We start from the raw sequence: 111,275 nt of genomic DNA on the forward strand, positions 1-111,275 counted from the left end.
TCCAGCGGGTTTCACCGACCGTTGGCTCGACCTGCTCGCAGCCCGCGTCCCTGATTTTGGCATCAGCCGGGAACCAGGCCACGAAACAGGCAGCGGCGTGTCGAAGAACTGGTTCTACGACACTTACGGCGCGCCGGCAGTTACCTTCGAAATCGGTGACGAAACGGAACGGCGCCTGATTGATCGCGTTGGCCGCCAAGCTGCCGATGCCTTTGCACAGGCGCTCGGCGAGGCGAAGCCTGCGTCCATCCGCCAGGAATAAACCGTTGCTGCATTGGCCGGACGTTGAACCCTCGACCATCACTTCGGCGTAGTCGAAGATATCTCGTTGGATTGCAGTACCAGGCGCATCGCCGATCGATCACAAGGAGTTGCCGGGGACTGTTAGGCTGTGTCGCCAATGTCCGGCCCGCAAACAAGGCAGTCCAGCGCCCGCCCTGCGCCTGACGACCCGATAAATTACCTTCAGGCTGCTCGGGTTGAAAAACCCTCCTTGCGCTGCGGATCCGACCTTCCGCAAGCCGTTGGACATTGCAAAGCGCCGAAATCTAGCAATGGCTGGTATGATTGTCGCGCTTTGCCGAGTGGCTGGCAAAAGAGGAAGGGCCGAAGCGTATTAACACTCCAGCCCTTCCGCCCCGTCAAGAACTACACGTCGTTATGGTTGGTATTACCAAGCCATTTGGAAACCGGCACGAGCCCCCACTTCGCCGGTATCAACACCAACACCCAGGCCGCCCGTAAATGCAGCGCGGTCGCCTACGCGTGCAGCAAAGCTTGCCGAACCGGCAACACGGTCTGCGAAGTATCCAAAGCCGCCTGCGATCCCGAATTTGTCACCGGGCATCAGTACTGGCGATTCCATCGAAAGCGCTAAAGCGACACCTTCATTAGCAGTGCGAATATCGCGGCGGTTCTGGTCCGAAAGATCGAACAGGTTCGCCGCCTGACCCTGCAAAGCCGAGATCGCAGACGAGTTGGCCCGGATAGCCGCTGCATTCTGCCCGATTGAAACGGTGTTGGCCTGGACCGAAGCAAAGGTAGCCAGGTTGCTCGTGCCTGCGGTCATACTTCTACCAAGGGTGCCGTTAGTATCGGCGGTCACAAATGCGATCGGGCCTGTTTGGGATCCGGTGCTTGCACCAAGCGATGCAACAACCACTTGCCCGTTATTGGTTGCAACTGCGCCATTGCCGATCGCGACCGAGTTGACCCCCGAGGCAACCGACTGGTTCCCAAGCGCGACTGCGTTGGCACCAGAGGCGTTAGCTGCTTCACCAACCGCAACCGAACGCTCGCCGGATGCGACCGCAACGTGGCCCAATGCAGTCGAACGCACACCGGTCGCTTCCGCTCTCCACCCGTAAGCCGTCGCAGCGGTAGCCGTTGCCAGAGCTTGACCGCCGACTGCCGTAGTCGATGCACCTGTGGCCTGCGTTGCGCGGCCAGCCATACCGTCACGATTACCGCCGATCGCTACAGCGTCACCGCCGCTGGCAAGCGCGGTATTACCGATGGCGATCGAATTGGTCCCCGAGGCTACAGCGTCTTCAGCGCCAGCGAAGCTCTGATCACCCGAAGCTGTAGTCTGATGACCAACCGCTGTACCCATTGCACCGCTTGCGACCGCTTGCCAACCAAGCGCCGTTGCACCCGGTGTCGTAGCCATGCTTTCACCCCCCAGGGCAGTGGTCGAATTGCCCATCGCAAGCGCAGTATCGCCGAGTGCGAGTGCATCTATGCCCATGGCAATCGCCTCGTTGCCGATGGCAGTCGCCATATCGCCTCGCGCGTCGGCATTTTCGCCAAGTGCAACCGAGCGGACGCCCGTTGCGGTTGCAAGATGACCAACAGCAGTGGAGCGTTCGCCAGACCGTGTCTGCCACCCAAGCGCCGTCGAACCGGGGCCCGTCGCAACACTTTCGCCGCCGAACGCCGATGTGGAATTACCCATCGCGATCGCTGTATCGCCGACCGCAATGGCATCGATCCCGTTCGCTATACTTTCGTTGCCGATTGCCGTGCTGAAGTCAGTTTGTGCATCGGCATTCTCGCCAACTGCTGTCGAACGAACACCCTGCGCGGTGGCGAGGTGGCCCAGAGCAGTCGCACGTTCAGCGGTTGCTTCGGTGCGCCAGCCAAATGCAGTTGCACCCGGTCCTGCCGCCGTCGATTGTCCGCCGACGACCGTTGTCGATGGCCCCGTTGCCGTTGTTGCCATTCCCAGCGAACCGTCACGGTTGCCGCCGATTGCGATCGAGTCGCCGCCGGTTGCCTGCGCGGTGTTGCCAATAGCGATCGAATTCGTGCCCGAAGCTACCGAATCTTCGCCGCCTGCAAAGCTTTGATTGCCCGACGCGGTTGATTGGTGGCCGACTGCCGTGCCCATCGCTCCACTGGCAACTGCTTGCCAGCCAAGTGCCGTTGCGCCCGGAGTAGTCGCTACGCTTTCGCCGCCAAGGGCTGTAGTCGAATTGCCGTTCGCATTCGCATCAGTACCAATCGCCAGAGCATCGATCCCGGTTGCGTTAGCATTGACGCCGCAGGCAAGTGCCGTTGCATTGTCGCTGGTGGCGCCGCCATCCGTATCGGCTGCAGTCGCAGATCCATCGTTATTGGTATCGAGCAGACATTCATTGGCTGCTGCTGGCGTTGCAGTCAGTGCCATTATTGCGCTGCCGCATAGCAGCGCGACTGAAAGGCGTTTTGTCAGGGTATTTTTCATAGCGAGTACCTTTTTTCCGTCAAATTGGTCGGAATGCTGCTCGCACGAGGTTCGGCCGGATAAATGAGTTTGCCTGACGGGGGTCAATTTTAATCCTCTGTCCCTGTAACGTGCGCTAGCAACGCGGCGCCCTTGGTGGACGACGGGAGGCAGCTACGCAGGAACCGGCCTACTGGTTGCAGTAGGACCGAAATGAAGGCCGGCTTCGTTAGCCTTATACTTCGGTTAGTGGGCCCGCGAGCAAGATTGGTGTCGATGGAGCTTCGTGCGGCGCGCCTTCGGCGTTTTCAAACGTTACCGCCAACGTTGCGCCCTCTATCAGAACCTGTGCCTCTTGGGTGCTGATAGCGCGGGTAAAATCGCCATCGCCCGGAATTAGTCCTAGCGAGCGCGGCACGCCGCCAACGGGAACTACCCACAATTCGGTGGCAGTGGTTGTCTCATCTTCAGGCGCAAGCCCTCTTATCTTCAGCGTAATTTGGCCGCTATCGCGATCAATGCGCGTAGCTAGGCTGCGCCCGTTTTCACTATCGCTCAGTTGGGCAATCAACTGCGGCTGTTGAGCGGTAGCTATTGGCGGCTCTGCGCGCGGCGGATAATCGGGCGGATAATCGGATCGCATCCCCGGCACTGCTACATAAAGAGCGAGTGCAGCCGCCGCTGCCCCGGCCAGCGCGCTGCCGACGCTCCAGCCGAATGGAAAGCGGCTTGGCGGCTCTGCGATGTCGGCGACATTCGAGCCGCTTGCATCTTCCAACCTGTCGAGACGCGCAGATATGGCGTCCCAGACTTTATGTGGGACCGGTGCTTCGCCTGCCAGTTCTGCCAGTGCTGCAAGTCGGCTATTCCACCAATCGACGTCAGTGGCAAAATCAGGCTCCGCAAGAAGCCTACGCCGCGCATCTGCCAACTCGTCGCCTTCCAGGACGCCGAGTGCATATTTTCCCGCAAATACTACCGGATCGAACGGGTCGCCGCCTGATTCCTGGTCTGCATCCTGAAAGTCATCCGCCATGGCCGAGACATCCTCTCAAACTTGCAAGACCGCGGTGGATCCAGCTTTTCAACGTGCCAAGCGGTATATTAATGCGTTCCGATAGTTCGGAATGGGAAAGTCCGTCAAAAAAAGCGAGTCTGATACAGCGGCGATGGTCCTCCCGCAGACCATCCAGACAACGCATCATCGCTGCTTGATCCTCAAGGTTGCAAAGCATCTGATCGGCAGGAATGGCGTCATCGGCGATCTCATCGAGAACCGCGTCGCTGCTGTAGGATACCCGTCCGTTGCGGCGCGTCCAGTCGATGGCGGTGTTGCGTGCAATGGTGGCGAGCCAAGTGATCGGGCTGCCCTTTGTCAGATCAAATCTACCTGCGCGTTCCCAAACTTTCAGATATACGTCCTGCAACAAATCTTCAGCAACCTCGCGGTCGCGGGCAATCCGCAATATGACCCCAAAGAGTTTTGCATGAGTAAGGTCATAGACTTTGCGTAAAGCCTCACGGTCGCGCTCGGCAACGCACGCCAAAGCTGTAACCAGCTCCTCCCTCCTACCGATTGCGTCCATACTTCAGCTCCCAGCGTTGGCTTAGGCTAAGCGAGGACGAATGCGAGTCAAGAATGCGTATTCCTGGCAACTGCTTAGTCGCCGCGCAAACATTCATCCCTGAATCTCCTGCCCAAGACCAGGCAACGAAAGCTGTACTCAATTCGCCGCCCCCTCTGGGAAGCCGCGCTTCAAACCAGATTTCCTGTTGGCAGCTCCCGACAAAATTCCTGTCTATCCCCACTATGGCCGGCAACCTCGTGATTGGGCGTTCGGCCAACGATCGTAACTTGAGGTTCGGGGGCAATTGTTCAAATGGCCTTGTCAAACAAGCCATTGCTTTTCTTGGCAATTTTTATTAGTACGTTATGATGGACGGAGACGACGACCTCTATTTTATAGTGCGTAAGGGCGAAGTGTGGGCTTGTTGGCTAAGTGGGAAACCAGCGGTGAAGCTTGCGAGTGACATTGAGTTCGCAAGTGCGGTTTCGCAGTTTAATGGTGACTCTGCAAATCTCGAACGGGCCGAACCGCAAGGTGCTAAAGTTCACGATATTGAACCCACTCCTGCCAAAACCGCAATGATCCACAAGGAGCGGATTGAGGAGCGTTACAATCTCACCGTGCTAGGTCGGATTTTTACTGTCGGGGGGAGCAGAGAAGTGACAATCTTCGATCTTTCAGAGAAAGGTTGTCGTTTTCAGGATGGCTCCTGGAAATTTGATTTAGGCCTCCACATCACCATTAAGATTGGCTCGATCGGCCCATTAGATGCGATCGTCAAATGGCGACGGGACAACACAGTGGGTGTTCAGTTTGTGACACCGTTATACCCATCTATACTGAAACACATTCGCGAAAGTTTCGATCTGCGGCGGACGTGAACCTTCGACGACTTTAACAAAGACTAGACCGCGAGCTTTATAACCTGCTCGTTTCTGTCGGCGTTCCACCCAGTTTTGAACTCCCAGAAGCGTTTCTGGTTTCACCAAAAGCAGACCGTTCGCTGTGCCAGCATTCCATTGAGGGCTCACGTCCAGCCGACCTGCGCAATTTGTCGGCATCCCCAACTCATCCAGCGAGTAATCGTTTCAAAAATCCCCCGTTTGCGTGTGGTCCAAATCTGCGCGCCAACTTTCCTACCCAAAGCGCCCCAAGCAGAACCCAAAGACTAAACCAGCCGAACGGGCTTTCCCCTTCTGGTCTCGAATTTTCCCACTGAAAGGTATGGTGCCGCTTAGAGGATTCGAACCTCTGACCCCATCATTACGAATGATGTGCTCTACCGACTGAGCTAAAGCGGCACTGGTGCGGGCGAATTAGCGATCCGCATCGCCGCCTGCAACGGAAACTTGTTCTTCCTGGAGGCCCGAGCCGGAATCGAACCGGCGTGCACGGATTTGCAATCCGCTGCGTAACCACTCCGCCATCGGGCCTCACGAAGTGCGGCGCATCTAGCCGAGGCGGTGACGGGTTTCAATGCTGGAATCGCGTAAATTTGCCGCTATGGCCCGCGGCATGGGTATCAAGACATTTCTGAGCGCGCTGAAAACCGATGGCAATGCATTTTCAACCGCCGAAGGCGGCGGCTGGATGCAGGGCCGCACCATGTATGGCGGCGCATCCGCATTGCTGGCCTATACCGCAGCCAAAAGGTCGTTTCCCGACCTTCCCCCGCTCAGGGCTGCGCAGGTCGGCTTCGTCGGACCGATCGGGGCCGTATCGACCACCACCACGCGGATTTTGCGTGAGGGGCGCAACGTGACGCAGGTGGAAACAGAGATTTATTCGGACGGAGCGTTGGCGCAGCGCGGGTTGTGGCTGTTTGGTGCAGCGAGAGAAGCGAATGCGGAATATGCCGCCGCCCCGCCCCTGCCGGCACCGCTGCCGCTGGACACGGGCAATCAGATCGAACCATCGAGCGAAACCCCGTCTTTCATTTCGCAATACGACATTTGCCGCGCACAAACGGTCAGCGGCCCGGGTGATCCGATTGTGCGCCGCTGGTTCCGCCTGAAGGACAGGCGCGGGCTCGACCCGATTGGCGAACTGGTTCTGGTGGGAGACACCCTGCCGCCAGGCTCGATGCGCGCGATGAAGCGCCGCGGACCGATCAGTTCGATCAACTGGTCGTTCAATATTCTCGACACCGAACCGGTGACGCGGGACGGCTGGTGGCTGGCGGAAACCGCAGGCGAGCACGCGGCAGACGGTTTTTCCAGCGAGCGACTGAAGCTGTGGAACACCGACGGCAAGCTGGTGATGACCGGTTTCCAATGCACCGCGATATTCGGCTAGAAACCTTAAGCTGCGCGGTCAGGCTTCGTCGAAATTGCCTGCCCGCTTCTGCATCTGGCTGGCAACCGCTTCCATTTGATTGCGCGAGCCAACCAGTTTTTGCTGGCGGACGCTTTCTTCCATCAGTGTGTCATCTTCGCTGAGATAAAGATATTTGTTGAACAGCGCCTTCGCCTCGCGAATGGCAGTCGGGCTCTTGCCGGCGATTTCTTCTGCCAGTTCGGTCGCGCGCGCCAGAGGATCGTCGGCAAGTTCTGTCGCCAGTCCGTAATCCAGCGCCTGCGCTCCGGTGAATTCTTCATTGGTGTAGGTAAGTTTGCGCAGAACATCGTCCTTCACCATGCCGCGCCATAGCGCAAAACCGCCCATATCGGGGATCAGACCCCAGCGCATTTCCATAATCGACATCCGCGTATCGGGGGTGACAATCCGCATGTCCGCACCACTGGCGATTTGCATTCCGCCGCCAAAACAAACGCCGTGAAGCGCTGCAATCACCGGCATCGGAAGCTTTCGCCAAGCCATCGAAACTTGCTGGAACACATTTGCATTGGCATACGTCCGCTCGGTCAAAGGGGCCTTGTCCTGATCCGCCCCGACCTTGGCCATGCTTGCCAGATCCAGCCCGGCACAAAATGCCCGCCCCTCGCCAGACAAGACCACTGCCCGCACACCTTTGGCTTTATGCAGCGCATGGCCAGCATTGATAATGGCCTGAAACATATCCGGATCAAGCGCATTCATTTTATCACCGCGGATCAGGCGGACTTGCGCGACGCCATTATCACCCAGTTCAATCGAGACGCGCTCATTCTTGCGAAATTCGATACCCAACTCTGCTCTCCTGCCCATCGCCTGTGTTATGTGACCCCGCAATCCGGCCCTGTCATCAGGTCCTGTTTTGGCCCTCTGAAGCTGCACCAACCCGGCCGCGCACCAGATAATCAGTCATACCGCTTCCGCCCCTGTGCGATATTTGCGGCGGCCTGACCGTTGCCCGGTCAGCTATGCGATACCCGCCTTGCGGGTCTGTGGCTACCAACCAATCAGCCTGAAAATATGCCAGTTTGGTTCTCAGTCTCGAAATATGCACCTCAACGCTGTTGGTCCGGGGATCATGTCTCAATCGCCAGACCTGCGCGATCAACTCGCCTCTGGTTACCGGCCTGTCGGGCGTTTCGGCGAGCCTCCAGATGACCTGAAACTCTCGCGGGTTGAGCCCCACCCATGCCCGCTCGAGAATGGCGTCACGATGAAACAGATCGAGAATGAGCGGTCCGACGCATAATCTGCGCGGGATCAGTTCTGTTTTCAGCGCATAAGGCGACTCCACGAGTGGGTCTGTCCGGCTGCTCAACTTGCCAATTGCGCTGGCGAGTTCCGCCACGCCCGGTAATTTCCGAAAATGTTGCGCCGGCGCACATGATGCCAGATCCCCAGCCCCAGCAGCAGAAGCTGGAAATAGGAGGGACCGATATACATAATTGCATAGGCCAGCGGCGAGACCCCTTCCGCGAATTCGCGAACGATGTGCGCGTTCAATGCGATCACCTGCAGCGCAGCGATCCACAAAGTGTACATCCGGTTCGCCTTCAGCCCTATTGCGACAAATGCGGCGCATGCAAATGCGTCAATCGCCGCATGGCCGATATCAAGTCTGTCGAGATAGGCCGCCGCGCCGAACACCAGATGATTTATCCGGTCCACAAACTCCATTGTCAGGAGGGTTAACGCCACCCCCCGCTCGGGGCCGCCTCCTTGCCAAAGCGCCCAGGCAGCCAGGACAAGGAGAGCGGCGAATTGCGCGTTGTCGCGCACGGCCAGAACGGTTTCCAAAATAGTCCCTCCCGGCCCGGTCAGACGGCTTCGGACATTGCCGGTTCGGCGCAGGTGTCGCTACCGATGATGCCGCTGGGCTTGATTTCGGTCGGGATATCTTCATCCAGCCCGGCGCTTTCCCGCGCGACTTTGCTTAATTCGTCATGCACCCGCAGCAGGTTGGTCGACATCGACATGGCCTGCTGTTCTGCCTGGACCAACCGCAGAATGGCGCGCTGACCCACATCAACCGCAACGCCGGGGTTCTGGCGAGCCTGAAGCATCGCCAGTTTGAGTTTTGAAAATGCGGCCATCGCTTCATCCGACACTGCTTCTGCCTCGCGGACCAATTTGCGGATATTGAGGGCGTCTAGTCTGATCTGGTCGTTCATCGGGGCTACTCCGTACGGGTGGCCCGCCGCGCTCAGCCAGCAGGTCGCTTGGTTATCGCCGGGACACTGGCTTTGTCGTCCAATACCTCGCCCACTCCGAGCGCTGCAGTCAGAACCAGAACAATCGCAGCGACTATGCCGACTGCCAGACCGATTATGATCGCAAGGCGGTACAGGACGGCATTTTCGCCATCGAGCGCCTCGGGCACAACCCGTGGTTCTTTCCCCATCTGCCCGGCTGCCGCCTTTGGGGGGGCGGCAGCCGGGGCAGACGGGTACTTGTGGGTTGCGACCCGGTCCACCGTTTGCGGCTCCGCCCCGCTGCCGGGCACCTGATTATTTGTGTATTGAGAAAAACTGTAGGGGTCATCGTCCGGCAAATCTTGCGCGGCAGCGCGGGTCCGGTGCAGTTCCACCAGTTCGTTAAGACTGCCGGCACCGAAAATGTCTTTCAATGCACGAATGTGTTGATTGATGCGGGTTTCGGAAACCCCCATTTCGCCCGCGATAACCTTGATCGGCATCCGCCGGTCGATGCGAATCATCACTTCGCGCTGCTTTTCAGTCAACACGGCGGCTGCATCGCCATCATTCACGCCATGACCGACGCTTTTGCTGTCCCCTGCCCGTTCCACTTGACCGATGGTAGTTTATCCAAACTGTGTGCGCAAACGGAGTCTGGTTAACAATGTTCCTACAGTGCAGTAACTTGAGCGGTGCCGATGTTACCCGGCCAGCGCCTCGCTCAGGAACCGTTTTACGTTTCGCGCGGCCTGCCGCAGGCGCTGCTCATTCTCGACCAAGGCGATGCGGACAAAGCCTTCGCCGTTTTCGCCGTAACCAACTCCCGGCGCCACCGCGACTTCGGCTTTTTCAAGCAATTGTTTGGAAAATTCGAGGCTGCCCATCGCCTCCAGCCCCTTTGGCAGCGGCGCCCAGGCAAACATCGACGCTTCGGGCGGCGGTATGTCCCACCCGGCCCGGCCAAAACTTTCGACCAGAACATCGCGGCGCTTGTGGTACAGCGCACGGTTGCGTTCGACGATATCCTGCGGGCCATTCAAGGCGGCACAGGCAGCGGCCTGAATCGGCGTGAACGCACCGTAATCGAGGTAGGATTTCACCCGCGTCATCGCAGAAATCAGATCCTTGTTGCCCACCGCGAAACCCATCCGCCAGCCCGCCATCGAGAAAGTCTTGGATAACGAGGTAAATTCCACCGTCACATCTTTCGCACCCTTCACCTGCAACAACGACGGCGTGGGTTTGCCGTTATAGTAAAGTTCGGAATAGGCGAGATCGGATAGCAGCCAGACCTTGTTTGCCCTGGCCCACGCGACCACGCGTTCGTAAAAAGCCAGGTCCACAACCTCGGCGGTCGGGTTTGACGGGTAATTGAGCACCAGAATGCTGGGCCGCGGCACCGTGAATGCCATCGCCTTGTCCAGCGCTTCGAAATACCGTTCGTCGGGCGTGGTCGGTACGGCCCGGATGGTGGCGCCGGCGATGATGAACCCGAATGTGTGGATCGGATAGCTGGGATTGGGCGCTAGCACCACATCACCCGGCGCGGTGATGGCGGTGGCGAGGCTGGCCAGCCCTTCCTTTGAGCCCATCGTCACGACCACTTCGCTCTCGGGATCGAGTCCGACCCCGAACCGTCGTTCATAATAATTCGCCTGCGCGCGCCGCAGCCCCGGAATTCCTTTGGACTGCGAATAACCATGCGCATTGGGCTTGCGCGCCACTTCGCACAATTTGTCGATAACATGATCAGGCGGCGGTAAATCCGGATTGCCCATGCCCAGATCGATTACATCGCGGCCCGCCTGCCGCGCGGCCTGGCGCAATCCGTTCACTTCGGCAATGACATAGGGCGGCAAACGCTTGATGCGGTAAAAATCGGTGTCCATGATCCTCGCGCCGGATGTGTCCGTCTGGTCTGCGCAGGATTGTTGCGCGGAGAGGTGTCTTTGACGCACAAAATGGATGGGTGCAATCATTCTTGCAAAGCACTATCCAGTTAGCCGGGCGGCATCCGGCACCGCGCGCAACCATGGAAATGGGCAATATGGACGATACGAACGACATTTTCCGGCAACAGGCCGAAGCCATGCAGGCGCTGTTTGGCCAGATGTTGCCTGACGGCATAACAAAGATGCCCGCCCCGGATGCTGACGCGTGGAAGAAATCCGCCGACCAACTGAAAACGCTATGGGCCGGGATACAGACGGAACAGGCGACCGGTTCAACGCCGCTGACGCAGTTCGCCGATCCGGCACGCTGGGCAGATTTTGCCCGCCAATGGTACGCCGCAATGCCGCTGATGAACCCGGCCAAGCAAAAGGAACTGTGGGACGAAGGTGCCGCATTATGGCAAAACATCCTCGGGCAATACGGCATTGGCGGCGCACTGACCCCCGACAAACCCGAGCTTCCCCGCAAAGATCGCCGCTTCGCCGATCCGCATTGGCGCGCGCATCCGGCTGCGGCGCTGATACACCAGACCTATCTCATGCTTGCCGAACGTATCGAAGCCATGGTTGACGAGGTTGAAGGGCTGGACAAGGGCAAGCGCGAGCAATTGCGGTTTGCGACCAGAACAATGATTGAATCGATGAGCCCTGCCAACACGCCGCTCACCAACCCGGTCGTGCTCGACCGGACAATTGCAACCAAAGGCCAAAACCTGGTCAAGGGCATGCAACATCTTCTGGCGGACATGAAAAAAGGCCAACTGACACATACCGATCCGGCCGCATTCACGCTGGGCGAAAATATCGCCACCACTCCGGGCAAAGTTGTGCACGAGACACCGCTTTACCAGCTGATCCAGTACAGCCCGTCCACTCCCCAAGTGATGGAAACTCCGCTGGTAATCTTCCCGCCGTGGATCAATCGCTTCTACATTCTCGACCTGAACGAGAAAAAGAGCTTTATCCGCTGGGCCGTGGGCCAGGGCGTGACCGTTTTCGTGGCCAGCTGGAAATCGGCTGATGCCTCGATGAAGGATATTGCCTGGGATGACTATATTCGCGCGCAAATCGGTGCGATCGACCATATCAGGGCGCGGCTGAAAGTCCCTGCGGTGCATACAATCGGATATTGCGTGGCGGGGACGACGCTGGCTGCCACTCTTGCCATTCTGGCGCAGCGCGGTGAAGCGGATAAAGTCAAAAGCGCAACGTTCTTTACCGCGCAAGTGGACTTCAGCCGTTCCGGCGAACTCAACAATTTCATCAATGACGATCAGATCAGGACGATCGAAAGCCTGTCGACCAACGGCTACCTCGATGGTCGCTACCTTGCGCTGACGTTCAATCTGCTAAGAAGTTCGGACCTGATCTGGAATTACGTCGTCAATAATTACCTGCTGGGCGAGGATTACCCTGCCTTCGATCTGTTGCACTGGAACGGCGATGTCACCAATCTGCCAGCCAGATGGCACGGCGATTATTTGCGCGATCTCTACCGCGACAACAAATTGGTCGAGCCGGGCGCGCTGAGCGCCGACGGCACGCCGATCGATCTGCGCAAAGTGACCACACCGGCATACGTCCAGGCGGGCAAGGAAGATCATATTGCACCCGCGAAAAGCGTGTTCAAGCTGACCGGGCAATTTACCGGACCGACAAAATTCGTCCTTGCCGGGTCGGGCCATATTGCGGGCGTGGTCAATCCTCCCGGCTCCGGAAAATACCAATATTGGACAAATGATGCCGATTGTGCGTCCTTATCCGAATTTGTCGAAGGGGCGAGCGAGACCGCCGGCAGCTGGTGGCCCGACTGGATCGACTGGCTGAAATCCCACAAAGACAAGCAAATCGCCCCGACCGGCAAGAGAAAGCCGGGCGGCAAAGGTGATGCAGTGATCGAGGATGCGCCGGGGCGCTACGTTAAAACACGTTAGATCAAGTACTTGCAACTTTATGTTGCAGTGCACAAAAATACCTTGACTTCGCAGTTGCAGCGTATATATTGCAGTGCAACATAAAGGGCTATCCCGCCCTGTCGAAGCACTGAGGTATTCATTATGGCCAGCACGCCAACAAGCAAGATTGACGCCGTGACCGAACAGGTCCGCGCCGAAAAGTCCGCTGAAGCAGCGATTGCCGCTGCCAGCGCTGCCAAGGTCGACGCGAAAGCCGTCGAAAAAGCAGTCGAGAAAAACGAAACTGCGCCGGTAAAGGTTGCAGCCGTCAAGAAAGCCGTCGCCAAGAAGAAGGCACCGGCCAAGCGCAAGCCTGCCGCCAAGAATGCTGCAGCCAAAAAAGCCACTCCAGCAAAGAAGGCCGCTGCCAAGCGCAAGCCTGCTGCAAACAAATCCACCGCCAAGCCGCGCAAACTGGCCGCGGCTGCGAAAATCAAGGCTTCCAACACCAAGGAAACAATCATGACCAAAGCTAAAACCAAAACTGCCGATTACACGTCGCAAATCACCGAAGCGTTTTCCGACGTCCAGGCACGTGCCAAAACCGTTTATGCCAAGGGCAGCGAAGTCGCCGCCGATATGGGCGAATTTACCAAGGGCAATATCGAAGCAGTCGTCGAATCGGGCAAGGTCCTGACTTCGGGCATGCAGGACATGGGCAAGGCCTATGTCGAAGATATGCGCGCTGTGGTCACCACTCTGACTGCCGACGCGAAGGAAGTTGTCGCGGTCAAGTCGCCAACCGAGTTCGTGCAGCTTCAGTCGAAGTTTGCCCGCCGTAATTTCGACGTTGCCGTAGCGCAAACGTCGAAGACCACCGAAGCTTGGGTCAAGCTCGCCAATGACGTGTTCGCACCGATTTCGAGCCGCGCCAGCATCGCGATGGAAAAGGTTCGCAAGGCTGCATAAGCCAGCGTTACCATAGGGCGTCGGCATCTCCCTCTCCCAAACAGCCGACCCCCGAACATTTGGGCCGGGTAGCGACAAGCTGCCCGGCCCTTTTTGTTTCTGCAGAGATGTTTCTGCAGGGGAATTTTCATCCATCCCTTGCGGATGGTGCAATGCTTGCGATATTCGGAACGTAATGAACTTCGAATCCAGATCTCTGCCCTTGATTGCCCGCAACCCGAACCACGCCGCAAACAGCGGTGCGCCGGATGGCGATGATGGCGGTGCCCAGGTCGGCGTAGCCACGAAAACGCAGATCCGGCCCAAAAAGCCCAACCAGTTCAAGGTTCTGCTGCTGAACGATGATTACACCCCGATGGAATTCGTGGTTATGGTGCTCAAGCGATTTTTCAACATGGATCTGGAAGCCGCCACGCGGGTGATGCTGCACGTCCATCAGAAGGGCGTCGGCGTTTGCGGCATATTCCCCTACGAAATCGCGGAAACCAAGGTCAATCAGGTGATGGATTTCGCCAAGCAGAACCAGCACCCGCTGCAATGCACGCTGGAGAAGGCTTGAACACACCGCGCCATTCCCGCATTCAAGGGGCATGACCTGCGTGTAATGTCGCGCTATAGGCGGTTTTCGACACGCATTCCCCCCTTCACCTTATGCACGGCGGACGCTTGAACTTCATCCCTGCCATCGACCGCTATATTTTCAAGCTGGTGCTGGTGCCGATGGTCGCTGTCTTCGTGATCGCGGCATCGCTGCTAACGCTCGACAAGATGCTGACGTTGTTCGAATTCGTCGGGACCGAGGGCGGGCCGATCGGCATTGTCTTCAAGATGCTGGCCAATCTGATGCCCGAATATGCCAGCCTCGCCATCCCGCTGGGTGTGATGCTGGGGATATTGCTGGCGTTCAGAAAGCTGGCAACCACCAGCGAACTCGATGTGATGAATGCGGTCGGCCTGTCCTATGCGCGGCTGCTGCGCGTGCCATACATCATTACCCTGGTTCTGGCCGCACTGAACCTGCTGATCGTTGGCTATCTGCAGCCATTGTCGCGGTATTATTACGAGGAAATGGAATATGAATTGCGCTCGGGCGCACTGGGCGCTTCGATCAAGGTCGGCGAATTCACCACCTTGGAAGACCGGGTGGCACTACGCGTCACATCGAGCGAGGATGACGGCCGGCAATTGAACGGCATCTTTGCAAGGGTAGCCGATAAAAAGGGCCACGTCCTGTCCATATCCGCAAGCGAGGGACGGTTTCTCGCCAATCGCGAGAACCGCGACACCATTATCTTGCGTCTGATGGACGGAACCATAGTGCAGGATATGGGCGGCCATGACGGCGATGGCCAACCGCCGCGGGTGCTGAGCTTCAGCCGGCATGATTTGCCCATCGATCTGCCAGCGATCGAAAACTTCCGGATGCGCGGGGACGACGACCGCGAATATCTGCTGCCCGAACTGATCAGGATCGGCTGGAACAAGGGAGCCACAGAGGCCGAGCGAAACGCCAGCCAGGCCAGTTTCAATTACCGGATGGTCGAAGTTGTCATGATGCTGCTGCTGCCGCTTCTGGCGGTTGCGCTGGCTATTCCGCCAAAACGATCGACGTCCGCGCTTGGCGTGTTTGTCTCTATCGTGATGGTCGTCGCCTATCACAAGGTGAACCAGTATGGGGAGGACGTGGCCACATTAGGCCGGATTGATCCCGCGATCGCGCTGTGGGGACCATTCCTTATCTTTTCGGCGCTGATAATCTGGATGTACTGGCGCGTCGCGCATGTGCCCGGCGGACAGGCGATTGGCGGGCTTGAAACCATTTACGCCAAGGTCGCGCGCCAGTTCGCAAAGATTTTCGGAAGGCAGAAACGCCGCGCAGAGATTCTGGACGAGGATGCTGCGAATGCAGTTTGATTTCTTCCCCAGCCGCGCGCTGACCATTTATCTTGGCAAGCTGTTCGTGGTGCGGATTCTCGCGGTGCTTCTGATGCTGGTGCTGATCCTGCAAACGCTCGACCTGTTAAGCCAGAGCGGCGACATTCTGGCTTATGAAGGCAACGGCGAAAGCGAGCTGTGGCAGTATATTTCGCTCCGCGCGCCGCAGTTGGTTGCGCGTTTCCTGCCATACTCCGTGCTGCTCGCCACCATCATCACGCTCGCCACGCTGAACCAGAACAGCGAGGTTATTTCCATGAAGGCTGCCGGTATGAGCGCGCATCAGGTGCTCGCTCCGCTGCTGCTGGTTGCCGCGCTGGTTTCCGCTGCCACATTCGCTTTTACGGAAACTGTTGTCGTGCGCGGCAATGCGACACTGAAAGCGTGGAAGGCCAGCGACTATGGCCCAATTCCCGGCGACACCGGTATTCGCAGTAATCTGTATTTGACCGACGGTTCGGATATCATGACAGCGGCGACAGTTACCGGTTCGGGCGCGGATACGCGAATGACGGACGTGACCTGGTATGACCGCGATGATCGCGGGATGATTACCCGGCAGGCACGCGCAGCGACAGCAACCTATGCGTCACCGGGCTGGCAGTTGAAAAATGTGACCGTGTTCACCGTGGAAACTGCGCGGTCGGTCAGCCGGGAAACACTGGTCGTGGCACCGCGGGTGACCCCGGCACAGGTCGCGATCGACAGCGTCGATCCCGATACCATGACCTTCGCGGAGCTAGGCAGCGCGATTGATGCGATGGAGGCGGCCGGCCGCCGAACAGGCGAATTGCGCGCGAAATGGTGGCACAAAATGTCCGGGCCGCTTGCCGCATTTCTGATGCCGCTGCTCGGTGCGGTCGCGGCATTCGGCCTTGCCCGGGCCGGCCAGCTGTTTTTGCGGGCGGTTATCGGCATGGCGCTGGGCTTTGCTTATTTCGTGGTCGATAACGCAGCGCTTGCGATGGGCAGTTTTGGCGGTTACCCCCCGTTTCTAGCCGCATGGTCCCCGTTTCTGCTGTTCGCGTTGATCGGCGAGACTGTGCTGATCCGCACCGAGGAATGAGCGCCGCTGACTGGTCGATCCGGCTCGCACGGGCCCATGATGCACCGTCGCTGCCCGAAATCGAACTCGCCGCAGCCAAGCTGTTCGATACGATACCTGATCTTGCCGAAATTGCCGGCCATCATGCGATCAAGCCGGACTTGCATCGCAAACTGATCGGCAAGGGTCACTGTCTGGTCGCGCAGTCAGAAGGCCGGATCGCCGGATTTCTGGCCAGCGAACCGTTTGGCCGCGAGTTGCACATTGCCGAAATGTCGGTTCACCCGGATTTTCAGCAACTGGGCATCGGCGCGGCATTGCTGCGGGGCTGCAGGATTGACGCGCGCAATAGCGGGTTTTGCGCGCTCACCCTCACAACATTCCGCGATATTCCCTGGAACGGGCCCTTCTATGCGCGGCTGGGGTTCGCTGTGATCGAAGCGGATACGCTGTCCCCCCGCCTGCGCGGTTTGATCGAACAGGAGATAGAGCATGGGCTGCCGGCAGAACGGCGGATCGCCATGCGGTGCCTGTTATAGGAACCTCGCGCCGCAAGGACCGTTAAGCTGCCTTTGAAGGGGAGTTTTATGCAAAACCGTTTTCGTACTGTACTTACCGCTTCGGCGGTGCTCGCACTGGCTGCTTGCAGCGATTCCGACCCTGCCGACACAGCCGCCATCAATGACGTCGATAACGCCGCCGCCGGAATGGAAGCCACGGATGTGGGGCCAACCGATACCACCGTCGTTCCGGCGAATGGCGGGGAAGACAGCGACCGCGTTACAATCGATGCGGACGGCGTTACCGCAGACATCGCCGATGGTGACAAGCGGATCAAGGCGGATGTCAGCAGCGACCCGTCGGTTACCGTCGAAGTTGACTGATAACGCGCTTGGATCGAATGATGAAAAGGGGCCTCTCCAAACGGAGTTGGCCCCTTGTTTATCGGACCAAGTCTGCGGCTAGTGCCGCACCATAGTGCTTTTCGCCAGACGGTTTACCAGCGGCATCAAACCGGCATGGTTGGCCCCGTCATAGGTCGAACCCGCGCCCATATGCGTTGACAGACGCCGATGCGCTTCGCCCAGCGAATGGTATGGCATACTGGGCATCAGATGGTGCAGCGCATGATAACGCAGCCCGACAGGCGCCCAGATCGCAGCAATCCGGCCCGGCGGCGGCACGTTCACACTGTCGAGATATTGTGCGGTCACGGTCATCGCCTCGCCGTCATTTTGCCACAGATGCGCGACAAGTGTGCGGGTCTGGTTGAGAACAGCCGTGAGCGAAAATATGGCCAGCGCGATCAGCAATGGCCGCCAGCCCACAAAAAACGTGCTTGAAAGCAGCGCGATCGACCAGATCGATGCCCCCACTTCCTGCCAAAAAAACCGGCGCTGTAATTCACTGCCCGCAGCGCGGCGGCGGAAATCGGGATTTATCGACAGTGCGGAAAACCGCTGCCACACCAGATTGCGTAACGGCGGAATGATCGCTCCCAGCGGTACCAGAATGGCGAACCGTACCAACAAAGCGGGCGGCGCCAGCAGCGAAATCATGATAAATGCGGGCAGCGACCACGGCTTCATCAAAGCCAGCGGAAGATATTCGGGATCTTCGATGGTGCCGTAGCGTGTTCGCTGATGGTGGATCGTGTGCACGCCTTCATACATAAACGACGGCGTCAGCATCGGAATACCTACCAGCAGGTTCCAGGCGGTGCGAAAACCCGGCAGCGCATTGCGGTGGATATGCGACAGTTCATGGATGAACAGCAGCGCACGGTACAATGCGAGCGCTGCGACGACACCCAGCGCGATCGCCAGTACGGGATTGCCAACAAGAATTGCCCCGGCAAGCGCGCCGTAGCCAAGCAGGGCCGAGGCCAGCATATCGGGCCAGTATATCCGCGGGTTTGCCTCTGCAATATCCCTGGTCAGATCGCGCGCGGCGCGCATCATGACCATGTCGTCCGCAATGGCCGGTTTTGTCGCCGGTTTTGTCGCAACTTTGTGCAAACGCACATCTTCCGGTGCAGCCGCGGCGCTTTGGTCATCAAGGTCAATGAATTTGTGAGCTGTCATGAAAGTGTTCCGAATTGCCCTTCAGGCACTAAGTGCAGCGAAAATGTCTGCATGGCAAATCCGCAGCGTCTGGCTTGAGCGGCTTGTGCGGCTTGACAACAATCGGATAGCGCAAGCAGTGCTAATCCAGGATGAACGAAACCGGCCATTAGATGGGGCGAAAAATGTGACTGATGCACAGATAATGATTTCACCGGTCTCCGGCAAGGCGGACCTGAAGTCGTTTATCGATCTTCCCTACCGGCTGCATCAGGGCGATCCGGCCTGGGTGCCGCCGCTGCGTTCCGAAGTCGCGGAATTGCTCAACCCGCTCAAAAATCCGTTTTTCCAGCACGCCGATGTGCAACTGTTTCTGGCGCGCCGCGGGGACGAGACTGTCGGCCGGATATCAGCGCATATCGATCACCTCGCGCTGGCCCAGCCGGCGGAGCAGGGAATGGGGCCCGGGACCGGTAACTGGGGATTGTTCGATGCGGTGGACGATGCGGTCGCGGCAGCGTTGATCAGGCGGGCGGAGAGCTGGCTCGCGCAACACGGGATGCGCCGGGTGCTTGCGCCGATCTCGATGTCGGTATGGGAAGAACCGGGTCTGCAAATTTCCGGTCACGATCATCCGCCCACCGTCATGATGGGGCAGGACCCTCGGCATTACCGGGCATGGATCGAGGCTGCCGGCTACACCAAAGCCAAAAGCCTGCTCACTTACGATCTGGATATACTCAAAGAATTTCCACCGCTGATTGGCCGGATCATCCAGTCGGGCGAACGCAATGAACGGATCACGGTCCGCAAGGTCGAGATCAGGCATTTTGAGCGTGAAGCGAAAATAATTCTCGATATTCTCAACGATGCCTGGTCGGATAATTGGGGCTTTGTCCCCTTCAGCGATGCCGAGATTGATTATGCTGGCAAGAAGCTGAAACCGCTTGTGAGGGAGGATCTGATCCGGATTGCCGAATATGAGGGAAAACCGGTGGCTTTCATGATCACGCTTCCGGATGTAAACGAACCCATCAAGGCGATCGGCGGGAAGCTGTTTCCGTTTGGCTGGGCGAAAATGCTGTGGTGGCTACGCAAACCCAAAGTGCAGTCCGTAAGAGTACCGCTGATGGGTGTCGTGAAACGTTTGCAATCGACGCGCATGGCCAGCCAGCTGGCGTTTATGATGATCGAGTATATCCGCCGCGCCGCTGTGGAGGAATATGGCGCCACGCGCGGTGAAATCGGCTGGATTCTCGACGATAATCAGGGAATGGTCGCAATCGCCGATGCATTGAAGACGCAGGTTAACCGCGAATATCTTCTGTATGAAAAGTCCCTGACATAGCGCCTGCGCCGTTTGTTGCGGTTTGGCCACTGGCGCGGGCAGAACGGATTGCAGCGGGAACTATTCTCGTCGCCCGACCATTGCATTTTCAGCGGGCCAATGGGGCGACCGCGACGGAGTTTCGGCAGCGATGCGCGCAAAATCCAATGCACGTTCGGCCAGAAAAAAAGCGAAACCTTCGCTCGGGCGGATATTGGTGCTGGAAGACGACGCCATTCTCGCGATGGCGCTGGAGGATGCGCTGCTCGAAGGCGGAGCGCGCGAAGTCGTGATTTTTTCCCGCGCAGATCAGGCGTTGGCGGATCTGAAGGAAACCCGGCCCGATGTGCTGATCCTGGACGTCCATATCGCCGATAGCGATGATGGCTGGGCAATGGCCGAACTCGCCACGATGCTTGGTCCCAAACCTCCCCGGATTGTATTTTCCACCGGCGCGCCCGAAGCAATCCCGGCGGCAATTGCCAGCCTTGGTCTGGTGTTTGAAAAACCTTATGACACCACACGTCTTATCGATGCGCTGCAAAACAACACCCGCAAAGGTATCTTCAGCCGTTTACGGACCGCGATCTCCTGATATTTGCACGCGGGCACGCTATCCGCTCGATTCTGTGACATGATAAAGAAAAAGGGTCTTCTCTCGATTGATGCGAGAGAAGACCCTTTGAAAATTATCACCGGCCGGTTTGGACGGGAGGGGGGTCTCGGCGGTGATATTAGGTAAATGCAGCCAACCGGAAGCGGTTCCGGTAAAATTCGCAAAAAAGCAAAAAAGTGGATTTTAGCTTATCTTTTTGGCCGGTTCGCGCCTATCCGATATTCGCGAATTCGGGCGGAACCAAGCGTGCAATAGGCCGTTCTATCCGCTAAATCATCCGGGAAGGGAATTTGAATGTCCATTGGTGACAAAGTTGCATCCGATCTGCCTTATCTGCGCCGTTATGCGCGTGCGCTGACCGGATCTCAATCAACCGGAGACGCGTTTGTGCGCGCCACGCTCGAAGCTGCTTTGGCTGATGATGAATTGAAGGCCTCGCTGGATGAAGGCCGGGTCGCACTTTACAAGGCATTCAACAAGGTTTGGGGTAGTGCATATCTGGAGGTTGACAAAGACCCCGATGTCGCACCGCACGAACTCGCCGCGACAGAGCGGCTGAGCGCGATCACACCGCTCAATCGCCAGGCACTGCTGCTGACGACGCTGGAAGACTTCAGCACGTCCGATACCGCGGCAATCATGGACATGAGCGAAGACGAGGTGACGCGCCTTGTCCAGGAGGCTGTGGCCGAAATTGACCGCGAATCGACAACCAGTGTGCTGATCATTGAAGATGAGCCACTGATATCCATGCAACTGGAAGATCTGGTTCGCTCGCTTGGCCATGATATTTGCGGTACGGCGGCCACCCGCACGCAGGCGCAGGATATCGTCGCGGAGAAAACTCCGGGACTGGTGCTGGCCGACATTCAACTGGCCGACGGCAGCTCGGGTCTGGACGCGGTGGATGATATTCTCGCAATCGGCAGCGTGCCGGTGATTTTCATCACCGCCTATCCCGAGCGGCTGCTGACAGGCGACCGTCCCGAACCGACCTATCTTGTGACCAAGCCGTTTCAGGAAAAGACGGTGCGTGCAGCTGTCAGCCAGGCGCTGTTTTTCGGTTCCAGCAAACCGATGAAGTAACATGTGTATTAAAAAGACAAACAAAAAGGGCTGGAGGGAACGTGTTCCCCCAGCCCTTTTTCCTGTCTGCTTTTGATGCCGGCTAGTGGCTAGTCCGGTTTTATCCGGCGCTCCGCCCGGATGGCGAACTCCCTCGGGATCCGAACAGGGAGTATGAGCGAGCAGATAACACCTTCGGTATTGAACCTGAGATCGACCGGGTTTTTCAGCTCATGCGCGACGATCTTCTCGATCAATTCTGTGCCGAAACCGCGCTTGCGATCTGCCGAAACAGTCGGACCGCCACTTTCCGACCACTTGATGCGAGCCAGGTCTTCGCTGATGAGTTTCCATGTGACCGAAACCTGACCGCCCGGCTGGCTCAGAGCGCCAAATTTTGCCGCATTTGTCGCCAGTTCGTGAAGCGCCAGCCCCAGAGACAGCGCATCGCTGGGTGCAAGTTCGACCTCGGGCCCGTCGAGCCGGATTGTCAGTTCGGAATTGTGAAAATAGGGTGCCAGTTCGGCCCGCACAACGGACGCGACAGGAGTCGTCCCCCACTCGGACTGCGTCAACAGATCATGGGTGGCCGACAAGGAACGTATGCGTCCGTCCAGTCCATCGGCAAAATCATCAAGATTTTTTGCCCTGCGCCGCGTCAACGAGACAATCGACAGTACATTTGCCAGAGTGTTTTTCACCCTGTGGTTGAGTTCACGCGTAAGCGAATTACGGATTGATGCCTGTTCCTCGAACCATGCCAGTGCCGCCGCATCTTCGAGCGCCTGCCGTGTCACCATCCGCGCGATGCCCAATAACAGCGCAGCAACAAGCATTCCGAAAAACAGTGTCGCCATTGACAGGGGCGAAAGCATATTCGTTTCCGCCGATCTGACTTCAAGCAGAAATTGCCGGTTGGCGATGATCACTTCTTCGACGATGCTCGACCCCGACAACGATGTCTGGACCGCCGACGCCAGCAAGTCCTCTTCTTCCAACTCGCCATCGTAAAGGAGCAGGCCATATTTGCCTAACTGTTCGCCCTCCAGCGCGGAATCGAGGAAGATCTGGGCATTGAATGGGCTGTAGATGAAGCCTTTTACCACCCGCCCGGAATCGGTATTCCGAAACACCGGCATATAGACGATGAACCCGGGTTTGCCGGTCCCGTTTTCCTGCTTCAGCGTTAACCGGCCGCTGGCTGTGGGCCGCGAACTGCGCGCCGCGGCATCCATCGCATCGCGCCGGACAGGTTCCGAGTACATATCGAAGCCAACCGCACGGCGGTTACGTTCGGAGTCGGGCAGCAAGAATGTCACAGGTGTGCTGAAGGTGGTTTGGGTAATTACGGGATCAAATTCTTCCGCCAGATCGCCTGTGCGGCTATTGGCTGCGCCTGCCGGACGCAGCCGAGGTGCCCAGCCGATCCCGTCAGCCCCGCGATAACCTGAATCGATCCGCAATTGTTCGACAAACCGCCTGAACACGCTTTCGGATACGGTATCCAGCGACGAAAACATCGCCGATCCGGCACGCAAGTTGGCCGAATTGGCGCTTGCGCGGCGTTCCAGCGCGGCGGCAATGGTTTGTGCCTTGGATTCCAGTTCGGCCCGTTCGCGTTGCATAACGCCGCGTTCGATGCCGAATACGCTCGCAATAGTAATTGCCGCGACCAGCAAAAAAATCGTCAGCGGTACGATCCGCGGAAATTTCGCGAACCACCTCCGTGACCATTTTCTTGAAACCACTTCCTGGCGCAATGTACCCTCTTAACAACGTGTTGTGCAGCTTTGCCGCGTCGCCGGATTTTCCCTGAAAGTTCAATCGAAAATCCGGCTCTCAGGCAGGGAACCTTATGCGCCAGCTTTCGTTCCAATCGCATACCAAACAAATCAACGAACAGCTCGGGTCGGGATCGCAAAGCAGTTTTGGCAATATGAAAGGGCGGACATCCGCAGAACTATGGAACATACAGATGCCAGGGATTCCGGTTCCAAAATGGATAAGTTGGAGGCGGCAAAGCCGGACTGGGCAAACGGGCTTCGCCAATTGTACGATCAGGTGGTAGAGGAGCCTCTACCCGACAGCTTTCAGGACCTTCTGTCCAGGCTGGATGATGAGAGCGCATGAGCAAGCCCGAGAAAAAAGAACTGCCCGAGCGCACCACCGCTGAAAAAGCCGCGTTCAAACACGAATTGACCAGTGTTGTCCCGCATCTGCGTGCATTTGCGCGCGGTCTGTGCGGCCGGCCCGATATGGCCGATGATCTGGTGCAGGAAGCCATGCTGAAAGCGTGGGCGGCACAGGACCGGTTCGAGCCGGGTACGAGCATGCGCGCATGGACCTTCGTCATACTTCGGAACGCCTATCTGACCGATATGCGCCGCAACCGGTTCCGCGGCGAATATGACGAAGGTGTGGCGGAACGAATTCTGACCGCGCCCGCCGGACAGGAGGAGCCGCTGCATCTGTCAGACATGCACCGTGCGCTGCTTACTCTGCCGCCCGAGCGCAGGGAAGCATTGCTGTTGGTCGGCGCCGGCGGATTTTCGTATGAAGAAGCAGCCGATATTTGCGGTTGCGCGGTCGGCACTATCAAAAGCAGGGTCGGACGCGCGCGTGCTGCATTGTCCGGGATGCTGGAAGATGGCGATATTCCACGGCGTTCCATGAATGACGCAACAGCCCACCGGGCTATCCTTGAAGAGCTGGACACTGTTGCCGAAGGCAACGGGGTTACCGGCAACTAGACTGCCCTGATGGCTGCGGTGCATCGGCAGTGAAACCTTGCAGGCGCACTCCTGTTGGCTCAGACAGATCTGATGACCGAGCCTGTTAACGATGCACCTGCGCCGCCGGCGCAGCCGAATATGCGAAATGCATTCGCTGAACAGGAAATTCGCCTTATTTCCGCGCTCGTCGTGCTGCTGGGTGCGGGCCTGTTTCTGGCGCTTCCTTTCGTGCTGTCCATAGGGGCGGTGGTCTTCCTGCCGTTATTTGCGGCGCTGATCCTGACCATTATTCTGTCCCCGATGGCAGATCGCCTATCCGGCTGGGGCATACCCAACATTCTGGCTTCGCTGTGTTCGCTTATCGCGTTCTTTGCGATTGTTCTGCTGGCACTGGCGCTGGTCTTGCAGCCTGCGGTTACCCTGCTCGAGAAAGTGCCCGGGATGGCTAAACGGGTGGGTGACCGCTTTTCGCAGATCAGAGACGAGTTTGCATGGCTGGGTAAACTGAACGACCAGTTCGCCGAAGGATTGGGGCAAAGCAAAGGCGGTCAGGAGGTCGTTCTCGCGGCTCCGACAGCGATCGAGCAACTGGCGCTCGCTACACCAAGCGTTGCGATCGGCACGTTGCTTACCTTCCTGATGACATTCTTCATGATCGAGGCACGGGTTCGCTTGCGCCGCCGCATGCTGCTCGATCGCAGCGATTTTGGCGCCAGCGTCAAGGCTGCACGCGTCCTGCGCGAGATTCAGGACCGTGTCGCAGCCTATATTTTCACTGTCGGGTTGATAAATGCCAGCGTTGGCATTGTCGTGGCCACGGGCGCATGGCTGCTGGGTGTTGATGCACCGGTCATGTGGGGCGGGCTGGCCATGATTCTTAATTTCCTGCCCTATATCGGACCGTTGGCGATGGTCGCTCTGCTCGGCCTGTTTGGTATCGGTACGTCGGAAACTGTCTTGCTCGGCCTGATACCTGCAGCGGCTTACCTTGGGCTGCACACGGTGGAATCCAATGTCGTCACCCCGTCCATACTGGGTGCAAGATTTACGATGAACCCCGTGCTGATCCTGCTGGCGCTAAGTTATTTTTCATGGATTTGGGGCGTTGCCGGCGCGTTGCTGTCCGTGCCCATATTGCTCACTCTGACAGCGTTCTTCGACCATGTCGGACGGCCAAACGTGGTCGGGTTTGTATTTGGCGAACCCTTGTTCGCAACACCGCTGATGGATCTGGCCGCGCCTGGCGACCCTGCGGAGCGATAAATATTCGCACAAAAAAGCCCGCCCGAACATCGCCGGGCAGGCCTTTTGTCAATCCTCTGAGCCAGCCTAGCAGGGATATGACCAGACGGAACCGCGGGCCAGGTTTTCAGCCGCAAATTTCCAGTTCAAATGTCCGTCGATCACAGATTTGAGATATGCCGGACGCGCATTCTGATGGTCGAGGTAATAGGCATGTTCCCACACGTCGATGGTCAGCAGCGGATTGAAATCGCTATCCGCCAGCGTATCGCCGTCATGCGTTTCCTCCAGGCTCAGCTTGCCGTTTTTTTCAGCCAGCCAAACCCAACCCGACGCGAAATGGCCCGCACCCTTATCGGCCAATTTGCCTTTCAGCTCGTCAAACGAACCGAATGCATCGTCAATTTTCGACGCCAGGTCGCCTTCGGGTGTACAACCATCCGCGCATAGCGAATGCCAGTAGAAACCGTGGTTCCAGCTTTGTGCGGAATTGTTGAACAATCCCTGATCGCTACCGCGCGCCGCTGCGATCACTTCTTCGAGTGATTTATCCGCGTGGTCGGTCCCTTCGATCGCGTCGTTTGTTTTGGTGATATAGGCCTGATGATGCTTGCCGTGGTGATACGACAGCGTTTCGGCGGAGACTGCTGGCGCAAGAGCGTCAGAATCGTATGGAAGATCGATCAGTTTGAAGGACATGGAAACTCCGTTTATGTTCGAGTGACTGGTTGTAAGCTTAACGCACAAGATGGATTAGGGTTGCAACTGGGTCGGACTTTCGGCCGCGCTTACCACGCCTCCTGCCCGATCGACGGCGCTGGTGACCGCGACATTCATCGTCACATTGGCAATTGTGCGCATAATATCGGGCAACATTTCGACCGCTACCAGCAAGGCGAGCGGTTCGACCGGCACCCCCATCGCCAAGGCGATCGGCCCGATCGAGACGACAAAACTGATCGATCCGGGCAAGCTTACCGACCCGATGCTTATCACAAGCGCCACCGCGATACCGGCTGCGAGGGTGACCGGGGTCAATTCCGTGCCTGTCAGATAGGCGACATATATTGCCACAGCCAGGTTCATTGCCGGACTGGTGGCGCGAAAAATCGCCACCGCCAGCGGCAGCACGAAATCAGCAGTCGTTTCGCGCAGTTCCAGCCTTCGCGCACTGTCGAGCATGGCCGGCAGACTGGCGAGCGAACTTTGCGTTGACAGCGCAACCGCCTGCGCGGGGATCATTGCGCGCGCAAATTTCAGCGGGCTTTGGCCGCCCGCCAAGCCAGCCAGCAAATAGGCAGCGACCAACACAATCGCGCCCATCGCCGAAACAGCAAGAATATAGTGCCCGAGCGCCGCAATCGCGCCGCCCCCGCTCTTCGCCGCAACTCCCAACGCCAGCGCAAACACGCCTACAGGCGCAACCCACAGCACCCAGCCGATAATCACCAGCATGGCATTGCCCAGCGCGTGAAAGAAGCCCAGCAATGTCTCGCGCTGCACTGCCGGAATCCGCGACATTGCCACAGAAAACAACACCAGAAAGATGACCAGCGGCAGCATCGCCGTTTCCGCCGCCGCGGCAAAAATATTCGGCGCAATCAGCGACGCGATAAAATCGCCAATCGGCGGCACCACCTGCTCGCCGATTTCCTGCGTGCCCAGCACACCTTGCGCGGAGCCGGGGATCGGAAAGGCCTGCAACAGCAGCGGCATGGCGATAACCGAAGCCGTCCCGCTGAAGATCAACACGGCAAATATCCATCCCAGGGTCCGCCGCGCAGCCTGACCCGCTCTGGCAGTATCCAGCATTTGCGAAATACCCATCACCAGCAATGCGGCGACCAACGGGATGATGGTCATTTGCAGCGCGCGCAGCCACAGCGTGCCGACAGGCCCGGCTACGGCCAGAACCGGTTCAATCGCCGGACTTTCCGCCAGCAGCATTCCCGCCGCCAGACCGGCAAGCAAACCCGCCAGTGTCCAGCCAGCCGGGAGTCTGAGCGACACCAGCTTCCGGTCATCCTGCGCAAGTCTATCCATCATGGCCCCCTGTTACCGCGCGTGACATTAGCGCCGACACGCGGCATGGCAATCCGCGAAACGCAACCCGCATGAAGGCTTGGAAATGACGCGCAAATATTTCGGAACAGACGGTATCCGTGGCCGGACAAATGAAGGCGTCATGACGCCCGATATCGTCATGCGTGTGGGCCAGGCTGCCGGACGCCATTTTCTGCGCGGAGAACACCGGCACCGCGTGGTGATCGGTAAAGACACGCGTCTGTCTGGTTACATGATGGAAAGCGCGCTGGTCGCCGGATTTACCAGCGTTGGCATGGATGTGGTTATGACCGGCCCCCTGCCCACCCCCGCCGTGGCGCTGCTCACCCGCGAAATGCGCGCCGATATCGGGGTGATGATTTCGGCCAGCCACAATCCCTATGAAGACAATGGCATCAAACTGTTCGGGCCCGACGGTTTCAAACTTTCGGACGAGGACGAGGTGGCTATCGAAGCCGCGCTGGACCGGCAGTCGCGGCTCGCCCCGGCAACCGAAATCGGCCGCGCGAGGCGGATCGACGACGCGCGCGGACGCTACATCCACGCAATCAAGCAATCGGTTGCGGAAGATGTCCGGTTCGATAATCTGAAAGTCGTGGTCGATTGTGCCAATGGTGCGGCGTATCAGGTCGCGCCCTCGGCGATTTGGGAACTTGGTGCGGACGTGATTGCAATCGGCACCGAACCCAACGGCATCAATATCAATAAGGATGTCGGTTCGACCTCGCTCGAAGCGCTAAAGGCGCGCGTCCTGTCCGAAAAGGCCGATGTGGGTATTGCGCTGGACGGCGACGCTGACAGGCTGATTGTCGTCGATGAAAAAGGCCAGACTGTGGACGGCGACCAACTGATGGCGCTGATCGCTACACGGCGGGCCTTGCGCGGCGATCTGAAAGGCGGCGGGATTGTCGCCACGGTAATGTCGAACCTGGGGCTCGAACGTTACCTGACAGAACAGGGTCTGGTGCTTGAACGTACCAAAGTGGGCGACAGGCACGTGCTGGAACGGATGCGCGAAGGCGGCTTCAACGTGGGCGGCGAACAGTCGGGACATATGATCCTGCTTGATTACGGCACAACGGGCGATGGCACGGTTGCCGCGCTGCAAGTCCTATCGGCGCTCGTCAGGATCGGCAAACCCGCGAGCGAAGTTTTGCATTTGTTCGATCCGGTGCCGCAACTGCTCAAGAATGTGCGTTATTCGGGCGGCGCTCCGCTCGAGAATGAAACCGTGAAAGACTGTATTGCCAGTGCCGAAGCCGAGCTTGCGGGCAAGGGCCGGCTGGTCATCCGCGCATCGGGCACAGAACCGGTCATCCGGGTGATGGCAGAAGGCGATGACAAGGCTCAGGTCCACCAGATCGTCGACCGGATATGCACCGCTGTCGAGGCTGCTGTGTGATGGCAGCGACGAATGCGCCCCCACGGATACCACCGCGCATTCTGTCGATCGCCGGATCGGATAGCTCGGGCGGGGCGGGAATACAGGCTGATATCAAGACAATCACGATGCTGGGCGGTTATGCGATGACCGCGATTACCGCGGTCACTGCGCAGAATTCTACCGGGGTGGATGCGATCGAGGTCCTATCGCGCGATCTGATCGACCGCCAGATCGCCGCATGTGTTGACGATATCGGGGTCGATGCCGTTAAGATCGGGATGCTCGGCTCACCCGAAATTGCCAAAACACTGGCTGACCGCCTGCAATGGCTGGGCGTCCCGATTGTCTTCGATCCGGTCATGGTCGCAACCAGCGGCGCCATTCTGGCCGATGACAAGACGATCAGCGGGTTTCGCCGCCTGCTGGGAATGGCGACACTTGTGACTCCCAACCTGCCCGAACTGGAAGCGCTGACCGCGATGCCCGTCAGCAACAAGGACGAGATTTTTGCAGCGGCCACGGCATTGTCGGATCGCCATGATTGCGCCGTGCTGGCCAAAGGCGGTCACGGGACCGATGGCTCCGTCCGCGATTTGCTGGTCACCCCCCGGTCCCGCGCCGTGTCGTTCGAACATGCCCGGATCGAAACCCGTCATACGCACGGCACCGGCTGCACGCTATCGAGCGCGATTGCGACGTTGCTTGGACACGGTCAGAGCACCGAACACGCCATCCGACTAGCACGGCAATATGTTTTCAAAGCCATCGAAAACGCACCCGGTTTCGGCGCAGGGTCCGGGCCGCTCGGCCATCAGGCGGTCAGGTTCTGACTAGCTTTCAAGCTCGTAGAACTCGGCGATACATTTCCAGGCCTCATCAGCCGTCTCGCACCATGTGAACAGTTCCAGATCTTCGTGATTGATCGTGCCTTCATCGGCCAGCGCTTCGAAATCGATGACTTTGGTCCAGAATTCCTTGCCGAACAAAACAATCGGGATGGGCTTCATCTTGCCGGTCTGGATCAACGTCAGCAGCTCAAAGAATTCGTCGAATGTGCCAAATCCGCCAGGAAAAACCGCAACCGCACGCGCCCGTAACAAAAAGTGCATTTTACGCAGGGCAAAATAATGGAAGTTAAGCGAGAGATAAGGTGTGACGTAGGAATTGGGGGCTTGTTCGTGCGGCAGGATGATATTGAGGCCGATGGATTCGGCCCCCGCATCCGATGCCCCGCGATTGGCGGCTTCCATGATTGACGGACCGCCGCCCGAACAAACGACAAATTGCCGTTTTCCGTCCTCGATCAGCGATTTCTCGCTTACGAGGCGGGCCAGAGCGCGCGCTTCCTCATAATATTTGGCCTTCGCGGCCAGGCGTTCGGCCACCGCCTTGTTTTCCGGGCTGGCATTCGCAACGCTGGCCTCGGCTTCTTCCTGCGACGGGATCCGGGCAGATCCGTACATCACCAGCGTGGATCCCACCCCCGCTTCGTCCAGCAACATTTCCGGCTTTAGCAGTTCAAGCTGAAAACGCACCGGGCGCAATTCTTCGCGCAACATGAAATCCACATCCTGAAACGCCAGCTTATAGGCCGGATGCTGTGTCTGCGGGGTTTGTGCGGGGGAGGTTACTGCGGTTTTGGCTTCGACTTTTGCCGGATAGAACCTGCGGCCGGTCAATTCGTGATCCTGGTTTTTTTCTGTCATGTGTTGCGCCCTAAGCGCGGTGGCCTGACCGGGCAAGACAGGATATGACAGGAAAGCTGGATGCCCCGTGAGGATTCGAACCTCAATTGACGGAGTCAGAGTCCGTAGTCTTACCATTAGACGACAGGGCAACCGGAAGGGCGCGCATTTAGGTTTGCCAGACGGCGCGGTCAAGACCGGTTTTATAAAGGCCCCTTGTCCCTCCGCGTTTTTCCGAACCTGCGCTGCACAAATCCTACCGCACTTGCCGCAAAGCCCCGCCCCCGCTAGCGTCCATGACAGGTGCTCGTGATTTTCACGGGTGAAAGTGAAAGCAAGTGTAATGGCGGATCATTCTCCGCCGGACGGCCGCAGCGGTAGAAAATCCATGCGGGGCAAAAAAGGACGCGGTGTGGCCGATTTCCGGCCCGGTCGCCCTTCGCAGCCCGAATCCCGGCCCCCCGGCAAACCCGCAGAAGGCTCGTCCAATGGTGCGGCGGGTCAAAAATCCCGTGCAGATGGCAAACAGACATATTTTGCCCGCCGGCAAGCATATGCAGCGCTGGATCTGGGAACGAACAACTGCCGGCTGCTGATTGCCAGACCTGCAGGCGAAGATTTTACCGTGATCGACGCGTTCAGCAGAGTGGTAAAACTGGGCGAGGGTCTGGCAGAGAGCGGAAGGCTCAGCGACGAGGCGATGGACCGGGCGCTGGGGGCGCTCAGGGTATGCGCCGACAAATTGAAACGCCGCAGCGTCCATCTGGCCCGCTCAGTCGCGACAGAGGCGTGTCGCCGTGCGGAAAACGGCGCCGAATTCATCAACCGCGTACGCGAAGAAACCGGGATCGTCCTCGATATCATCTCTGCACAGGAGGAAGCGCGGCTGGCCGTGCTGGGCTGCCATGTGCTGCTGGCCGAAGGGCCCAGTCCGGCGGTCATATTCGACATTGGTGGTGGTTCGACCGAACTGGTTCTTATTGAACCCGGCGATCCGATCCCGCGCATTCTGGACTGGCAGTCGGTGCCGTGGGGTGTTGTCTCGCTGACCGAAACGGTCGGTACCGGCGAAGACACCTCCGAAATCCGTGCGCAGCGCTACGCGCGGATGCGGCAGCTCGTTGGCGACAGCTTTGCCCAGTTTGCGAAACGGATCGCACCGGCGCAGGTCGATGACATGCGGCTGCTGGGCACCAGCGGGACGGTAACGACGCTTGCCAGTCTGCATCTGCAATTGCCGCAATATGACCGGCGCGCAGTCGATGGGCTGATTATTCCCACGCAATCGATGCGCGACATCAATAGCCGGCTGGCGACCATGACGCTGGCCGAGCGGGCACAGCTGCCCACTATCGGCCGCGACCGCGCGGAAATGGTTGTGGCAGGTTGCGCCATTCTTGATGCAATTCTGGATATCTGGCCGGCCCACCGGCTCGGCGTTGCCGATCGCGGCATCCGTGAAGGCATTTTGCGCAGTCTGATGACAGCAGAAAATGATGGCCGGGCTGCGGCTGAAAAATTGCGCGGAGACAAGCAATGAGCAGATCCGGCAAAAACCCCGATCGCAAGGTCCGGACAGCAAAGAAGCGTACTGCATCATCGACACGCTGGCTGGAACGGCAGTTGAACGACCCCTATGTCAAACAGGCGAAAGCCGACGGCTATCGGAGCCGCGCGGCCTACAAGCTGATCGAACTGGACGAAAAGTTCCACATCCTCAAAGGCAGCAAGCGCGTGGTCGATCTGGGTATTACGCCCGGCGGCTGGAGCCAGGTGGTCCGCAAGGTTGCGCCGAAAGCTGCGATTGTGGGGATCGATCTGCTGGAAACCGATCCCATCGAAGGCGTCACGATTTTCCAGATGGATTTCATGGATGACAAGGCGCCCGCCTTATTGGCCGAAACGCTCGACGGGCCGCCCGATCTGGTCATGTCGGATATGGCGGCCAACACCGTGGGGCATAAGCAAACCGATCATTTGCGGACAATGGGCCTGGTCGAGGCCGCAGCCTGGTTTGCTGCCGACAATCTGGCCAAGGGCGGCACGTTCATCGCCAAAGTGCTGGCCGGCGGGACCGACAAGGACTTGCTAGATTTGTTGAAAAAGCATTTCACCACCGTCAAACACGCCAAACCACCCGCGAGCCGCAAGGGCAGTTCCGAATGGTACGTGGTTGCTCAGGGATTCAAGGGCAAGCGCGCGCAAACCGCGCCGCCACCCACTCTACTCTGGCCTAGTTAGCCGGAACCGGCTGCGCCGCGCCCATTGCTCCGGCAGCCTCTACAGCGCTCGCATCGGCACCTTCTACTGCACCCGGGCCGGCACCCGGTGCCTCTTCAGTTTCGGTCTCCGCCGGCGCTTCTTCGGCAACTGCCGGAAGCGGGATGTTCGACCCCTTGGAGTTCATGTAAACGATGACATCCGCACGGTCTTCGATCTTGGACAGTCCGGCAAAGCTCATTTTGGTGCCCGAAGCGAACGCCTTGGGGCTTTTCAGCCAGGCATCCATGTTTTCGAAATCCCAGTTTCCACCGTGGCCCGACAGAGCCGAACTGTAAACGAAACCTGCCGCATGTTTACCGACCGGCACACCCATGATGCCGTAAAGATTGGGTCCGATGCCGTTGGCGCCGCCCTGATCGATCGTATGGCAAGACTGGCATTTCGCGAACACCTTCTCGCCCCTGGCTACGTCTGCGGTGGACAATACCATTGCCAGCGAAGGTCCGTCTTCGCCGCCTTCAGAAGATACCACGCCCTCGATCGGGTAAGCCATTTCTTCCGGGCGTTCGGTCGAAAACACGCGCATCGATATGCTGGAAAGACCAAGGGCCACGACCCCTGCAAACAGAACCCAGCCGGCTGTGGTATTGAAACGGTCGCCCATTGCTTAAATTTTCCGCTTTGTAAAAGTTGATTGGTGCTTTGCCGCCGCAATAGGCAGCCCCTGCACCATTCGCAAGGGCCAAGACGCTTGCCGAGTGCGAAGTGCGCCTATAATTGCCGCGCTATCATGCAAAGTTTTCCCGCACCCGCTCTCGCCATGGTCGAAAAAATGCGCGCCGAGGCCGCCGCCGATCCCATGCGCGCGATCGCATGGCAGGGATCCCCCGGTGCCAATTCGCACCGCGCTGGGATGGAGTTTGCGCCCGATGCATTGCCGTTGCCCAGCTTCAGTTTCGAAGACGCCATCGATGCGGTCAAGCAAGGCCGCGCCGGTTGTGCGATCATCCCGATAGAAAACAGCCAGCATGGCCGGGTCGCCGATATCCATTTTCTGCTTCCCGAAAGCGGGCTGGCGATTGTGGCCGAACATTTCATGCCGATTACCCATGCGCTGATGGCGCTGGATACCAAGGGTCCGTTCGAGGCGGCATACAGCCATCCGCAGGCGCTGGGCCAGTCGCGCCACTATCTGCGCGAACGCGATATCGTGCCGCTCAATTACAGCGACACTGCCGGCGCGGCAGCCTTTGTTGCCGATAGCGGCAATCCGTTTATCGCGGCGATCGCGCCAAAAATTGCGGCCGACCTATATGGCTTGCAGATCATCGATGATCAGGTCGAAGATGCGAGCGACAATATGACCCGGTTTGTCGTGCTGGCAAAGGAAGGGCGCGATCCTGCCGAGCTGAAGGACGAGGTGGCGATGACCACTTTCATTTTTGAAGTGAAAAACATCCCCGCCGCCTTGTACAAGGCAATGGGCGGCTTTGCGACTAACGGCGTGAACATGACCAAGCTGGAAAGTTACCAGAAAGGCGCCAGTTTCGCCGCCACCATGTTTTATGCCGATATCATCGGCGCGCCCGGTGATGCTGCGGTTGACCGTTCGCTGGATGAACTCGCATTCCACTGCAAGGAATTGCGGATTCTGGGGACTTATGCGCAGGCCAGGGAACGCGGCTGATCCGGTCTGCTGCCAACTATCGCCTTGCAGCCGCGCCCCAGTGACCACCGGGGCTGGTAACAATGCGGCTGTTCCGCCGGTGGAGGTCGTTCCGGCTACTGGATCCGGCGCAGCAACTGCCCGGAATGCCGGAGACGAAAGCTGGCGCGACATTCGCGCGGACGAGAGCCTGCAATTTGCGCCCGTCCAGCCGCAGGCCCCTGACCCGCCCCCCGCATGGCTGCAAAATCTCTTCGACCTGCTGGGCGAGCTTTTTGCGCCTGTCGGGCAGACGATCGTCAATCTCTGGCCCGCCCTGAAATGGGTGCTGCTGGCGTTGGCCATCTCGCTGGTGCTTTGGCTGGTCTGGCGTCTGGTTGCGCCGCTGATCGGTGTATCGGCCGATGATGCCGAAGCGGATGACGCATGGACCCCGCAGCGTGAAGATGTGCTTGCGCTGTTGAGCGAGGCTGACCGTTTGGCCGCGGAAGGACACTATGACGAAGCGGCGCACCTGCTGCTGAAACGCAGCGTTGGCCAGATCGCAGCCGCGCGCCCCGATTGGCTGGAGCCATCCAGCACCGCGCGGGAGATTGCCGCACTTGCGGCGCTTCCCGATAATGCGCGCCACGCTTTTGCGACCATCGCGCGACAAGTGGAACACAGCCTGTTCGCGCTGCGCCGGCTCAGCGCAGAAGACTGGCAGATCGCCCGCGCAGCCTATGCCGACTTTGCTTTGGAGCGGCTATGAACGCGCAATCATCCGCCGGCGTGTTCAATCCGCGAACAGTGCTTGTCATGCTGGTTTTCGGCGCGGCGGTGTTTTTTGCCATGCTGTATTTTATCGGCGCAGGGCTGACCGGAAATACCCCCAATGATGGCGGCGGCCATGGCGGCGGGCGCGGGCTAAACGGTTATTACGCAATGGCTGAATATCTGGAGGCAGAGGGGCACGATGTCAGTCGGTCGCGAAGCCGCAGCGCGCATGATGATGGTGCCTTACTTGTATTGACCCCGCCGCATTCCGCCGATGCAGGCCAGCTGGCACAGATTATCGGGGATCGCCGGTACGTTGGCCCGACGATACTGGTGTTACCCAAATGGCAGGCGGTGGCCATTCCGCGGCAGGCACAGGCCGGTACAGCGACGAAAGAAGGCTGGGTCCAGATTATCGGTGCGCAAGTGCCGCGCTGGGCCGAAGGAATATCCGCCACTGCGCCGCTCGACCTCCAGATTTCTCGGGTTGAAAGCCGAACATGGACTGCTCCCGGACGCGAGGGAGCGCTGCCTGACCCCGAAACGATCCAGACGATGTCCTCGGGCGCGATTGCTGCCATTGCGCGCGATGCGAAGGGGCAAACGCTGGCCGGTTACCTTGATGACGGCGATTATCCTTCGCTGGGCGATATGGCCGGCGGCGGCAGACCGGCGGCAAGACCTGAACGCGGGCCAGACAGAAAAACCGGTAAGTCCTATCACGACATATATCCGCTGGTGATCATTGCAGAGCCCGACCTCGTCAACAACTGGGGTTTCACCGGGCAGGCCAACGCCGCATTTGTTCACGCATTGGTCGATGCAGCGATGGATGATGCCGATTTGCCGGTTGTGTTCGACATGACGCTAAGCGGATTGGGCACACAAAAGAATTTGCTCACGCTGGCCTTCGAACCCCCGTTTCTGGCCGCAACAATTTGCCTGATGATCGCCTTGATCGCGGTTGGCTGGCGCAGTTTTCGCAGGTTCGGGCCGCCATTGGCAGAAGGCCCCGCGATCGCGTTCGGCAAACACCAGCTCGTTACCAATGCCGCGGCAATTATACGCAAGACGGGCCGATACCATTTGCTCGGTCCGCCCTATGCGGTGCTTGTCGCCGGACGGATAGCGGCCGCATTGGGCATGAAACACACGGTGGATGATGCGGCGCTCGACAGGGCATTGGCCGGCAGAATCAAAAACGCCCCGTCATTCGCCGATAATGCCCGGATATTGCGCACATCGCGTAACCCGGGCGAGTTGCTGCGTGCCTCGCAAGCGCTCAAATCCATAGAGAGGCTGTTGTATCAATGACCATGACACTCGAACAGTTGCAGGAGCTTGCCACAGCAATCCGCAGCGAAGTCGCCAAAGCGATTGTCGGTCAGGACAAAACCGTCGACCATCTGCTGGTTGCGCTGGTCAGTCAGGGTCACGTGCTGCTGGAAGGCCCACCGGGAACAGCCAAGACGTTTCTGGCGCAATGTTTCGCGGGCGCACTTGGACTTGATTACGGACGCATCCAGTTCACCCCCGATTTGCTGCCCGGCGATATTCTGGGCTCCAATCTGTTCAACTTCCAGACCAGCAGTTTTACACTCACGCGCGGTCCGATCTTTCGCGAATTGTTGCTGGCGGACGAAATTAACCGCACCCCGCCGAAAACGCAGGCCGCTCTGCTCGAGGCGATGCAGGAACGGCGGGTGACGCTGGACGGCGAAACCCATGCGCTGCCGGACCGGTTCACGGTATTCGCAACACAAAACCCGATTGAAAATCAAGGGGTTTACCCGCTTCCCGAAGCGCAGCTGGACCGGTTTTTGTTCAAACTGCTGATCGAGTATCCCAGTGAGGCCGAAGAAACCGCGATTGTCACTCGCTTTGCGGATAAGGGCGGCCCGCCGCGCGCCGCCGATTACGGCATTGGGGCGGTCACCAGTTCCGCCAGACTTGGTGAAGCCGCTGCGGCGCTGGATGAAGTCACGGCAGCGCCGGAAATCACCGATTATATCGTCCGGCTGATCAGATCTACCCGCGAACACGGCGATCTGGCATCGGGGGCCAGCCCGCGCGCCGCCGTTCTGCTTGCCCGTGCGTCGCGCGCGCGCGCCGCGCTTTCGGGGCGCGGTTATGTGATCCCCGACGATGTAAAGGCGTTGGCTGCGGCGGTGCTGCGCCACCGTTTGCTGCTTTCGCCGGCGGCGGAGATCGAGGGCCGCGATATGGAGGAACTTGTCGCCGGGCTTGTCGAAAGCACAGAAGCGCCGCGATAAGGCACTTGATGAATTTCCCGATTGTCCCTTCGGCCAGAGCGGCATGGATAGCAGCCGCAGCCGCGCCGATCGCCTTGCTGGCCGCGGCAACCACGCCCGATGCCTGGATCGCCGCGCCAGCCGCTGCGGCGGCTCTGCTTGTGCTGGTGCTGCTGGACGGCTTTCTGGCGGGCCGGCTGGTGGAAGTCTGGGTGGACGCTCCTGCCGATACCGAAATCGCCAACCCGGCGTTAATTCAGGTGGCGGCGGTGATCGGCGGCGGCGGCCACCGGGCAACCGCGGCATTGGCCTGCGATCCGCGCCTGTCAGCAGGGGGCCGGATCGAGATCCCGCTGGTCCGCGGAGATACCGGCTGGCGGGGCAGCGCGCAGCCGGTGCCCGCGCGGCGCGGTACTGCAGCGATAACACGCCTCTGGCTGCGCTGGCGCGGGCCATTGGGGCTTGGTTGCCGCCAGATCGAGCAGGACATCAACCGCGAGATCAGGATCTGGCCCGACCTTTCACCGGTCAGGTCCCCTGCCATGCAAACAGTCCTGCGCGATGCGCAATTTGGCCTGATTGCGCGCCGGATGCGCGGCGAGGGTACGCAATTCGAGGCGCTGAGCGAATATCAGCCCGGCATGGATCGCCGCCGGATCGACTGGAAGGCCAGCGCGCGCCACACCCGCCTGTATGCGCGCGAGAACGAAAGCGAGCGCAACAACCAGATCGTATTCGCTTTCGACTGCGGTCAGGCAATGTGCGAGCCGGTTGACGGCATCCCGAGGATTGACCGCGCAGTCAGCGCCGCTTTGACCGCCAGCTATGCCGCGCTGAAAGGCGGAGACAGGGTTGCACTGTTCGGATTTGCCGCGCGCCCAGAAATGGCCACGCCGTTCATCGCCAATGCACGGGAATTCCGTCAGCTGCAAAGTGCCGCCGCCAGCCTGGACTACCGGTTCGAGGAATCGAACTTCACACTGGCCCTGGCAACTTTGGCTGCGCGGCTGAAGCGCCGCAGCCTGATTGTGCTGTTCAGCGATTTTCATGATCCGACAGGCGCAGAATTGATGGTGGAAAGCGTTGGCCGGCTGGTGGACAAACATCTGGTGCTGTTTGTTGTCATGCAGGATGCCGAACTTGCGGAAATTCGCGGCGCTGTGCCCGGCGATCTTCGCAGTCTTTCAATGGCGGTTACAGCCGATATCTTGTCCCGGCAGCGCGCTGTCGTGCTGCAGCGGCTGCGGCAGATGGGTGTCGATGTGGTCGAGGCAGGCCATGCCGATGTCGGCAGCCGGCTGATCGACAGATATTTCAGGATCAAGCTGTCAGGAGCAATCGGTTGATGGCGTTTCCCAATCCGTTTGCGCGCAAGGAAGTGGTGCCGCCTGCCGATATCGAGGCCGCTGCACTTCGCTCTGACCGGTTCAGGCTTGAACGTGAGGCCGACTGGCGGCGGCTGGATAAAATCCTTTGGCAGATGGAAAGCGGTAAGATGCGGCGGCTGCCCGATGCAGATGTGCTCGATCTCCCCGTGCTGTACCGGACTGCCGCATCCAGCCTTTCGGTCGCGCGCGAGACATCGCTGGATAGCTCGGTTACCGCATATCTGGAGGCGCTGGTTCGCCGCGCATGGTTTCAGATCTATGGCCCGCGCACCGGCTTTATCAACTGGCTGAGCGGTTTTCTGGGCGGCGGATGGAGCCGTTCGGTGCGCGAGATCTGGCTTGAAATATGTATCGCTTTGGCGGTGATGGCTGCCGGGACTGCGGTGGGTTGGTTGCTGGCTGCGCGCAGCACCGGATGGTATCACGCGCTTGTCCCCGCGCAATTCGCCGATACCCGCGTGCCAGGTGCCAGCCGCGAACAATTGCTGGAGGGGCTTGCGGGCCAGGATACTGCCGCCGGATTGTCGGCATTTTCCGCGATGCTGTTCAACAATAACGCGCGGGTCGCGATCCTCGCCTTTGCGCTGGGATTTGCTTTTGGCATCCCGTCGGTGATGCTGCTGGTTCACAACATGGCGGTGCTGGGCGCGATGCTATGGCTGTTTTCGACCCAGGACCTTGTGCCTGAATTTGCCGCGTGGCTTTCGGTTCACGGGACCACCGAACTTTTCGCAATATTGCTATCAGGCGCGGCCGGAATGCATATCGGCAGATCAATGGCATTTCCGGGCAAACGCACAATCATGTCGGCCGCATCGGAGGCCGGACGGCGCGCCGCAGTGGTCATGATCGGCGTGGTCTTCATGATGGTCATAGCCGGTCTTCTGGAAGCATTCGGGCGTGAACTAGTCACGGATATGCGGGCCAGATACGCCATCGGCGCCGCGATGCTGCTGTTCTGGATGCTTTATTTCCTCGCCGCCGGGCGCGGCAAGCCGGCAGGCGCGCCGTGAGCAGGGCAGCAAACTGGCGCGATGGGGCGGCAAAACGCGCGCGCACTCTGGTGACCCCCGAAGGCGTCGCCGTGCCGGTAACACTGGCCACAATCGGTTCGCGCGCGGGAGCACTACTGATCGATTTTGTGATTATCAATGCAGCTGTGCTGCTGGCGGCCCTGCTGCTGCTGTGGACTGGCATCAGCGTGTTCGGTGCAAGCGGAGAAACCAGCGGACCGATCGAACTGATCATCGTCTTCTGGATGATTTTCACTTTCGTGGTTTACAATTTCTATTTCGTATTTTTCGAAATGGGGCCGCGCGGTGCGACACCGGGGAAAAGGCTGACGGGCATCCGCGTCGCGGCGCACGGGACCAGGCGGCTGACCGCAGAAGCGATCGTGGCGCGCAACCTTCTGCGGCAGATCGAGCTGTTCATGCCTTTGCTGTTCATCATGGGTGCGCCCTCGGGCGAAGGGGGGGCGGCAGGCTGGGCAGCTGGCGGCTGGTTCGCCATATTCCTGCTGTTTCCGGTGTTCAACCGCGATAATCTGCGCGCCGGCGATCTGATTGCGGGAACTTGGGTAATCGAAGCCCCGCGGCCGATACTGGCCGAAGCCATGTTCGCCAAACGGGCCGTATCTGCTGCCTGCCCGAGCATTGTCACCGCCGCTGACTATGTATTTGATGAGGCGGATTTGAGTGTTTATGGTGAATACGAGCTACAGACACTCGAGCGGATATTGCGCGAGGGCCGCGCAGAAGCAATCGAAGCAGTGCACGATGCCATCTGCCGCAAACTCGGCTGGAATAGCGGTAATGGCGACGAGCGCGCATTTCTGGAAGCGTTTTACGCCCGGCTGCGCGCCAAACTGGAACAGGATATGCGCTTCGGAAAACGCAAGGCGGACAAATTCACATGACAGATTATCATCACTGGAACCGCAGAACCATGCTTGGGGCTGCTGCAGCCAGCATTGCTGCAGTGGGACTTCGCGGCTGCACCTTGCCTGAAAAAGGGTTCGACGGCAGCGCGCGTCTGCGGGCACTCGAAATGGAAAGCGGGGGCATATTGGGCGCTGCAATTCTGGACACTGCCAGCGGGCAGATGCTGGGCAACCGGCTTGACGAACGGTTCGCCCATTGCTCGTCGTTCAAACTTTCTCTGGCGGCGATGGCCTTGCGCGCGGGCGATGCGGTGCTGGACACAAAGGTTTCTATCGCGGACAGCGACATCACCACCTATTCTCCGGTTACGCAGCCGCTGGTGGGCCGGTCCATGACCATCCGCGAACTGGCGAAAGCCGCACTTGTCGCCAGCGACAATGCAGCGGCTAATCTGGTGCTCCGCCAGTTGGGCGGGCCGGGCGCGCTTACCGGGTTCTGGCGCTCTATCGGTGATGATGTCAGCCGGCTGGACCGCACCGAACCATCGCTCAATTATGTTCCGCCGGGGGAAGTGCGCGATACGACGACCGCGCGTGCAATGGCGCAAACGGTCGGCAACCTGCTGTTTGGTGATGCGCTTGACGGCCCGCAGCGCACGATATTGCGCGGCTGGATGCGCGAGACACAGACCGGAATGAACCGCGTTCGCGGCGGTATTCCGTCAGGCTGGGATTCCGGCGACAAAACCGGCACCGCTTTTGCGCAAGGCATGGGCAGCATCTACGTCGATCTGGCCTTTGCCGTCCCGCCTGGCGGCGAATCGGTAATCATTGCGGGGTATTTTAAAGTGGCCGAAGTGCACAGCAAGGTCGAACCCGATAGCGCAGCGGTTCTTGCCGCGCTGGGCGCCATCGCCGCTACCTGGGTCCGGCCTGTCTGAACGGGAGAAGAACCGCTGCCCTCCCGCGCAGTCAAGCCGCGCTTATTTGCGCCACTTCATTTCCTGCATCAAGGTGGTGCCCATAAGTTTGCGGAATTCCGCACGGCCGCCGGACTCTGCCTGTAATGTCGCGATGTTCTTTTTCATCATCTCGCGATACATCTTGCCGCGGCGTTCGCTCTCGGCCTCATCCGCAAAATCGGCAAACCGGGTGATGAGATATAGGTCGGGCTCACCGTCGCGGGGATGCACGTTGACCAGAACTTCGTAACTGGAAATCCAGCCCTGCGCGACAGCATAATCCTGGCCCTGGCGCCATTGGGCAGCCAGATGGTTGGCATATTCCAGCGCATGGCCATCATCGATGCTGATGGCGGAAACTTCGACCCAGTCGCCGCCGGTCATGGGATACTGATCCTGTGCAATCACGGGGGTGGCAAAGACAAACCCGGCGGACGCAGCAATGATCGCACCTTTATTAATAAATTTCATAGTATTAGCCCCTCAAACTCTGACACAGGAACAATACACCATCGGTCCTGCCAGAAGTCCAATCAACAGGAAGAATCGAAATCCCTATTGTCATTGGACAAGTGTTGATAGGCCCCAAAAACAAAGGGAGTCAAATCGAACAACTTTTTACGGGTTAGGTCTGATTACTTGAAAATATAGCGACTTCATTAATCCCGCTGCTGTCAGCACGCCCACGATACATGCCGGGCGTGTTCATGGCAAAAGCGGTTGTTCCATCGGGGGATGCGACAATCACGCCGCCATCACCGCCCATCGCGCCAACTTCGGCAATCACAGCATCGGCTGCCGCCTGAGCGGTTTCGCCCTTCATCCGCATTCGCGCGCAGATTTCATGCGCCACGCCTGCGCGGATAAAAAACTCGCCCGCACCCGTCGCGGACACAGCACAGGCGCGATTATCGGCATAGGTGCCCGCGCCAATCATCGGGGAATCGCCGATCCGGCCCCAGCGCTTGCCCGTAAGGCCGCCGGTCGATGTGCCGGCGGCAATATTGCCGTTTTTATCCGTCGCCACGGCGCCGACCGTCCCGTATTTCAGATCGACATCGAACCAGCCCAGCTTTTTTGATTTCAATTCTTCCAACTGCCGCCAGCGTTCTGCCGTTGCAAACCAGTCGGGATCGACCAGTTCGATATCCTGTTCGCGGGCAAACACTTCCGCGCCTTCGCGGCTGAGGAATACATGCGGGCTGTTTTCCATGACGGACCGCGCAAGAATGATCGGGTTCCTGACCTGGGTGGTGCCGGTGCAGGCCCCGGCTGTACGGTCGCGGCCGTCCATGATCGCCGCGTCATGTTCGTTCACGCCTTGATAGGTAAAGACTGCGCCGCGACCGGCGTTAAAATGGGGGTCATCCTCCAGAACGACGACAGCGGCCTGAACAGCGTCAAGCGCTTCGCCGCCCGCCGCCAGAACCGCCTTGCCCGCGTCCAGGGCGGATTGCAGCGCGGCTTCGTAACCGGCCTGAACCTCGCCCGTCATCCGCTCGCGCGTCATTGTGCCGGCGCCGCCGTGGATGGCGATACTCCAGCGGGATTTTTCGGTCGATGTCATGCGAACCTCCTGAGCGCTGGCTGCAGCCGCTATGCTGCAAAAATGCCGCGCAGAGCACAATAAAATCAATCCTGCCAGCGGGATGTTATCCGCAGGCGGGCTTAAGCCTCTTCGGAAGCGCGACGAACTGTGCTAGGTTGTCGATTAACAAACAAGGGGAGACTAATCGTGCAAGTAGGAAATTACCGGTTTGATTCAGACATGGCGATGCAAATCGCCGAGAAAGTCGGCATCGCAGCCGTCATTCTGATCGTAACGTGGGCGCTCGCAAAAGCTGCCAAATGGGCATTTGCCAAACTCGTGGACAATGTCACGTTGCTGCAGCGCAGCACGGGTAGCGGGCAAAGTCTGGGCGAATCGCTGGGCAAGATCGTTTCGCTTCTGATCTGGCTTTTCGGGCTGCTTGCGGTGCTCCAGGTGTTTGATCTGGGCGGCGTCATGACACCGGTCCAGACCTTGCTGAACAGCATCATGGCGGTGGTCCCCAATCTTATCGGAGCCGGCCTGATATTCTTCATCGGCCTGATGGTCGCGGGGATTGTCCGCGATCTGGCGGTGACTGCACTCCAGACACTCGATTTCGACAAGTGGGCCAACCGGGGCGGGGTCGAAACCGCAACCGGCAACAGCACAATCAGCCGGACCATCGGTACGATCCTGTATGCCCTGATCGTGATTTTCGTATCGATCCTGGCGCTCGACACGCTCAACCTCGACAGCGTTTCGGGCCCTGCCAGCAATATGCTGCAACTGATTTTCGATGCCATTCCGCGGATCATCGGCGCAGCAATCCTGCTCGGCATCGGTTATCTTATCAGCCGGTTCGTGGTGCAAATCCTGACCGAAGTCCTGACCGGTCTCGGCGTGGATCAATCGCTGGGTTCTGCCGATATCCTGCCAGCCGGCACGACGGCCACGGGCATCATTGCCCGCGTCACACAGATCGCAATCATACTGTTCTTTGCCATCGCGGCGACGCGTATGCTGGGCTTCCCCGAACTGACCGCCATCCTCGATCAAGTGCTTGAACTGGGCGGACGGGTTATCTTCGGTGCGGCAGTTATCCTGATCGGTTACTGGATTGCCGGAATGATCGCCCGGATGATCGGCGGAGCCGACGGTTCCGGCATGGCTGCCAGTGTGGTGAAATATGCCGCGATGTTGCTGTTCACATTCATGGGTCTGCAATTCATGGGAGTGGGCGAAGACATTGTCCGGCTCGCATTCGGCGCATTGGTTATCGGCGGCGCAGTGGCTGCATCGCTGGCGTTTGGCCTTGGCGGCCGGGACTGGGCGGGCCGCAAGCTCGAACAGATGGATACCGATGCCAACAATGTAGCCAAAACCAGCAAGAAGCCGCTTCCACCGGGCGCATGATCTGCCGGTCACTTCAATTTGACGGCAAATAAAGTTAGGGGCGCGGGATGATGATCCTGCGCCCCGCTTCGTTGGACGATATACCCGCATTGGCTGCGCTGGGGCGCAGCAGCTTCGTCGCGGCCTTCGGGCATTTATACAAACGCGAAGATCTGGATGCCTTTCTGGACGCGGCCTATTCACGCGCCGCGGTCAGCCAGGACATGGCCGACCCCAATCGGCTGTACCGGCTGGCAAGCGATGGCAACGCACTGACCGGCTATTGCAAGATCAGCCTCGTCAGCCCTTATGCCCAACATTCCGATGCGCGCGACCCGATGGCGATCAACCAGCTTTACACTGCGCCCGGCGCCACCGGTCAGGGCATTGGTGCCGCATTGATGGAATGGGCGCTGGCCGAAGCAAACCACCGCGGCAAGGATGCCATCCAGCTATCGGTATGGAGCGAAAACCACGGCGCACAGCGTTTCTATCAGCGATACGGCTTTGCCAAAATCGCCGATATCCACTTCATGGTCGGCAACCACCGCGATGACGAACTGCTGTTCGAATTGCGTCCGGGATAGCCGCGGCCCGGGCCAAGCCGCTAGAGCCACTTCCACCATTTGAACAGCATCAGCAATGCGATCAGGATGAAACTGCAACCGGCCACCACAATCCAGAATGCGTGCGGATCATCAACCCCGGGTATCCCGCCCACATTGATACCCAGCAGCCCGGTCAGAAAGCCGAGCGGCAGGAAGATCGCGGCCACAATGGTCAGAAGATAATTCGTCCGGTCGGACCGCGCCAGCGCCCGCGCGCGAATATCGTCCTGCAGGACCAGCGCACTTTCCTTGCTGATGTCCAGATCATCGAGATAGCGCCGCAGCCGGTCGATGGTTTCCGCAATTTCGCGCCGGTCATGGTCCTCGAACCAGTCAGGCGCATCGCGTGATATCTTCTCCAGCGCCTCGTGCTGGGGCGACATATGCCGTTTCAGCGCAAGAGTATTGCGCCGTATACTGGCGATTTGCTCAAGCATTTTGCCAGTATTTTCATCAGGGTCGGCATCTTCGAGCCGGTCGATATTGTCGTTCATATCGACAATCGACTGGTTCATCCGGGCGACAAGCTGTTCGACAATCTGCGTGATCGCAGCCGCAGCATCGCAGGGTCCCCGCCCCGAATCGAGCAGCGCCAGCACATCACGCGGCGTTTGCATGGGCGCGCGCCGCAAGGTGACCAGCCGCGCGCCATCGCACCACAGCTGCAGTGAAATCATGTCTTCGGGCTGCGCATCGGCATTGAAATTTATGCCGCGCAGCGTCGCCACCAGTGTGCCATCTTCGCGGAATGCCCGCGGGCGGGTGCTGTCCGATACAAGCAGCGCAGCACTGGTTGGCGGAATACCTGCTGCGCCTTCGAGCCACGGGCGCACTTCGGGATTGTCGCGCCGCAAATGGACCCACAGGACTTCGCCGGCCGCACCCGGTTTCCAGTTTGCAGCTTCTTCCCATTCGATCGGCCGGCCCCCGCCGTTTCCGTCGAGCACGCGCCCGAAGATCAGCGGCCCCTTGCCGTCGGCCCAATCTGTGGCGTTCTGTTCGATCACACCCGTCCCCTTCACACCGAAAATCGCACCAACGCTACACGATGCCTTTCACCCGCAACAGTCTGTCTCTATAGAGAGGTTATGTCCTCTATCAGACCTTGGCGCGATATCGACCGCCGCAAGAGCCGCCAGATCATGGTCGGCGCTGTGCCGGTGGGCGGCGATGCCCCCATCACCGTGCAGACGATGACCAACACACCGACATCCGACCCGGTGGCGACGATCGACCAGATCCGCCGCTGCGAGGATGCCGGTGCCGATATCATCCGCGTATCCTGCCCCGATGTCGAAAGCACCGCCGCGTTTGGCAAGATTGCCAAGGCTGCGCGCGTGCCGCTGGTGGCGGACATCCATTTCCATTACAAACGCGCATTGGAAGCAGCCGATGCGGGCGCGGCCTGCCTGCGGATCAATCCGGGCAATATCGGATCGGGCGAACGGGTCGCCGAAGTTGTCCGCGCCGCCAAAGCCAATGGCTGCGCCATCCGTATCGGGGTCAATGCGGGCAGTCTGGAAAAGCACCTGCTTGAAAAATATGGCGAACCTTGTCCCGAAGCGCTGGTCGAAAGTGCACTCGATCATATCAAGCTGCTGCAGGATCACGATTTTCACGAATACAAGGTGGCCGTGAAAGCAAGCGACGTATTCCTGGCCGTCAGCGCCTATATGCAATTGGCCGATGCGGTGGATTGCCCGCTTCATCTGGGCATTACGGAGGCCGGCGGATTGATCGGCGGTACTGTCAAAAGCTCAATCGGCATGGGCAATCTGCTGTGGGCCGGGATTGGCGATACGATCCGCGTTTCGCTGTCGGCAGAACCGGAAGACGAAGTGCGTGTCGGCTTCGAAATTCTCAAATCACTGGGGCTGAGAACGCGCGGTGTCCGCGTGGTGTCCTGCCCCAGCTGCGCGCGTCAGGGTTTTGACGTTATCCGCACGGTGCAGGCATTGGAGGACCGGCTCGCCCACATCAAGACACCGTTGTCACTGTCGGTCCTTGGCTGCGTGGTCAATGGCCCGGGCGAAGCGCGCGAAACCGATATCGGCATCACCGGCGGCGGGAATGGCAAACACATGGTGTATCTTTCCGGCGTGACCGATCACACGGTGCAATCTGATGCCATGCTCGATCATATTGTCAAACTCGTCGAAGCCAAGGCGGCCGAACTGGATGCCGAAGCCGAACGCGTGTCGGTGCCCGCCGAATAGCTCTTAACTCCAGAAAAATCCTATCGGGAAACTTGAAATGGCCGACTTTGAAACAGATTACCTCGTCATCGGTGCTGGCGCGGTGGGTCTGGCATTCGTCGATACGCTGCTCGATGAAGACCCCGATTGCCATGTCACCATCGTTGACAAGCACGCCAAGCCCGGCGGCCATTGGAATGATGCCTATTCCTTCGTCGCGCTGCACCAGCCATCCGCTTTCTACGGCGTCAATTCGGTGGGCTTTGGCGATGATGTGATTGACGATCACGGGCCGAACAAGGGTCTGTACCCGCTCGCCAGCGGGACCGAGGTTTCGGCCTATTTCTCGCATCTGATGAACCGCCGGTTCCTGCCCAGCGGGAGGGTCGGTTACCATCCGCTGTCCGAATATCTGGGCAAGGACGAGGACCTGGTCGGCACGTTCAAGTCGATCCTGTCGGGCCACGAAACCACGGTCAAAATCCGCCGCAAGATAGTCGACGCGACCTTCTACAAAACCTCCGTCCCCGCAACGCACAAACGCCAGTATGACGTGGCCGAAGGAACCCCGCTGGCGATCCCTGGCGATCTGCCCGATCTGTGGATGCGCGGCGATGATCTGCCGGGCCATTATGTGATCGTGGGGGCCGGCAAAACCGCGATGGATGCGGGCGTCTGGCTGCTCGAAGCGGGCGTGCTGCCCGAAAATATTTCATGGGTCCGCCCGCGCGATTCGTGGCTCATCAACCGGACCTATACGCAGCCCGGACCAGATTTTTTCGAGGCTGTCGTCGATAACCAGATTGCCCAGCTCAAAGCCGCGGCCCAGGCCGAAACGGGTGACGAGATGTTCGAAATACTGGGACGCGGCGGCTATATGCTCAGGCTTGATCCGGACGTAAAACCCGAAATGTTCCACTATGCCACGATTTCCGAAGGCGAGGTCGAATTGCTGCGGAAAATCAGGAACGTCATCCGCCACGGACGGGTTACCGCGATTGAACGCGGCAAGCTTACCTTTGCCGATCACGTAAAAGCCGTGCCGCAAGACGCGCTGTTCATCGATTGCACCGCGACCGCTGTTCCCTTTAGCGAGAACCGCGAGCACGGACCGCAATTTCGCGGGGATACGATTGTCCTGCAACCACTGCACGTTCCGCTGGTCACGCTGAGCGCCGCACTTTCGGCTTTTCTCGAAGCGAACTTTGATGATGACGCGACCAAAAATGCGCTCGGCACGCCCGCGCCGCTGACAGATACGCCCAATACATATCCGCTGGGGATGCTGATCAATTTCATGAACCGCGGCGCCTGGTCGCAAAATCCGAAAATCGCCGCATGGCTGGCGAAAGTCAGGCTGGACCCCACCGGCAGAACTGTCGCCAAGCTGATGGCGCAGGGCAGCCCCAAACTGGCGGTCATGGGCGGTTTTCAGGAAGCCATCGCGGTCGGGATGCCCGGCCTCCAGCGGCTGGCCGTTGCCGCACGGGCCCAGCACCAGCCGCGATGAAATACGCTGTGCTGGCTGCGGCGCTATTTGCAAGCGCGCTTGGCGGATGTGCAGCCACCCGGCCCGGTGCAGCCGCAACCGCGCCGCTGCATCCCGAAGCCAGACTGTTCGACCCTGCTGGCGACAGCGCGGCAGAGGTCGCGCGCGCGCTGCAACGGGCACGCGAAAACAGCCGGAATGTTCTGCTGGTGATGGGCGCAAACTGGTGTCACGACAGCCGCGCCTTTGCCGGATGGATGCAAACCCCGCGGTTTGCCGCAATGGCGGCATCGCGCTTCGAAGTGGTCTATATCGACGTGGGCAATCCGCAGCGCGGCGATGCGCGCAATCTTGAAATAGCGCAGCGTTTCGGGATCGGTGAAATCGTCGGCACCCCGACCGTTCTGGTTGTCGCACCGGACGCGGCGTTGCTCAACCGCGGCAGCGCGGGAAGCTGGCGCAATACCGCCAGCCGCAGCGAAGACGAAATCTTTGCCGAACTGGCCGCGTTTCCTCTGCCCTGACCGGCGTTTTTCGGGCTGTTTGGCGCGCAACACCCGCGCGTCTGTTTACCCTGGATTAAGCACCTAGGATTACTCTGATCGTTACGATGGGAAAACAGATCTTTTTTCTGGTGCTTGGCGCGATGATGCTTGGCTGGATCGTGCCCAATTTCATGGCGCCCGGCCTTGAACGCAGCGACCCGCGCCCCGACCCTGTCAAACGCGAATATGTTGGCGGGGCGGGCGATTGGGGCCGCGGGACAGTATCAGGCCCGGGCAGACTGTCGGTTTCCGACCATGTGCTGAGCCGTTCGAGTGACGGACATTTTTATGCTGTCGCAACGGTGGATTCGCGCGACTACCGCGTGATGGTCGATACCGGCGCCAGCATAGTCGCGCTGACGGGCAGCGACGCGCGCGATATGGGCATATATTGGGACGAAAGCGAAATCCGCCCAATCGGCCGCGGCGCGAGCGGCGACGTGCTGGGCACGCCCACGGTGATCGACCGGATGACTATCGGCGATCTCGAAGCGCGCAACATTCAGGCGGTCATAATTCCCGAAGGACTGGATGTTTCGCTGCTTGGCCAGTCGTTTCTGCAGCAAGTCGGCGGAATGCGGGTGGAAGCGGATCAGATGACATTGGGCAGCTAAGACCCGGTCCTCAGCGCTTGCAGCAGGGGACGTTCAGATTTAGGATAGGCTCTGCATGATAAAGCCGATTTTATGACCCAGAAAATTCTATCGAAAATGCCGCGCCGTACCCTGCTCAAGGGGGCGCTGGCGATGGGCGGTGTGGCCGCCGTTCCGGGCAAACTGTTTGCGCAGGCGCGTAGCTATGGACTGCGCGATGCCAGATTATTCGAAATTGCCAGGCGCGAGCTCGACAAGGCGGGTGAGGCAATATGGCGCAAGGATATGGTCGGTATCGCCGATTTCGGCCTCCATTCGGCCAGCGAGCGGTTCCATTTCGTCAACCTGGAACGCAGCGAAGTCCGCTCTTTCCTCGTCAGTCACGGGACCGGTTCCGATCCGGAACATGATGGCTGGCTGAACAATTTCTCCAACCGTTACGGCTCCAACGCGACCAGCCGCGGCGCCTTTGTGACATGGGAATGGTACAAGGGCCGATTTGGCACTTCGATCCGGCTGGGCGGATTGAACCCCGACAATTCGATGGCGCTGGACCGTGCGATCGTGGCCCATGCGGCAACCTATGCCACGCAATCCCATGTCGATCGCTGGGGCAGGCTCGGTCGTTCCAACGGCTGTTTTGCAATGGGGCCGGACAATTTCCGCGAGGCATTGTGGAACCTGTCGGGCGGGCGGCTGATCTTTGCCGACCGTTTGGGACTGGCCGGCGATGGAAGCATTGTCACGCCTCCGCCGCCCGTCAGGGATTCCGCGGCGGACAGCGGGCAGCGGCTTGGCGGAATACTTCCACCCGGCCTCTAACCCGCATTACGCCCTTTCAAATTCAGGTACGCATATCGTCGATTATCTCGACCGCTTCCTCGCTCGTCACACGCGGGCGGGTAATTTCGCGTGGCTGCGCAAAACTGGCCAGAACCGGTGCATCACGATCATAGATATCGGCAAATGTCGCAAGGTTGCCGTCGATGTCCTGCGCCATCGTGAAATAGGTGATGTAAACCGGCATCTTCTTCTTGATCGGCACGCGCGTATATTTGCCCGAAGTCGAAATATCGACCGCTTCCTGCGAGTCGGCGCCCTGCCCGAGAATGGCCATCGTGATGGCCAGTTCCAGCGCCCGTTCGGTACGGATACAGCCGTGGCTCAACGCGCGGTCGTCGCGGTTGAACAGGCCTCTGGACGGCGTGTCATGCAGGAAGATCGCGTGGCGATTGGGCATGTCGAGCTTCATCTGGCCAAGCGAATTGCCCGGGCCGGGCTGCTGCACCACCGTCACCCAGCCATTTTCGCCCTTGGTCGCAGTATATCCGGCGCGGCGCGCCCATGCCGGGTTGCCCAGGACCTTTGCGCCCAGACCTTCGCCCTTCACGATGCTTTGCGGAACGGTCCAGGTCGGATTGAATACAATCCCTTCAACCTCCTCGGCCAGTTGCGGCGTCGCGGTGCGGCCGGGTTTGCCGACGATCGTCCTGTAAGTGCGGATAATCTCGTCACCGACTGTCAGCCGCAGCTGATATTCTGGCACATTGGTCATCAGATATTGCGGCCCCAGATCGCGCGCAAGCCAGCGCCAGCGATCCATATTCGCACGAATACTGGCAATCCGATCGGGCTGCCTTGCCTTGGCGAGTTCTTCGCGCAGGCGGGCATAATCGCGGTGCGTCGGTTTCACGCTATCCAGCACGCCGGCGATATCACCGGTTTCCAGCGCACGCGCCATCATTTCGTTGGTCGGCATCAGATCGGGGTCGGGATCAACGACAAACCACTGCTTGCGCGCGCTCATCGGGGTGCGGCCATCGCGCAAATCCTCGATCAGCCATGCAAAGCTGGTGCTGGCGGCAGCGTTCACTTCACCGGCAGTACCGCTTGCCATCGCGGCACGCAGTACTTCTGGTTCGTAATCCGCCGGGTTCAGGCCTTCGCCGGTAATATTTTCGATCACATCGAGCAAAGCGTCGAGATCACGGCCGGACCATTCCTGCAGGGCCGGGAAAGTTTCCTGCACAACCGGCTGCGCGTCCTGAACAACCGGCTCAGCGGTTGGCGCAGGAATATCGCGGATGGGTAACAAATCTTTTGGCGCACCAGCGTCTTGTGCGGCAAGCACGGCCGGCATTGCCAGCGCGGCCATGCCGAGCATCAGTTTCTGCGAAAATTTACGCGATATCATCCCTGCACCCTTTGAGTTGCGAGTCCCGGCAGCCAACGTCTTGTTATAATGCCGGCCACTTGTCGGCAAACATACTGCCAAATCAGCGCATTCATCAAGGCCGGCGACTGACTGTTTCCTGAATATCCTGAAATTCAGGCAATTTCCGCCCCGCCGATCAATTGAGATGACGGCGCGGCACTGCGTGATTACACCCCGCCCATGCCGTCTGCCAGGTTTTCCAGCGTCAACCGCGACCATCATCTGATGCCGTATCTGGCCACGTTCATCGGGGTCGGGCTGTTTTCGCTGATGGACGCGCTCATGAAATCAGCGTCCATCGCGGTCGGGGCGTATAGTGCGCTGATGCTGCGCTCACTGATCGGCATTGCGATCATCGGCCCGATCTGGTGGTTTGGCGGCGGCAAATGGCCCGCCGGACCGGTTTTGAGAATCCATATCCGGCGCGGCTTCGTGGGCGCGGCGATGGCTTTCACTTTTTTCTTCGCGCTGGTCCGCCTGCCGCTGGCCGAAGCCATCGCCATCTCGTTCATCGCACCCCTGCTTGCCCTGTATCTCGCAGCCATTCTGCTGGGCGAGAAAATCGAGCGCAAAGCGATCATCGCTGCCATTCTGGGACTGATCGGTGTGGCCATTATTGCAGGTTCGCGGATCGACCAGACCGAAATGTCGCGCGATGCGCTGCTCGGGCTTGGCGCGATCACCCTGTCCGCGCTGCTCTACGCTTACAATCTGGTCCTGCAGCGCGAACAGGCTCTGGTCGCGCGGCCACGGGAAGTTGCCGCGTTTCAGAACGCGATCGTCAGTCTGATCCTGCTCGTCGCCGCACCCTTCGCGCTGGTATGGCCCGACAACAGCCGCGTCTGGATCGATATTTCCGGCGGAGCGGTGCTGGCAGTGGCTGCGGTAATCGTGCTGAGCTGGGCATATAGCAGGGCCCAGGCCCAGGCGCTGGTGCCTATCGAATATAGCGGACTTTTGTGGGCAGCCTGGTTTGGCTGGCTGTTTTTTGCCGAGCCTGTCACGGTACCGACGATTGCCGGTGCCGGGCTGATTGTCATCGGCTGCTGGATTGCCACCCGCAAACGCACGATCCAAACCGCACTTTAGCGGGCTTTCTGGCCGCAAAGGGGGTGTTTTTGGGCTCGCTCCCCTTGACCTCGGGGCCGCTACCGCGCAGTTGCAGCATCACACTGCTCCCCACCATTTTCGCGGGTACGAGCACCGGAACAATGAAAGGAATATCCTCTCCATGACCAAGGTCGGCAAGGACACACTCTCAACCCGCAGCACCATGACTGTCGAAGGAAGGGAATACGCCTATTATTCGCTCGCCAAGGCGGCGGAGACGATCGGCGATGTCAGCCGGCTGCCGTTCAGCATGAAAGTGCTGCTGGAAAATCTGCTGCGCTTCGAAGACGCCGGATTTACCGTGTCGCAGGACGACATCCAGAAGATCGCCGACTGGCAGAAAGACCCCAGGACGGGCAGCGAAATCCAGTATCGCCCCGGACGCGTCCTGCTGCAGGATTTCACCGGCGTGCCGTGCGTGGTCGATCTGGCCGCGATGCGCGATGCCATTGCGAAACTGGGCGGCGATACGTCGAAGATCAATCCGCAGGTGCCGGTCCATCTCGTCATCGATCACTCGGTCATGGTTGACGAGTTTGGCCATCCCAAGGCGTTCGAGCACAATATGGCGATGGAATACCAGCGCAATGCGGAGCGGTACGACTTTCTGAAGTGGGGTTCCAAGAGCCTCGACAATTTCAGCGCAGTCCCTCCCGGCACCGGTATTTGCCATCAGGTGAACCTTGAAAACATCGGCCGCTGCGTGTGGGCTACGGAAGATCCGGACGGCACGATGGTCGCCTATCCCGACACTTGCGTGGGGACCGACAGCCACACCACGATGATCAACGGTCTGGGCATTCTTGGCTGGGGTGTCGGCGGGATCGAAGCCGAAGCGGCAATGCTCGGCCAGCCGATATCGATGCTCTTGCCCGAAGTGGTCGGCTTCAAACTGACCGGCGCAATGGCCGAAGGCGTGACCGCAACCGACCTGGTGCTGACCTGCGTGCAGATGCTGCGCGAAGTGGGCGTGGTGGGCCGCTTCGTCGAGTTTTACGGCCCCGGCGTTTCCTCCCTGTCGCTGGCCGACCGGGCCACTATCGCCAACATGGCCCCCGAATATGGCGCAACCTGCGGCTTTTTCGGCATCGACGACAAAACGCTGGAATATCTGCGCCTTACCGGCCGCGAGGAAAGCCAGCTTGCGCTGGTCGAAGCCTATGCCAAAGAACAGGGCATGTGGTTTACGCCTGAAAACGAGCCGGTGTTTACCAGTACGCTCGCTCTCGATATTGCCAGCGTCGTCCCCTCGCTCGCCGGGCCCAAGCGGCCGCAAGACAAGGTGGCGCTGCCCGACGTGGACGAATTGTTCAATTCGGATCTGACCAAACTGTTCAAGAAATCCGGACCCGAGCGCGTCGCGGTCGAAGGCAAGGATCACGACATCGGCGACGGTGACGTGGTGATCGCAGCCATCACCAGCTGCACCAACACGTCCAACCCCGATGTCCTGATTGCAGCCGGGCTTGTTGCCAAAAAGGCCAACGAGCGCGGGATGTTGCCCAAGCCATGGGTGAAAACCAGCCTCGCCCCCGGATCGCAGGTGGTTACCGATTATCTGGTCAAAGCCGGCCTGCAGGAACATCTTAATGCCATCGGCTTTGATCTGGTGGGCTATGGCTGCACAACCTGCATCGGCAATTCCGGGCCGCTGGCCCCGCCGATCAGCAAGGCGATCAACGCCAACAACATCGTCGCTGCATCGGTCCTGTCGGGGAACCGCAATTTCGAAGGCCGCGTATCGCCCGATGTGCAGGCAAACTTTCTCGCATCACCGCCGCTTGTGGTTGCCTATGCGCTGCGCGGCACGGTCACGACAGACATGGTCGATACCCCGATCGGTCAGGACCGTGACGGCGCCGATGTCTATCTGAAAGACATCTGGCCCAGCAATGCCGAAATCAACGAACTGCGCATGAGCTCGATCGATCGCGGGATGTTCGAAGCGCGCTATGCCAACGTCTATGAAGGCGATGAACACTGGCAGGCAATCGATGTGACCGGCAGCGACACATACCAGTGGCGCCCGGGCAGCACCTATGTCGCCAACCCGCCCTATTTCGAAGGGATGGAAATGAAGCCGGAACCGGTTGCGGATATCATCGACGCGAAGCCGCTGGCTGTGCTGGGCGATTCGGTCACCACGGACCATATTTCGCCCGCGGGTTCGATCAAGGAAGATTCGCCGGCTGGCGAATATCTCAAATCCAACCAGGTCGCGAAGGCCGATTTCAATTCCTACGGTTCGCGCCGCGGCAATCACGAAGTGATGATGCGCGGCACCTTTGCCAACATCCGGATCAAGAACGAAATGGTCCCCGGCGTCGAAGGCGGCGTGACCAAATACAATGGCGAACAGATGGCGATTTACGACGCCGCCATGAAACACAAGGCCGACGGCACACCGCTGGTGGTGATCGGCGGCAAGGAATACGGCACCGGCTCCAGCCGCGACTGGGCGGCCAAGGGCACGATTTTGCTTGGTGTGCGCGCGGTGATGGTCGAAAGCTTCGAGCGTATTCACCGCTCCAACCTGATCGGGATGGGCGTGTTGCCGCTTCAGTTCAAAGCCGGCGACACGCGCGAAACGCTCGGCCTGACGGGCGATAGCAGCTTCACGATCAAGGGGCTGGCCGATCTTGCGCCCGGCCAGGAAGTCGAAGTCGAAGTGAAGCGCGCAGACGGGTCGGTTGGCAGCTTCATGGCCCACTGCCGCATCGATACGGCCAACGAGATGGAGTATTACCGAAACGGCGGCATCCTGCAGTACGTTCTGCGGAATTTAGCGGTCTGATTATCAGGCATCCGGCGCGGCGCAGGCAGTCGCCGGGGCAGATATAAAAAGGGCGGCCTCCCGGTTTGGGGGGCCGCCCTTTCCATCAGGTGGTTGGCTCAGGGTGGCGGGCTCAACGCACCTTCTTACGGCGCAGTTTGCGGCGGCCGAGGATGGCGGCTGCCCCCGCACCGAAAAGAATCATCATCGGCGGAGCGGGCACTTGCGTACCGCTGGTGGAGCTCATGCCGCTGGTAGAAATATCTCCGCTGGTCGAAGAACTGCTTGAACTGCTCGAACTTGTCGAACTGGATGTCGATGTCGAACTGGACGTCGAAGACGAGGTTGATGACGATGTCGAACTGCTGGTGGACGATGTGACGTTACCCGAAGTCGAACTGGTGCTGGTGACACCGCCGGTCGTGCTGGTCACGCCGCCGGTAGTGCTGGTCACGCCGCCAGTGGTGCTCGTGATACCGCCAGTGGAGCTTGAGGTCGAACTGCCGCCCGTGGAACTGCCACCTGTCGAACTTGTCGTGGTGCTGCTCAGACCGCCGGTTGAAGTCGAGCTGCCGCCCGAAGACGTCGATGTCGAACCACCGCCTGAGGAGGTCGAGGTGGAGCCGCCGTTATTGCTGTTATCGATATCGATGTTGATGGCTTCACCCTCACCGCCCGAAGACGATGTCGAGGTGGAAGTGGATGTCGAATTATCGACCACCACACTGCCACCGCTCGATCCGCCGCCAAAGAAACCGCCGCCAAATCCGCCGCCAAATCCGCCGCCAAATCCGCCGCTGCCGCCAACCACGGTTACACCGCCGCCGCCGCCGCCGGCAAAGCCTGGCTGCGGGGGAAGCGGAACGGGCATCGGCACCGGTGCCATGGCATAACGGTAAAGCGGCGGGCATCCGTCGGCGCCAACGACATTGGCCCCACCCGCACGGGCGCCGTTTGCTTCAACCGGGTAGGAATGTCCGGCCCCGCCCATCGGAACGGGGACACATTCGGTCACCTCGCGCACGATGCGGCGATTGCGCTTGACCTGCCTGGGCACATGACGCGTCACACGAGGTGGGCGTTCCTTGACGTACTTAACCGCCTTCACGCTCTTGTTATAGGACGGGCTGTCGGTCGCCGGTTTCTCCGCAACGTGGACTGCGCCACCTGCGAGCAGCGCGCCACCGGCCGCGGTCGCGGACAATTTTGCTAAGGCCATACGTACGGACATATGCAAACTCTCTTGTTCATCCTTGAGGAAGCTACGAAGCGGCGGGTCCGGTCCGGGGGCTTCCCTGTCATGCCAGAGAACGGGATAAGCGGCGTCGCTACAATGCTGTTAACCGCGTTTTCACGCGGTTCGGGCCGTTTTTATCGATTGAGAGGGGCGGTCCTGCATGACCTGTCCCATAGTGGAACCGTTCGGGAGACAAATCCGAAGCGGTTGTTAACTTTTATCGTCAAACAACCCTGTCTGGCCGGTCTGCGGGTCCGGCCGCGGAGGGGTCATGTCGAGGTGTGCCCACGCCGAGTCGTTCAGACACCGCCCGCGCGCCGTCCGCGCGACCAGACCCAGCTGGATCAGGAAAGGTTCGATCACTTCCTCTACCGTATCGCGCGGCTCCGAAAGGCCGGCGGCAAGCGTTTCTACGCCTACCGGCCCGCCTTTGTAGATATCGGCAATCATGGTGAGATAGCGGCGATCCATCGCATCGAGGCCAAGCCGGTCAACCTCCAGCCGGGTCAACGCTTCGTCCGCCACCTTGCGATTCACGATCCCGTCACCCGCGACATGGGCAAAGTCGCGCACCCGGCGCATCAACCGGCCTGCAACGCGCGGCGTTCCGCGGGCCCGGCGGGCAATTTCCAAAGCGCCCGCTGGGTCAATTGTCACATCCAGCTTGCCCGCAGCACGAGTGACGACGCGGGTCAGCTCTTCCTCGGTGTAGAAATTCAGCCGCACCGGAATGCCGAAGCGGTCGCGCAGTGGCGTTGTGAGCAGCCCCTGCCGCGTGGTTGCCCCCACCAGCGTAAAGGGAGGCAGATCGATCCGCACGCTGCGCGCCGATGGCCCCTCGCCGATAATCAGATCGAGCGCGCGGTCTTCCATTGCGGGATAGAGCACTTCTTCGACCACCGGATTAAGCCGGTGAATCTCGTCGATGAACAGGACATCGCCCTCTTCCAGATTGGTCAGCAATGCCGCAAGATCACCAGCCTTGCCGATAACCGGGCCGGAAGTGGCGCGGAACCCCACGCCCAGTTCCTTGGCCACAATTTGCGCCAGCGTGGTTTTCCCAAGACCGGGCGGTCCGAAAAACAACACATGGTCCAGCGCCTCGGCGCGCGATTTCGCGGCCTCGATAAAAACCCGCAGATTACCGCGCGCCGCCTCCTGCCCGATAAATTCGTCAAGCGTTTTGGGCCGAAGCGCCGCATCCGGATCCTCCGGTGCGCGTTCGGGGTTGAGGATGGGGTTATCGGTCATTCAACAGGGCAGTTTTCTGATGTGTAATGCCGCGCACCACAACTGTCCGGGAAGTTGTCCGTGTCCAATCGGACATCGTCCTGTGCCCAGGTATTGGCGGATGAAACGCAGTTGAAAAATGCTGCGACTGTCTTCCCCGCGGTCACTTCGACGCCCTTTTCAATGCCGCCCGCACTAGCGCATTCAGATCCGCGCCCTCGCCCAACTCGCCTTGTGCCTCCGCCACTGCTTGCGCGGCAATCGCGGGTTTGAAGCCCAAGTTCTGCAAGGCTGAAACCGCATCCGCGCTCGCACCGCTTTTCGGCAAAGCTGCGCCGCCGCCGCCCGGACCCAAAGCAGGCAATGCGCCCGCCTTGTCCTTCAATTCATTGACGATCCGGCCCGCCAGTTTCGGCCCCACGCCGTTCGCGCGTGCTACCATTGCGGCATCACCGCCAGCGCAGGCATCGCGGATTTCACCGGGGGAAAGCGCCGAAAGGATCGCCAGCCCGACTTTTGAGCCCACCCCCTGCACGCTGGTGAGCAAACGGAACCAGTCACGCTCGCCCGCTTCCGCAAAGCCAAGCAGCCGCATGTCGTTTTCGCTGACCTGCAAATCGGTGAAGACGGTGCAGGCTTCTCCCTGATCACCCAGCGCCGCAAGCGTCCGCGCACTGCAATGGACGAGATAGCCAACACCCTGCACATCGATCACCGCCCAGTCGGAACCGGTTTCGTCGAGCAGGCCCTTCAGCTTTGCAATCATCTCGGTTCCCTGGGCATGGTTTGTTCCTGCCCGCTCCCAAGCGTTTTGACCAGAGCTTTAACCGCATAGCTTATGGACAGATTTACGCGAATCCGACAGGAACACCCGCATGAGCGTCAACACATTCGGTAGAACCTTCCGTTTTTCAACCTGGGGCGAAAGCCATGGGCCGGCCATCGGTGCGATGGTTGACGGGTGCCCGCCGGGTCTCCAGCTAAGCGAAGCAGACCTTCAGCCGTTTCTGGATGCGCGCAAACCCGGCACGTCCAAATTCACGACGCAGCGTAAGGAGCCCGATCAGGTCAAAATCCTCTCTGGCGTATTCGAAGGCAAAACCACCGGCACATCGATCGGCTTGATGATCGACAATGTTGACCAGCGATCAAAGGATTATTCCGAAGTCGCCAAGGCATATCGGCCCGGCCATGCAGATTATTCCTATGACGCGAAATATGGTTTTCGCGACTATCGCGGCGGCGGGCGCAGTTCTGCGCGTGAAACCGCGATGCGCGTTGCTGCTGGCGGGGTTGCAAGGCTGGTCATCCCCGGGGTTAAGATAACCGCCTATGTCAGCGAGCTCGGCGGCGACGCCATCGACCGCGAAGCCATGAATTTTGACGAGATTGGCAATAATCCCTTCTTCTGTCCCGATGCGTGGGCCGCCAAACGCTGGGAAAAACTGGTTGATGATGCCCGCAAGGCAGGCTCTTCGCTGGGAGCAATCGTCGAATGCGTGGCGGAAGGTGTGCCTGCCGGATGGGGAGCGCCGGTTTATGCCAAGCTGGATGCTGACCTGGCGGCGGGTATGATGGGCATCAATGCGGTCAAGGCATTCGAAGTCGGTGACGGTTTCGGCGCTGCGCGGCTATCGGGTGAGCAAAATGCTGACGCCATGCGGCCCGGTCATGATGGTGATCCCCAATTCAAGGCCAATCATGCCGGGGGCATTGCAGGCGGTATTTCAACCGGACAGCCGGTCGTGTGCCGCGTGGCTTTCAAACCGACCAGTTCCATCCTCACGCCGGTCGAGACCATCGACAATGAAGGCAACGCAGCTGAAATCCGTACCAAAGGGCGCCATGATCCCTGCGTCGGAATTCGCGGAACACCGGTGGTGGAAGCGATGATGGCGCTGGTTCTGGCAGATCACAAACTGCTGCACCGCGCGCAATGCGGCTGATGCTGCAGACTGGCTTCAGCGCTGGCGTTTGAGCACGATATACAACGCGCCTTCACCCCCGTGGCGGCGGTGCGCATTGCGGATCGCGGCGATGGCTGAACCATGTGACCCAGCGGCCAGCCAATCGAGTATCTTGGCCCTGATCGCGCCGCGCATCGATCCGCGGTCGGCAGCATCGACCGGGCGCGGCTTTCCGGTAATCACCAGCACCAGACGCGCATCCATTGCGCGGGCCTGACGCAAGCCGCGATCAAGCCGGACATAAGCCGCGTCAAGATTGTGACCGTGCAGGTCCAGCGTGTAATCCGGGTCGATGGAGGCCCTGGACAGTTTGCGTTCCCACGATGCATCAAGTCCGGTCCGGCCGGTTTGCGGCGGGGGTTGCGGGTTTGCCTTGGGCGGTGCGGGGGCAGGAACCCGCCCCTGAATACGCTTGTCCGGCGCTAACGATCGTGGTGGTGGTGGATTAGCCGGAAGGAGGGTCTTTCGCACAGTTGGCCCGCGGTCCAGCGGGACAACTGTCGCCGCGACTTGCTCCCACAGCGCAGCCTCGTCAGCGCTCAAGCCGCGCGGATGGGTCATCGCTTTAGAAGGCGATTGACGCTCGGTTTTGGCAACAACAGCAATGCCTGGCCGCGCCCGCTCATCCCGCCGGCAATTTGCCGTGCATCATCGCCGGCGCCCCAGAAAGTGTCAAACCGGTTGGGACCCTTGATTGCCCCGCCCGTATCTTGCGCGATCCACAGCCCGTTGGCCTCGCCGCGATCAAGCTGCAGCCAGACCGGCGCGCCCAGCGGAACGTATTGCGGGTCTGCTGCAACCGACGATTCGCGGCGCACCGGCACGTTCAGCGCGCCAAGCGGACCGTCACCGGTCAATTCACGAAAAAAAATCCAGCTCTGGTTGAGCCGCATCAGATCGCGCCCATCTTCAGGATTGTCGCGGATATATTGCACGATACCTTGCATCGAACCGGCATATTGGCCCGGCCCATCGCCCAGCAGACCGCGTTCGCGCATAACGCCGCCTATGCCTGTGTAACCGCGCCCGTTCTGCCCGGCATAGCCGATACGCATAACCGTGCCGTCAGGCGCGCGCAGGCGCCCTGAGCCCTGGATTTGCAGGAAGAACATCTCCACCGGATCGGCCGCCCAGCCGATTTCGAGACCGCGTCCGGCCAACGCGCCCTCTTCGATCTGCGTGCGATCAAAATACGGCACGAATTCACCATTTTCATCATAACGGCCAAGCGGGGCGCGCCCCGTCCGCTCCGTTTCTGGAGTGTCGGCTGGCCATCCGCGCACCAGATCATCCGGTAAACGGTAAACGGGCACATCGAAGCCGGCGCGTTTGTCACGAACGCCGGCAATTTCGGGTTCGAAGTAACCCGTCGCAAACGCCTTTCCTTCGCCAATCTGCACAGCTTCGAAATAGCGCGTAAAAAATGCCGCGCCCTCGAGCACCGGCCAGCCTGCGGCGGCGGCGCAGGCCTCGCGCCAGTCTTCGTTCAACGTCAGGCCGCTTTGGTCGCTGCGCGACAACACGCGGGGGCAGCTTTCGATAAAGGAGCCCAGCGCAGTCCGCGCATCCTCGATAGACAAACCCAGCGCAGCGATGCCCGGGCCAGCGCTCACACCGGTCAGCACCGCGGTCGCCGCGGCGGGCAGCGGGGCCGGCGTAAGGACGGTGGTATTGGCAGCGGTAGGCGGCAGCGGAACCGGTGCCGGCCCAGCCACCGGCGCACCGGTTTCGGGAATTATCCCGGCGCATCCGCCCAACAGCGCCAATGCTGCGCCGATACCAAGGCCGCGCAGCAATCGCGTCATGTGCCGATTATCCTTCGTCTGTTTCGTCGAGTATCCAGTCCGGCCCCGCAGCATTCAAGTCGCGCGAGAATGTCCAGATGTCGCGGCTTTCGGCGGCGTCGTCCAGCGAACCGGCAATGAGATTGCCATCCTTGTCACGCACGACCGTGGCAATATCCGCAACAAACCGCACGGCGACGCGCGCAACCCGTCCGTCAAGCATGGCAGAATGGATCAGCGCGTCTTCGATCCGGATCAATTTGTTGTCGAGCGTTTGACCAGCTTCTTCGCGGGCGGCAATCGCGGTATCGAAACTGGTATAAACATCGTCATCGCACAGTTCGCGCAATGTCTCGCGGTCGCCGCTCCAGAATGCCTCGAGCACCATTTCGTACGCGCCTTTTGCGCCATCGAGGAAACGGAGAATGTCAAAACTGCGATCGGCAGCGGCGATATCACGAACCCCGGTTTCCACAGCCGGAGCGATTCCGGGGAGTGCCCTTTTGGGCACTGCAACAGGCGCAGGCGCCAGTCGCGGCGCGCCGCCGGACTTTGTTTGCGGCCCGTCAAACCGGCTGGGCGCGTGCTCTTCTTCGTGTTCTGCCCGCTGGCCCAGCACCGAATACAGGCGAAGACCCAGAAATGCCGCGATCATGGCAAGGATGACAATTTCAATGATACCCACGTAAAACCCGTTTCCCGATATGCTTTTGGCGGCCCAGTGCGTGAGCCGCGACCAATGCTTCAATCGTGCCTTAAATGGTAAGCAATTACAAATGAACAAGCGATGTGCAGCACAATAATCTTGGCTTAGGCGGTATTTTCGCGGTGCAAAGCCATATTCGCCAAGTTGCCCTGCATAGTAGTCGGTGCTAATCGCGCCGCCGACCCGGCCGCCAAATACCTGCGCGGCTGTTTAGTGAATCAACCGAAAGCATACAGACATGGCCGACGAAGGCGACATCATTACCGATATTAACGAAAACCCTTCAGCCAATGGCGCGGACAATCAGCCGGTGGCAGGCATAATTTCGCAATATGTGAAAGATCTGTCGGTCGAAAATCCCAATGCGCCCGACTGTTTCAATTACCAGTCGCAGCCCGATGTGAACTTGCAATTCAATATTGCCGCAACCGAAGTGAACGATGAAATCCGCGAAGTCGAACTGAAGATCAATTGCAGCGCCAAGGCCGACGAAGGCGATCTTTATATGGTCGAACTGAGCTATTGCGGCCTTGTCGGGATGCGCAATTTGCCCGACGACCAGGCGCATGCCTTTCTGTATGCCGAAGCGCCGCGGATACTGTTTCCCTTCGCGCGGCGGGTGATCGCTGATGCCATCCGCGATGCAGGCTTCCAGCCGCTAATGCTTGACCCGATCGATTTCAACGGATTGTATCTGCAGCAGTTGCAGCAAAAACAGGCTGAAGAAGCTGGTGCAGCGCCTGCTCCCGGCAACGCCTGAGCTATTTCGGGCATAGGGTGAACAGGCTAGCGGCATGAGCCTCGTCAAAAATGTCGGAACAATCGGCGGGTTGACTGCAGTCAGCCGGGTGTTTGGCTTCGTTCGCGATATGTTGCTCGCCCGCGCTCTGGGCGCTGGCGCGGCGGCCGACGCGTGGCAGATTGCCTTTATCCTGCCTAACACATTCAGGCGGCTGTTTGCCGAAGGCGCTTTTTCGGTCGCCTTTGTGCCGATGTATTCGCGCGCTTTGCACGAAGAAGGCGGTGGCGAGGCCGCAGCGCAAAAATTTGCCAATGATGTCATGGCCGTATTTGTCTGGGTGTTATTGGGCTTTTCTGCTGCCGCGATGCTGGCGATGCCAGGCCTGGTATGGCTTCTTGCGCGCGACTATCAGGATGTGCCGGGGAAATTCGAACTTGCAGTCAGCCTGTCACGCATAACTTTCCCCTATCTGGCGCTGGTCAGTCTGGTGGCGATGCTGTCGGGAGTGCTTAATGCGCGATCACGCTTCGCGCCCGGGGCATTCGCGCCGGTTTTGCTAAATGTTGTGCTGATAGCTTCAATCGGCACAGGATATTGGCTGCGCGGCGACACGATGAATGATGAAGTGCTGGCCTATGCGCTCGCTTTCGGCCTGGCTATCGCGGGTGCGGCGCAGGTTGCTTATATGGTCTGGGCTACGCGCAAGGCGGGGGTTCAGCTGAAATTGCGCCGCCCTGCGATCACGCCCCAGGTCAAGCGGCTCTCCGTCCTGATCTTGCCGGCTACCTTCGGTGCGGGCATTTACCAGATTAGCCAGTTCGTCGACACATTCTTCGCAACGACTTTGCCGCAAGGTTCACTTACCCTCCTCAAATTTGCTGACCGGCTTAACCAGATGCCCCTCGGCATCATCGGCATTGCACTGGGAACGGCGATTTTGCCGATGCTGGCCCGCCATATCCAGTCGGGCGACGACCGCGAGGCCCAGCGGCTGCAGGCCAATGCTGTGGAGATGGCCCTGCTTCTCACGCTGCCCGCCGCGGCTGCACTGGCGGTGTGCGCCGGAGCATTCACGACAGCTTTCTTCGAAGCGGGGAAAATGACCGCCAGCGATACCGGCATCATGGCGAGCATCACCGTTGCACTGGTGATTGGTCTGCCCTCCTATGTGTTGGTCAAGGTATTCCAGCCCGCATTTTTCAGCCGCGAAGATACCAAAACGCCGGTCTGGATCGCGGCGGGCGCCCTGATCGTAAACATCGCGATTAATTTCTACGTCGTTCCGCGTTACGGGATCGTCGGTCTTGCCGGCGCGACAGCCTTTACAGCCAGCCTTAACGTGTTGCTGCTCTACACGATCCTCCAGCGCCGCGGCTGGTTTCACTGGAGCTGGAAACTGACAGGCAAGATCGCCCGGCAAATCGTAGCGACCGCGGCCATGGCGGCTGCACTTTATTTGCTGATGCCGGTGCTGACACCCTATTTTGGCGGGACAGTGCTCGACCGGGTATGGTCGTTAAGCGCGCTTGTTTTGGCCGGGATGATCGTGTTTTTTGGCGTAGCCTTGCTGATCGGCGCTATCGACAAAGACCTGCTCGCCCAGCTACGCCGCAAAAAAGCCGTCCAGCCGGCCGACCCTCAAGAGTAGTAACGGACAAGTACAATGCGTGTAGTTTCCGGCATCCAGCCGACCGGCAATCTCCATCTCGGCAACTATCTGGGCGCGATCCGCAACTGGGTGCGTATGCAGGACGAGATTTCGGATCACGGCCAGTGCCTGTTTTTCCTTGCAGACCTGCACGCAATTTCGATGCCGCATGATCCGGCCGAACTGCGTTCGGGCACCCGCGACATGGCCGCTGCACTGGTGGCCTGCGGGATCGATCCCGACCGCTCGATCCTGTTCAATCAGGCACAGGTTCCGGCCCATGCCGAATTACAATGGTTGCTGAGCGGGACCGCCCGGATGGGGTGGCTGAACAGGATGACCCAGTTCAAGGATAAATCGGGCAAGAACCGCGAAAGCGCCAGCATCGCGCTTTACGCCTACCCCATCCTGCAGGCAGCAGATGTCCTGCTGTATCAGGCGACGCATGTGCCCGTTGGTGATGATCAGAAACAACATCTGGAACTGGCGCGCGACATTGCGCAGAAATTCAACAATGATTTTTGCCCTGATGACAAACCGGTATTCACGCTGCCCGACCCGATCATGCCGCCCCATGCTGCGCGGATCATGTCCCTGCGCGACGGCGAGGCAAAGATGAGCAAATCCGATCCTTCCGATGCGAGCCGCATCAATCTGGTCGATGATGCCGATACGATCATGAAGAAAGTGAAAAAGGCCAAAACGGATTCCGACCCGTTGCCTGCGGCGTCAAAGGAATTGGAAGGTCGGCCCGAGGCGCGCAATCTGGTCACGATATATGCCGCGCTGGCGGGTAAGACAGCGGACGAGGTGCTGGCAGATTTCGTTGGCGAAGGCTTTGGCAAATTCAAGCCGGCACTGGGAGAATTGATGGTCGAAGTACTCAGTCCGATATCGGAGCGTTACAAGACCCTTCGCGGCGATGATGAAGCGCTCGATGCGATCCTCGCCAAGGGAGCGTCCAGGGCGCGCGAGATTGCTGCACCCACGTTGGCCGCGTCATATGGCGCGCTGGGCCTGTTGCGCGGTTAAGATCCTATTATGGTTGACGTTTGTCAGTCGCTATATTCAACGTAGGTTCAGTCATGTTAGGATAGACCCCGCACATCCAGATGAATGCGCGAAGCCCTGAGTCCTTGTTTCAGAGCCGCTGTTTGTTCTGTTTTCAAAGGGGTTTATGATGACCGGATTTTCGACCAGGTGGGGCCGCACCGCAAAACTGGCCACCGCGCCACTGTTGCTGGCTGGGCTTGCTGCCTGCGCCACGCCGTTCAACGCAGATGTTTCCCGCTTCCAGACACAGCTTCCTGCTCCGCAGGGCCAGACCTTCGCTGTAATCGCGGATGATCCCGCGCTTGCCGGCGGGCTGGAATTTTCGCGCTATGCCGACTTTGTCGAAGCCGAGATGCTTCAGCTCGGCTATACCGAAAGTTCGCCTGAAAATGCCACGTTGCTGGTCCGCTTCGATTATGGAGTGGACAAGGGGCGCGAGCGTATCCGCCGGACCGGATTTGGCTATGCCGACCCGTTCTATCGGCCATGGTTCGGCTACAACCGCTATCGCAGCAGGTTTTATCATCCCGGATTTTCGCGGTGGGGATATGGCTGGCATGATCCGTTTTTCGATGACGGCCTGACCAGCCAGACCGTTTACACCAGCGGGATCGACCTGAAGATCGACCGTGCGGCCGACGGCGAACGGATCTTCGAGGGTAAAGCCCAGGCGGCATCGACCAGCAACCGTTTGCAATATCTGGTGCCCAACCTGGTCGAAGCCATGTTCACTGACTTCCCCGGCCAGTCGGGCGAAACAGTCCGCATCTCGATTGCGCCGGAGGATAAAAAGGTCCGCCGGATCGATTGAGCGGTTAAAGCGACGTGATTACAGGGCGGTTCCGGAAACGGAGCCGCCCTTTTTTTATCAAACCAGCTTTGCCGAACCGCCGGTAGAGCCAAATCCGCCTTCACCGCGATCTGTATCATCCAATTGGGCCACTTCTTCCCATCTGGCACGTGTAACCGGTGCCAGCATCAACTGGGCGACACGGTCGCCGCGCTGGATTGCAAAGGTGTCTTCACCGTGGTTTATCAGGATGATCTTCAATTCACCGCGATAGTCGCTGTCGATTGTGCCTGGCGTATTGGGAACCGTAATTCCGTGTTTAAGGGCAAGACCCGAACGGGGGCGCACCTGAATTTCATAGCCCGCGGGGATTGCCACCGACAGGCCTGTCGATACTGCGTGCCGGCTTCCCGGCCGTATATTGATGGTCTCTGCTGCAACCACATCCATTCCTGCGGCGCCCCGCGTTGCATAAGCGGGCAATCCCAGCCCGGCACCATGGGGCAATCTTTTCAGTTTCACGATTACATCATCAGTCATCGTCGCTCTCCGCTGGTTTGTTGAGCGCTTCGGCGATGCGTTCGATCAAAGCACGGGCCACAGCAGGTTTGGGCATTTCTTCCAGGCTTTCGACCGTATCAGCTGTCACGATATGAATCAGATTGTCCTGCCCGCCCATCACGCTGTTTCCGACACCGCCAGACACATCATTTGCGATGATCCAGTCAACACCCTTGCGCTTGCGTTTAAGTTTGGCATTGCCGACCACATCGTCAGTCTCGGCTGCGAACCCGATCAACAGCGCGGGGCGTTTATCGGAAGCAGACAGGTTCGCAAGGATATCGGGGTTCTCGCGCAGGAGCAGCGCCGGCGGGGCAGACCCGCGCTTTTTCATCTTGCTTTCGGCATATTCCTTGGTGCGCCAGTCGGACACTGCTGCCACCATCACCGCCACATCGCAGGGCAGTGCCGCCTTGACCGCCTTGGCCATTTCTTCAGCCGATTCGACATCGACACGGTCCACGCCGGGCGGCGTGGCCAGTGTGACCGGACCCGATACCAGTGTCACACGCGCACCCGCTGCAGCAGCCGCAGCAGCTATGGAATAGCCCTGCCGGCCTGACGAACGGTTGGCGATATAGCGCACCGGATCGATCGGCTCATGCGTCGGTCCGGCAGTGACCAGAACATGCTTGCCAAACAGCGGCCTGTGCTCAGGATCGTCTTCGAAGTCCGGCTGCCCCTCCAGCGGGTCAAATTCGGGGAAGGCATCTTCCGGTTCGCCGGCAAGCGCTTCAGGTATCCCCGCTGTGCTGTTTGCGACCTCGTGATTGATTGCCTGCGGATCGGTGGGCGGCGCCGAGCGCGCGGCGCCTTTCTTGGCCATCATCGGCGCGCCTAAATCTGGGGTGGGCAAATCAGGGGTGGGCCAGTCCGGGTCGGGCCAGTCGGGATCGGCATCCGGTTCACCCGGCATTTCGGACAGTGCCTCGGGGTTCGCTGCACCGCCTTCGAAAGCCTCGTCATACTCGATCTCGTCGTCCTGGATTCTACGCGGCATACTGCGCGAAATGATCGAAGACAGCATTCCGCCAAGGCCGCCCCTGGGCTCGGGTATTTCCGGCGAATCGTCTTCCGGTTCCAACGCTTCGACAAACTCTTCAATGTCGGCCTCGCCAGCCTCGCCAGGATCGAGAGTGAGGAAATCGGCAATCTCGAGCCAGATTGCCTCTGGCTCGGGCAGGCGGCCTGGGCCAAACTCACCACAGGCCATCGCTCCCTCGTCGGGATCGATTACCGTGACGCCGGCCTGGCGCAGCCACCCGACATTGCGCTGCGTAGCTTCGTGCTGCCACATCCGCACATTCATGGCGGGCACGGCCATCACCGGCTTATCGGTCGCCAGAATGAGCGTGGTGGCCAGATCATCGGCAATCCCCGACGCCATTTTGGCCAGCAGGTCTGCCGTGGCGGGGCAGACGACAACCAGATCAGCCTCCCGGCTCAGCTGGATATGCCCCATCTCCGCTTCGTTCTTCAGGTCCCACAACGTGGTATGAACCGGATTTTCGGAAAGCGCGGCCAGCGTCATCGGCGTGACGAACTGGGCGCCGCCATTGGTCAAAACACAGCTTACTTCGGAACCGCTGCGTTTTATCAGCCGGATCAACTCGCATGATTTGTAGGCCGCGATACCGCCGCCGATCACCAAAAGAATACGTGCAGGTCGGCTCATCCAGCGACCCTCGTAACCGCGGGGTGGCGGGCCGCTGTTGCAGCCTTGGCACGATTATTACTGAACACGGCGGCTCCTCCCCTGCGCGCAAACACGAAAATGCGCCTTTTGCACAGGCAGCCCTAGCGTTTGCAGCCCCGCCTTGCCAACAAGATGGTTAAGGTTTGCCTGACGCCAAAGATTAAGACAATCGGGCGCGGGGTTAATAAGGGATAGAATTATGCGTCTCATCTTGACCGGAATCATCTTTTTGGGCGGTATGCTGTTCACTTATATGGGGTTCGACTTCCTGATCCGTCCCGATGGTGCCGGAGCAGGTCTGGGAATCGGTGCACTAACCACAACGGGAATTGCCGCAATTCGCGGCGATATGACCGCGTTCTTCCTGATTACAGGCCTGTCGATGCTGTACGGGTCCTGGAAGCGAAACGGCGACATCTTGTTAATCCCCGCATTCATGCTCGGCTGTGCGCTGTTCGGCAGAACGATCACTTTTTTCGTCAATGGCGGCGAGGAAGGATTTTTCATACCGATGATGGTCGAGGCTTTGTTCTGCATCGCCGCGTTAATCGGTAGCCGGCTTCTGCCCCACCCCGTCACCGATACCGGGACCGGGAGCGACTAACCTGCCCAGCCCATAGCCAGCGCGCCGGCCACTATGCCGCCGCCGACAATCGCGGAAAACAGATAACCGGGCCAGCGCCGATCTTTCTGGATGCGGCGTTCCCACATTAACGCCACATCGGGCAGCGGCGGCGGTTCCGGCGCGCCGCCCTTTGGCGGATATTGATCTTCCAGCCGGCGAACCAGCGCCGGGATACGCAGCAGCGTGTCGGTATCTTCCTTTATCCGGTCGGCAATCGCGGCCTCCGGCCCCAATTCATCGCGGATCCAGTTGCGGACGTATGGCGCGGATACGTCCCACATGTTGATATCAGGATCCAGCGCAGTCGCGATGCCTTCGACCATCACCATGGTTTTTTGCAGCAGCAACAGATGCGGCTGCGTTTGCATGTCGAAATCGCGGGTAATAGCGAAAAGTCCGTCGAGCATTTGACCGACGCTGAGTTCTTTCACCGGCTTGCCGCGCATCGGTTCGCCAACCGCCCTGAGCGCGGTCGCGAATTCTTCGACCGAATGATAACTTGGCACATATTGCGCTTCGAAGTGGATTTCGGCGACGCGTTTGTAATTGCCCGTCGTCAAACCATAGAGGATTTCGGCAAGCCATTGCCGGGCGCGGCGGTCGATCCGGCCCATAATCCCGAAGTCAATTGCCACAATGGTTCCGTCGGCGCGCACAAACAGGTTTCCCTGATGCATATCGGCGTGGAAATAACCCGCGCTGATCGCCTGCGTCAAAAACGCCAGTACCAATCGCCGCGCCAGCGCTGGCAGATCATGACCGGCGGCGCGCAAGGCATCGATTTCACTGATCTTTACGCCGTCGATCCAGTCGATTGTCATGACGGCGCCATTGGTGCGGTCCCAATCGACATCGGGCACCATATATCCTTCGAAGCCCTTCATCGCTTCGGCAAGTTCGCTTGCCGAGGCGGCTTCCCGCCGCAGATCAAGCTCGCGCGCAGTCCAGCGTTTGAAGTTGGCGATTGTAAGGCGAGGCCGCAAACGCTGCGCCTCGCCGCCCAGCGCCTCCAGATGGGCCGCCGACCATTCATAGGTGGCAATGTCTCGCTCGAACCGTTCGCGGATACCCGGACGGCGAACCTTGATCGCAACGTGGCGACCCTCGGTCGTTACCGCGCGGTGCACCTGGGCAATCGACGCCGACCCGACAGGTTCGGGATCGATCGAAGAATACAGCGTATCGATCGGGCGGGCAAAACTTGCCTCGATGGCGCGTTGGATATCGGCGAACGGGAGCGGCGGTAAATTATCCTGCAGCGACAGCAAATTGCGCGCCGCCACATCGCCCACCAGGTCTGGCCGGGTGGCAAGTGTCTGGCCCAGCTTGATCGCAGCGGGGCCGATATCGGTAAACGCGCCGGCATAATCGGGCTCACCCGCCTGGAATGTCCCGAAGCGCGCAATTTTGGCAAGCCGGCTGACTTGCGGCGGCGTATTGGGATCGCGTTCTATTCCGCGCAATGCCCCGTGACGCGCCAGTGTACGCCCCCATTTCAGTAGCCGCCAGATATGCGTCGATGGACGGGTCACTCGTTCTAAATCTTCCAGCCGGAGTGAATTGCAACGGCACCGCCTAATATCGGTTCCGCTTTGGTACGGGCAAAACCGGCGGCCCGTATCATCCGTTCAAATTCGGGCATGGGCGGAAAACGGCGGATCGATTCTGCGAGATAGCGATAGGACGCTTCGTCATCGGCGATGGCCTTGCCTATCTTTGGCATCAATCGGTGAGAGTATAGATCATATACCTGCTTGAACCCCGGCCAGTTTGTGGTCGAAAACTCCATACAATAAAACCGCCCGCCATGTTTTAGAACGCGGTGCGCTTCGGCCAGAGCCTTGTCGATATGCGTAACATTCCGGATACCGAACACGATGGTATAGGCATCAAAAGTGCCGCCGGGATAGGATAACTCCTCCGCATTTTGCCGCGACCAGACCAGCGAATCGATTCCGCGCCCGATCGCCCGGGCAACGCCGACATCGAGCATTTCCTGGTTGATATCGGCCACCGTTACTTCGGCTCCGAATGGTTCCATGCGAAAGGCGATATCGCCTGTCCCGCCGGCCATATCGAGTATCGCCTCGCCCGGCCGGGGCTTTACGCGGCGCACGAAGCGGTCCTTCCACAAACGGTGCATCCCGCCTGACATGGCATCATTCATGATGTCGTATTTTTCAGCAACCTTGGAGAAAACCTCGCCTACCCGCGCGGTTTTCTCTTCTGTGGCGATATCTTCATATCCAAAGGACGTTTTCTCACTCATGGGCGCGCTTTAGGGGTAATTGCTCCAGCGGCAAAGGGTGTTAGGAGTGCGCGATGCCAGAGCTTCCCGAAGTCGAAACAACCGTGCGCGGTCTTGCCCGCTTTCTTCAGGGCGAACGATTGGCGCGCGTCACGCTGAACCGCGCGGATTTGCGCCGCCCTTTCCCGCAAGATCTGGTGCAAGTGCTGACCGGCGCACGCGTAACCACGCTGGCCCGGCGGGCAAAATATGGATTGATCCACACTGATCGCGCGCAGACGATGATATTCCATCTGGGGATGAGCGGGCGCTGGCGCATCGATCCCGATACTATCGATAAACATGACCATCTGGTGATCGAAACAGCCAACCACAGGTTTGCGCTATGCGATCCGCGGCGCTTTGGGTCGGTCGATCTCGTGGCCGAAAATGCGCTCGACCTGTGGCCGCAATTTGCCGCGATGGGCCCCGAACCGCTCGAGGATGATTTCACGCCTGCACATCTTTACGCTGCCTTTGCTGGCCGCAGGCAAGCCATCAAGCTGATGTTGCTTGATCAGCGAATCGTCGTCGGCCTTGGCAATATATATGTCTGCGAAGCTCTCTACCGCGCCCGGATAAATCCCCGCCGCGCGGCGGGCCGGGTTTCGCATGCGGCCCTTCAACGGCTGGTTCCGGCAATCAGGGAAGTGCTCAATGCCTCGATCGAGGATGGTGGTTCGTCGCTGCGCGACTATGCCCGGCCTGATGGCGAGCTGGGATATTTTGCCACCCGGTTTGACGTCTATGGGCGCGAAGGCGAAGCGTGCAAACGCGGTGACGGAACTGTGCGGCGGATCGCTCAGGGCGGGCGCAGCACATGGTATTGCGCCAGCTGCCAGCGGTAATACGTCTGCAGCCTATGGTAATTTCCGGTGGCGGCGCTTATTTGACCAACACAATTCTTGACGATTCGCCCGGCGCTGGTTAAGGCGCGCGCTTTCCGGCGGCTCGTCTGTCGTTTTCACAAGTTTCAAAAAGAATTCCGGCCGCGATTGTGGCGGCCCGAAGTAAGGACAAACATGGCCAATACGCCGCAAGCCAAAAAACGTATCCGTCGCAACGATCGCCGCGCCGAAGTCAACGGTGCCCGCGTCAGCCGCATCCGCGGCTTCGTGAAGAAGGTCGAAGCCGCCATCGAAGGCGGTGACAAGAAAGTCGCGCAAGCTGCACTTAAAGACGCCCAGCCTGAACTGGCCCGCGGTGTTGCACGCGGCGTGATGCACAAGAACACGGTTGCGCGCAAAATGTCGCGACTGTCGAAGCGAGTGGCAGCGCTCTGATTCGCATCTGACAGACCGTTCACCGGCCAATCGGTGGAACGAAAATCGAACAGGCCGGCGTTAACCACGCCGGCCTTTTTCGTATCTGCCGATGGTGCATTGCAGCGCATATCCACAAGCCTAGGCAAACCCGCGATTCGCGGCTGCTCCTTTGGTGAATATTGTTCGTAAACAGATGTTTAAACGGGGGGCTGCGGGCTAGAGGCGAGTCAAGCCAGTATATTTCAATTTTTTTACATTTGTTCTCTTGCCCACAGAAATTTCCCGTCCATAAATGGCCTTGCCGAACACGGGGGATTCGTTGTCGGCACACACATTATGGGTTACCCGAGACGTATGCTCCGGAGGCGACTTCCGGACATCGGCGGAGCATTGCCTGCACGGTATGCAGCGCAAAGATCGGCGGGTCCGATAATGATAATGTGTGGGAAGGGGATGCGGCCCGTACAGATCGGGAAGCGGCCAGACGACTTGAACCGAGAGGCAGGGACCAGAGAATGAAGGGCGAAAAGCAGGAAGACACAGAAGCGGTGACGCTGGCTGCCGATTGGGGCGATATCAGCCAGGGACTTCGCAAGGATCTGGGTCACCAACTGCATAGCCAGTGGATCAAGCCGATCCAGATTGGCGGCTTCTGCAAGGAAACCGGCACGCTCGATCTGTTTCTCCCGACCGATTTTTCCGCAACCTGGGTCCAGGACCGTTTTGCCGACCGTCTTTCACTTGCCTGGAAAATCGCCCGCAGCGAAGTCCGCAATGTCCGCATCCAGGTCCATCCGGGCCGCCGGCAGCTGCCCGAATTGCGGCTTGGCCATAATGGCCGGCGTCCGGCGAATGACGGGATGGGAATGGGCATTGGCGGCGCCATGTCACTGTCCGCAGGCACGATCGGCGAACGCGGTTTTACATCCTCGGTCGGCCTTGACCCTTCGCTGACATTTGCCGCCTTCGTAACCGGTACGACCAATGTGCTGGCCTGCAACGCGGCGCAGCGCATGGCCGCAACCGATACGCCGCAGTTCAGCCCGCTTTACCTCAAGGCTGCGACCGGACAGGGCAAGACACACCTGCTGCACGCAATCGGTCATTCCTATCTGGCGGCGCATCCGCGCGCGCGCATATTCTATTGCAGCGCAGAACGGTTCATGGTCGAATTTGTCCAGGCTTTGAAACAGAACCAGATGATCGAATTCAAGGCCCGGCTGCGCAGCTTCGATCTGCTGCTGGTTGACGATATCCAGTTCATCATCGGCAAGGCGTCCGCGCAGGAAGAACTGCTTTATACGATCGATGCGCTGCTGGCGGAAGGCAAACGGCTGGTATTTGCCGCCGACCGCGCACCGCAGGCACTCGACGGTGTCGAACCGCGCCTTCTCAGCCGCCTTTCAATGGGGCTGGTGGCCGATATCCAGCCGGCCGATATCGAATTGCGCCGCCAGGTGCTGGATTCCAAGCTGACCCGCTTCGCTCCGCTCGAAGTGCCCGCGGATGTCATCGAATTTCTCGCCCGCACCATCACGCGCAATGTCCGCGAGCTGGTTGGCGGCCTGAACAAACTGATCGCCTATGCCCAGCTGACCGGGCAGGAAGTCTGCCTGAAACTGGCCGAAGAACAATTGACCGATATCCTGTCGGCCAATCGCCGGCGGATCACGATCGACGAAATCCAGCGCACGGTCTGCCAGTTCTACCGGCTCGACCGCAGCGAGATGTCGTCCAAACGCCGCGCCCGCGCTGTGGTGCGCCCGCGTCAGGTGGCGATGTATCTTGCCAAAGTGCTCACGCCGCGTTCCTATCCCGAAATCGGCCGCAAATTCGGCGGCCGCGATCATTCCACCGTCATCCATGCGGTTCGCCTGATCGAGGATTTGCGCAAGCGCGATGCCGATATGGACGGCGATGTTCGCAGCCTGCTGCGACAGTTGGAAAGCTGATTTTCGCGGGCCGGACACGCAAACAGGGTTACACTAGTTACACCCTGTAACCCTGCAATTGCGCATGAAAATCACCGCTAATCAATGATTTATTCCGCACTGGCCAGAGTGACAGTGCTCCGGCACGGTTTTCGGCGCGGCATTCGCGGGGGTAGGCTGACAATTTCAAAGAGCCTTCACCCCATGCCCGCCAATTGGCGGTGTAGGAAAGTTTTACCGCAGCCCGTTTGCGGCTAAGGGAGGCGTCATGCCGCTCCCGCCCGAACGCCTCGACCGATTTGCCCGCCATATCGTGCTGCCCGAAATCGGCGGTGCGGGTCAGGTAGCGTTGACCGCGGCGCATATTGTGCTGACCGGGCTGGGCGGGATCGGCTCGCCCGCGCTGCAATATCTGGCGGGCGCCGGTATCGGACGGCTGACGCTGATCGACGATGGCGATGTCGAGCTGTCCAATCTGCAACGCCAGACACTTTATACGCAGCGCGACATCGGCCATGCCAAGGCGGTGGCCGCGCGCGGCTGGCTCGCCAATTTCGACAGCAAGATCGACGTTCACGTCAGCGACGAGCGGATCACCCGCGCCAATGCCCGGGCGATTCTGGCAGGGGCCGATCTGGTGCTGGACGGGACGGATAATTTTGCGACACGGCTGGCGGTGTCCGACGCTTGTGTCCGCCTGGCAATTCCGCTGCTCAGCGCAGCGGTCGGGCGGTTTCAGGGCCAGGTCGCGGCCTTTGCGGGACATTTGCCCGATCAGGCCTGTTATCGCTGTTATGTCGGCGATGCTTTCGATGCCGAAGATTGCGACACGTGTGCCGAGGACGGGATGCTGGGCGCGATGGCGGGCTGGGCAGGAACCTTTGCTGCAATGCAGGCCATCCGCGTCTTGCTGGACGGCAAGGCCGCGCTGGGCGATCCCGGGTGGGGCAGGCTGCATATGCTTGACGGAATGAAGCCCGCCATGCGGACACTGAATATTGCCAAAGACCCCGATTGCAAGGGCTGCGGTCAGTAACTGGCCCCGTCGATTTTCCGGCGCGGCAGATTTTGCCACAGCGCCGGATCGAACAGCCGCAGATTGACCGCCATCCGGTCATATTCGGGATCGTCGATAATCGTCCAATGGGTAACAATGCCGCAAGTGCCGCAATGCCACGTCGTCAGCATCGCATCCCCCTGCACATATCCCCTGCCCTTGCCGCTCACCGTTACCAGTTTTGGCGAACAATGATGCCACAGCGCGCCAGTGCGGCGGCACAGGCTGCAATTGCATTCGGCGGCATCAGCGGGATCATCGCGCAATTCTATCGTCATCGCGCCGCAGTGGCAGCTGCCGCTATGCCCCGTCATCCGAGCAATTCCTCCACCCATTCGGGCACGATTTGCGTGGCTGGCCCATGGCGCGATTCGCCAAACCAGCGCGATCCCTGGCTTGGTTCGAGATTGAGCTCCAGCGTTTTCAGGCCGAGTTTGCGGGCATCGCGCACAAAGCCTGCCGCCGGATAGACCGCGCCCGATGTGCCGATGGAAACGAACAGATCCGCCTGTTGCAACGCGCCGTAAATCTCCTCCATCCGGTATGGCATTTCGCCAAACCACACGACATCGGGGCGCAGCGCGCTGGCATTGCAGGCGGGGCATGGCGGGCGTTCGATCAATGTCCCCGTCCACGGCGTACGCGTATCGCAGGATGTGCACCACGCGTTGAGATGCGTGCCGTGCATATGCAGCACACGCTCTGCCCCGGCGCGCTCGTGCAGATCATCGACATTCTGGGTGACGATCAGCAGCTCGCGCCCTGTTTCTCCGGTCCAGGCCTTGTCAAGCCGCGCCAGCGCATCATGCGCCGCGTTGGGCTGTTTGGTCTGGATCGCCTCGCGCCGCATATCATAGAACCGCAGCACCAGATCGGGATCGCGGGCAAACCCTTCGGGCGTGGCGACATCTTCGACCCTGTGCTGTTCCCACAAGCCGCCTTCGCTGCGGAAAGTGTCGATGCCGCTTTCGGCGCTCACACCGGCGCCGGTCAGGATTACGATATTGCGGATATTGGCCATGGCGGCCATGAAGCATGGGACAAGCGGGAGTGGCAATGACCAGAATCGGAATTATCGGCAGCGAAGGCCGGATGGGGCACGCTCTGGAGATCGCCATTGGCGAGGCCGGACACCGCTTTGCCGGCGGCGCGGACAAGGGCGGCGATCCCGCTGCTCTGGCCCAAATGTGCGATGTGCTGGTCGATTTTTCCGCGCCCGCCGCTCTGGCTGACAACCTCGCCGCGGCGCAATCTGCGGGTATCCCGGTGCTGATCGGAACGACCGGCTTAGGTGATGAACATCAAATTGCCCTGGACGAGGCCGCGCAGACCATCGCTGTTCTGCAAACAGGCAACACCTCGCTCGGTGTTACGCTGCTCGCCCATCTGGTGCGTGAAGCTGCCGGAAAACTGGGCGATGACTGGGATATCGAGATTGTCGAAATGCATCACCGTATGAAGGTGGATGCGCCGTCGGGCACCGCATTGCTGCTGGGCGAAGCGGCAGCGCAGGGGCGCGGGATCGATCTGTCCGCCAGCATGGAAAGCGGGCGAGACGGACATACCGGTGCGCGGGCCAAGGGAGCCATCGGCTTCGCCGCGCTGCGCGGCGGCACGGCGGCGGGCGATCATGCGGTCATTCTGGCGGGCGAGCAGGAGCGGATCACGCTGTCGCATCAGGCCGAGGATCGTTCGATCTTTGCGCGCGGGGCCGTACGCGGCGCGCAGTGGCTGATTGGCAAAGCCGCCGCACGCTATTCGATGAATGATGTTCTGGGCCTGTGACCCCTGACCAATGACCAAAGACCAGATTTTCGAGTTTTTCAGCCGATTGGCGGAGGATAATCCCGCGCCCGTGACCGAGCTGGAATACGGCAATTGCTATCAGCTGGTGGTGGCAGTGGCGCTATCGGCGCAGGCGACCGATGTGGGCGTGAACAAGGCCACGCGGCGGCTGTTTGCCGAAGTGGAAACGCCAGAACAAATGGTCGAGCTTGGCGAAGATGGCCTGAAAGAACACATCAAGACGATCGGTCTGTTCAATTCGAAAGCGAAAAACGTCATCCTGCTCTCACAGCGGCTGATCGATCATTACGGCAGCGAAGTTCCCGAAGACCGCGACGAGCTGGTGACGCTGCCCGGCGTGGGCCGCAAAACCGCCAATGTCGTGCTGAATTGCCATTTCGGACATGAGACTTTTGCGGTCGATACGCATGTGTTTCGCGTCGGCAACCGCACCGGTCTTGCCAAGGGGAAAACGCCCGAAGCGGTCGAGGCGAAGCTGGAAAAACGCGTTCCCCAGCCCTTCCGCCGCGACGCGCATCACTGGCTGATCCTCCACGGCCGCTACACCTGCAAAGCGCGGACGCCCGAATGCTGGCGCTGCAATGTGGCGGAGCTATGCAGTTTCAGGAAAAAGACTATCCGGAAGCCTTGAATTAGAAGGGGTCATTCCCGCAAAGCACGGGATGGCAAGCGCGTGATCAAACATCATCTGCGCTAACCATTTCCTTTACGTCGATCTCACCCGTCATGCTGGCCACAGTTGTCGTAATCGCGGCATCGCCCGACACATTCGTGACCGTGCGCATCATATCCATGATCCGGTCAACGCCCGCGACCAGGGCGATGGTTTCCAGCGGTACGCCGACTGCGCCGAAGACCAGCGCCATCATGATCAGGCCCGCGCCGGGGATACCCGCTGCGCCGATTGCTCCGGCTGTCGCAAGGATCGAAATCAGGAAGTAATCCGCCCAGCTCAAATCCACGCCGAACACCTGCGCGCCGAACAATGTCGCCAGCCCCAGATACATCGCGGTGCCGTTCATATTCACCGTCGCGCCAAGCGAAACGATAAAGCTCGACACGCTGGGCGACACCCCCAGATTGCGCTGGGTGCAGCGCAGCGTGACGGGCAGCGTGGCGTTGGACGAAGCGGTTGAATAGGCCACCGCCATCGCATCCACGATCCCGCGGAAGAAATCGATCACGGGCAATTTTGCAAGGAATTTGATCATCGCGGAATACATCACGAAGATAATCAGCAAGCAGCCGATATAATTCAGACCGACCAGCTTCGCCAGCGCCAGCAGCGCGCCCGTGCCCTGCGTCCCCGCGACCCACGCCATCAGCGCGAACACACCGAACGGGGTCAGTTCCATCACGATCGCGGTGACTTTCTGCATCACGACAGAGCCCGAATCGAAGATTTTCGCAACCGGCTCGCCGTCCTTTTCGGCCATCAGTATCCCGATCCCGACCAGGGTTGCAAACACGATCAGCGGCAGCACGTTGACATCCGCCATCACCTGCACAGGGCTTTGCGGGACAATCCCGAGCAGCATCTCGCGCCAGGTGGTGTCGTTGGGCTCGGGGATGGTCCCCGCCTCGATCATGGCCTTGTCCAGCCCGCTACCGGGCGCGAAAAACGTGCCGAGCAGCAGACCCAGCCACACGGCAATCTGTCCGGTGACCAGAAACAGCAGAATGGCACGGCCGCCCACCGCACCCAGTTTCTTGAGATCGCCGATCGCGGCAACGCCCGACACCAGGCTGAAAAAGATCAGCGGCACGACCAGCATTTTGATAAAAGCGATAAAAATATCGCCGATGATCTTGATACTTTCCGCGTCCGGGCCCCACAGCAGACCAGCGACAATGCCGAGGATCAGCGCAGCAATAACCCGCTGCCACAGCGGGATGGCAAACCAGAAACGCATCATATCAAAGACCCCTCATCCACTGCCATGTCCGGCAGATGACCTGTTATTATCCGGCCTTGTGCCCGCCCAGCGCCGCCACGGCAATACGCCGGTAAATCCGCCCGAGCGTTTCGAGATCGTCCATCGCCACCGCTTCATCCGTTTTATGCATGGTGGCATTGACCAGGCCGAATTCGATAACCGGGCAAAGGTCTTTCAAAAAACGCGCATCGGACGTTCCCCCGCTGGTGCTGGCTTCGGGTTCGATACCCGTTTCGGCCTTTACCGCAGCGGCGATCATCGCTGAAAATTCGCCCGGCGGCGTGAGAAACGGCTCGCCCGAAACTACGGGCACGGCCTTGCCGCCATGTTTTTCGGCGATGGTGATAACTTGCTGCGACAGCGACGCGCCGCTGTGCAGATCATTGAACCGGATCGAGATGCGCGCGGTGGCCAGTGCAGGGATGACATTGTGCGCCGGGTTGCCCACTTCCAGCTCGGTTATTTCCAGGTTGGAGGCCTGAAACCATTCGGTGCCTTCGTCGAGCACCAGCGCGTTCAGTTCGGCCAGTTTGGCCACAAGCCTGGGAATGGGATTATCGGCCAGATGCGGATAGGCCACATGGCCCTGCGATCCCTCGACCTCCAGCCAGATATTTACCGACCCGCGCCGCCCGATCTTCATCATGTCGCCCAGCCGGTTCACCGATGTCGGTTCGCCCACCAGGCACAGATCGGGCACATCGCCCGTCTCGCGAATATGATCGATCAGCGCGCGCGTGCCGTATAGCGCCGGGCCTTCCTCATCGCCGGTGATGATGAAGCTGATCGTCCCGGCATCGGCGGGCACATCGGCTGCCGCCGCCACCATGCTGGCAATCGCGCCCTTCATATCCACCGCGCCGCGTCCGAACAACAAAGCGCCGCGCCGCTCGGGTGCAAACGGCCCGCTGTGCCAATTCTTCCCCGGCGGAACCACATCGAGATGGCCAGCAAAGGCAAAGTGTCTGCAGCCGGCCGGACCGCGCCTGATTGCGAACAGGTTTTCCACCGGCCCGTCAGGCGCCTCACCCGCAGTAAATCTGTGGACATCGAAGCCCAGCGGCGCAAGCATCGCCTCCAGCGCGTCAAACACCAATCCCGTCGCCGGTGTCACGCTGGGGCAGGCAATCAGCGCTTCGGCAAGTTCGACGGCGCTGCGGCTGACAAGGGTGCTGGTTTCGTCCATAGAGCGAGGGTTAGACCACGTTTTAGTGACGCGCCAGCCGGAGTGTACCCGTCATGCCCAAACTTGATCTTGGCAAAATCGAACAAACCAACCGGACAGGCTATCCGCCGCCGTTCGACGCGCCTGTCGCGGGCCGGCTATACCGCCGCCTGGCCCCGCCATCCGGCTTGACGCAAATGGGCGCCAGCCATGTTACGCTGAGGCCCGGTGCATGGTCATCGCAGCGCCACTGGCACGCGGCGGCGGACGAGCTGGTCGTCATGCTGTCGGGCGAAGCGGTGCTGATCGATGATAGCGGCGAGACCATCATGCGCGCAGGCGATATTGCCGCCTTCCCGAAAGGCGAGGCGAACGGACACCATCTGGTCAACCGCAGCGCTGCAGACTGCGTGTTCGTGGCGGTGAGCGCAGGCGACAGGGATGGTAGCGGCGAATATCCCGATATCGATATGCGCTTCACTGCGGACGGTTATTTCCGCAAGGACGGGACGCGCTACGCGACGGACCGCATTCCATGATCCGCAAAAACGTTCGTTAGAGCCCGGATGTGGACTGGCTCGGTTTTGCCATCGCAGTGCTGCTGATCGAGCTGACGCCTGGACCCAATATGGCGTGGCTGGTGGCTTTGACGCTGAGCGCCGGAAAACGGCACGGGCTGGCGGCAACTGCGGGGATTGCGCTGGGTCTTGCCGGTAATGCCGCGCTGGCGGCAGCCGGGCTGGCGGCACTGTTTGCGGCGGAACCGGCGGTGGAACGCTGGATCGGTTTTGGCGGCGCGGCAATGATGGTGTGGCTGGCATGGAGCGCGTGGCAAAATTCGGCCGATACTTCGGCGGCGGTTGCCAAATGGCAGACCCCGCGGCGCGATTTTGCCGCCGGGTTCCTGATCAACCTGTTCAATCCCAAGGCGGCTGTGTTCTATCTGGCGGTGGTGCCGCAATTTATCGACGGAACGCAGCCCACCCTTGCGCAGGCCATAACGCTGGGGATGATCAGCGTGGCCATCGCCACCACTGTTCATCTGGTGCTGGTGCTGGGTGCCACACGCGCGCGGCCGTTCGTCGCCGATCCTGCGCGCACAAAGTTTATCCGGCGGTTTCTGGCGATCATCATGCTGGCGGTGGCCGCATGGTTTATCCGCGGCGCGCTATCCTAATGCCTCGTCCAGCAATCGCGCAATTCTGAGGCCGGCCTGCGTAATGCGCTTTTGCGAGGCACCGATCTGCGCCTCGATATCGGCCAGCGTAAAAGTGGTGCGTTCGGGCAAGTCGCGGCCGCACACATTGCCGTTTTGCGGCGCATCATAGGCCGCGGGATAAATCAGATCACGCGCAAGCAGCCAGCTTTCGCGGCCCCATTCAGCAGCGTCTCCGCCCGCCAGTTCGGCACGTTCCGCAGCAGAATAACGGCGGATCAGCCCAGGCTGCGCCGAAGTGATGGCACGTTCTGCCAAAGGGCCGTCCCAGATCCAGTGCAGATTGAGCTGCGGCACCGCGCCATAATCGACCACGCGGTCATTCCCGCCGCGATCATCGTTATCGCCCGAATGCAGCGGCATATGCACATCACCCACGAAATGGACCAGAAATGCCAACGCCTCCAGACGCCGCGCATCGGGCATCGACTTGTCACCCAATATCGCGGCTGCGCGCTCGATTTGCCCGGTTACACAGGCCCCGCCCGAACAATTCGCGCGCGGATTGAATTCTTCGCAAATCGGCGCGGTGCGGTAATGCCAGGAAGCGGTGTAACCCCAGCGCAGCCGGTCGCCGCGGATACAATCGGCCCAGCTGGAGGCTTCTTCCAGATTGCGCAACCGGCAATCAGGCGTGCCCAGTGTCGGTTCCAGCGCGATCAGCCGGTCGATTTCGCGGCGGGTTTCGGGGGTGATGTTGGCCAGCGCGATTTTTGCGGTCGTGCGGTGGCCGTAACCGCCCCAGGCCGCCGCAGGGACAGGCGCAAAAACCGCGGCAATCAGCGCGGCACAAGCAAGAATTCTACCGATCATTTTGCTGAACTGTCCTCATATTGTTCGATAACCCAATCTTCGTTTTCGGCGGCCGCGATCCATTCCTGCATCCACGGATGTTCCCAGACAGCCTGCATATACGCCTCTGCAAAGCCGGGCACACCGATCCCGTAAGTCAGGAAACGGCTGACAACCGGGGCATAGAATATGTCGGCAGCGCCAAATGTGCCGAACAGATAGGGCCCGCCCTGCCCGAAACGCGCGCGCGCTTCGGCCCACAATGTCAGAATTCGGACAATGTCGGATCTGCTTTCGTCGGTAATGTCGTCGGTGCCGATTTTCTTGCGAATATTCATCGGGCATTCTTCGCGCAGTGCGGCGTAGGATGAATGCATTTCGCATACCATTGCCCGCGCCATGCCGCGCGCCGTATCATCCTTCGGCCAGAACCGGTCGCGTCCGACCTTGTCGGACAGATATTCCAGGATTGCGAGACTGTCCCAGATCACGGTTTCGTTGTCCCACAGCACGGGTACTTTGCCCGATGGCTGCAAATCTTCCGAATCGCGTTTCGCCTGTTCCCATTCATCGCCAAACAGATTGACGGTCAGTTCTTCGAATTGAAGCCCCGACTGTTTGATCGCCAGCCAGCCGCGCAGGCTCCAGCTCGAATAGTTCTTGTTACCGATAATCAGCTTCATGGGAGAGCACCTTTACCCTTTGCAAATCGGCTAGCCGTTCAGCATCGCCAAGTCGAGTATGAACAGCTATACGGCGATTGATTGACCAGAACTGCCGGATAGACCGCATGACCATTCCCCCGTTTCATCTCGCCTTTCCGGTTGGTGACCTTGCCGCCGCGCGCATATTCTACGGATAGGTGATGGGCTGTGCGGAGGGGCGCAGCAGCGACGAGTGGATCGATTTCGATTTCTTCGGCCACCAGATCGTTGCGCATCTGGCCCCCGCCAGCGCGGATACGGTGCATAGCAATCCGGTGGACGGTCATGACGTTCCGGTGCCGCATTTCGGTGTCGTGCTGGATCTGGACAGCTGGCAAACGCTGGCGGACCGGCTCGCAAAAGCCGGCACCCAATTCGTGATTCCGCCGCACATCCGGTTTGCCGGGCAGCCCGGCGAACAGGCGACCATGTTCTTTCGCGATCCATCGGGTAATGCGCTGGAGATCAAGGCATTTGCCGACCGGACCCAATTATTCGCCAGATAGGCCAAGCAGGGAAACAGCATGACATTCGACGAAGTGATTATGGGCCGCCGTTCGATCCGCGGTTACAAGCCCGATCCGGTCCCCAAAGAATTGATCAACGAGATCGTCGGCCTTGCCATGCGCGCACCATCATCGATGAACACGCAGCCGTATAATTTCTATGTTATTTCGGGTGAGCCGCTCGACCGGATCCGCGCGGGCAACAGCGAAAACATGCTGGCAGGCGTACCCGAAAGCCGCGAGTTCCGCACCGGCAGAGGCGCTTTCGAAGGCGAACACCGCAAGCGGCAGGTCGATGTGGCCAAGCAGCTCTTCGGTGCAATGGGTATCGAACGCGACGACAAGGCAGCGCGGCAGGACTGGGTCATGCGCGGTTTCCGCCAGTTCGATGCGCCGGTGTGCGTGATTGTGACTTATGACAAAGTGCTGGACGGTGCCGATGATACGGTTTTCGATTGCGGCGCGGTCGCCACGGCACTGGTCAACGCGGCATGGTCACGCGGTCTGGGTACGGTGATCAACAGCCAGGGTATCATGCAATCGCCCGTGGTGCGCGAACACGCCGGTATTCCCGACGATCAGGTCATCATGAAAAGCATCGCTCTGGGCTGGCCCGAAATGAGCTTTCCTGCCAACGAAGTGATGACGCACCGCAAACCGGTGGAGGACTCTGTGAATTTTGTGGGATTTGATTGAGCGATTGCGGACCGCAGTTTCCGGTCGCGGCGCGGATTTTTCTTCGCCGCGAAATGCAGCCGGCCTCAGTCCCCCGCGGTCACCCTTTCCACGAATGCCCCGATATCGTCCAGCGCGGGCGATTTGCCTCTCAGCGGTTTTGCAATCGACGTGATGATGCCGACGTGACCGACACCTTCGTAAAATTTCACATCGGCATCGACGCCGCCCGCGCGCAGTTTTGCCGCCAATTTTTCGCTGTTGACCGGCAGAACCGTGGTATCGTCCGCTCCGCTTAGCAGGAGCGCCGCCGGGTCGCCCTTGCCCGCATAGGTAACCGGCTGGGTTTCGGCCGCCTTTGGCCAATTGCCAAACGCGGTCTGCGTTACCGGACCGTCGAATGGCAGGAAATCATAGGGGCCGGCCAGACCCACAAAACCGCGCAGCGCAGCGCGGTCATCAGCCAGAAAGCGTTCGTCGAGCGCCAGCATCGCAGCGATATACGCTCCGGCGGAATGGCCGATCACGACCACCTTGTCAGGATCGGCGCCATATTGTGCCGCGTTCACGCGCGCCCAGCGAACTGCGGAAGCGCCATCTTCGACAAAGGCGGGGTAAGTGACTTCGGGGACCAGCCGGTAATCGGGAATCACAGTCACGAAACCGCGCGCCGCAAGCGCACGGCCCACGAAATCATAGCCTTTTCGTGTGCCGCTGTTCCAGCTGCCGCCATAGAAAAACACCACAAGCGGGCGGCCATCCGCTCGTGCCGCGTCAGCCTTCGGCAAATAAACATCCAGCTTCTGGCGATCGTCCGTTCCGTAAGCGATACCTTCGGCCGCTTGCCTGGCGGTATTGTCCTTCGGCACAAATGCGTTGAATGTTTTCAGCGGCGAACACGAAGCGAGCGCCGCCGCACACATAAACAACGGTGCGGAAATACGAATGCTGGCAGTCAGTGTCATGTATGGAAATCCCGGATCAAAGTTTGGCGTCTGCCATCACCGCAGCGCGAAGTTCCGCCAGACCCATCCCTTTTTCCGCGCTGGTTACGTGAAGTTCGGGAAATGCGGCGGAGTGTTTGCGCGCTTCGGCCAATGTCAGTTCGACTTCCCTCGCCAGTTCGCTGGCTTTCAGCTTGTCGGACTTGGTCAGCACGATGCGGTAACCTACCGCGCTTTCATCCAGCAGCGCCATCATTTCGCGGTCAACATCCTTTACCCCGCGCCGCGCATCGATCAGCAGCAAAGTGCGGTTGAGCACTTGCCTGCCGCGCAAATATGAGCGGACCAGCTTTTTCCAGTTATCGACCACTTTGGGCGGAGCCTTGGCAAAACCGTAGCCGGGCATATCCACCAGCCGGAACTGCGTGGGTTCGCCCACTTCGAAGAAATTGAGTTCCTGCGTGCGGCCCGGCGTGACCGATGCGCGCGCGATGGCGCGCCGCCCGGTGAGTGCGTTGAGCAGGGTGGATTTGCCCACATTCGACCGCCCCGCAAAGGCGATTTCGGGCGATGTGGGTTCCGGCAGAAACTTCAGCTGCGGCGCGCTGAGCAGAAACTCGACCCGGCCCGAAAACAGCCGGTCCGCCTCGCGCGCTTCGATATCCGCCTTGGGATCGCTGGAAACGGGGCCGGTCACGTCTTTTTCTTCGTATCCCGGTCAGCCGTCAGCGCCTTGTCGGCCTTGTCCTTTTCGGCCTGCGCTTTGAGCTGCGGATGCTTGGAGTAAAGATAGCTCTGCTGCGCCAGCGTCAGAATATTCGACGTGACCCAGTAAAGCAGCAGACCCGCGGCAAATGGTGCCATGACGAACATCAATATCCACGGCATGAAGCTGAAGATTTGCTGCTGGACGGGGTCCATCGCGGTCGGGTTCAGTTTGAACGTCGCCCACATCGATATACCGAACAATACCGCCAGCACACCGATCGCAAGGAAGCTGGGCGGGGTAAACGGCAGCAGACCGAACAGGTTCAAGATCGTCGCCGGATCGGGCGCGGACAAATCCTTGATCCACAGGATGAACGGCTGATGGCGCATTTCAATCGCCAGGATCAGCACCTTGTACAGCGCAAAGAAGATCGGGATCTGCAGGAAGATCGGCAGACAGCCCGCGAGCGGATTGACGCCTTCCTTTTTGTACAGCGCCATAACTTCCTGCTGCTGCTTCTGCTTGTCGTCCTTATAGCGTTCCTGCAGTGCCTTCATCTTGGGCTGGATCGCGCGCATCGCTGCCATGCTTGCAAACTGCTTTTGCGCGATGGGGAACAGCAGGCCGCGCATCAGCAAAGTCAGCAGCATGATCGCAACACCGAAGTTACCCACCAGCGTAAACAAATGCGTCAGCAGCCACCACACCGGCCAGGCGATCATGGAGAACCAGCCCCAGTCGATCGCCTTGCCGAACAATGGCACCCCGGCGTCCTCGTAAATATCGAGCACCGCGGTTTCCTTGGCGCCGGCGAACAATTGCGTCGTGCGCGTGACCTGCCGCCCGGTTGCAATGGTTTGCGGCTGGTAAATCAGATCCGCGCGGTAGGTTTCATTGCCCAGCGGGCGGAATTCTGCAGTGGGATCGCTGCCCGCTTCGGGAATGAGAGCGGCCATCCAGTAAATGTCCGTAAAGCCCATCCAGCGCGCGCGGCCTTCGGGCGAAAACCGGCCAGCATCATCCAGATCGTCATAATCATTGTCGAAATTTACCGCGTCGCCAAACGCGCCAATCGGGCCGGAATGGACATTCCACGTATCGCTGCTGGCGGTACGGCTGGTGCGGTTGACCAATGCGAACGGCCGCATCACAACCGGCCCCGCGCCGGTGTTGGCGACGGTTTGTCTGGCCGTAATCATGTAATCATCGTCAATCGACAGCGCGATCGTGAATATCTGTCCCGCGCCATTATCGTGGCGCAAGGTTACCGGGCTTGCAGGGGAAAGCGCAGCAGCATCTGCCTGCCACACCGTTTTGGCATCGGGCACCGCGACACCCTGTCCGACCCAGCCGAACTGGGCGAATTGCTGGGCGGGCGTGCCCTGCGGCGAGAACACGCGCACCGGGCCGCTGTCCTTGGCGACGGTCTGGCGGTGCCGGTTGAGCACAATATCATCGATTCGCGCGCCAGCCAGATTGATCGAGCCCGCAATGCCGGGCGCAGCGATTTTGACGCGCGCCGGGGCTGCGAGCGAGGTTTCCAGATCGGCTTCTTCCAGCGCGATTTCAGCCGGATCGTTCAGGCCGCCTTCGCGGGTCCGTTTGACTGCGGCGCGCTCTGTCGGGGCGTCAACCCGCTCGACCTGCCCGACGCTGGCGGGCTGCGGATAAAAGCTGGACATGGCATAGTCCCAGCCGAACAGCAGCAATGCGGATAGCACCACCGCGACGAGAATATTGCGCTGATTGTCCAAAACTTTATCTTAATCCCGTAAAATTGAAATACGACAGGGGTTCATAGAGCCATTACGGCACCGGATCATATCCGTGTCCCCCCCATGGGTGGCAGCGCAATATACGCTTACTCGCCAACCATCCACCCTTGATCGCGCCATATTTTCGCAACGCCTGCACAGCGTATTCGGAACAGGACGGGGCAAAGCGGCAAGTCGGCGGCAAAATTCGCGATGGTCCCCACTGCCATGCGCGGGCAATAAAGATAAAAAGATGTTTCATTTTCGCCGCTTACCCGCGCCGCCGTGAAAACGCCGCGGCGGATCGCCCTTGCCGGCAGCAGCCCGCTCGAGCGCTTCCACCAGCTCGTTATCGAGCCTGGAAAAATCACGTTCGATCCCGCCATCACGCCCGATCAGCACATGATCATGATCCGGCAGGCCCATTTGCGGCAGATGCGCGCGCAGCAATTCACGGAATCGCCGCTTCATCCGGTTGCGGACGACTGCATTGCCGACCTTTTTGGTAATGGTTATTCCGTACCGTTTGCCCGCGCCATTATTAGGGTGCGCAAGCAGCACAAAACCGGGGCGTGCGACACGCAGTCCCCGGTTTGCAGCTAGAAAATCGGCGCGGCGCGTGAGCACCGCAATTTTCTGTGAAGTCGCGTGCGACTCAGGCGCTGAGTTTTTTACGGCCACGGGCGCGGCGTGCGGCAAGAATCCGGCGGCCGCCAACAGTGGCTTTGCGCGAACGGAAACCGTGGCGGCGTTTGCGCACGAGATTGCTCGGCTGGAAAGTACGCTTCATGATAAACCTCGAAAATTCGCGGCGCCGGCTGCGCCAATAAAAAGGGCCCCCGTCAACAGAGGGCCGCCTGTATGGGCGCGCAATTAAGGGAGGGTTGCGGCCAAGTCAAGATATGCGAGCTTTGGCGGAGCAACTTCTTCGCGCGCATTCAGCCATTGCCCCATGTCGTCACCGCTCAGCCATCTGGCATCCTTATTGGCAGCCGAATTGGTCATCGCATAGAACGCCGCTGCCTCTGCCCCCGTCATCCCCATTTCGCGGTAATATTCGAGGTAAATACGGTTTTGCTCGGCATTCATCGCAAAGTCCGACGGCCCGCGCCCCAATTCATCCATCCAGGCATGCACTGCAAACTCGGCGTTTTCGTCCATCCTTCGTTTGGCCCCGGCGAGAAATAATTCCACCGCGCCCGAACGCACCGAACCGCCGGCCGGAACCACGGTGGTGATACCCGCCGAGCGAATCATCCGGCCAACCGCCAGATTCGCGCGGTCGTCATCGGTGCCGGGACAGTCGATCATCTCGAGCGTGGCGATTTGCGGATAATCGCGCAGCATGGCGCCAAACTGGCCGGGGCTGAGCGCGCCTGTCGCATCGACCAGCGCGGCACGGCCATCATCCAGCACGCGGAACGGGCCGTAGGCAGCAATGCCCTGCGGGATAGCTGCAGGGCCATGACTGGAAGGCTGTGCCGCTTTGAGATCGACGAACCGCTGCGAGCCGACTTCGACCCATTCGCCGTTCACCCACTCTTCCACAATCACGCGCTCGGTAACAACCTGCGCAGCAGCGGGTGCGGCCAAAATAGTGGCGCATACGATAAACGGCGCGATAAACGGGGCGATAAACAGGTTGGTCAGCGTGCGCATGGCCAGCCTTGTGGCGCACCCCGTCTTGCGCAATTGCCAACCGGAATGCTTTCAATCCGGTTACTGCGGGCATTTTGTGACCGGCCCCACTCGACAGGGCAGCGATTAACCCCCAGAAGATGCGCGACAATCTGGGGGTCGTAAAACGTGGTCGCACTCGTATCGACAGTAGCCTATCTGGGCTTGGAGGCGCGTGCCGTGGAGGTGCAGTGCCAAATCGCGCCGGGGATGCCGCGCTTTGCCGTGGTCGGCCTGCCTGACAAGGCTGTGGGCGAAAGCCGCGAGCGGGTTCAATCCGCACTGTCGGCCATGGGTCTATCGCTGCCGCCCAAGCGCATAACGATCAATCTTTCGCCGGCCGATTTGCCCAAGGAAGGTTCGCATTACGACTTGCCCATCGCGCTGGCTCTGCTGGCGGCGATGGGCGTGACCGATGCCGAACAGCTGGCCGAATGGGTCGCGGTGGGAGAGCTTTCGCTGGATGGCCGCGTGGTGGCATCACCCGGTGTGCTGCTGGCAGCGATCCATGCCAGCGGCGAGGAGAAGGGCCTGATCTGCCCTGCCGTTCAAGGCGCAGAAGCACGCTGGGCGAGCGGCATACCCGTTTGTGCCGCGCCCGACCTCGTCAGCCTGCTCAACCATTTCAAGGGAACACAGCTGCTGCCCGAGCCGCAAGCCGGCGAGGCACCGGAACCGGCCTCCGGGCCCGATCTCAAGCGGGTCAAAGGTCAGGAAACCGCCAAGCGCGCGCTCGAAATTGCGGCCGCAGGCGGGCATAATTTGCTGATGGTCGGCCCTCCCGGCGCGGGAAAAAGCCTGCTGGCATCGTGCCTGCCGGGAATATTGCCCCAGCTCACCCCCGCCGAAGCGCTCGAAACATCGATGGTCGCATCGGTTGCCGGTCTGCTCGAGGGTGGGCGCATCAACCGGACCCGGCCATTTCGCGATCCGCATCATTCGGCATCGATGGCCGCGCTGACGGGCGGCGGGCTGAAGGTAAAACCGGGCGAAGTCAGTCTGGCGCATCTGGGCGTACTGTTCCTTGACGAATTGCCCGAATTTCAGCGGGCGGTGCTCGATTCGCTGCGCCAGCCGCTCGAAACCGGCGAAGTCAGTGTCGCGCGGGCCAATGCCCATGTGACCTTTCCGGCCAATGTCCAGCTGGTAGCCGCCATGAACCCTTGTCGCTGCGGCCATCTTGGCGATCCGGCGCTGGCCTGCAGCCGCGCGCCGCGCTGTGCGGCTGACTATCAAAGCAAGGTGTCCGGCCCGCTGCTCGACAGGATCGATCTGCACGTCGAAGTCGATCCCGTCAGCGCGCGCGATCTGTCATTGCCGCCGCCCGCCGAAGGCAGCGCCGAAGTGGGCGCACGCGTCGCCGCTGCACGCACATTGCAAACCGCCCGGCTGGCCGGAACAAAAATGCGCAGCAATGCCGATCTGGATGGCGACGCGCTCGAACAGCACGCCACACCTGACGAGGCTGGCCGCAAACTGTTGCTGCAGGCCGCCGACACCATGCGCCTGACCGCCCGCGCCTATACGCGCATCCTGCGCGTGGCGCGCACAATTGCCGATCTGGGCGGGGCTGACACGGTCGGCCGCATCCATGTGGCCGAGGCGCTGAGTTACCGCCGCCAACCGCCGCGCGCGTAATGGCAGGGCGAGGCATCAGTATGCACTGGTGTGCGCGTTGCGTGTGCTGTAACCATTGGTTTTTACCCGGTACGGCAGTTACGCTGCGCCCGCGCCGGTTCTGACGCTAACTCTACTCTGACGAAATTATCCCGACAGGCGCATTGGCCCGATTGCAACAGCACTGTTTTGATATGGAAAGGTTGCCGGATGGAATCGATCGGTGGACATCTCGGTGAAATGCAGCGCAAACCGCTGTCGGACGAGCATGTGGAGGCAATCCGCGCCATCGCGACCGAAGCGAGTTACCAGCCCGGTGATATGGTCGCGGAAGTGGGCGATCCGATGGACAGGTTCGTCTATGTCCTGGGCGGCGAGATCGAAGTCGTCGATCCCTATACCGGAGGAAGATTGATCGAATCTGCGCTCGGCCCGACCCAGTTCATGGGCGAGTTGGCGTTTCTGAATGCAGGCAGCTTCACGCTCCCGATGCGGGCCGCCAAAAACACCCGGACACTTGAAGTTCCCCGTCGTGAAATGCTCGATCTGATGTCCAAGATACCGGAATTGTCGGATCACATCATCACTGTCTTTCTCGCGCGGCGGCGTTCGCAATTCGAGGAAGGCCGCAGCTCGATCACGCTGATCGGCGCCGAACAGGACGATGCCGTCCGGCGGATTGCCAGCTTTCTGTCGCGCAACCGTGTCCCGTTCCAGTCGTTTGAACTCGATGCTTCGGACGAAGAAGCCATCCGGCTGTGCAATCTGGCGGACAACACTCCGGCAGTGATCTTCAATGTCGATGAAGTGATCGAGGATCCCACGCCTTACAAGATTGCCAAGCTGCTGGGGCTGAACCTCAATATCCTCGATACCGAGCCGATCGACCTGCTGATTGTCGGCGGCGGGCCGGCGGGCGTTGCGGCCGGGGTCTATGCCGGGGCCGAAGGGCTCAAAGCCATGGTGGTGGAGGATGCGGCAATCGGCGGACAGGCGGGTACTTCCAGCCGGATCGAAAACTATATGGGCTTCCCGACGGGAATTTCGGGGGCGGACCTGGTCTATCGCGGCCAGATACAGGCGATGAAATTCGGCACACGGTTTGTCATGCCGCGGCGGGTTATCGAATTGATCCGCTGCGAGGATGGCAGTTTTTGCGCCAAGCTGGATCACGGCGACCAGCTATGTGCCACCGCGGTGCTGGTGGCGACGGGTGTGCAATATCGCAAACTGCCGATCACCAATCTTGGCCGGTTCGAAGGGCGCGGCGTCTATTACGCCGCGACCGAGATGGAATCGCGGCTTTGCGGCAAGAAAAACGCGGTGATTATCGGGGGAGGCAATTCTGCCGGACAAGCCGCGATGTATCTGTCGCGCACAGCCAACCATGTGCATATTCTGGTGCGCGACGAGAGTCTGGCCGAATCGATGTCATCCTATTTGTCGGAACGCCTGCTGGCGGATGACAAGATCACGATCCACTACAAGACCGAGGCGAAATCGCTCGGGGGAGACGATTGGCTGGACGCGGTCACGCTGAAGACGCCTGATGGCGAAAGCGAGCTGGAGTGCGGCGCATTATTCGTGATGGTCGGGGCAGCGCCCAATACCGGATGGCTATCGGGGCTGGTGGAACTTGACGACAAGGGGTTTGTAAAATCGGGCGGTTCCGTCGGCCGGCCGGATCCCTTTGGCACATCGGCAGACGGTATCTACGCGGTTGGCGACGTGCGCCATAATTCGGTAAAACGCGTGGCATCCAGCGTTGGAGAAGGCTCGGTGGTGGTTTCCGCGATCTGGAAATACGTCTCGGAATTCAGGGACGGCAAGCGCGACAAGCGGGGTAGCGCCTGACTATCTAGTGGTGATGACTACTCGGCAGCTGCAATCGCGGCTTCGGAACCGTCGCCGCGAACACCCAGCTTGTCGCGCGGCTGAAGATACAGATCGGCAGGTCCGATCACACGGCCATCATGCGCGCGGATCGCAATCGGGCCGATCGGCAAACGGTCACGCTCATCAACCAGAACCGGGTCTTCGATCACTTCGAAACCGTATTTCTGGCCCCACTGGCGCAGCGCCAGCATCGCGGGAAGCAGATCGAGCCCTTTTTCCGTCAGGCGATATTCGATGCGGCGGCGATCATCGGCGCAAGGCTGACGATCGAGAATTTCATGTTCGACCAGTTTGCCAAGACGGCTGGACAGGATGTTTCGCGCAATCCCCAGTTCGCTGAGGAAATCCTCGAAATGATACACGCCGTTGAAGGAGGCGCGCAAAATCATGAATGACCAGCGTTCACCCATGACCTCCAGCGCTTCAGGCAGCCCGCAGGCCAAATCGCGTAACGGCTCTCTCAGTTCACCCATGCATCACCTTTCGAACATCGTTCTACCGACAAATTAGCATCCTACAATTTTAAACTAAGTTTTAGGTTGCAACTTAATACTTAGTTTAGTAGGTAGTGATTCGCAACTGGTTGTTGAATGCAACTGGAAATCGCATCTACAAAAGGAAAGTGAACATGACCCTCTCCCCCGTTACCCGCCCGTTCCGCTCCCTTGCCATCACAGCGATTGCAGGATTGATCACGGTCACCACATTCGCCGCCACTGTTTCTCCCGCGCTGGCAGGTCAGGGCGTTTATTACCGCGCCGAACTCGCCGCCCCGGTCGAAAATACCAGGGAAGTCGTCGGCGGCGTTCTATGGATTTGCGAAGGCACGTCCTGCATCGCCGGAAAGGGCGGCTCCCGCGCCGCATCGATGTGCAAACGCGTTGCCCGCGAATTCGGCGATGTCACCCGCTTCACAGCTGGACCGGACGGATTGTCCGCCGACAATATCGCCAAATGCAACGGCAACTAGTCTGACCCTGTCCCCCGCCCGGCACTCTCTCCAGATCCATTCGCCGGGCACATACTAGCCCTCGTCCTTAACCCGGACGGGGGCATTTTATTCGAGAAATCCCTGCTCGATCAGCGCCGCCTCCAGCGAGACCGCATCGCGAAAGAGATGCGCCTGCCAGCCGCATTCGCGCGCCGCGATCACATTGGGCTCGCTGTCATCGATGAAGAACAGGTTGCGCGCCTCGCGCCCGAAACGCTGCTGTGCCAGCCGGTATATCGCATGGTCCGGCTTGGCGAGCTTTTCAGCGCCTGACACAACTATATCCTCGAACAGATCGAGAGTGGGTTCGGTCGGGCGGAACATCGCCCAGAACTCCGTGCCGAAATTGGTCAGCGCAAACAGCGGAACGCCCGCCTCCGTCAGCCTGCCAACCAGAGCGTGCGTCCCGGCGACCCGTCCGGGAATGGTTTCGAGAAACCGCTGCGCATAGGCATCGAGCAGCGCGGCATATTGCGGAAACTGCGCCTTGCGCTCTGCCAGCATCGGCGCAAGCGGAAGCCCGGCGTCATGTTGGAAATGCCATTCCTGCGTCACGACATGGGTTACAAACCATTCAAGCTGCGCCGGATCATCGATCAGCTTGGCATACAGATAGCGCAGATCCCACCGGACCAGCACGCGCCCGATATCGAAGACCACTGCGCGGGATGGATGCAGGGTCATGGATCAGTCCGGTCCTGTTAGCGCCAGAGACAGAAACGGCCCGCTCCCCATATACGGGGGCGAGCCGGTTTCAGGCCGGATGCACGCGCAGTGCCTCCGGTGACAGGACCGATTAGCCCTGGCGCGCCTTGAAGCGGCGGTTGGTCTTGTTGATCACATAGGTGCGGCCGCGGCGACGGATCACGCGGCAATCACGATGGCGATTTTTCAGCGACTTCAGGCTGTTGCGAACTTTCATTGATCTGCTTTCGGTAATTGTATGCGCGGGATATGGGCTCCCGGCGCTGAATTTCAAGTTCGGCCCTCTATGGATGGCACTGTGACAAGTCAACTATAACCCGCGTTTTTGATCCAGAACCCGCTCCCACTGCAGGGCGTGCGCGACAATTGTGTCCAGATCGGCGTGTTTCGGCTCCCATCGCAGCGTTTCACGGATGCGCGCAGGGTCCGAAACCAGCGAATCGGGATCGCCCGCACGGCGCGGCTCCATAATCCGGTCGAGCCTCTGATTCGTGACCCGGTCAACCGCGTCCAGCACTTCCATAACCGAGAAGCCGCGCCCGTATCCGCAATTCATGGTCAGACAGCGCTCCGGCTGCCCGATCAGCGCCTCCAGCGCCAGAACATGCGCGGCGGCCAGATCGGCAACATGGATATAGTCGCGCACGCCGGTACCGTCGGGTGTGTCGTAATCGGTGCCGAATACCGCGATGGATCCGCGCCGACCCAGTGCGGCTTCGACAGCGACCTTGATAAGATGCGTCGCCCCTGCGGTCGATTGGCCGGTGCGCGCTTGCGGATCGGCGCCTGCGACATTGAAATAACGCAGGATGCAGTAATTCAGATCGCTAACCGCCGCGGTGTCATGCAGCATCTGTTCGGTCATCAGTTTCGACCAGCCATAGGGGTTGATCGGCACAGCGGGGGTGTTTTCTGTTACGGGAGAAATAGCGGGGATCCCGTAAGTCGCCGCGGTCGAGCTGAAGATCATGTGCGGCACGCCGCCTTTGACAACGGCTTCGATCAAGGCGCGGCTCTTCACCGTGTTGTTTTCGTAATAGGCCAGCGGCTGTTCGACCGATTCGGGCACCACGACGGAGCCGGCAAAATGCATCACCGCGCCGATGCCCTGCTCGGCAATGATCCGCGCCAACAGATCGGCATCGGCAATATCGCCCTCGTAAAACGGTACATCGTCCGGCACTGCGAAGCGGAAACCCGTCACCAGATTATCGATTACGGCCACCGGCCATCCGGCATCGCGCAGGGCAAGCACCGCGTGGCTGCCGATATATCCGGCACCGCCGGTAACCAGAACGGGAAGCTTTTGGGTCATGGCCACCCGTTAACAGCATCTGCTTGCAAAATGGTATAGGCCAGTTGCGGCAGGTTCAGGGCATTTCGCCTACTGTCTGCTCCGCTTCGCCATCGGGCCGCGATGCTTGCCAGCCGCACGGCAAAGGGCCAGATTGCGCTTCAATCCGTTTTCAGGTCGCAACATTGGGAGCAGACCAATGCATTTTACGAAATTCGCCGCCGCCGCTTTATGTGCCGCCACCCTGTCCGCCTGTGTCACCCCGGTCGGGCCGGTGCAGGTCACCCGCTTCGTTGCTGACGATGCCCGCGCACAATTGGCAACCGGCACAATTGCAGTCATCAATGCGCCCGGCCCCGGCACCGGAACGCTCGAAGTCCAGAGCTACAAATCGGCGGTCGCGCGCGAACTGGTCCGGCTTGGCTATACCGAAGTGGGTGCTGCCGATGGCAGCCAGATCGCCGAAGTGCGGGTTGAACGCTTTGCCGAACGTGACGGCCGCCGGCGCGGCCCCGTCAGCGTGGGGGTTGGCGGATCGACCGGATCCTATGGATCGGGTGTCGGCATGGGCGTGGGAATCAATCTGGGCGGCGGCAGCGGCGAACAGATCGCCACCGAACTGGGCGTGGTGATCCGCGACCGCGCCACCGGCCAGTCGGTCTGGGAAGGCCGCGCCAGTTTCGTAGTGGGGGAAAAGTCGCCGCTCGCCAGTACGCAATTGGGCGCAGCCGCTATGGCGCAGGCCCTGTTTGCCGAATTTCCGGGTAATGACGGCGAGACTGTAAGCGTAGAGGTTGCCGATTAATGAGCGATATTTTCGTCACTTCCGCTTTCGACAGCGGCAATATCGAAGTTCTGTCCGCCAAAGGAACCACCGCCCGCCTTGCGATTCGCAAGGATAGGGATTCCGATTTCAAACAGTGGTTCCATTTCCGTGTTTCGGGCGCACAGGGCCGCGAAGTGACGCTCAAAATCGAAGGTCTGAAGGAATCCGCCTATCCCGCAGGGTGGCCGGGATACCGTGCCTGCGTGTCGGAAGACCGTGATTACTGGGGCCGCGCCGACACGTTTTATGACAAGGATGCGGGCGTGCTCACGATCACATACGCGCCCGCCAGCGACATTGCGTGGTTCGCCTATTTCGCGCCCTATTCGATCGAGCGGCACCACAACCTCGTCGCCGAAGCTGCGGCCAGCGAAGGCGTGGATTATCGCTGCCTGGGCACCAGCATCGAAGGCCAGCCGATCGACTGCCTCGAAATGGGCACGGGCGACAAGCAGGTGTGGCTGTATGCCCGCCAGCATCCCGGCGAAAGCATGGCCGAATGGTGGATGGAAGGCGCACTCGAAGTGCTGTGCGATCCCACCGACACGGTTGGCCGCGTATTGCGCGAAAAGTGCCGTCTGCATCTGGTCCCCAACTGCAATCCTGACGGTTCATGCCGCGGGCATCTGCGCACCAACGCGGTGGGCACCAATCTCAACCGCGAATGGGACAATCCTACCGCTGAGAAGAGCCCAGAAGTGCTCGCAATCCGTAATGCGATGGATGAAAGCGGGCTGGATTTCGCGATGGACGTCCACGGTGACGAGGCGATTGCGGCAAACTTCCTCGCCGGATTTGAAGGCATTTCCAACTGGACCGACGAATTGGGCGACCAGTTCTACCGCTACCGCGCGATCCTAGATCGCCGGACGCCCGATTTCCAGACGAAGAAAGGTTATCCCGTCTCGAAACCCGGCACCGCCAATCTGTCGATGAGCACCAATCAGGTCGCGCACCGTTTCAGCGCCCCGGCGATGACGCTGGAAATGCCGTTCAAGGATAATGACGACTGGCCCGATGCCGAACAGGGCTGGAGCCCCGAACGCTGCAAGATGCTGGCGCGCGATTGCCTCGCCGCGCTGGTCGAATGGCTGGAGCAATAGCAGCCACTGCCCGGGGCAGACGCAACTGACCGTTATGCGCCTGTCAGCAGGTTGTCGGATTATTGCTCTGCATCGAATTGAGCGAAAACCGCACCCAGACCTGTAATATCATTGTTCGCCTGAAGCGTCAGAATTGCCTCTTCGATAAGAATCTCGATTTCGGTGTCGCCTGTGTCATTACCGGTTTCGTGACCGCCCAGCGACTTGGCAAACAATAGCGCAGGCCGGTTGTTGGGCAGAATGTGGACGGCCAATCGCTCCAGCCCTTCGCGCCTGCAGTCGAGCAGGATAACTGCCGCCAGCAGTCTGCCGAGCCCCAGCCCGTGATATTCATCGAGGACAGCTACGGAAAACTCGGCAGTGTCGGGGTGATCATCGTCGCGAAACGCATGAACCACACCGAGCGCTGGTTTCGATTCGATATCTGTCCTAATGGCCCCCCATGCAATATGATCGTGACCGTCAACATCGACCAATGCATCAATTACGCGTTGGGGCGGCCTTTCCATCCCGGAGAAAAAGCGCAGATATCGCGACTGCGGTGACAGTTTTGCAATCCCGTCCTTCAGTCGTTGTTCGTCAATTTTGCTTACCGCGCGAATGCAAATCGGTGTGCCATCGTTCAACTGAGTGTTTATGATCATGAAACAGCGCCTGTAAGTGGGCCTCTATGGTGAATATATGATGATAGATTTACTGGCGGTCAGCGGCGATCTGGCATCGGATTTGATCTCTAGAACATCAAATACACAAAGTGTTCAGAAGATAGTACAGATATCTCTTGCACCCGTCTTCCTGCTCGCGGCAATTGGCGCGTTCCTCAATGTCATGAACGGACGGTTGATCTGGCTGACCGACCGTGTGGACAGGTTGGATGAAAACAAGAAAGCGGGCGGGGCCGATCCGGGATTGGAGGAACTGCCCGTTCTGCGGCGCCGGCAAACATTCGCATATCGGGCGGTCAATCTCAGCACTGTTGCGGCTTTGCTGATCTGTGTCGTGGTTGCGCTGCTGTTCGTCAGCGCCTTTGTCCGGCCCCAACTGGGAACTTATGTTGCTGTCGCCTGGATATTGGCAATGGGACTGGTTTTCACCGCGCTGCTGTTCTTCCTGTCCGAGACGCGGCTGGCGACAAGTTCAGCCAGCGAGCGCCGCAGGCTTTCCCGAAAGATGCAAGACCGCTCAAAGAGCGATGACAATTAGGTATCCGTTGCAAGATCCTGAGTGATATCTGGCTGCGGTTGCACCCTTGACCGGGTCTTTCAGGGCGATGCCGCAAACCTGCCCGCAAAAATCCCGCGCCGCATTCATTACCCGCGCTTGTGGCCCACGCGCATCAATTGATGGGGCCCGCTAAACCAGACTGTCCGGCCCGAAGGCCATCGGCAGCAGTTGCGACAGTTTGACGGTGACCACTTCATCCGCGCCCGCGCAATGCACATCGGGGTCGGTTCCGCCCAGCGCAGCAAGTTCGTTGAGGACCTGGCGGCACCTGCCGCAAGGCGTAATCGGATCATGCGCGGGGCCGGTTACCGCAACCGCTTCCAGCCCGCCGCGCACGCCGCCGGACATGGCCTTGGCCACCGCGACCGTCTCGGCGCACAGCGCCAGGCCGTAGCTGGCATTTTCGACATTCGCGCCGGTTACCACGCTGCCATCGGCAAACAGCAGCGCCGCGCCAACCTGGAAGTCGGAGTAAGGTGCATAGGCATCACGCGATGCCCCGCGTGCCGCAGCTACCAATTCGTCCCTGTCGATCATCTTGCCACCACCCATCTTACCGGCGCCTCGCCTGCTTCGTTGCGGAAGCTTTCGTTGGCTGTCCAGAGCGCCCATGGACGCCCGGCATATGCCGGCTCCAGCCGGTTGCCGGTAAGCCACAGGTTACGTTCGAACCGGCCGGCGAAATCGAACCGTTCTTCGAAGCTCGGGGAAATTTTCAAAAGTGCGGGTTTGCCGACATGGTTTTCGACCTGGTTGACAAAGGTCATCAGTTCGCTTTCCAGCGCCGCATCGCTCACTTTCGGCACGCAGGCAGCCGTATCACCGCCCAGCGCAATCGCGGGCGGCAGCAGATCCTTCACCCGCGGTACTATCGTGACAAAGTTTGCCGATTGGCCGTCCGCAACCAGACAGGGGTCGTATGTGTGCACCATCCCCACCTGCATTCCGGCGTCGCGGGCGGCGGCGTAATTGCGCGCAAATCCGGCGTCCTGAAAATCGGCACCGCGGCTGGCTTCCAGATAGACGAACTGGGCGCCAATCGCCTTGAGCGCGCGAAAATCGGGCTGCCCATCGACGGCACCGATCAGCACACCCTGCAGCGGATAGCGCGCGCGGTCGGGTGTCCAGTGCACCAGATGCCACCAGCCAAATCCGGCCGCCAGCATCACCAGCAGCAACAGCGCTGCCGCCCAGCGCAACCGCGAGCTGATCGATTTTCTGCGTGCCATGGTTAAATGATGTCCCTGCCCTGATCCCGCACCAAAGCTAGCCCTTGATATGGAGCACACAGATCAATGTGAACAGCCGTCTTGCAGTGGCAAAGTCGGTTTCTACCTTGCCTTCGAGGCGTTCTATCAGAAGTTCTGCCGCGCCGTTATGCACCCCGCGCCGGGCCATATCGATCGTTTCGATCTCTGCGGCGGTGGCCTGACGAATCGCCTGATAATAACTGTCGCAGATCGCGAAATATTCGCGGATCGGGCGGCGAAACCGCGCAAGACCAAGCAACAGGGTTTCAAGCTCGTCCCCGTCATCGTCCGATATGGCCATCAGCAAACGGCCTTCGGGTACCGACAGTTGCAGACGGTATGGGCCGTTATGCCCCGCTTCGGCCGAACGGACAGGCCGGAACGAATTTTCCTCGATCAGATCGAAAATGGCAACGCGGCGTTCCTGTTCGACATCGGCGTTGCGCCAGAGAATCGTCTCGTCATCCAGCGCGATATGAGAAATGCGGTGCGTAACCATGAGCTGTCTGCCTTCGCAGATACGGTAGGGGCGCGGCAAGCCGTGATTGCAAATAATGGCGCCGAAATCCTGCGCCGAAATCCTGCGCCGGGATCCTGCGCCGGGATCCTGCGCCGAAATCCTGTGCGGCCATCTTGCGCAAAACCATTCCCGAAAAAATCTTTGTCGGGTTTTGCACAAACCTGTCCTCGCTTGTGTAAGACCATTGCCTTCCCCTTGCCCCGTTCATCACGCAATAAGCATCGCATGGCTGACCAAGACCTTTTGATCCGATCTTCCGCTTCCACCACCGCGAGCGAAGAAACGGGAAGAACCCTACCGTCCAACGTCGAGGCGGAAGCCGCCTTTCTGGGCGCTGTGCTGATCGACAACCGGGTGGTGGAAGAACTGCCCGTCTCGATCCGGCCCGAACATTTCTTCGAACCCGTCCATGCCCGCGTTTACGACCGCATCATGACCTTGCTCGACCGGTCGATGGTGGTGACACCGGTAACGCTGAAACCCTATTTCGAAGCTGATGAAGCGTTGAAAGAACTGGGCGGGATTACCTATCTGGCGCGCCTGACGGCTGACGGGCAGGGCCTGCTTGCGCCGCGCGAACTGGCCCAGCAGATTTACGATCTGGCCTTGCTGCGCGAACTGGTGAGCGTGGGCCGCAGCCTGGTCGAAGGCGCTCTGGATACGTCAGACAGCGTTGCGCCGATGGAACAGATCGAACAGGCCGAAGCGGATCTGTTCCGCGTTGCCGAAGGTGCAACCGAAGGCAATGACGCGACCAATTTCAAAAGCGCCGCCGTAACCGCGATCAAAATGGTCGAAGCGGCGATGAATTCGGGCGGCGGCCTGTCGGGCAAAACTACCGGGCTTGCCACCATCGATAACAAGACCGCCGGGCTGCATAACAGCGATCTGATCATTCTGGCGGGCCGGCCGGGCATGGGCAAGACATCGCTGGCGACCAACATCGCGTTCAATTGCGCCGAAGAACATCTCAAATACCAGGAAAAGGGTGGCCCGTTCAATTATGGCGGCCCGGTGGCGTTCTTCAGTCTGGAAATGAGCGCCGATCAGCTGGCCACGCGTATTCTTGCCGAACAGGCCGAAATATCATCCGAATCGCTCAGGTCGGGCAAACTGAGCCGTGATGAGTTTCAGAAGCTGTCGTTTGCCAGCCAGCGGCTGGCCGAATTGCCGCTGTTTATCGATGATACGCCCGCGCTGACGATCGGGGCCTTGCGGTCAAGAGCGCGGCGGTTGAAGCGCAGGCATGATATTTCGCTGATTGTGGTCGATTATCTGCAATTGCTGCAGGGCAGCGGCCGCGCAAACGACAACCGCGTGAATGAAATTTCGGAGATCAGCCGGGGTCTGAAGACGCTGGCGAAAGAGCTGCAAGTACCGGTTATAGCGCTGTCACAGCTTAGCCGTGCGGTCGAGCAGCGCGAAGACAAGCGCCCGATGCTGTCGGACCTGCGCGAATCGGGCTCGATCGAACAGGATGCGGATATGGTGTGGTTCATCTTCCGCGCCGATTATTATCACGAATCGCTCAAGCCCGACGAACCGACCCCGGAAAGTTCGCAGGATGTCGTCGCCAAATATGACGAATGGATGCAGAAACAGATGGAACTGAATAACAAGGCGACGCTGATCGTGGCGAAACAGCGTCATGGTTCGACGGGCAATGTGCCGCTGTTGTTCCAGAGCGAATTTACCAAATTCACCTCGCCCAATATGAAAGATTATTCGGATTACGGTTTCGAATAAGCGCGCGTTTGAAAGCTCACCCTGACTATAGCCCCAGATTGAGCCGCCGGCTGACGGTGTAATCAACCACGGAAACCAGAAACCAGCTGACGGCCCACTTCACGCGGTTGACCAGCGTCGCATTGCGCCGGTGCACCGCGTGCGTAATCGCTTCGCTGGCGGGAATATGCCGGTCGATATATGCGCGCATGGTTTCAGCCAGAGCCGCATCTTCTATCCGCAAAACGAGTTCAAGGTTCAGGAACAGGCTGCGCATATCGAAATTTGCACTGCCGACATATACCGTATCGTCCAGCACGATCAGTTTGGCGTGCAGCTTGCACGGCTGGAACTCGTAAATCTCGGCTTTCTTTCGCAAAAGATAGAAATACAGCGCACGGGTTGCGCCGATTGTCGCCCCGTTGTCCGATTTACCCGCCATGATCAGCCGCGCTTCGCCGGTTTTGGCGATCCGTCCGATCCGGCGCAGCAGGCTGGGCGACGGGCTGAAATAGGCCATCATCATATCCAGACGTTTGCCCTTCACCAGATCGCTGCCGACACATTTTGCCCAGCTCGACCAACCACGCGTGGGTCCGCCGATCAGCCAGCGCACTGCGCCTGTTCCGCCATCCCAGTTGCGCACCATTGTGCGCATGGCCCGCCAATTTGCCTTGGGATCGGCCGTCCAGCGCTCGATCTTGTCGAACCAGTCAACCAGACCTGCCACCGCATCGCCTTCCAGCGTCAGGCCGAGATCGTGCCAACCATTGACATCCGGGGCGGCAAAATAATCGTCAGCCACATTAAAGCCGCCGAACATCGCGATCCGGTCGTCGGCAATGACCATTTTCTGGTGGTTGCGGATCAGATAGCGCTGCGACCATCGCGGGCTGAATTTGCAATATCGCCCCCCCGCATCGGACAGCGGTGCAAAAAATTCATCCCCGGCCCCTGCACCAAATCCGTCCAGCACCAGCGTTACATCGACCCCGCGCTCAGCCGCTGCAATCAGCGCATCGCGCACTTGCTGTCCGGCATTGTCTTCCGCGAAAATGTAAAAGCACACTTTCAAGGTGCTTTGTGCATCGGCAATCAGTGTGATGAGCCGGTCCAGACGGTCACGCCCGGCGGGAAAGAATTGCAGCGATTGCCCTTGCGCCTGCGCAGTAAACGGCGCGACTTCCTGCCACCCCGTCACAGGGTTTTCGCTCACGGCTCGCGGCAGCTTATCATCGGTCATCGAGCCGCATCTAGTCGCGCGGCATACTGGCGGGCAACCCCGCAGCGGATTTGGTCCGCACAAGGCGGGGATTTCCTTGACTCTGGAAGGCGCGATCCCTATTTCGCCGGTAATCCTGAAACTTTTATATTTATCGGAGTGCCCATGGCGCGCGTTACCGTCGAAGATTGTGTCGACAAGGTCCCAAACCGTTTCGACCTCGTCCTTCTGTCCGCACAGCGTGCGCGCGAGATTTCGGGCGGCGCAGAAATCACCGTGGATCGCGACCGTGACAAGAATCCCGTCGTCGCCTTGCGCGAAATCGCCGAACAGACAGTCAAGCCCAAGCAGCTGAAAGAAAGCGTCGTTCTCGGTCTGCAGCGTGTGCTGCCTGACGATGAGGACGAGGCTGATGAAATCGGTTCGCTGAGCCAGTCGGCAGAAGCGTTGCGGATTACCGCATCAGCCCCGACGCGCTCCACATCCATCGGCTCCGATTACGACGGCTGATCGCAGCGGGTCTTGCAAAGTTTTGAAAAACAGGGGTCGCAGCGATGCGGCCCCTTTTTGTTTGTGTCAGACGTGGCGGGACTTGGGCAGCAAGGTTTCCGCGCTATAAGGTGCCGGTTGGAGGGGGCCTGAATGAGCGACATCGGTGACGCAATCGGTAGTATGGTCAGCGGCGCGGCGATTGCCCGCGCAATCGAACCCGGTGCCAGCGGCAAACGCCCGGTGGGCGTCGATGCGGGCGAAGGCGACTGCCTCAATTGCGGCACGAAGCTGATCGGCGATCATTGCCATAGCTGCGGGCAAAGCGCGCATATCCACCGGACTTTCGGCGCCTTCATGCATGATCTGCTGCACGGCGCGCTGCATTTCGAAGGCAAGACCTGGCGGACATTACCCATGCTGGCATTCAGGCCCGGCAAACTGACCCGCCGCTATATCGACGGTGAACGCGCGCGGTTCGTATCGCCGATGGCGCTGTTCCTGTTTTCCGTATTCCTGATGTTCGCGGTTTTCCAGATCAGTGGTCTGACCGTGCCGGGCGATATCGCCGCCAACGATGAGGTAAAGGCGGGCATCGAAAACACGCGCGGTCTGGTTGCCGGGGAGCTGGAAATTCAGCAGGAAAAACTGGCGCAGCTTGAGGAAACCAGTCCCGCCTATACAAAAAAAGCCACCGATGTCGCCGAGCTGGAGGAGGCTTTGCGGGCAATCGATGCGGGGGACAGCTTTAGTTTCAAGCCCGAAAACGGTCCTGAAATGAAGATGTCGTTTAACCGGACAGGTTGGCCGCGACTGGATGCCGGGATCAAGAAAGCCCGCGAAAATCCGGGACTGTTGCTTTATAAAATACAGGCCAACTCGTATAAATTCTCATGGCTGCTCGTACCGTTATCCTTGCCGTTCGTCTGGCTGATCTTCTTGTGGAAAAGCCGGTTCGGGCTCTACGATCACGCTGTGTTCGTAACCTATTCGATCGCCTTCATGTCGCTGCTATTTATAGTTTTGACAGTGCTGGGCGGCCTGGGTGTCGGCGCTCAATGGCTGATAATGGCGGCAGGCCTGATCGCGCCGTTCCATATCTACAAGCAGTTGAAGCACGCATACGGGCTGAGCCGTTTCTCCGCGCTGTGGCGCACGGCGATTGTTCTGGCATTTATCGCAATCGTGATCGCGCTGTTCCTGTGGTCGCTGATCATGCTCGGCCTGCTGGGCTGAACGAAAAGGGCGGCGCGGGAATGAACCCGCAGCCGCCCTGATCGTCCGTCTTACGTTGCTCAGGTTCCTTGCGGCGCAGCGTCCGAGGATCCGCCAAACTTCTTGCCCGACCTGGGAACCGCGCTGCCGGCAACCGGCTGATTGATAACCGGGCCCTTCGGTTCGTCGGGACGGTCGATCTTACCGTTCGCCATCAGCTCGTTTATCTCATCGCCGGTCAGCGTTTCATATTCGAGCATTGCCTGTGCCAGCAGATGCAGCTTGTCTTCCTGACTGGTCAGAATATCGGTTGCGCGTTTCAGCCCGCCTTCGACCAATGCCTTGATTTCGGCATCGATCAGCTTGTTGGTTTCGGCGCCGCCCATAGTCCGGCTGGTCTGACCCATACCGAGATAGCCTTCCTGGCTCGCTTCGTATTGCAGCGGGCCAAGCTTGTCCGACATACCCCATTTGGTCACCATATTGCGCGCCAGATCGGTGGCGTACTGGATATCGGACGATGCCCCGCTCGACACCTTGTTATGGCCGAAAATCACTTCTTCAGCCACGCGGCCGCCCATCGCAACCGCCAGATTGGCGTGCATTTTATCGCGGTGATACGAATAATTGTCGCGTTCCGGCAGGCGCATGACCATACCCAGAGCGCGGCCGCGAGGGATGATCGTCGCCTTATGAATCGGATCGGATGCTTCCTCGTTCAGCGAAACCAGCGCGTGGCCGGCTTCGTGATAGGCGGTCATCTTTTTCTCATCGTCAGTCATGACCATCGAACGGCGTTCGGTCCCCATCATGACCTTGTCCTTGGCATCTTCGAATTCCTGCATCGCCACCAGCCGCTTGTTACGGCGGGCCGCCAGCAAGGCTGCTTCGTTGACGAGATTGGCAAGATCGGCGCCCGAGAAACCCGGTGTGCCGCGCGCAATCGTGCGCGAGTTGACATCAGGGGCCAGCGGAACCTTTTTCATATGCACTGCAAGGATTTTCTCGCGGCCATCGATATCGGGGATCGGCACGACGATCTGGCGGTCAAACCGTCCGGGACGCAGCAGGGCCGGGTCAAGCACATCGGGACGGTTGGTCGCGGCGATGATGATGATGCCTTCATTCGCTTCAAAACCGTCCATTTCGACCAGCAACTGGTTCAGCGTCTGCTCGCGCTCGTCATTCGAATTGCCCAGCCCGTGACCGCGCGAGCGGCCGACCGCATCGATTTCATCGATGAACAGGATACATGGGGCATTCTTTTTGGCCTGTTCGAACATGTCGCGCACGCGGCTTGCGCCCACGCCGACGAACATTTCGACAAAATCGGACCCTGAAATGGTAAAGAACGGTACGCCCGCTTCACCCGCAATCGCGCGGGCCAGCAAAGTTTTACCCGTACCGGGCGAACCGACCAGCAAGGCGCCCTTGGGGATGGTCCCGCCGAGCTTCGAGAACCGCTGCGGATCCTTCAGGAATTCGACGATTTCTTCCAGTTCTTCGCGTGCTTCGTCGATCCCGGCAACATCGGCGAAGGTAACCTTGCCCTGCTTTTCAGTCAGCATTTTGGCCTTGGATTTACCGAACCCCATCGCACCGCCCGCGCCGCCGCCCTTTTGCACCTGACGCAGCGCGAAAAACGCAATACCCAGGATCAGGATGAAGGGCAGTGACTGGACAAGGATGTAAAACAATACGCTACGCTCTTCAGCTGCGGCGCCTGCGAACTGGACGCCGTTTTCGGTCAGCAAATCAGCGAGAGTGTTGTCGTTCTGCACCGGCACGGATGTAAACACATCGCCGTTTTCCAGCTTGCCGGTGATGAGATTGGGCGCAATGCTGACCTCCTTCACCGTGCCTTCGGCAACTTTGTTGCGAAAATCGGAATAGGCAATTTCGGTGCCGGGGGCCGCGCTCTGGTTTCCGAACATGGTGACAACCAGCAGCAACGCCATAAATATGCCGCCCCAAACCATCAGGCTTTTCAGCCAGGGATTCGGACTGCCTTCGGGCTCTTGATTGTCGTTCATGTGCTGGGTGTTCCTTTAACGCACTTAATTCCTGCCCAATGTAGGGTCGGATGGGTGAATGACAAGTTGACGCAGCGTAACAGGCAGGCGGTTTATCGCGTGTCGGGGTTTACGCCATAAGCCTTGAGAAATACCTCGACCGCACCGACAATCCGCATCCGGTCGCGTTCGGGATCGCCGGGATGGCCGAACCGGCGGTCCAGATCGCCCATCCCCTTGCACATCGAAACAAATTGTTCAGCCGCAAGGCCCGCGTCGTCCACCCGCAGCGTGCCCGCCGCATCGTTGGCGCTGATGAAGGCGGCAAAGGCTTTTTTCATCCGGTGCGGCCCGGCCGCCAGAAAGGCCGCGCCGATGGCAGGGTCATGCTCGGTCTCGGCAGCGATGCGGCGTTCGAACTGGACCATTTCCGGCCGCGAGAGAAACGCCGCCATCGCCTCGCCGATGATCGTCAGCATTTCGCGCAGACTACCGCCGCCCAGATTATCGAGCGAGAAATGCTGCCGCATATTTTCGCATTCCAGCTCGACCGCTGCGGTGAACAGTCCGCGCTTGCCGTCAAAATTATTGTAGATCGTAACTTTCGATACGCCCGCGCTGGCGGCAATATGCTCGATCGAAGTGGCGGCATAACCATGTTTGAAAAACGCATCGGATGCCGCTGCGATAATCGCCTCATGCTTTTCCGTATCGGCAGGCCGGCCGAGCTTTTTCAAGGGTTCGCTTGACAAAATGAACGGCTCCGTTCAGTTAAACGCTACCGTTCAATAATGGTCGCTGCCGCACGATTCGGCAAGTCCGGTGCCAAGATAAGGTTTTCAGTTTGATCTGGATCGCAATCAGAATGCTGACCGGCGACAAGCAGAAGTTTTACGGCTTACTGTTCGGGATCGCATTTTCGACCTTGCTGATAACCCAGCAGCTGACCATTTTCGTCAATCTGATCGAACGCGGCGCGAGCGGCGTTTACAACGTGCCCACCGCCGATGTGTGGGTGATGGATACGGTCAGCCGGACAACCGATGTCAATTTTCCGATGCCTTCAACCGCGCTTGACAAGGTGCGCGGCGTGCCCGGTGTTGACTGGGCGGTCCCGCATCTGCGCGCGCAAGCATCCGTGCGCACCAAGGATGGCGATCTGGAAGGTGTCGCGGTGATCGGCGTGGATGACGCCAGCCTGATCGGAATGCCCAAAAACATGGTCGAGGGTGACATCAGCGTCCTCTCGCAGCCCGGTTCGGTAATTATCGATGATGTCGGCGCGCTGAAATTTTTCTCCAATGGCGAAAACCCGATTGGCGAGCGGCTGGAGCTGAACGATCAGCGCGCGGTCATTCGCGGTATTACCGATGCGATCCCCACCTTTACCAGCACCGTGTCGCTTTATACCAAATACAGTCAGGCGCTGAATTTCGTGCCCGGTACGCGCAACCGGTTGAACTTCGTCCTGGTGGGCGCGGCAGACGGAATTACGCCCGAAGAACTGACCGGCAGGATCGAGGCGCAAACCGGCCTGCGCGCGCGCACTCGCGATCAATTTGCGCAGGACGGGATCGATTTCATTATCGAAAACACCGGTATCCCGTTCAATTTCGGAATCACGGTGGTGCTGGGCTTTATCGTGGGTGTGGCAATCGTCGGGCTGACATTCAGCCTGTTCATCCGCGATAATATCAAACAGTTCGGCGCGCTGAAAGCGATCGGCGTGACCAATGCCAAGATCCGTTTGATGGTGACCGCGCAGGCCGGGCTGGTGGGAATGATCGGCTACGGCCTGGGCATTATCGGCACGGTTCTGTTTATCGGTGCCTTTTCTTCCAATCCCTTTTTCAAGGGGTTTTACGTGCCCTGGCAAATTCCGCTGATCAGCCTCGTCGCGGTGATCATCATTCTGGCGCTGACCGGATTTCTGGCCTTGCGCAGTGTGCTGAAAACCGAACCTGCGGCGGTGTTCAGATGACAGGTACTGCAACCGGAACCGCCATCTGCACGCGCGGCGTCACGCGCGATTTTCAGGCCGGCCAGCAAACCATCACCGTTCTGCACGGGATCGATCTGGATATTCGCGCAGGCGAGCTGACATTTCTGGTTGGTGAAAGCGGATCGGGCAAGACCACGCTGATTTCCATCATGTGCGGAATTCTTTATCCGACGCTGGGTGATGTCGAAGTATTCGGCACCGACATTTATGCGCTGACCGATACACAGCTGGTCAATTTCCGGTTGCAGAACATCGGGTTTATCTTCCAGCAGTACAATTTGATCCCTTCGATCGATGCCGCCAGCAATGCCGCAGTTCCACTGATCGCGCAGGGCATGAACCGCAAGGAAGCCCGACAAAAGGCG

Annotated in this window: 116 protein-coding genes, 3 tRNA genes and 1 pseudogene (2 of these 120 running past the window's edge); 65 read left to right on the plus strand and 55 right to left on the minus strand. The window is 59.6% G+C overall.

Features of this window, described 5'->3' with window-relative positions; all coding sequences use genetic code 11:
* A protein-coding gene (locus WFP06_RS11195; RefSeq protein ID WP_336987248.1) for a M14 family metallopeptidase crosses the window boundary here: on the plus strand, nt 1–262 show its final stretch. The gene continues 932 nt to the left of window position 1, outside the view; 262 of the gene's 1,194 nt are visible here — the last part of the coding sequence; its start codon lies beyond the left edge, outside the window; its stop codon occupies nt 260–262.
* Between the two features lie 408 nt (nt 263–670).
* On the opposite strand, the gene WFP06_RS11200 is transcribed toward WFP06_RS11195, so the two are convergent.
* The 3 genes from WFP06_RS11200 to WFP06_RS11210 all read right to left on the minus strand — a co-directional run bounded on the left by WFP06_RS11200 (nt 671) and on the right by WFP06_RS11210 (nt 4,290).
* The gene (locus tag WFP06_RS11200) at nt 671–2,725 is read right to left on the minus strand and encodes a hypothetical protein (RefSeq protein WP_336987249.1); all 2,055 of its coding nucleotides are present in this window, start codon (nt 2,723–2,725) and stop codon (nt 671–673) included.
* A 214-nt stretch (nt 2,726–2,939) separates the two neighbouring features.
* Nucleotides 2,940–3,740 (minus strand): anti-sigma factor, encoded by an 801-nt coding sequence (locus tag WFP06_RS11205; protein ID WP_336987250.1) that lies wholly within the window; start codon nt 3,738–3,740, stop codon nt 2,940–2,942.
* Entirely contained in the window at nt 3,730–4,290 is a 561-nt protein-coding gene (locus WFP06_RS11210; RefSeq protein WP_336987251.1) for an RNA polymerase sigma factor, read from the minus strand. Before WFP06_RS11210 ends, WFP06_RS11205 begins: the two co-directional genes overlap by 11 nt.
* Nucleotides 4,291–4,637: 347 nt before the next feature.
* On the opposite strand from WFP06_RS11210, the gene WFP06_RS11215 reads away from it, so the two are divergent.
* Complete coding sequence (locus WFP06_RS11215) at nt 4,638–5,153, plus strand: PilZ domain-containing protein (RefSeq protein ID WP_336987252.1); 516 nt, start codon at nt 4,638–4,640, stop codon at nt 5,151–5,153.
* Nucleotides 5,154–5,497: 344 nt separating this feature from the next.
* Here the strand turns inward: WFP06_RS11215 and WFP06_RS11220 are convergent.
* Together WFP06_RS11220 and WFP06_RS11225 are read right to left on the minus strand one after the other, a co-directional pair.
* Nucleotides 5,498–5,573 (minus strand) — tRNA-Thr (locus tag WFP06_RS11220).
* 58 nt (nt 5,574–5,631) lie between these two features.
* Nucleotides 5,632–5,705 (minus strand) — tRNA-Cys (locus tag WFP06_RS11225).
* Nucleotides 5,706–5,787: 82 nt separating this feature from the next.
* Here WFP06_RS11225 and WFP06_RS11230 point away from each other — a divergent pair.
* On the plus strand, nt 5,788–6,567 hold the full coding sequence (locus WFP06_RS11230; protein WP_336987253.1) for a thioesterase family protein: 780 nt from the start codon (nt 5,788–5,790) through the stop codon (nt 6,565–6,567).
* An 18-nt stretch (nt 6,568–6,585) separates the two neighbouring features.
* Here WFP06_RS11230 and WFP06_RS11235 read toward each other — a convergent pair whose 3' ends face one another.
* The 6 genes from WFP06_RS11235 to WFP06_RS11260 form a co-directional block, all read right to left on the minus strand.
* A complete protein-coding gene (locus WFP06_RS11235; protein WP_336987254.1) occupies nt 6,586–7,401 on the minus strand; it encodes a crotonase/enoyl-CoA hydratase family protein in 816 nt (271 codons plus the stop codon).
* Nucleotides 7,402–7,456: 55 nt separating this feature from the next.
* Nucleotides 7,457–7,954 carry a winged helix-turn-helix domain-containing protein gene (locus WFP06_RS11240; protein ID WP_336987255.1) on the minus strand — a complete coding sequence of 166 codons (498 nt, stop codon included), beginning with the start codon at nt 7,952–7,954 and terminating at the stop codon, nt 7,457–7,459.
* Nucleotides 7,921–8,403, minus strand: coding sequence for a hypothetical protein (locus tag WFP06_RS11245; protein ID WP_336987256.1), 483 nt, complete (start codon nt 8,401–8,403; stop codon nt 7,921–7,923). The genes WFP06_RS11240 and WFP06_RS11245 overlap by 34 nt, the downstream gene beginning before the upstream one ends.
* Before the next feature lie 20 nt (nt 8,404–8,423).
* On the minus strand, nt 8,424–8,777 hold the full coding sequence (locus tag WFP06_RS11250) for a hypothetical protein (protein ID WP_336987257.1): 354 nt from the start codon (nt 8,775–8,777) through the stop codon (nt 8,424–8,426).
* A gap of 32 nt (nt 8,778–8,809) precedes the next feature.
* Nucleotides 8,810–9,412, minus strand: coding sequence for a hypothetical protein (locus tag WFP06_RS11255; protein WP_336987258.1), 603 nt, complete (start codon nt 9,410–9,412; stop codon nt 8,810–8,812).
* Nucleotides 9,413–9,502: 90 nt separating this feature from the next.
* The gene (locus tag WFP06_RS11260) at nt 9,503–10,690 is read right to left on the minus strand and encodes an LL-diaminopimelate aminotransferase (RefSeq protein WP_336987259.1); all 1,188 of its coding nucleotides are present in this window, start codon (nt 10,688–10,690) and stop codon (nt 9,503–9,505) included.
* 143 nt (nt 10,691–10,833) lie between these two features.
* Between WFP06_RS11260 and WFP06_RS11265 the strand changes: the two genes are divergently transcribed.
* The 7 genes from WFP06_RS11265 (at nt 10,834) to WFP06_RS11295 (ending at nt 17,481) form a co-directional block, all read left to right on the plus strand.
* Nucleotides 10,834–12,687 carry a PHA/PHB synthase family protein gene (locus WFP06_RS11265; RefSeq protein WP_419716249.1) on the plus strand — a complete coding sequence of 618 codons (1,854 nt, stop codon included), beginning with the start codon at nt 10,834–10,836 and terminating at the stop codon, nt 12,685–12,687.
* 123 nt (nt 12,688–12,810) lie between these two features.
* Nucleotides 12,811–13,617 (plus strand): phasin family protein, encoded by an 807-nt coding sequence (locus tag WFP06_RS11270; RefSeq protein WP_336987260.1) that lies wholly within the window; start codon nt 12,811–12,813, stop codon nt 13,615–13,617.
* A gap of 175 nt (nt 13,618–13,792) precedes the next feature.
* Nucleotides 13,793–14,176, plus strand: a complete 384-nt coding sequence (gene clpS, locus WFP06_RS11275) for an ATP-dependent Clp protease adapter ClpS (RefSeq protein ID WP_336987261.1) — start codon at nt 13,793–13,795, stop codon at nt 14,174–14,176.
* A 107-nt stretch (nt 14,177–14,283) separates the two neighbouring features.
* Entirely contained in the window at nt 14,284–15,531 is a 1,248-nt protein-coding gene (locus WFP06_RS11280; protein WP_336987262.1) for an LptF/LptG family permease, read from the plus strand.
* On the plus strand, nt 15,521–16,618 hold the full coding sequence (gene lptG, locus WFP06_RS11285; RefSeq protein ID WP_336987263.1) for an LPS export ABC transporter permease LptG: 1,098 nt from the start codon (nt 15,521–15,523) through the stop codon (nt 16,616–16,618). Before WFP06_RS11280 ends, lptG begins: the two co-directional genes overlap by 11 nt.
* Nucleotides 16,615–17,136 (plus strand): GNAT family N-acetyltransferase, encoded by a 522-nt coding sequence (locus tag WFP06_RS11290; RefSeq protein WP_336987264.1) that lies wholly within the window; start codon nt 16,615–16,617, stop codon nt 17,134–17,136. Before lptG ends, WFP06_RS11290 begins: the two co-directional genes overlap by 4 nt.
* 48 nt (nt 17,137–17,184) lie before the next feature.
* Nucleotides 17,185–17,481, plus strand: a complete 297-nt coding sequence (locus WFP06_RS11295) for a hypothetical protein (RefSeq protein WP_336987265.1) — start codon at nt 17,185–17,187, stop codon at nt 17,479–17,481.
* Nucleotides 17,482–17,559: 78 nt separating this feature from the next.
* Here the strand turns inward: WFP06_RS11295 and WFP06_RS11300 are convergent, their stop codons facing one another.
* Nucleotides 17,560–18,681: a fatty acid desaturase family protein gene (locus WFP06_RS11300; protein ID WP_336987266.1), complete on the minus strand. Its 1,122-nt coding sequence runs from the start codon at nt 18,679–18,681 to the stop codon at nt 17,560–17,562.
* A 184-nt stretch (nt 18,682–18,865) separates the two neighbouring features.
* Between WFP06_RS11300 and WFP06_RS11305 the strand changes: the two genes are divergently transcribed.
* The 3 genes from WFP06_RS11305 (at nt 18,866) to WFP06_RS11315 (ending at nt 21,689) form a co-directional block, all read left to right on the plus strand.
* Complete coding sequence (locus WFP06_RS11305) at nt 18,866–20,008, plus strand: N-acetyltransferase (RefSeq protein ID WP_336987686.1); 1,143 nt, start codon at nt 18,866–18,868, stop codon at nt 20,006–20,008.
* Nucleotides 20,009–20,138: 130 nt separating this feature from the next.
* Nucleotides 20,139–20,582, plus strand: a complete 444-nt coding sequence (locus WFP06_RS11310) for a response regulator (RefSeq protein WP_336987267.1) — start codon at nt 20,139–20,141, stop codon at nt 20,580–20,582.
* A gap of 315 nt (nt 20,583–20,897) precedes the next feature.
* Complete coding sequence (locus tag WFP06_RS11315) at nt 20,898–21,689, plus strand: response regulator (RefSeq protein WP_336987268.1); 792 nt, start codon at nt 20,898–20,900, stop codon at nt 21,687–21,689.
* 89 nt (nt 21,690–21,778) lie between these two features.
* On the opposite strand, the gene WFP06_RS11320 is transcribed toward WFP06_RS11315, so the two are convergent.
* A complete protein-coding gene (locus tag WFP06_RS11320) occupies nt 21,779–23,416 on the minus strand; it encodes a CHASE domain-containing protein (protein ID WP_336987269.1) in 1,638 nt (545 codons plus the stop codon).
* Nucleotides 23,417–23,666: 250 nt separating this feature from the next.
* Between WFP06_RS11320 and WFP06_RS11325 the strand changes: the two genes are divergently transcribed.
* From WFP06_RS11325 to WFP06_RS11335, 3 genes are all read left to right on the plus strand, one after another.
* A complete protein-coding gene (locus WFP06_RS11325; RefSeq protein ID WP_336987270.1) occupies nt 23,667–23,798 on the plus strand; it encodes a NepR family anti-sigma factor in 132 nt (43 codons plus the stop codon).
* Nucleotides 23,795–24,418 (plus strand): sigma-70 family RNA polymerase sigma factor, encoded by a 624-nt coding sequence (locus tag WFP06_RS11330; RefSeq protein WP_336987271.1) that lies wholly within the window; start codon nt 23,795–23,797, stop codon nt 24,416–24,418. Before WFP06_RS11325 ends, WFP06_RS11330 begins: the two co-directional genes overlap by 4 nt.
* Nucleotides 24,419–24,490: 72 nt before the next feature.
* Nucleotides 24,491–25,663 (plus strand): AI-2E family transporter, encoded by a 1,173-nt coding sequence (locus tag WFP06_RS11335; RefSeq protein WP_336987272.1) that lies wholly within the window; start codon nt 24,491–24,493, stop codon nt 25,661–25,663.
* Between the two features lie 66 nt (nt 25,664–25,729).
* Here the strand turns inward: WFP06_RS11335 and WFP06_RS11340 are convergent, their stop codons facing one another.
* Nucleotides 25,730–26,341: a superoxide dismutase gene (locus WFP06_RS11340; protein ID WP_336987273.1), complete on the minus strand. Its 612-nt coding sequence runs from the start codon at nt 26,339–26,341 to the stop codon at nt 25,730–25,732.
* Nucleotides 26,342–26,395: 54 nt separating this feature from the next.
* Nucleotides 26,396–27,688, minus strand: coding sequence for a dicarboxylate/amino acid:cation symporter (locus tag WFP06_RS11345; protein ID WP_336987274.1), 1,293 nt, complete (start codon nt 27,686–27,688; stop codon nt 26,396–26,398).
* Between the two features lie 82 nt (nt 27,689–27,770).
* Here WFP06_RS11345 and glmM point away from each other — a divergent pair, with 82 nt between their 5' ends.
* Both glmM and thiD read left to right on the plus strand, forming a co-directional pair.
* Entirely contained in the window at nt 27,771–29,108 is a 1,338-nt protein-coding gene (glmM, locus tag WFP06_RS11350) for a phosphoglucosamine mutase (protein WP_336987275.1), read from the plus strand.
* Complete coding sequence (thiD, locus tag WFP06_RS11355; protein ID WP_336987276.1) at nt 29,108–29,920, plus strand: bifunctional hydroxymethylpyrimidine kinase/phosphomethylpyrimidine kinase; 813 nt, start codon at nt 29,108–29,110, stop codon at nt 29,918–29,920. The genes glmM and thiD overlap by 1 nt, the downstream gene beginning before the upstream one ends.
* Here the strand turns inward: thiD and WFP06_RS11360 are convergent, their stop codons facing one another.
* Both WFP06_RS11360 and WFP06_RS11365 read right to left on the minus strand, forming a co-directional pair.
* Complete coding sequence (locus tag WFP06_RS11360; RefSeq protein ID WP_336987277.1) at nt 29,921–30,796, minus strand: LOG family protein; 876 nt, start codon at nt 30,794–30,796, stop codon at nt 29,921–29,923.
* A gap of 57 nt (nt 30,797–30,853) precedes the next feature.
* A tRNA-Gln gene (locus WFP06_RS11365) sits at nt 30,854–30,927 on the minus strand.
* A gap of 191 nt (nt 30,928–31,118) precedes the next feature.
* On the opposite strand from WFP06_RS11365, the gene WFP06_RS11370 reads away from it, so the two are divergent.
* Both WFP06_RS11370 and WFP06_RS11375 read left to right on the plus strand, forming a co-directional pair.
* Nucleotides 31,119–32,315 (plus strand): Ppx/GppA phosphatase family protein, encoded by a 1,197-nt coding sequence (locus WFP06_RS11370; protein ID WP_336987278.1) that lies wholly within the window; start codon nt 31,119–31,121, stop codon nt 32,313–32,315.
* On the plus strand, nt 32,312–33,016 hold the full coding sequence (locus WFP06_RS11375) for an RlmE family RNA methyltransferase (protein ID WP_336987279.1): 705 nt from the start codon (nt 32,312–32,314) through the stop codon (nt 33,014–33,016). The genes WFP06_RS11370 and WFP06_RS11375 overlap by 4 nt, the downstream gene beginning before the upstream one ends.
* Here the strand turns inward: WFP06_RS11375 and WFP06_RS11380 are convergent.
* Nucleotides 33,009–33,662, minus strand: coding sequence for a cytochrome c family protein (locus tag WFP06_RS11380; protein ID WP_336987280.1), 654 nt, complete (start codon nt 33,660–33,662; stop codon nt 33,009–33,011). The two genes, WFP06_RS11375 and WFP06_RS11380, sit on opposite strands and share 8 nt — an antisense overlap.
* A gap of 126 nt (nt 33,663–33,788) precedes the next feature.
* On the opposite strand from WFP06_RS11380, the gene WFP06_RS11385 reads away from it, so the two are divergent.
* The 8 genes from WFP06_RS11385 to bla are packed head-to-tail and all read left to right on the plus strand — an operon-like array spanning nt 33,789 to nt 41,883.
* Nucleotides 33,789–34,685 (plus strand): prephenate dehydratase, encoded by an 897-nt coding sequence (locus tag WFP06_RS11385; RefSeq protein ID WP_336987281.1) that lies wholly within the window; start codon nt 33,789–33,791, stop codon nt 34,683–34,685.
* A 40-nt stretch (nt 34,686–34,725) separates the two neighbouring features.
* Nucleotides 34,726–35,415 carry a hypothetical protein gene (locus WFP06_RS11390; protein WP_336987282.1) on the plus strand — a complete coding sequence of 230 codons (690 nt, stop codon included), beginning with the start codon at nt 34,726–34,728 and terminating at the stop codon, nt 35,413–35,415.
* On the plus strand, nt 35,412–36,734 hold the full coding sequence (locus WFP06_RS11395; RefSeq protein ID WP_336987283.1) for a DUF4350 domain-containing protein: 1,323 nt from the start codon (nt 35,412–35,414) through the stop codon (nt 36,732–36,734). Before WFP06_RS11390 ends, WFP06_RS11395 begins: the two co-directional genes overlap by 4 nt.
* Nucleotides 36,731–37,693: an AAA family ATPase gene (locus WFP06_RS11400; RefSeq protein WP_336987284.1), complete on the plus strand. Its 963-nt coding sequence runs from the start codon at nt 36,731–36,733 to the stop codon at nt 37,691–37,693. Before WFP06_RS11395 ends, WFP06_RS11400 begins: the two co-directional genes overlap by 4 nt.
* Before the next feature lie 8 nt (nt 37,694–37,701).
* Nucleotides 37,702–39,018, plus strand: coding sequence for a DUF58 domain-containing protein (locus WFP06_RS11405; RefSeq protein ID WP_336987285.1), 1,317 nt, complete (start codon nt 37,702–37,704; stop codon nt 39,016–39,018).
* On the plus strand, nt 39,018–40,073 hold the full coding sequence (locus WFP06_RS11410; protein ID WP_336987286.1) for a stage II sporulation protein M: 1,056 nt from the start codon (nt 39,018–39,020) through the stop codon (nt 40,071–40,073). Before WFP06_RS11405 ends, WFP06_RS11410 begins: the two co-directional genes overlap by 1 nt.
* The gene (locus WFP06_RS11415) at nt 40,070–40,978 is read left to right on the plus strand and encodes an RDD family protein (protein ID WP_336987287.1); all 909 of its coding nucleotides are present in this window, start codon (nt 40,070–40,072) and stop codon (nt 40,976–40,978) included. The genes WFP06_RS11410 and WFP06_RS11415 overlap by 4 nt, the downstream gene beginning before the upstream one ends.
* The gene (gene bla, locus WFP06_RS11420) at nt 40,975–41,883 is read left to right on the plus strand and encodes a class A beta-lactamase (RefSeq protein WP_336987288.1); all 909 of its coding nucleotides are present in this window, start codon (nt 40,975–40,977) and stop codon (nt 41,881–41,883) included. Before WFP06_RS11415 ends, bla begins: the two co-directional genes overlap by 4 nt.
* Before the next feature lie 42 nt (nt 41,884–41,925).
* Here bla and WFP06_RS11425 read toward each other — a convergent pair whose 3' ends face one another.
* Together WFP06_RS11425 and WFP06_RS11430 are read right to left on the minus strand one after the other, a co-directional pair.
* On the minus strand, nt 41,926–42,375 hold the full coding sequence (locus WFP06_RS11425) for a hypothetical protein (protein WP_336987289.1): 450 nt from the start codon (nt 42,373–42,375) through the stop codon (nt 41,926–41,928).
* A gap of 154 nt (nt 42,376–42,529) precedes the next feature.
* Nucleotides 42,530–43,471 (minus strand): isoaspartyl peptidase/L-asparaginase family protein, encoded by a 942-nt coding sequence (locus WFP06_RS11430; protein ID WP_336987290.1) that lies wholly within the window; start codon nt 43,469–43,471, stop codon nt 42,530–42,532.
* Nucleotides 43,472–43,639: 168 nt separating this feature from the next.
* On the opposite strand from WFP06_RS11430, the gene WFP06_RS11435 reads away from it, so the two are divergent.
* Entirely contained in the window at nt 43,640–44,848 is a 1,209-nt protein-coding gene (locus WFP06_RS11435; protein ID WP_336987291.1) for a mechanosensitive ion channel, read from the plus strand.
* A 47-nt stretch (nt 44,849–44,895) separates the two neighbouring features.
* Nucleotides 44,896–45,414, plus strand: a complete 519-nt coding sequence (locus tag WFP06_RS11440; RefSeq protein ID WP_336987292.1) for a GNAT family N-acetyltransferase — start codon at nt 44,896–44,898, stop codon at nt 45,412–45,414.
* A gap of 20 nt (nt 45,415–45,434) precedes the next feature.
* Here WFP06_RS11440 and WFP06_RS11445 read toward each other — a convergent pair whose 3' ends face one another.
* Nucleotides 45,435–46,442, minus strand: coding sequence for a zinc transporter ZntB (locus tag WFP06_RS11445; protein ID WP_336987293.1), 1,008 nt, complete (start codon nt 46,440–46,442; stop codon nt 45,435–45,437).
* An 81-nt stretch (nt 46,443–46,523) separates the two neighbouring features.
* Here WFP06_RS11445 and ispG point away from each other — a divergent pair, with 81 nt between their 5' ends.
* The 5 genes from ispG (at nt 46,524) to WFP06_RS11470 (ending at nt 51,079) form a co-directional block, all read left to right on the plus strand.
* On the plus strand, nt 46,524–47,651 hold the full coding sequence (ispG, locus tag WFP06_RS11450; RefSeq protein WP_336987294.1) for a flavodoxin-dependent (E)-4-hydroxy-3-methylbut-2-enyl-diphosphate synthase: 1,128 nt from the start codon (nt 46,524–46,526) through the stop codon (nt 47,649–47,651).
* A gap of 37 nt (nt 47,652–47,688) precedes the next feature.
* Nucleotides 47,689–49,140 carry an NAD(P)-binding protein gene (locus tag WFP06_RS11455; protein ID WP_336987295.1) on the plus strand — a complete coding sequence of 484 codons (1,452 nt, stop codon included), beginning with the start codon at nt 47,689–47,691 and terminating at the stop codon, nt 49,138–49,140.
* Nucleotides 49,137–49,643: a thioredoxin family protein gene (locus WFP06_RS11460; RefSeq protein WP_336987296.1), complete on the plus strand. Its 507-nt coding sequence runs from the start codon at nt 49,137–49,139 to the stop codon at nt 49,641–49,643. Before WFP06_RS11455 ends, WFP06_RS11460 begins: the two co-directional genes overlap by 4 nt.
* 86 nt (nt 49,644–49,729) lie before the next feature.
* Nucleotides 49,730–50,278, plus strand: coding sequence for a retropepsin-like aspartic protease family protein (locus tag WFP06_RS11465; RefSeq protein ID WP_336987297.1), 549 nt, complete (start codon nt 49,730–49,732; stop codon nt 50,276–50,278).
* Nucleotides 50,279–50,350: 72 nt separating this feature from the next.
* On the plus strand, nt 50,351–51,079 hold the full coding sequence (locus WFP06_RS11470; RefSeq protein ID WP_419716226.1) for a murein L,D-transpeptidase catalytic domain-containing protein: 729 nt from the start codon (nt 50,351–50,353) through the stop codon (nt 51,077–51,079).
* Between the two features lie 22 nt (nt 51,080–51,101).
* Here WFP06_RS11470 and WFP06_RS11475 read toward each other — a convergent pair whose 3' ends face one another.
* Nucleotides 51,102–52,451, minus strand: coding sequence for a L,D-transpeptidase family protein (locus WFP06_RS11475; protein ID WP_336987298.1), 1,350 nt, complete (start codon nt 52,449–52,451; stop codon nt 51,102–51,104).
* A 201-nt stretch (nt 52,452–52,652) separates the two neighbouring features.
* Between WFP06_RS11475 and WFP06_RS11480 the strand changes: the two genes are divergently transcribed.
* The 3 genes from WFP06_RS11480 (at nt 52,653) to WFP06_RS11490 (ending at nt 57,248) form a co-directional block, all read left to right on the plus strand.
* Entirely contained in the window at nt 52,653–53,561 is a 909-nt protein-coding gene (locus tag WFP06_RS11480; protein WP_336987299.1) for a DMT family transporter, read from the plus strand.
* Between the two features lie 142 nt (nt 53,562–53,703).
* A complete protein-coding gene (gene acnA, locus WFP06_RS11485) occupies nt 53,704–56,376 on the plus strand; it encodes an aconitate hydratase AcnA (protein ID WP_336987300.1) in 2,673 nt (890 codons plus the stop codon).
* A 152-nt stretch (nt 56,377–56,528) separates the two neighbouring features.
* Nucleotides 56,529–57,248, plus strand: a complete 720-nt coding sequence (locus WFP06_RS11490) for a hypothetical protein (RefSeq protein ID WP_336987301.1) — start codon at nt 56,529–56,531, stop codon at nt 57,246–57,248.
* Nucleotides 57,249–57,802: 554 nt separating this feature from the next.
* Here the strand turns inward: WFP06_RS11490 and ruvB are convergent.
* Both ruvB and ruvA read right to left on the minus strand, forming a co-directional pair.
* A complete protein-coding gene (gene ruvB, locus WFP06_RS11495) occupies nt 57,803–58,843 on the minus strand; it encodes a Holliday junction branch migration DNA helicase RuvB (protein WP_336987302.1) in 1,041 nt (346 codons plus the stop codon).
* A 142-nt stretch (nt 58,844–58,985) separates the two neighbouring features.
* Complete coding sequence (gene ruvA, locus WFP06_RS11500; protein ID WP_336987303.1) at nt 58,986–59,588, minus strand: Holliday junction branch migration protein RuvA; 603 nt, start codon at nt 59,586–59,588, stop codon at nt 58,986–58,988.
* Nucleotides 59,589–59,697: 109 nt separating this feature from the next.
* On the opposite strand from ruvA, the gene aroC reads away from it, so the two are divergent.
* Nucleotides 59,698–60,768 (plus strand): chorismate synthase, encoded by a 1,071-nt coding sequence (aroC, locus tag WFP06_RS11505; RefSeq protein WP_336987304.1) that lies wholly within the window; start codon nt 59,698–59,700, stop codon nt 60,766–60,768.
* A 15-nt stretch (nt 60,769–60,783) separates the two neighbouring features.
* Here aroC and WFP06_RS11510 read toward each other — a convergent pair whose 3' ends face one another.
* The 3 genes from WFP06_RS11510 to WFP06_RS11520 are packed head-to-tail and all read right to left on the minus strand — an operon-like array spanning nt 60,784 to nt 63,228.
* On the minus strand, nt 60,784–61,350 hold the full coding sequence (locus WFP06_RS11510; RefSeq protein WP_336987305.1) for a Smr/MutS family protein: 567 nt from the start codon (nt 61,348–61,350) through the stop codon (nt 60,784–60,786).
* Nucleotides 61,347–62,594 (minus strand): murein transglycosylase A, encoded by a 1,248-nt coding sequence (gene mltA / locus WFP06_RS11515; RefSeq protein ID WP_336987306.1) that lies wholly within the window; start codon nt 62,592–62,594, stop codon nt 61,347–61,349. The genes WFP06_RS11510 and mltA overlap by 4 nt, the downstream gene beginning before the upstream one ends.
* 7 nt (nt 62,595–62,601) lie before the next feature.
* Nucleotides 62,602–63,228, minus strand: a complete 627-nt coding sequence (locus WFP06_RS11520) for a Tim44/TimA family putative adaptor protein (RefSeq protein ID WP_419716250.1) — start codon at nt 63,226–63,228, stop codon at nt 62,602–62,604.
* Between the two features lie 289 nt (nt 63,229–63,517).
* Between WFP06_RS11520 and secB the strand changes: the two genes are divergently transcribed.
* The 4 genes from secB (at nt 63,518) to WFP06_RS11540 (ending at nt 67,533) form a co-directional block, all read left to right on the plus strand.
* On the plus strand, nt 63,518–64,039 hold the full coding sequence (gene secB / locus WFP06_RS11525) for a protein-export chaperone SecB (RefSeq protein ID WP_336987307.1): 522 nt from the start codon (nt 63,518–63,520) through the stop codon (nt 64,037–64,039).
* Nucleotides 64,040–64,073: 34 nt separating this feature from the next.
* On the plus strand, nt 64,074–65,669 hold the full coding sequence (gene murJ / locus WFP06_RS11530) for a murein biosynthesis integral membrane protein MurJ (RefSeq protein WP_336987308.1): 1,596 nt from the start codon (nt 64,074–64,076) through the stop codon (nt 65,667–65,669).
* A gap of 15 nt (nt 65,670–65,684) precedes the next feature.
* Nucleotides 65,685–66,701: a tryptophan--tRNA ligase gene (gene trpS, locus WFP06_RS11535; RefSeq protein ID WP_336987309.1), complete on the plus strand. Its 1,017-nt coding sequence runs from the start codon at nt 65,685–65,687 to the stop codon at nt 66,699–66,701.
* Between the two features lie 148 nt (nt 66,702–66,849).
* Complete coding sequence (locus tag WFP06_RS11540) at nt 66,850–67,533, plus strand: DUF4136 domain-containing protein (protein ID WP_336987689.1); 684 nt, start codon at nt 66,850–66,852, stop codon at nt 67,531–67,533.
* Nucleotides 67,534–67,590: 57 nt separating this feature from the next.
* On the opposite strand, the gene dut is transcribed toward WFP06_RS11540, so the two are convergent.
* Nucleotides 67,591–68,052: a dUTP diphosphatase gene (gene dut / locus WFP06_RS11545; protein ID WP_336987310.1), complete on the minus strand. Its 462-nt coding sequence runs from the start codon at nt 68,050–68,052 to the stop codon at nt 67,591–67,593.
* Nucleotides 68,045–69,748 carry a bifunctional phosphopantothenoylcysteine decarboxylase/phosphopantothenate synthase gene (locus WFP06_RS11550; RefSeq protein WP_336987311.1) on the minus strand — a complete coding sequence of 568 codons (1,704 nt, stop codon included), beginning with the start codon at nt 69,746–69,748 and terminating at the stop codon, nt 68,045–68,047. The genes dut and WFP06_RS11550 overlap by 8 nt, the downstream gene beginning before the upstream one ends.
* Nucleotides 69,749–69,968: 220 nt before the next feature.
* Here WFP06_RS11550 and WFP06_RS11555 point away from each other — a divergent pair, with 220 nt between their 5' ends.
* Entirely contained in the window at nt 69,969–70,373 is a 405-nt protein-coding gene (locus tag WFP06_RS11555) for a hypothetical protein (RefSeq protein ID WP_336987312.1), read from the plus strand.
* On the opposite strand, the gene ubiB is transcribed toward WFP06_RS11555, so the two are convergent.
* Nucleotides 70,370–71,926 (minus strand): 2-polyprenylphenol 6-hydroxylase, encoded by a 1,557-nt coding sequence (ubiB, locus tag WFP06_RS11560; RefSeq protein ID WP_336987313.1) that lies wholly within the window; start codon nt 71,924–71,926, stop codon nt 70,370–70,372. The two genes, WFP06_RS11555 and ubiB, sit on opposite strands and share 4 nt — an antisense overlap.
* 5 nt (nt 71,927–71,931) lie before the next feature.
* Nucleotides 71,932–72,663 (minus strand): class I SAM-dependent methyltransferase, encoded by a 732-nt coding sequence (locus WFP06_RS11565; protein ID WP_336987314.1) that lies wholly within the window; start codon nt 72,661–72,663, stop codon nt 71,932–71,934.
* A 53-nt stretch (nt 72,664–72,716) separates the two neighbouring features.
* Here WFP06_RS11565 and mutM point away from each other — a divergent pair, with 53 nt between their 5' ends.
* From mutM to WFP06_RS11585, 4 genes are all read left to right on the plus strand, one after another.
* Nucleotides 72,717–73,529 (plus strand): bifunctional DNA-formamidopyrimidine glycosylase/DNA-(apurinic or apyrimidinic site) lyase, encoded by an 813-nt coding sequence (gene mutM, locus WFP06_RS11570; protein WP_336987315.1) that lies wholly within the window; start codon nt 72,717–72,719, stop codon nt 73,527–73,529.
* A gap of 174 nt (nt 73,530–73,703) precedes the next feature.
* The gene (rpsT, locus tag WFP06_RS11575) at nt 73,704–73,964 is read left to right on the plus strand and encodes a 30S ribosomal protein S20 (protein ID WP_336987316.1); all 261 of its coding nucleotides are present in this window, start codon (nt 73,704–73,706) and stop codon (nt 73,962–73,964) included.
* 497 nt (nt 73,965–74,461) lie between these two features.
* A complete protein-coding gene (gene dnaA, locus WFP06_RS11580) occupies nt 74,462–75,898 on the plus strand; it encodes a chromosomal replication initiator protein DnaA (protein ID WP_336987317.1) in 1,437 nt (478 codons plus the stop codon).
* A 247-nt stretch (nt 75,899–76,145) separates the two neighbouring features.
* Nucleotides 76,146–76,913, plus strand: a complete 768-nt coding sequence (locus tag WFP06_RS11585; RefSeq protein ID WP_336987318.1) for a HesA/MoeB/ThiF family protein — start codon at nt 76,146–76,148, stop codon at nt 76,911–76,913.
* On the opposite strand, the gene WFP06_RS11590 is transcribed toward WFP06_RS11585, so the two are convergent.
* Together WFP06_RS11590 and WFP06_RS11595 are read right to left on the minus strand one after the other, a co-directional pair.
* Nucleotides 76,907–77,248 (minus strand): GFA family protein, encoded by a 342-nt coding sequence (locus WFP06_RS11590; RefSeq protein ID WP_336987319.1) that lies wholly within the window; start codon nt 77,246–77,248, stop codon nt 76,907–76,909. The two genes, WFP06_RS11585 and WFP06_RS11590, sit on opposite strands and share 7 nt — an antisense overlap.
* Nucleotides 77,245–77,955 carry an NAD-dependent deacylase gene (locus tag WFP06_RS11595; RefSeq protein WP_336987320.1) on the minus strand — a complete coding sequence of 237 codons (711 nt, stop codon included), beginning with the start codon at nt 77,953–77,955 and terminating at the stop codon, nt 77,245–77,247. The genes WFP06_RS11590 and WFP06_RS11595 overlap by 4 nt, the downstream gene beginning before the upstream one ends.
* Before the next feature lie 35 nt (nt 77,956–77,990).
* On the opposite strand from WFP06_RS11595, the gene dapB reads away from it, so the two are divergent.
* On the plus strand, nt 77,991–78,719 hold the full coding sequence (dapB, locus tag WFP06_RS11600; protein WP_336987321.1) for a 4-hydroxy-tetrahydrodipicolinate reductase: 729 nt from the start codon (nt 77,991–77,993) through the stop codon (nt 78,717–78,719).
* A gap of 10 nt (nt 78,720–78,729) precedes the next feature.
* Nucleotides 78,730–79,371, plus strand: coding sequence for an endonuclease III (gene nth / locus WFP06_RS11605; protein WP_336987322.1), 642 nt, complete (start codon nt 78,730–78,732; stop codon nt 79,369–79,371).
* 46 nt (nt 79,372–79,417) lie between these two features.
* On the opposite strand, the gene WFP06_RS11610 is transcribed toward nth, so the two are convergent.
* Nucleotides 79,418–80,656 carry a dicarboxylate/amino acid:cation symporter gene (locus WFP06_RS11610; protein ID WP_336987323.1) on the minus strand — a complete coding sequence of 413 codons (1,239 nt, stop codon included), beginning with the start codon at nt 80,654–80,656 and terminating at the stop codon, nt 79,418–79,420.
* 46 nt (nt 80,657–80,702) lie between these two features.
* Nucleotides 80,703–81,863: a succinyl-diaminopimelate desuccinylase gene (dapE, locus tag WFP06_RS11615; RefSeq protein ID WP_336987324.1), complete on the minus strand. Its 1,161-nt coding sequence runs from the start codon at nt 81,861–81,863 to the stop codon at nt 80,703–80,705.
* 53 nt (nt 81,864–81,916) lie between these two features.
* On the opposite strand from dapE, the gene WFP06_RS11620 reads away from it, so the two are divergent.
* Both WFP06_RS11620 and WFP06_RS11625 read left to right on the plus strand, forming a co-directional pair.
* Nucleotides 81,917–82,381, plus strand: a complete 465-nt coding sequence (locus WFP06_RS11620; protein ID WP_336987325.1) for a cupin domain-containing protein — start codon at nt 81,917–81,919, stop codon at nt 82,379–82,381.
* 29 nt (nt 82,382–82,410) lie between these two features.
* Entirely contained in the window at nt 82,411–83,019 is a 609-nt protein-coding gene (locus WFP06_RS11625; protein ID WP_336987326.1) for a LysE family translocator, read from the plus strand.
* Here the strand turns inward: WFP06_RS11625 and WFP06_RS11630 are convergent.
* Together WFP06_RS11630 and WFP06_RS11635 are read right to left on the minus strand one after the other, a co-directional pair.
* Nucleotides 83,011–83,871 carry a S1/P1 nuclease gene (locus WFP06_RS11630; RefSeq protein WP_336987327.1) on the minus strand — a complete coding sequence of 287 codons (861 nt, stop codon included), beginning with the start codon at nt 83,869–83,871 and terminating at the stop codon, nt 83,011–83,013. The genes WFP06_RS11625 and WFP06_RS11630 overlap by 9 nt on opposite strands.
* Nucleotides 83,868–84,533, minus strand: a complete 666-nt coding sequence (locus WFP06_RS11635) for a glutathione S-transferase family protein (protein ID WP_336987328.1) — start codon at nt 84,531–84,533, stop codon at nt 83,868–83,870. The genes WFP06_RS11630 and WFP06_RS11635 overlap by 4 nt, the downstream gene beginning before the upstream one ends.
* Before the next feature lie 107 nt (nt 84,534–84,640).
* On the opposite strand from WFP06_RS11635, the pseudogene WFP06_RS11640 reads away from it, so the two are divergent.
* Nucleotides 84,641–85,060: pseudogene (locus WFP06_RS11640) on the plus strand (VOC family protein).
* 18 nt (nt 85,061–85,078) lie between these two features.
* On the plus strand, nt 85,079–85,756 hold the full coding sequence (locus WFP06_RS11645) for a nitroreductase (protein ID WP_336987329.1): 678 nt from the start codon (nt 85,079–85,081) through the stop codon (nt 85,754–85,756).
* A 65-nt stretch (nt 85,757–85,821) separates the two neighbouring features.
* Here the strand turns inward: WFP06_RS11645 and WFP06_RS11650 are convergent, their stop codons facing one another.
* From WFP06_RS11650 to WFP06_RS11680, 7 genes are all read right to left on the minus strand, one after another.
* Nucleotides 85,822–86,700, minus strand: a complete 879-nt coding sequence (locus WFP06_RS11650) for an alpha/beta hydrolase (RefSeq protein ID WP_336987330.1) — start codon at nt 86,698–86,700, stop codon at nt 85,822–85,824.
* 16 nt (nt 86,701–86,716) lie between these two features.
* Nucleotides 86,717–87,376, minus strand: a complete 660-nt coding sequence (yihA, locus tag WFP06_RS11655) for a ribosome biogenesis GTP-binding protein YihA/YsxC (RefSeq protein WP_336987331.1) — start codon at nt 87,374–87,376, stop codon at nt 86,717–86,719.
* Nucleotides 87,373–89,142 (minus strand): membrane protein insertase YidC, encoded by a 1,770-nt coding sequence (gene yidC / locus WFP06_RS11660; protein WP_336987332.1) that lies wholly within the window; start codon nt 89,140–89,142, stop codon nt 87,373–87,375. The genes yihA and yidC overlap by 4 nt, the downstream gene beginning before the upstream one ends.
* 52 nt (nt 89,143–89,194) lie before the next feature.
* Nucleotides 89,195–89,404, minus strand: coding sequence for a membrane protein insertion efficiency factor YidD (gene yidD, locus WFP06_RS11665; RefSeq protein WP_336987333.1), 210 nt, complete (start codon nt 89,402–89,404; stop codon nt 89,195–89,197).
* A complete protein-coding gene (gene rnpA, locus WFP06_RS11670; RefSeq protein ID WP_336987334.1) occupies nt 89,401–89,823 on the minus strand; it encodes a ribonuclease P protein component in 423 nt (140 codons plus the stop codon). Before rnpA ends, yidD begins: the two co-directional genes overlap by 4 nt.
* Nucleotides 89,798–89,932: a 50S ribosomal protein L34 gene (gene rpmH / locus WFP06_RS11675; protein WP_336987335.1), complete on the minus strand. Its 135-nt coding sequence runs from the start codon at nt 89,930–89,932 to the stop codon at nt 89,798–89,800. The genes rnpA and rpmH overlap by 26 nt, the downstream gene beginning before the upstream one ends.
* 83 nt (nt 89,933–90,015) lie before the next feature.
* A complete protein-coding gene (locus WFP06_RS11680; protein ID WP_336987336.1) occupies nt 90,016–90,801 on the minus strand; it encodes an alpha/beta hydrolase in 786 nt (261 codons plus the stop codon).
* A gap of 147 nt (nt 90,802–90,948) precedes the next feature.
* Here WFP06_RS11680 and WFP06_RS11685 point away from each other — a divergent pair, with 147 nt between their 5' ends.
* A complete protein-coding gene (locus tag WFP06_RS11685; protein ID WP_336987337.1) occupies nt 90,949–92,457 on the plus strand; it encodes a YifB family Mg chelatase-like AAA ATPase in 1,509 nt (502 codons plus the stop codon).
* Nucleotides 92,458–92,646: 189 nt separating this feature from the next.
* Nucleotides 92,647–94,290, plus strand: a complete 1,644-nt coding sequence (locus tag WFP06_RS11690; protein WP_336987338.1) for an FAD-dependent oxidoreductase — start codon at nt 92,647–92,649, stop codon at nt 94,288–94,290.
* 17 nt (nt 94,291–94,307) lie between these two features.
* On the opposite strand, the gene WFP06_RS11695 is transcribed toward WFP06_RS11690, so the two are convergent.
* Nucleotides 94,308–94,805, minus strand: coding sequence for a winged helix-turn-helix transcriptional regulator (locus tag WFP06_RS11695; RefSeq protein WP_336987339.1), 498 nt, complete (start codon nt 94,803–94,805; stop codon nt 94,308–94,310).
* Nucleotides 94,806–94,960: 155 nt separating this feature from the next.
* Between WFP06_RS11695 and WFP06_RS11700 the strand changes: the two genes are divergently transcribed.
* The gene (locus WFP06_RS11700; RefSeq protein ID WP_336987340.1) at nt 94,961–95,302 is read left to right on the plus strand and encodes a CC_3452 family protein; all 342 of its coding nucleotides are present in this window, start codon (nt 94,961–94,963) and stop codon (nt 95,300–95,302) included.
* Between the two features lie 87 nt (nt 95,303–95,389).
* Here WFP06_RS11700 and WFP06_RS11705 read toward each other — a convergent pair whose 3' ends face one another.
* The 3 genes from WFP06_RS11705 to galE all read right to left on the minus strand — a co-directional run bounded on the left by WFP06_RS11705 (nt 95,390) and on the right by galE (nt 97,343).
* Nucleotides 95,390–96,007, minus strand: coding sequence for an HAD-IA family hydrolase (locus WFP06_RS11705; RefSeq protein ID WP_336987341.1), 618 nt, complete (start codon nt 96,005–96,007; stop codon nt 95,390–95,392).
* 112 nt (nt 96,008–96,119) lie between these two features.
* A complete protein-coding gene (gene ykgO / locus WFP06_RS11710) occupies nt 96,120–96,245 on the minus strand; it encodes a type B 50S ribosomal protein L36 (RefSeq protein WP_011415100.1) in 126 nt (41 codons plus the stop codon).
* Nucleotides 96,246–96,338: 93 nt separating this feature from the next.
* Nucleotides 96,339–97,343, minus strand: coding sequence for a UDP-glucose 4-epimerase GalE (gene galE / locus WFP06_RS11715; protein WP_336987342.1), 1,005 nt, complete (start codon nt 97,341–97,343; stop codon nt 96,339–96,341).
* Between the two features lie 178 nt (nt 97,344–97,521).
* Between galE and WFP06_RS11720 the strand changes: the two genes are divergently transcribed.
* Nucleotides 97,522–98,127 (plus strand): DUF4136 domain-containing protein, encoded by a 606-nt coding sequence (locus WFP06_RS11720; RefSeq protein ID WP_336987343.1) that lies wholly within the window; start codon nt 97,522–97,524, stop codon nt 98,125–98,127.
* Nucleotides 98,127–99,251 (plus strand): M14 family metallopeptidase, encoded by a 1,125-nt coding sequence (locus WFP06_RS11725; protein ID WP_336987344.1) that lies wholly within the window; start codon nt 98,127–98,129, stop codon nt 99,249–99,251. Before WFP06_RS11720 ends, WFP06_RS11725 begins: the two co-directional genes overlap by 1 nt.
* Nucleotides 99,252–99,310: 59 nt before the next feature.
* Here the strand turns inward: WFP06_RS11725 and WFP06_RS11730 are convergent, their stop codons facing one another.
* A complete protein-coding gene (locus WFP06_RS11730) occupies nt 99,311–99,895 on the minus strand; it encodes a GNAT family N-acetyltransferase (RefSeq protein WP_336987345.1) in 585 nt (194 codons plus the stop codon).
* A gap of 37 nt (nt 99,896–99,932) precedes the next feature.
* On the opposite strand from WFP06_RS11730, the gene WFP06_RS11735 reads away from it, so the two are divergent.
* Nucleotides 99,933–100,454: a DUF2721 domain-containing protein gene (locus WFP06_RS11735; protein ID WP_336987346.1), complete on the plus strand. Its 522-nt coding sequence runs from the start codon at nt 99,933–99,935 to the stop codon at nt 100,452–100,454.
* A gap of 150 nt (nt 100,455–100,604) precedes the next feature.
* Here the strand turns inward: WFP06_RS11735 and WFP06_RS11740 are convergent, their stop codons facing one another.
* The 3 genes from WFP06_RS11740 to WFP06_RS11750 are packed head-to-tail and all read right to left on the minus strand — an operon-like array spanning nt 100,605 to nt 102,224.
* Nucleotides 100,605–101,027 (minus strand): cytidine deaminase, encoded by a 423-nt coding sequence (locus WFP06_RS11740; protein ID WP_336987347.1) that lies wholly within the window; start codon nt 101,025–101,027, stop codon nt 100,605–100,607.
* Nucleotides 101,009–101,704 carry a glycoside hydrolase family 25 protein gene (locus tag WFP06_RS11745; protein WP_336987348.1) on the minus strand — a complete coding sequence of 232 codons (696 nt, stop codon included), beginning with the start codon at nt 101,702–101,704 and terminating at the stop codon, nt 101,009–101,011. Before WFP06_RS11745 ends, WFP06_RS11740 begins: the two co-directional genes overlap by 19 nt.
* 37 nt (nt 101,705–101,741) lie before the next feature.
* The gene (locus WFP06_RS11750; protein ID WP_336987349.1) at nt 101,742–102,224 is read right to left on the minus strand and encodes a UPF0262 family protein; all 483 of its coding nucleotides are present in this window, start codon (nt 102,222–102,224) and stop codon (nt 101,742–101,744) included.
* Between the two features lie 246 nt (nt 102,225–102,470).
* Between WFP06_RS11750 and WFP06_RS11755 the strand changes: the two genes are divergently transcribed.
* The gene (locus WFP06_RS11755; protein WP_336987350.1) at nt 102,471–103,991 is read left to right on the plus strand and encodes a replicative DNA helicase; all 1,521 of its coding nucleotides are present in this window, start codon (nt 102,471–102,473) and stop codon (nt 103,989–103,991) included.
* Between the two features lie 25 nt (nt 103,992–104,016).
* Here WFP06_RS11755 and WFP06_RS11760 read toward each other — a convergent pair whose 3' ends face one another.
* Nucleotides 104,017–105,213, minus strand: a complete 1,197-nt coding sequence (locus WFP06_RS11760) for a phospholipase D-like domain-containing protein (protein WP_336987351.1) — start codon at nt 105,211–105,213, stop codon at nt 104,017–104,019.
* 144 nt (nt 105,214–105,357) lie between these two features.
* On the opposite strand from WFP06_RS11760, the gene rpoZ reads away from it, so the two are divergent.
* Nucleotides 105,358–105,702 carry a DNA-directed RNA polymerase subunit omega gene (gene rpoZ, locus WFP06_RS11765; protein WP_336987352.1) on the plus strand — a complete coding sequence of 115 codons (345 nt, stop codon included), beginning with the start codon at nt 105,358–105,360 and terminating at the stop codon, nt 105,700–105,702.
* 132 nt (nt 105,703–105,834) lie between these two features.
* Entirely contained in the window at nt 105,835–106,917 is a 1,083-nt protein-coding gene (locus WFP06_RS11770) for a DUF3667 domain-containing protein (protein WP_336987353.1), read from the plus strand.
* A 59-nt stretch (nt 106,918–106,976) separates the two neighbouring features.
* Here WFP06_RS11770 and ftsH read toward each other — a convergent pair whose 3' ends face one another.
* Both ftsH and WFP06_RS11780 read right to left on the minus strand, forming a co-directional pair.
* Complete coding sequence (ftsH, locus tag WFP06_RS11775; protein ID WP_336987354.1) at nt 106,977–108,929, minus strand: ATP-dependent zinc metalloprotease FtsH; 1,953 nt, start codon at nt 108,927–108,929, stop codon at nt 106,977–106,979.
* Between the two features lie 92 nt (nt 108,930–109,021).
* Complete coding sequence (locus WFP06_RS11780; protein WP_336987355.1) at nt 109,022–109,660, minus strand: TetR/AcrR family transcriptional regulator; 639 nt, start codon at nt 109,658–109,660, stop codon at nt 109,022–109,024.
* 92 nt (nt 109,661–109,752) lie between these two features.
* Between WFP06_RS11780 and WFP06_RS11785 the strand changes: the two genes are divergently transcribed.
* Together WFP06_RS11785 and WFP06_RS11790 are read left to right on the plus strand one after the other, a co-directional pair.
* Nucleotides 109,753–110,889 carry an ABC transporter permease gene (locus WFP06_RS11785; RefSeq protein WP_336987356.1) on the plus strand — a complete coding sequence of 379 codons (1,137 nt, stop codon included), beginning with the start codon at nt 109,753–109,755 and terminating at the stop codon, nt 110,887–110,889.
* Nucleotides 110,886–111,275, plus strand: partial view of an ABC transporter ATP-binding protein gene (locus WFP06_RS11790; RefSeq protein ID WP_336987357.1) — the 5' portion only. 327 nt of this gene lie beyond the right edge of the window; only the first 390 of its 717 coding nucleotides appear in the window; the start codon lies at nt 110,886–110,888; its stop codon lies beyond the right edge, outside the window. Before WFP06_RS11785 ends, WFP06_RS11790 begins: the two co-directional genes overlap by 4 nt.

This window comes from Altererythrobacter aquiaggeris (assembly GCF_037154015.1).
Lineage (GTDB): Bacteria > Pseudomonadota > Alphaproteobacteria > Sphingomonadales > Sphingomonadaceae > Aestuarierythrobacter > Aestuarierythrobacter aquiaggeris.

Excerpts from the sequence above, each read along its gene's own strand:
- WFP06_RS11200 (WP_336987249.1), bottom strand. The coding sequence starts at position 2,725 with ATGAAAAATACCCTGACAAAACGCCTTTCAGTCGCGCTGCTATGCGGC.
- WFP06_RS11205 (WP_336987250.1), bottom strand. The coding sequence starts at position 3,740 with ATGGCGGATGACTTTCAGGATGCAGACCAGGAATCAGGCGGCGACCCG.
- WFP06_RS11210 (WP_336987251.1), bottom strand. The coding sequence starts at position 4,290 with ATGGACGCAATCGGTAGGAGGGAGGAGCTGGTTACAGCTTTGGCGTGC.
- WFP06_RS11215 (WP_336987252.1), top strand. The coding sequence starts at position 4,638 with ATGATGGACGGAGACGACGACCTCTATTTTATAGTGCGTAAGGGCGAA.
- WFP06_RS11230 (WP_336987253.1), top strand. The coding sequence starts at position 5,788 with ATGGGTATCAAGACATTTCTGAGCGCGCTGAAAACCGATGGCAATGCA.
- WFP06_RS11250 (WP_336987257.1), bottom strand. The coding sequence starts at position 8,777 with ATGAACGACCAGATCAGACTAGACGCCCTCAATATCCGCAAATTGGTC.
- WFP06_RS11260 (WP_336987259.1), bottom strand. The coding sequence starts at position 10,690 with ATGGACACCGATTTTTACCGCATCAAGCGTTTGCCGCCCTATGTCATT.
- WFP06_RS11265 (WP_419716249.1), top strand. The coding sequence starts at position 10,834 with ATGGAAATGGGCAATATGGACGATACGAACGACATTTTCCGGCAACAG.
- WFP06_RS11270 (WP_336987260.1), top strand. The coding sequence starts at position 12,811 with ATGGCCAGCACGCCAACAAGCAAGATTGACGCCGTGACCGAACAGGTC.
- clpS (WP_336987261.1), top strand. The coding sequence starts at position 13,793 with ATGAACTTCGAATCCAGATCTCTGCCCTTGATTGCCCGCAACCCGAAC.
- lptG (WP_336987263.1), top strand. The coding sequence starts at position 15,521 with ATGCAGTTTGATTTCTTCCCCAGCCGCGCGCTGACCATTTATCTTGGC.
- WFP06_RS11290 (WP_336987264.1), top strand. The coding sequence starts at position 16,615 with ATGAGCGCCGCTGACTGGTCGATCCGGCTCGCACGGGCCCATGATGCA.
- WFP06_RS11295 (WP_336987265.1), top strand. The coding sequence starts at position 17,185 with ATGCAAAACCGTTTTCGTACTGTACTTACCGCTTCGGCGGTGCTCGCA.
- WFP06_RS11300 (WP_336987266.1), bottom strand. The coding sequence starts at position 18,681 with ATGACAGCTCACAAATTCATTGACCTTGATGACCAAAGCGCCGCGGCT.
- WFP06_RS11305 (WP_336987686.1), top strand. The coding sequence starts at position 18,866 with ATGATTTCACCGGTCTCCGGCAAGGCGGACCTGAAGTCGTTTATCGAT.
- WFP06_RS11310 (WP_336987267.1), top strand. The coding sequence starts at position 20,139 with ATGCGCGCAAAATCCAATGCACGTTCGGCCAGAAAAAAAGCGAAACCT.
- WFP06_RS11315 (WP_336987268.1), top strand. The coding sequence starts at position 20,898 with ATGTCCATTGGTGACAAAGTTGCATCCGATCTGCCTTATCTGCGCCGT.
- WFP06_RS11325 (WP_336987270.1), top strand. The coding sequence starts at position 23,667 with ATGGATAAGTTGGAGGCGGCAAAGCCGGACTGGGCAAACGGGCTTCGC.
- WFP06_RS11330 (WP_336987271.1), top strand. The coding sequence starts at position 23,795 with ATGAGCAAGCCCGAGAAAAAAGAACTGCCCGAGCGCACCACCGCTGAA.
- WFP06_RS11335 (WP_336987272.1), top strand. The coding sequence starts at position 24,491 with ATGACCGAGCCTGTTAACGATGCACCTGCGCCGCCGGCGCAGCCGAAT.
- WFP06_RS11340 (WP_336987273.1), bottom strand. The coding sequence starts at position 26,341 with ATGTCCTTCAAACTGATCGATCTTCCATACGATTCTGACGCTCTTGCG.
- WFP06_RS11345 (WP_336987274.1), bottom strand. The coding sequence starts at position 27,688 with ATGATGGATAGACTTGCGCAGGATGACCGGAAGCTGGTGTCGCTCAGA.
- glmM (WP_336987275.1), top strand. The coding sequence starts at position 27,771 with ATGACGCGCAAATATTTCGGAACAGACGGTATCCGTGGCCGGACAAAT.
- thiD (WP_336987276.1), top strand. The coding sequence starts at position 29,108 with ATGGCAGCGACGAATGCGCCCCCACGGATACCACCGCGCATTCTGTCG.
- WFP06_RS11360 (WP_336987277.1), bottom strand. The coding sequence starts at position 30,796 with ATGACAGAAAAAAACCAGGATCACGAATTGACCGGCCGCAGGTTCTAT.
- WFP06_RS11370 (WP_336987278.1), top strand. The coding sequence starts at position 31,119 with ATGGCGGATCATTCTCCGCCGGACGGCCGCAGCGGTAGAAAATCCATG.
- WFP06_RS11375 (WP_336987279.1), top strand. The coding sequence starts at position 32,312 with ATGAGCAGATCCGGCAAAAACCCCGATCGCAAGGTCCGGACAGCAAAG.
- WFP06_RS11380 (WP_336987280.1), bottom strand. The coding sequence starts at position 33,662 with ATGGGCGACCGTTTCAATACCACAGCCGGCTGGGTTCTGTTTGCAGGG.
- WFP06_RS11385 (WP_336987281.1), top strand. The coding sequence starts at position 33,789 with ATGCAAAGTTTTCCCGCACCCGCTCTCGCCATGGTCGAAAAAATGCGC.
- WFP06_RS11395 (WP_336987283.1), top strand. The coding sequence starts at position 35,412 with ATGAACGCGCAATCATCCGCCGGCGTGTTCAATCCGCGAACAGTGCTT.
- WFP06_RS11400 (WP_336987284.1), top strand. The coding sequence starts at position 36,731 with ATGACCATGACACTCGAACAGTTGCAGGAGCTTGCCACAGCAATCCGC.
- WFP06_RS11405 (WP_336987285.1), top strand. The coding sequence starts at position 37,702 with ATGAATTTCCCGATTGTCCCTTCGGCCAGAGCGGCATGGATAGCAGCC.
- WFP06_RS11410 (WP_336987286.1), top strand. The coding sequence starts at position 39,018 with ATGGCGTTTCCCAATCCGTTTGCGCGCAAGGAAGTGGTGCCGCCTGCC.
- bla (WP_336987288.1), top strand. The coding sequence starts at position 40,975 with ATGACAGATTATCATCACTGGAACCGCAGAACCATGCTTGGGGCTGCT.
- WFP06_RS11425 (WP_336987289.1), bottom strand. The coding sequence starts at position 42,375 with ATGAAATTTATTAATAAAGGTGCGATCATTGCTGCGTCCGCCGGGTTT.
- WFP06_RS11430 (WP_336987290.1), bottom strand. The coding sequence starts at position 43,471 with ATGACATCGACCGAAAAATCCCGCTGGAGTATCGCCATCCACGGCGGC.
- WFP06_RS11440 (WP_336987292.1), top strand. The coding sequence starts at position 44,896 with ATGATGATCCTGCGCCCCGCTTCGTTGGACGATATACCCGCATTGGCT.
- ispG (WP_336987294.1), top strand. The coding sequence starts at position 46,524 with ATGTCCTCTATCAGACCTTGGCGCGATATCGACCGCCGCAAGAGCCGC.
- WFP06_RS11455 (WP_336987295.1), top strand. The coding sequence starts at position 47,689 with ATGGCCGACTTTGAAACAGATTACCTCGTCATCGGTGCTGGCGCGGTG.
- WFP06_RS11460 (WP_336987296.1), top strand. The coding sequence starts at position 49,137 with ATGAAATACGCTGTGCTGGCTGCGGCGCTATTTGCAAGCGCGCTTGGC.
- WFP06_RS11465 (WP_336987297.1), top strand. The coding sequence starts at position 49,730 with ATGGGAAAACAGATCTTTTTTCTGGTGCTTGGCGCGATGATGCTTGGC.
- WFP06_RS11470 (WP_419716226.1), top strand. The coding sequence starts at position 50,351 with ATGACCCAGAAAATTCTATCGAAAATGCCGCGCCGTACCCTGCTCAAG.
- WFP06_RS11475 (WP_336987298.1), bottom strand. The coding sequence starts at position 52,451 with ATGATATCGCGTAAATTTTCGCAGAAACTGATGCTCGGCATGGCCGCG.
- WFP06_RS11480 (WP_336987299.1), top strand. The coding sequence starts at position 52,653 with ATGCCGTCTGCCAGGTTTTCCAGCGTCAACCGCGACCATCATCTGATG.
- acnA (WP_336987300.1), top strand. The coding sequence starts at position 53,704 with ATGACCAAGGTCGGCAAGGACACACTCTCAACCCGCAGCACCATGACT.
- WFP06_RS11490 (WP_336987301.1), top strand. The coding sequence starts at position 56,529 with ATGGCGGCTGCCCCCGCACCGAAAAGAATCATCATCGGCGGAGCGGGC.
- ruvB (WP_336987302.1), bottom strand. The coding sequence starts at position 58,843 with ATGACCGATAACCCCATCCTCAACCCCGAACGCGCACCGGAGGATCCG.
- ruvA (WP_336987303.1), bottom strand. The coding sequence starts at position 59,588 with ATGATTGCAAAGCTGAAGGGCCTGCTCGACGAAACCGGTTCCGACTGG.
- aroC (WP_336987304.1), top strand. The coding sequence starts at position 59,698 with ATGAGCGTCAACACATTCGGTAGAACCTTCCGTTTTTCAACCTGGGGC.
- WFP06_RS11510 (WP_336987305.1), bottom strand. The coding sequence starts at position 61,350 with ATGACCCATCCGCGCGGCTTGAGCGCTGACGAGGCTGCGCTGTGGGAG.
- mltA (WP_336987306.1), bottom strand. The coding sequence starts at position 62,594 with ATGACGCGATTGCTGCGCGGCCTTGGTATCGGCGCAGCATTGGCGCTG.
- WFP06_RS11520 (WP_419716250.1), bottom strand. The coding sequence starts at position 63,228 with ATGATCGCGGCATTTCTGGGTCTTCGCCTGTATTCGGTGCTGGGCCAG.
- secB (WP_336987307.1), top strand. The coding sequence starts at position 63,518 with ATGGCCGACGAAGGCGACATCATTACCGATATTAACGAAAACCCTTCA.
- murJ (WP_336987308.1), top strand. The coding sequence starts at position 64,074 with ATGAGCCTCGTCAAAAATGTCGGAACAATCGGCGGGTTGACTGCAGTC.
- trpS (WP_336987309.1), top strand. The coding sequence starts at position 65,685 with ATGCGTGTAGTTTCCGGCATCCAGCCGACCGGCAATCTCCATCTCGGC.
- WFP06_RS11540 (WP_336987689.1), top strand. The coding sequence starts at position 66,850 with ATGACCGGATTTTCGACCAGGTGGGGCCGCACCGCAAAACTGGCCACC.
- dut (WP_336987310.1), bottom strand. The coding sequence starts at position 68,052 with ATGACTGATGATGTAATCGTGAAACTGAAAAGATTGCCCCATGGTGCC.
- WFP06_RS11550 (WP_336987311.1), bottom strand. The coding sequence starts at position 69,748 with ATGAGCCGACCTGCACGTATTCTTTTGGTGATCGGCGGCGGTATCGCG.
- WFP06_RS11555 (WP_336987312.1), top strand. The coding sequence starts at position 69,969 with ATGCGTCTCATCTTGACCGGAATCATCTTTTTGGGCGGTATGCTGTTC.
- WFP06_RS11565 (WP_336987314.1), bottom strand. The coding sequence starts at position 72,663 with ATGAGTGAGAAAACGTCCTTTGGATATGAAGATATCGCCACAGAAGAG.
- mutM (WP_336987315.1), top strand. The coding sequence starts at position 72,717 with ATGCCAGAGCTTCCCGAAGTCGAAACAACCGTGCGCGGTCTTGCCCGC.
- rpsT (WP_336987316.1), top strand. The coding sequence starts at position 73,704 with ATGGCCAATACGCCGCAAGCCAAAAAACGTATCCGTCGCAACGATCGC.
- dnaA (WP_336987317.1), top strand. The coding sequence starts at position 74,462 with ATGAAGGGCGAAAAGCAGGAAGACACAGAAGCGGTGACGCTGGCTGCC.
- WFP06_RS11585 (WP_336987318.1), top strand. The coding sequence starts at position 76,146 with ATGCCGCTCCCGCCCGAACGCCTCGACCGATTTGCCCGCCATATCGTG.
- WFP06_RS11590 (WP_336987319.1), bottom strand. The coding sequence starts at position 77,248 with ATGACGGGGCATAGCGGCAGCTGCCACTGCGGCGCGATGACGATAGAA.
- WFP06_RS11595 (WP_336987320.1), bottom strand. The coding sequence starts at position 77,955 with ATGGCCAATATCCGCAATATCGTAATCCTGACCGGCGCCGGTGTGAGC.
- dapB (WP_336987321.1), top strand. The coding sequence starts at position 77,991 with ATGACCAGAATCGGAATTATCGGCAGCGAAGGCCGGATGGGGCACGCT.
- nth (WP_336987322.1), top strand. The coding sequence starts at position 78,730 with ATGACCAAAGACCAGATTTTCGAGTTTTTCAGCCGATTGGCGGAGGAT.
- WFP06_RS11610 (WP_336987323.1), bottom strand. The coding sequence starts at position 80,656 with ATGATGCGTTTCTGGTTTGCCATCCCGCTGTGGCAGCGGGTTATTGCT.
- dapE (WP_336987324.1), bottom strand. The coding sequence starts at position 81,863 with ATGGACGAAACCAGCACCCTTGTCAGCCGCAGCGCCGTCGAACTTGCC.
- WFP06_RS11620 (WP_336987325.1), top strand. The coding sequence starts at position 81,917 with ATGCCCAAACTTGATCTTGGCAAAATCGAACAAACCAACCGGACAGGC.
- WFP06_RS11630 (WP_336987327.1), bottom strand. The coding sequence starts at position 83,871 with ATGATCGGTAGAATTCTTGCTTGTGCCGCGCTGATTGCCGCGGTTTTT.
- WFP06_RS11635 (WP_336987328.1), bottom strand. The coding sequence starts at position 84,533 with ATGAAGCTGATTATCGGTAACAAGAACTATTCGAGCTGGAGCCTGCGC.
- WFP06_RS11645 (WP_336987329.1), top strand. The coding sequence starts at position 85,079 with ATGACATTCGACGAAGTGATTATGGGCCGCCGTTCGATCCGCGGTTAC.
- WFP06_RS11650 (WP_336987330.1), bottom strand. The coding sequence starts at position 86,700 with ATGACACTGACTGCCAGCATTCGTATTTCCGCACCGTTGTTTATGTGT.
- yidD (WP_336987333.1), bottom strand. The coding sequence starts at position 89,404 with ATGAAACATCTTTTTATCTTTATTGCCCGCGCATGGCAGTGGGGACCA.
- rpmH (WP_336987335.1), bottom strand. The coding sequence starts at position 89,932 with ATGAAGCGTACTTTCCAGCCGAGCAATCTCGTGCGCAAACGCCGCCAC.
- WFP06_RS11680 (WP_336987336.1), bottom strand. The coding sequence starts at position 90,801 with ATGCGCACGCTGACCAACCTGTTTATCGCCCCGTTTATCGCGCCGTTT.
- WFP06_RS11690 (WP_336987338.1), top strand. The coding sequence starts at position 92,647 with ATGGAATCGATCGGTGGACATCTCGGTGAAATGCAGCGCAAACCGCTG.
- WFP06_RS11695 (WP_336987339.1), bottom strand. The coding sequence starts at position 94,805 with ATGGGTGAACTGAGAGAGCCGTTACGCGATTTGGCCTGCGGGCTGCCT.
- WFP06_RS11700 (WP_336987340.1), top strand. The coding sequence starts at position 94,961 with ATGACCCTCTCCCCCGTTACCCGCCCGTTCCGCTCCCTTGCCATCACA.
- WFP06_RS11705 (WP_336987341.1), bottom strand. The coding sequence starts at position 96,007 with ATGACCCTGCATCCATCCCGCGCAGTGGTCTTCGATATCGGGCGCGTG.
- ykgO (WP_011415100.1), bottom strand. The coding sequence starts at position 96,245 with ATGAAAGTTCGCAACAGCCTGAAGTCGCTGAAAAATCGCCATCGTGAT.
- galE (WP_336987342.1), bottom strand. The coding sequence starts at position 97,343 with ATGACCCAAAAGCTTCCCGTTCTGGTTACCGGCGGTGCCGGATATATC.
- WFP06_RS11720 (WP_336987343.1), top strand. The coding sequence starts at position 97,522 with ATGCATTTTACGAAATTCGCCGCCGCCGCTTTATGTGCCGCCACCCTG.
- WFP06_RS11725 (WP_336987344.1), top strand. The coding sequence starts at position 98,127 with ATGAGCGATATTTTCGTCACTTCCGCTTTCGACAGCGGCAATATCGAA.
- WFP06_RS11730 (WP_336987345.1), bottom strand. The coding sequence starts at position 99,895 with ATGATCATAAACACTCAGTTGAACGATGGCACACCGATTTGCATTCGC.
- WFP06_RS11735 (WP_336987346.1), top strand. The coding sequence starts at position 99,933 with ATGATGATAGATTTACTGGCGGTCAGCGGCGATCTGGCATCGGATTTG.
- WFP06_RS11740 (WP_336987347.1), bottom strand. The coding sequence starts at position 101,027 with ATGGGTGGTGGCAAGATGATCGACAGGGACGAATTGGTAGCTGCGGCA.
- WFP06_RS11745 (WP_336987348.1), bottom strand. The coding sequence starts at position 101,704 with ATGGCACGCAGAAAATCGATCAGCTCGCGGTTGCGCTGGGCGGCAGCG.
- WFP06_RS11750 (WP_336987349.1), bottom strand. The coding sequence starts at position 102,224 with ATGGTTACGCACCGCATTTCTCATATCGCGCTGGATGACGAGACGATT.
- WFP06_RS11755 (WP_336987350.1), top strand. The coding sequence starts at position 102,471 with ATGGCTGACCAAGACCTTTTGATCCGATCTTCCGCTTCCACCACCGCG.
- WFP06_RS11760 (WP_336987351.1), bottom strand. The coding sequence starts at position 105,213 with ATGACCGATGATAAGCTGCCGCGAGCCGTGAGCGAAAACCCTGTGACG.
- rpoZ (WP_336987352.1), top strand. The coding sequence starts at position 105,358 with ATGGCGCGCGTTACCGTCGAAGATTGTGTCGACAAGGTCCCAAACCGT.
- WFP06_RS11770 (WP_336987353.1), top strand. The coding sequence starts at position 105,835 with ATGAGCGACATCGGTGACGCAATCGGTAGTATGGTCAGCGGCGCGGCG.
- ftsH (WP_336987354.1), bottom strand. The coding sequence starts at position 108,929 with ATGAACGACAATCAAGAGCCCGAAGGCAGTCCGAATCCCTGGCTGAAA.